This is a genomic window from Bradyrhizobium sp. Kon58 (assembly GCF_055807455.1).
This window is the reverse complement of sequence record NZ_JBVVOT010000002.1, coordinates 272123-381472: the sequence shown is the minus strand read 5'-3', so window position 1 is coordinate 381472 and position 109350 is coordinate 272123. Positions and strand designations below refer to the sequence as shown.

114 protein-coding genes and 1 tRNA gene (1 of these 115 running past the window's edge) are annotated in these 109350 nt (G+C 64.3%); 59 read left to right on the top strand and 56 right to left on the bottom strand.

The features are described 5' to 3' along the window. The first annotated feature begins 27 nt into the window (after positions 1–27). Together AC0L20_RS05650 and AC0L20_RS05645 are read left to right on the top strand one after the other, a co-directional pair. Positions 28–768, top strand: a complete 741-nt coding sequence (locus AC0L20_RS05650; protein ID WP_473287751.1) for a metallophosphoesterase family protein — start codon at positions 28–30, stop codon at positions 766–768. Between the two features lie 6 nt (positions 769–774). After that, a complete protein-coding gene (locus tag AC0L20_RS05645; protein ID WP_473287750.1) occupies positions 775–2199 on the top strand; it encodes a protein kinase domain-containing protein in 1425 nt (474 codons plus the stop codon). 24 nt (positions 2200–2223) lie between these two features. On the opposite strand, the gene AC0L20_RS05640 is transcribed toward AC0L20_RS05645, so the two are convergent. The 4 genes from AC0L20_RS05640 to rpe form a co-directional block, all read right to left on the bottom strand. After that, complete coding sequence (locus tag AC0L20_RS05640) at positions 2224–2415, bottom strand: hypothetical protein (protein WP_007602380.1); 192 nt, start codon at positions 2413–2415, stop codon at positions 2224–2226. Between the two features lie 21 nt (positions 2416–2436). After that, positions 2437–2613, bottom strand: a complete 177-nt coding sequence (locus AC0L20_RS05635; RefSeq protein WP_473287749.1) for a hypothetical protein — start codon at positions 2611–2613, stop codon at positions 2437–2439. Between the two features lie 4 nt (positions 2614–2617). Continuing rightward, entirely contained in the window at positions 2618–2758 is a 141-nt protein-coding gene (locus AC0L20_RS05630; RefSeq protein ID WP_007602382.1) for a hypothetical protein, read from the bottom strand. Positions 2759–2908: 150 nt separating this feature from the next. Then, the gene (gene rpe, locus AC0L20_RS05625) at positions 2909–3610 is read right to left on the bottom strand and encodes a ribulose-phosphate 3-epimerase (protein WP_473287748.1); all 702 of its coding nucleotides are present in this window, start codon (positions 3608–3610) and stop codon (positions 2909–2911) included. Between the two features lie 251 nt (positions 3611–3861). On the opposite strand from rpe, the gene AC0L20_RS05620 reads away from it, so the two are divergent. Continuing rightward, the gene (locus tag AC0L20_RS05620) at positions 3862–4650 is read left to right on the top strand and encodes an EF-hand domain-containing protein (protein ID WP_473287747.1); all 789 of its coding nucleotides are present in this window, start codon (positions 3862–3864) and stop codon (positions 4648–4650) included. 12 nt (positions 4651–4662) lie between these two features. Here AC0L20_RS05620 and AC0L20_RS05615 read toward each other — a convergent pair whose 3' ends face one another. From AC0L20_RS05615 to AC0L20_RS05605, 3 genes are read right to left on the bottom strand one after another with little or no spacing between them, the layout of a single operon-like run. Next, positions 4663–4875 carry a KTSC domain-containing protein gene (locus tag AC0L20_RS05615; RefSeq protein WP_473287746.1) on the bottom strand — a complete coding sequence of 71 codons (213 nt, stop codon included), beginning with the start codon at positions 4873–4875 and terminating at the stop codon, positions 4663–4665. A gap of 50 nt (positions 4876–4925) precedes the next feature. After that, entirely contained in the window at positions 4926–5921 is a 996-nt protein-coding gene (locus AC0L20_RS05610; protein WP_473287745.1) for a P1 family peptidase, read from the bottom strand. Positions 5922–5979: 58 nt separating this feature from the next. Beyond that, the gene (locus AC0L20_RS05605; RefSeq protein WP_473287744.1) at positions 5980–8790 is read right to left on the bottom strand and encodes a PAS domain S-box protein; all 2811 of its coding nucleotides are present in this window, start codon (positions 8788–8790) and stop codon (positions 5980–5982) included. A gap of 240 nt (positions 8791–9030) precedes the next feature. On the opposite strand from AC0L20_RS05605, the gene AC0L20_RS05600 reads away from it, so the two are divergent. Further along, on the top strand, positions 9031–9417 hold the full coding sequence (locus AC0L20_RS05600; protein ID WP_473287743.1) for a response regulator: 387 nt from the start codon (positions 9031–9033) through the stop codon (positions 9415–9417). Between the two features lie 82 nt (positions 9418–9499). Here AC0L20_RS05600 and AC0L20_RS05595 read toward each other — a convergent pair whose 3' ends face one another. The 5 genes from AC0L20_RS05595 to AC0L20_RS05575 all read right to left on the bottom strand — a co-directional run bounded on the left by AC0L20_RS05595 (position 9500) and on the right by AC0L20_RS05575 (position 14593). Beyond that, complete coding sequence (locus AC0L20_RS05595) at positions 9500–10618, bottom strand: branched-chain amino acid ABC transporter substrate-binding protein (RefSeq protein ID WP_007602405.1); 1119 nt, start codon at positions 10616–10618, stop codon at positions 9500–9502. 159 nt (positions 10619–10777) lie between these two features. Next, positions 10778–11518, bottom strand: coding sequence for an ABC transporter ATP-binding protein (locus AC0L20_RS05590; protein WP_473287742.1), 741 nt, complete (start codon positions 11516–11518; stop codon positions 10778–10780). Continuing rightward, positions 11515–12348, bottom strand: a complete 834-nt coding sequence (locus tag AC0L20_RS05585; protein ID WP_456769255.1) for an ABC transporter ATP-binding protein — start codon at positions 12346–12348, stop codon at positions 11515–11517. Before AC0L20_RS05585 ends, AC0L20_RS05590 begins: the two co-directional genes overlap by 4 nt. Next, positions 12345–13664 (bottom strand): high-affinity branched-chain amino acid ABC transporter permease LivM, encoded by a 1320-nt coding sequence (gene livM / locus AC0L20_RS05580; protein ID WP_027567705.1) that lies wholly within the window; start codon positions 13662–13664, stop codon positions 12345–12347. Before livM ends, AC0L20_RS05585 begins: the two co-directional genes overlap by 4 nt. A gap of 11 nt (positions 13665–13675) precedes the next feature. Continuing rightward, entirely contained in the window at positions 13676–14593 is a 918-nt protein-coding gene (locus AC0L20_RS05575) for an ABC transporter permease subunit (RefSeq protein ID WP_473287741.1), read from the bottom strand. A 343-nt stretch (positions 14594–14936) separates the two neighbouring features. Between AC0L20_RS05575 and AC0L20_RS05570 the strand changes: the two genes are divergently transcribed. Then, the gene (locus tag AC0L20_RS05570; protein WP_473287740.1) at positions 14937–15473 is read left to right on the top strand and encodes a hypothetical protein; all 537 of its coding nucleotides are present in this window, start codon (positions 14937–14939) and stop codon (positions 15471–15473) included. On the opposite strand, the gene AC0L20_RS05565 is transcribed toward AC0L20_RS05570, so the two are convergent. The 3 genes from AC0L20_RS05565 to AC0L20_RS05555 form a co-directional block, all read right to left on the bottom strand. Beyond that, positions 15435–15827, bottom strand: coding sequence for a carboxymuconolactone decarboxylase family protein (locus tag AC0L20_RS05565; RefSeq protein WP_473287739.1), 393 nt, complete (start codon positions 15825–15827; stop codon positions 15435–15437). The genes AC0L20_RS05570 and AC0L20_RS05565 overlap by 39 nt on opposite strands. A gap of 107 nt (positions 15828–15934) precedes the next feature. Further along, positions 15935–16717 (bottom strand): 3-oxoadipate enol-lactonase, encoded by a 783-nt coding sequence (gene pcaD / locus AC0L20_RS05560; RefSeq protein ID WP_473287738.1) that lies wholly within the window; start codon positions 16715–16717, stop codon positions 15935–15937. Positions 16718–16753: 36 nt separating this feature from the next. After that, positions 16754–18109 (bottom strand): 3-carboxy-cis,cis-muconate cycloisomerase, encoded by a 1356-nt coding sequence (locus AC0L20_RS05555; RefSeq protein WP_473287737.1) that lies wholly within the window; start codon positions 18107–18109, stop codon positions 16754–16756. 184 nt (positions 18110–18293) lie between these two features. On the opposite strand from AC0L20_RS05555, the gene AC0L20_RS05550 reads away from it, so the two are divergent. From AC0L20_RS05550 to AC0L20_RS05515, 8 genes are all read left to right on the top strand, one after another. Further along, positions 18294–18740: an SRPBCC family protein gene (locus AC0L20_RS05550; RefSeq protein ID WP_007602417.1), complete on the top strand. Its 447-nt coding sequence runs from the start codon at positions 18294–18296 to the stop codon at positions 18738–18740. Between the two features lie 135 nt (positions 18741–18875). After that, positions 18876–19361, top strand: a complete 486-nt coding sequence (locus AC0L20_RS05545) for a (2Fe-2S)-binding protein (RefSeq protein ID WP_007602418.1) — start codon at positions 18876–18878, stop codon at positions 19359–19361. A gap of 33 nt (positions 19362–19394) precedes the next feature. After that, complete coding sequence (locus AC0L20_RS05540; protein WP_027567711.1) at positions 19395–20201, top strand: FAD binding domain-containing protein; 807 nt, start codon at positions 19395–19397, stop codon at positions 20199–20201. Between the two features lie 62 nt (positions 20202–20263). Continuing rightward, positions 20264–21202 carry an AAA family ATPase gene (locus tag AC0L20_RS05535; protein WP_473287736.1) on the top strand — a complete coding sequence of 313 codons (939 nt, stop codon included), beginning with the start codon at positions 20264–20266 and terminating at the stop codon, positions 21200–21202. A 145-nt stretch (positions 21203–21347) separates the two neighbouring features. Then, the gene (locus AC0L20_RS05530; RefSeq protein WP_456769261.1) at positions 21348–22550 is read left to right on the top strand and encodes a vWA domain-containing protein; all 1203 of its coding nucleotides are present in this window, start codon (positions 21348–21350) and stop codon (positions 22548–22550) included. 9 nt (positions 22551–22559) lie between these two features. Continuing rightward, positions 22560–22883: an XdhC family protein gene (locus tag AC0L20_RS05525; RefSeq protein ID WP_007602422.1), complete on the top strand. Its 324-nt coding sequence runs from the start codon at positions 22560–22562 to the stop codon at positions 22881–22883. Between the two features lie 2 nt (positions 22884–22885). Then, complete coding sequence (locus tag AC0L20_RS05520) at positions 22886–23587, top strand: XdhC family protein (RefSeq protein WP_473287735.1); 702 nt, start codon at positions 22886–22888, stop codon at positions 23585–23587. Continuing rightward, positions 23584–25188 carry an NTP transferase domain-containing protein gene (locus AC0L20_RS05515; protein ID WP_473287734.1) on the top strand — a complete coding sequence of 535 codons (1605 nt, stop codon included), beginning with the start codon at positions 23584–23586 and terminating at the stop codon, positions 25186–25188. The genes AC0L20_RS05520 and AC0L20_RS05515 overlap by 4 nt, the downstream gene beginning before the upstream one ends. A gap of 51 nt (positions 25189–25239) precedes the next feature. Here AC0L20_RS05515 and AC0L20_RS05510 read toward each other — a convergent pair whose 3' ends face one another. Beyond that, positions 25240–25731, bottom strand: coding sequence for an avidin/streptavidin family protein (locus AC0L20_RS05510; protein ID WP_473287733.1), 492 nt, complete (start codon positions 25729–25731; stop codon positions 25240–25242). A 183-nt stretch (positions 25732–25914) separates the two neighbouring features. Between AC0L20_RS05510 and AC0L20_RS05505 the strand changes: the two genes are divergently transcribed. Continuing rightward, positions 25915–26304, top strand: a complete 390-nt coding sequence (locus tag AC0L20_RS05505) for a DUF4189 domain-containing protein (RefSeq protein WP_007611990.1) — start codon at positions 25915–25917, stop codon at positions 26302–26304. Between the two features lie 63 nt (positions 26305–26367). After that, positions 26368–26778 (top strand): DUF2000 family protein, encoded by a 411-nt coding sequence (locus AC0L20_RS05500; protein ID WP_456769265.1) that lies wholly within the window; start codon positions 26368–26370, stop codon positions 26776–26778. Between the two features lie 43 nt (positions 26779–26821). Here AC0L20_RS05500 and AC0L20_RS05495 read toward each other — a convergent pair whose 3' ends face one another. The 3 genes from AC0L20_RS05495 to AC0L20_RS05485 are packed head-to-tail and all read right to left on the bottom strand — an operon-like array spanning position 26822 to position 28043. Next, positions 26822–27235, bottom strand: coding sequence for a GFA family protein (locus tag AC0L20_RS05495; protein WP_473287732.1), 414 nt, complete (start codon positions 27233–27235; stop codon positions 26822–26824). An 11-nt stretch (positions 27236–27246) separates the two neighbouring features. Next, a complete protein-coding gene (locus AC0L20_RS05490; RefSeq protein WP_473287731.1) occupies positions 27247–27711 on the bottom strand; it encodes an SRPBCC family protein in 465 nt (154 codons plus the stop codon). Further along, complete coding sequence (locus AC0L20_RS05485) at positions 27708–28043, bottom strand: ArsR/SmtB family transcription factor (protein WP_473287730.1); 336 nt, start codon at positions 28041–28043, stop codon at positions 27708–27710. Before AC0L20_RS05485 ends, AC0L20_RS05490 begins: the two co-directional genes overlap by 4 nt. Before the next feature lie 109 nt (positions 28044–28152). Between AC0L20_RS05485 and AC0L20_RS05480 the strand changes: the two genes are divergently transcribed. The 6 genes from AC0L20_RS05480 (at position 28153) to AC0L20_RS05455 (ending at position 34336) form a co-directional block, all read left to right on the top strand. Then, a complete protein-coding gene (locus AC0L20_RS05480; RefSeq protein WP_473287729.1) occupies positions 28153–28848 on the top strand; it encodes a TetR/AcrR family transcriptional regulator in 696 nt (231 codons plus the stop codon). Then, positions 28845–29762 (top strand): HlyD family secretion protein, encoded by a 918-nt coding sequence (locus AC0L20_RS05475; protein ID WP_473287728.1) that lies wholly within the window; start codon positions 28845–28847, stop codon positions 29760–29762. Before AC0L20_RS05480 ends, AC0L20_RS05475 begins: the two co-directional genes overlap by 4 nt. Continuing rightward, on the top strand, positions 29759–30691 hold the full coding sequence (locus AC0L20_RS05470; RefSeq protein WP_473287727.1) for an ABC transporter ATP-binding protein: 933 nt from the start codon (positions 29759–29761) through the stop codon (positions 30689–30691). The genes AC0L20_RS05475 and AC0L20_RS05470 overlap by 4 nt, the downstream gene beginning before the upstream one ends. Next, entirely contained in the window at positions 30688–31851 is a 1164-nt protein-coding gene (locus tag AC0L20_RS05465) for an ABC transporter permease (RefSeq protein ID WP_473287726.1), read from the top strand. The genes AC0L20_RS05470 and AC0L20_RS05465 overlap by 4 nt, the downstream gene beginning before the upstream one ends. A gap of 31 nt (positions 31852–31882) precedes the next feature. Then, positions 31883–33190 carry an adenylate/guanylate cyclase domain-containing protein gene (locus AC0L20_RS05460; RefSeq protein WP_473287725.1) on the top strand — a complete coding sequence of 436 codons (1308 nt, stop codon included), beginning with the start codon at positions 31883–31885 and terminating at the stop codon, positions 33188–33190. A 231-nt stretch (positions 33191–33421) separates the two neighbouring features. Continuing rightward, complete coding sequence (locus AC0L20_RS05455; RefSeq protein WP_473287724.1) at positions 33422–34336, top strand: PhzF family phenazine biosynthesis protein; 915 nt, start codon at positions 33422–33424, stop codon at positions 34334–34336. 33 nt (positions 34337–34369) lie between these two features. Here the strand turns inward: AC0L20_RS05455 and AC0L20_RS05450 are convergent, their stop codons facing one another. Both AC0L20_RS05450 and AC0L20_RS05445 read right to left on the bottom strand, forming a co-directional pair. Then, the gene (locus AC0L20_RS05450) at positions 34370–34831 is read right to left on the bottom strand and encodes a DUF488 domain-containing protein (RefSeq protein WP_027567725.1); all 462 of its coding nucleotides are present in this window, start codon (positions 34829–34831) and stop codon (positions 34370–34372) included. Positions 34832–34853: 22 nt separating this feature from the next. After that, positions 34854–35675, bottom strand: coding sequence for a DUF72 domain-containing protein (locus AC0L20_RS05445; protein WP_473287723.1), 822 nt, complete (start codon positions 35673–35675; stop codon positions 34854–34856). Between the two features lie 116 nt (positions 35676–35791). Here AC0L20_RS05445 and AC0L20_RS05440 point away from each other — a divergent pair, with 116 nt between their 5' ends. The 4 genes from AC0L20_RS05440 to AC0L20_RS05425 all read left to right on the top strand — a co-directional run bounded on the left by AC0L20_RS05440 (position 35792) and on the right by AC0L20_RS05425 (position 39394). Next, a complete protein-coding gene (locus tag AC0L20_RS05440; RefSeq protein WP_473287856.1) occupies positions 35792–36172 on the top strand; it encodes a hypothetical protein in 381 nt (126 codons plus the stop codon). An 86-nt stretch (positions 36173–36258) separates the two neighbouring features. Further along, on the top strand, positions 36259–36462 hold the full coding sequence (locus tag AC0L20_RS05435) for a hypothetical protein (RefSeq protein WP_026232985.1): 204 nt from the start codon (positions 36259–36261) through the stop codon (positions 36460–36462). A gap of 289 nt (positions 36463–36751) precedes the next feature. Continuing rightward, positions 36752–37885, top strand: a complete 1134-nt coding sequence (locus AC0L20_RS05430; RefSeq protein WP_473287722.1) for a glycosyltransferase family 2 protein — start codon at positions 36752–36754, stop codon at positions 37883–37885. 6 nt (positions 37886–37891) lie between these two features. Beyond that, the gene (locus AC0L20_RS05425) at positions 37892–39394 is read left to right on the top strand and encodes a glycosyltransferase family 39 protein (protein WP_473287721.1); all 1503 of its coding nucleotides are present in this window, start codon (positions 37892–37894) and stop codon (positions 39392–39394) included. 26 nt (positions 39395–39420) lie between these two features. Here the strand turns inward: AC0L20_RS05425 and AC0L20_RS05420 are convergent, their stop codons facing one another. After that, a complete protein-coding gene (locus tag AC0L20_RS05420; protein ID WP_473287720.1) occupies positions 39421–41310 on the bottom strand; it encodes a CHASE2 domain-containing protein in 1890 nt (629 codons plus the stop codon). Positions 41311–41386: 76 nt separating this feature from the next. Further along, complete coding sequence (locus AC0L20_RS05415; protein WP_473287719.1) at positions 41387–41911, bottom strand: FecR domain-containing protein; 525 nt, start codon at positions 41909–41911, stop codon at positions 41387–41389. A 655-nt stretch (positions 41912–42566) separates the two neighbouring features. On the opposite strand from AC0L20_RS05415, the gene AC0L20_RS05410 reads away from it, so the two are divergent. Next, positions 42567–43640, top strand: a complete 1074-nt coding sequence (locus AC0L20_RS05410) for a DUF2778 domain-containing protein (protein WP_473287718.1) — start codon at positions 42567–42569, stop codon at positions 43638–43640. Positions 43641–43713: 73 nt separating this feature from the next. Here AC0L20_RS05410 and AC0L20_RS05405 read toward each other — a convergent pair whose 3' ends face one another. Together AC0L20_RS05405 and AC0L20_RS05400 are read right to left on the bottom strand one after the other, a co-directional pair. After that, a complete protein-coding gene (locus AC0L20_RS05405) occupies positions 43714–44538 on the bottom strand; it encodes an SDR family NAD(P)-dependent oxidoreductase (protein WP_473287717.1) in 825 nt (274 codons plus the stop codon). Between the two features lie 22 nt (positions 44539–44560). Beyond that, on the bottom strand, positions 44561–45394 hold the full coding sequence (locus AC0L20_RS05400) for a MurR/RpiR family transcriptional regulator (RefSeq protein WP_247287203.1): 834 nt from the start codon (positions 45392–45394) through the stop codon (positions 44561–44563). Between the two features lie 136 nt (positions 45395–45530). Between AC0L20_RS05400 and AC0L20_RS05395 the strand changes: the two genes are divergently transcribed. The 7 genes from AC0L20_RS05395 (at position 45531) to AC0L20_RS05365 (ending at position 52446) form a co-directional block, all read left to right on the top strand. Next, on the top strand, positions 45531–46823 hold the full coding sequence (locus AC0L20_RS05395) for an ABC transporter substrate-binding protein (RefSeq protein WP_473287716.1): 1293 nt from the start codon (positions 45531–45533) through the stop codon (positions 46821–46823). 106 nt (positions 46824–46929) lie between these two features. Beyond that, positions 46930–47850 (top strand): branched-chain amino acid ABC transporter permease, encoded by a 921-nt coding sequence (locus tag AC0L20_RS05390; RefSeq protein ID WP_473287715.1) that lies wholly within the window; start codon positions 46930–46932, stop codon positions 47848–47850. Between the two features lie 5 nt (positions 47851–47855). Beyond that, complete coding sequence (locus tag AC0L20_RS05385) at positions 47856–48899, top strand: branched-chain amino acid ABC transporter permease (protein ID WP_473287714.1); 1044 nt, start codon at positions 47856–47858, stop codon at positions 48897–48899. Beyond that, complete coding sequence (locus AC0L20_RS05380; RefSeq protein ID WP_473287713.1) at positions 48896–49639, top strand: ABC transporter ATP-binding protein; 744 nt, start codon at positions 48896–48898, stop codon at positions 49637–49639. The genes AC0L20_RS05385 and AC0L20_RS05380 overlap by 4 nt, the downstream gene beginning before the upstream one ends. Next, entirely contained in the window at positions 49636–50337 is a 702-nt protein-coding gene (locus AC0L20_RS05375; RefSeq protein ID WP_473287712.1) for an ABC transporter ATP-binding protein, read from the top strand. The genes AC0L20_RS05380 and AC0L20_RS05375 overlap by 4 nt, the downstream gene beginning before the upstream one ends. Beyond that, positions 50338–50997: an ATP-binding cassette domain-containing protein gene (locus tag AC0L20_RS05370; RefSeq protein WP_473287711.1), complete on the top strand. Its 660-nt coding sequence runs from the start codon at positions 50338–50340 to the stop codon at positions 50995–50997. Between the two features lie 12 nt (positions 50998–51009). Beyond that, positions 51010–52446, top strand: a complete 1437-nt coding sequence (locus AC0L20_RS05365; RefSeq protein ID WP_473287710.1) for an NAD-dependent succinate-semialdehyde dehydrogenase — start codon at positions 51010–51012, stop codon at positions 52444–52446. A gap of 18 nt (positions 52447–52464) precedes the next feature. Here AC0L20_RS05365 and AC0L20_RS05360 read toward each other — a convergent pair whose 3' ends face one another. The 3 genes from AC0L20_RS05360 to AC0L20_RS05350 all read right to left on the bottom strand — a co-directional run bounded on the left by AC0L20_RS05360 (position 52465) and on the right by AC0L20_RS05350 (position 55189). After that, positions 52465–53832, bottom strand: a complete 1368-nt coding sequence (locus AC0L20_RS05360; RefSeq protein ID WP_473287709.1) for a caspase family protein — start codon at positions 53830–53832, stop codon at positions 52465–52467. A gap of 111 nt (positions 53833–53943) precedes the next feature. Next, positions 53944–54582 (bottom strand): glutathione binding-like protein, encoded by a 639-nt coding sequence (locus AC0L20_RS05355; RefSeq protein WP_473287708.1) that lies wholly within the window; start codon positions 54580–54582, stop codon positions 53944–53946. 13 nt (positions 54583–54595) lie between these two features. Next, on the bottom strand, positions 54596–55189 hold the full coding sequence (locus AC0L20_RS05350; protein WP_473287707.1) for a cysteine hydrolase family protein: 594 nt from the start codon (positions 55187–55189) through the stop codon (positions 54596–54598). A gap of 131 nt (positions 55190–55320) precedes the next feature. Here AC0L20_RS05350 and AC0L20_RS05345 point away from each other — a divergent pair, with 131 nt between their 5' ends. Next, positions 55321–56154, top strand: a complete 834-nt coding sequence (locus tag AC0L20_RS05345) for a LysR family transcriptional regulator (protein ID WP_473287706.1) — start codon at positions 55321–55323, stop codon at positions 56152–56154. Positions 56155–56260: 106 nt separating this feature from the next. Further along, a complete protein-coding gene (gene lepB / locus AC0L20_RS05340; protein WP_473287705.1) occupies positions 56261–57007 on the top strand; it encodes a signal peptidase I in 747 nt (248 codons plus the stop codon). 120 nt (positions 57008–57127) lie between these two features. Here the strand turns inward: lepB and groL are convergent, their stop codons facing one another. Both groL and AC0L20_RS05330 read right to left on the bottom strand, forming a co-directional pair. After that, a complete protein-coding gene (groL, locus tag AC0L20_RS05335; protein ID WP_007602475.1) occupies positions 57128–58768 on the bottom strand; it encodes a chaperonin GroEL in 1641 nt (546 codons plus the stop codon). Between the two features lie 44 nt (positions 58769–58812). Continuing rightward, positions 58813–59127: a co-chaperone GroES gene (locus tag AC0L20_RS05330; protein ID WP_027518760.1), complete on the bottom strand. Its 315-nt coding sequence runs from the start codon at positions 59125–59127 to the stop codon at positions 58813–58815. A 378-nt stretch (positions 59128–59505) separates the two neighbouring features. Here AC0L20_RS05330 and AC0L20_RS05325 point away from each other — a divergent pair, with 378 nt between their 5' ends. Then, positions 59506–59793 (top strand): usg protein, encoded by a 288-nt coding sequence (locus AC0L20_RS05325; protein WP_007602477.1) that lies wholly within the window; start codon positions 59506–59508, stop codon positions 59791–59793. Positions 59794–59948: 155 nt separating this feature from the next. After that, positions 59949–60488: a cupin domain-containing protein gene (locus tag AC0L20_RS05320; RefSeq protein WP_473287704.1), complete on the top strand. Its 540-nt coding sequence runs from the start codon at positions 59949–59951 to the stop codon at positions 60486–60488. A gap of 12 nt (positions 60489–60500) precedes the next feature. Here AC0L20_RS05320 and AC0L20_RS05315 read toward each other — a convergent pair whose 3' ends face one another. Beyond that, on the bottom strand, positions 60501–62627 hold the full coding sequence (locus AC0L20_RS05315; RefSeq protein ID WP_473287703.1) for an O-linked N-acetylglucosamine transferase, SPINDLY family protein: 2127 nt from the start codon (positions 62625–62627) through the stop codon (positions 60501–60503). A gap of 121 nt (positions 62628–62748) precedes the next feature. Then, positions 62749–63669, bottom strand: a complete 921-nt coding sequence (locus AC0L20_RS05310; RefSeq protein ID WP_473287702.1) for a LysR substrate-binding domain-containing protein — start codon at positions 63667–63669, stop codon at positions 62749–62751. Between the two features lie 153 nt (positions 63670–63822). Here AC0L20_RS05310 and AC0L20_RS05305 point away from each other — a divergent pair, with 153 nt between their 5' ends. From AC0L20_RS05305 to AC0L20_RS05295, 3 genes are all read left to right on the top strand, one after another. Continuing rightward, positions 63823–64743: an amino acid ABC transporter substrate-binding protein gene (locus AC0L20_RS05305; RefSeq protein WP_473287701.1), complete on the top strand. Its 921-nt coding sequence runs from the start codon at positions 63823–63825 to the stop codon at positions 64741–64743. 27 nt (positions 64744–64770) lie between these two features. Then, the gene (locus tag AC0L20_RS05300) at positions 64771–65841 is read left to right on the top strand and encodes a threonine aldolase family protein (protein WP_473287700.1); all 1071 of its coding nucleotides are present in this window, start codon (positions 64771–64773) and stop codon (positions 65839–65841) included. 170 nt (positions 65842–66011) lie between these two features. After that, positions 66012–67232 (top strand): rhomboid family intramembrane serine protease, encoded by a 1221-nt coding sequence (locus AC0L20_RS05295; RefSeq protein WP_473287699.1) that lies wholly within the window; start codon positions 66012–66014, stop codon positions 67230–67232. Positions 67233–67245: 13 nt separating this feature from the next. Here the strand turns inward: AC0L20_RS05295 and AC0L20_RS05290 are convergent, their stop codons facing one another. Then, the gene (locus AC0L20_RS05290) at positions 67246–68496 is read right to left on the bottom strand and encodes a NupC/NupG family nucleoside CNT transporter (protein WP_473287698.1); all 1251 of its coding nucleotides are present in this window, start codon (positions 68494–68496) and stop codon (positions 67246–67248) included. Between the two features lie 141 nt (positions 68497–68637). On the opposite strand from AC0L20_RS05290, the gene AC0L20_RS05285 reads away from it, so the two are divergent. Then, positions 68638–69891, top strand: coding sequence for an MFS transporter (locus tag AC0L20_RS05285; RefSeq protein ID WP_473287697.1), 1254 nt, complete (start codon positions 68638–68640; stop codon positions 69889–69891). Between the two features lie 255 nt (positions 69892–70146). On the opposite strand, the gene AC0L20_RS05280 is transcribed toward AC0L20_RS05285, so the two are convergent. From AC0L20_RS05280 to AC0L20_RS05260, 5 genes are all read right to left on the bottom strand, one after another. Beyond that, complete coding sequence (locus AC0L20_RS05280; protein WP_027567754.1) at positions 70147–70905, bottom strand: SDR family oxidoreductase; 759 nt, start codon at positions 70903–70905, stop codon at positions 70147–70149. A gap of 26 nt (positions 70906–70931) precedes the next feature. After that, complete coding sequence (locus AC0L20_RS05275; protein WP_106944555.1) at positions 70932–71690, bottom strand: proteasome-type protease; 759 nt, start codon at positions 71688–71690, stop codon at positions 70932–70934. A 122-nt stretch (positions 71691–71812) separates the two neighbouring features. Next, the gene (locus AC0L20_RS05270; protein ID WP_473287696.1) at positions 71813–72661 is read right to left on the bottom strand and encodes a transglutaminase family protein; all 849 of its coding nucleotides are present in this window, start codon (positions 72659–72661) and stop codon (positions 71813–71815) included. A 109-nt stretch (positions 72662–72770) separates the two neighbouring features. Beyond that, entirely contained in the window at positions 72771–73715 is a 945-nt protein-coding gene (locus tag AC0L20_RS05265; RefSeq protein ID WP_456769301.1) for an alpha-E domain-containing protein, read from the bottom strand. Positions 73716–73719: 4 nt separating this feature from the next. Beyond that, the gene (locus AC0L20_RS05260; protein ID WP_456769302.1) at positions 73720–75138 is read right to left on the bottom strand and encodes a circularly permuted type 2 ATP-grasp protein; all 1419 of its coding nucleotides are present in this window, start codon (positions 75136–75138) and stop codon (positions 73720–73722) included. A gap of 278 nt (positions 75139–75416) precedes the next feature. Here AC0L20_RS05260 and AC0L20_RS05255 point away from each other — a divergent pair, with 278 nt between their 5' ends. The 3 genes from AC0L20_RS05255 to AC0L20_RS05245 all read left to right on the top strand — a co-directional run bounded on the left by AC0L20_RS05255 (position 75417) and on the right by AC0L20_RS05245 (position 77443). Beyond that, positions 75417–76154, top strand: coding sequence for a competence/damage-inducible protein A (locus AC0L20_RS05255; RefSeq protein WP_473287695.1), 738 nt, complete (start codon positions 75417–75419; stop codon positions 76152–76154). Between the two features lie 36 nt (positions 76155–76190). Further along, positions 76191–76718 (top strand): xanthine phosphoribosyltransferase, encoded by a 528-nt coding sequence (gpt, locus tag AC0L20_RS05250; protein WP_007602504.1) that lies wholly within the window; start codon positions 76191–76193, stop codon positions 76716–76718. 107 nt (positions 76719–76825) lie between these two features. Continuing rightward, complete coding sequence (locus AC0L20_RS05245; RefSeq protein ID WP_473287694.1) at positions 76826–77443, top strand: hypothetical protein; 618 nt, start codon at positions 76826–76828, stop codon at positions 77441–77443. Positions 77444–77459: 16 nt separating this feature from the next. Here the strand turns inward: AC0L20_RS05245 and AC0L20_RS05240 are convergent, their stop codons facing one another. Continuing rightward, a complete protein-coding gene (locus AC0L20_RS05240; RefSeq protein WP_473287693.1) occupies positions 77460–78482 on the bottom strand; it encodes a methionine synthase in 1023 nt (340 codons plus the stop codon). Positions 78483–78592: 110 nt separating this feature from the next. Between AC0L20_RS05240 and AC0L20_RS05235 the strand changes: the two genes are divergently transcribed. Both AC0L20_RS05235 and AC0L20_RS05230 read left to right on the top strand, forming a co-directional pair. Then, entirely contained in the window at positions 78593–79201 is a 609-nt protein-coding gene (locus tag AC0L20_RS05235; protein ID WP_473287692.1) for a DsbA family protein, read from the top strand. Beyond that, positions 79201–80178 (top strand): NADPH:quinone oxidoreductase family protein, encoded by a 978-nt coding sequence (locus tag AC0L20_RS05230; protein WP_473287691.1) that lies wholly within the window; start codon positions 79201–79203, stop codon positions 80176–80178. Before AC0L20_RS05235 ends, AC0L20_RS05230 begins: the two co-directional genes overlap by 1 nt. A 105-nt stretch (positions 80179–80283) precedes the next feature. Here AC0L20_RS05230 and AC0L20_RS05225 read toward each other — a convergent pair whose 3' ends face one another. The 8 genes from AC0L20_RS05225 to AC0L20_RS05190 all read right to left on the bottom strand — a co-directional run bounded on the left by AC0L20_RS05225 (position 80284) and on the right by AC0L20_RS05190 (position 90451). Then, complete coding sequence (locus AC0L20_RS05225; protein ID WP_473287690.1) at positions 80284–81174, bottom strand: crotonase/enoyl-CoA hydratase family protein; 891 nt, start codon at positions 81172–81174, stop codon at positions 80284–80286. Positions 81175–81323: 149 nt separating this feature from the next. Beyond that, positions 81324–82745 carry an amidase gene (locus AC0L20_RS05220; RefSeq protein ID WP_473287689.1) on the bottom strand — a complete coding sequence of 474 codons (1422 nt, stop codon included), beginning with the start codon at positions 82743–82745 and terminating at the stop codon, positions 81324–81326. After that, positions 82738–83910, bottom strand: coding sequence for a M20 aminoacylase family protein (locus tag AC0L20_RS05215; protein WP_473287688.1), 1173 nt, complete (start codon positions 83908–83910; stop codon positions 82738–82740). Before AC0L20_RS05215 ends, AC0L20_RS05220 begins: the two co-directional genes overlap by 8 nt. A gap of 13 nt (positions 83911–83923) precedes the next feature. Further along, the gene (locus AC0L20_RS05210) at positions 83924–85429 is read right to left on the bottom strand and encodes a M81 family metallopeptidase (protein ID WP_456769309.1); all 1506 of its coding nucleotides are present in this window, start codon (positions 85427–85429) and stop codon (positions 83924–83926) included. A 212-nt stretch (positions 85430–85641) separates the two neighbouring features. After that, the gene (locus tag AC0L20_RS05205) at positions 85642–87291 is read right to left on the bottom strand and encodes an ABC transporter ATP-binding protein (protein WP_473287855.1); all 1650 of its coding nucleotides are present in this window, start codon (positions 87289–87291) and stop codon (positions 85642–85644) included. A gap of 14 nt (positions 87292–87305) precedes the next feature. After that, positions 87306–88193 carry an ABC transporter permease gene (locus tag AC0L20_RS05200; RefSeq protein ID WP_007611875.1) on the bottom strand — a complete coding sequence of 296 codons (888 nt, stop codon included), beginning with the start codon at positions 88191–88193 and terminating at the stop codon, positions 87306–87308. Between the two features lie 20 nt (positions 88194–88213). Next, entirely contained in the window at positions 88214–89155 is a 942-nt protein-coding gene (locus tag AC0L20_RS05195) for an ABC transporter permease (protein WP_007602533.1), read from the bottom strand. 165 nt (positions 89156–89320) lie between these two features. Beyond that, positions 89321–90451 carry a M20/M25/M40 family metallo-hydrolase gene (locus tag AC0L20_RS05190; RefSeq protein ID WP_473287687.1) on the bottom strand — a complete coding sequence of 377 codons (1131 nt, stop codon included), beginning with the start codon at positions 90449–90451 and terminating at the stop codon, positions 89321–89323. Between the two features lie 280 nt (positions 90452–90731). Between AC0L20_RS05190 and AC0L20_RS05185 the strand changes: the two genes are divergently transcribed. Together AC0L20_RS05185 and AC0L20_RS05180 are read left to right on the top strand one after the other, a co-directional pair. Continuing rightward, positions 90732–92339: an ABC transporter substrate-binding protein gene (locus AC0L20_RS05185; RefSeq protein WP_456769311.1), complete on the top strand. Its 1608-nt coding sequence runs from the start codon at positions 90732–90734 to the stop codon at positions 92337–92339. 242 nt (positions 92340–92581) lie between these two features. Then, positions 92582–94177: a glycosyltransferase family 39 protein gene (locus AC0L20_RS05180; RefSeq protein ID WP_473287854.1), complete on the top strand. Its 1596-nt coding sequence runs from the start codon at positions 92582–92584 to the stop codon at positions 94175–94177. Between the two features lie 204 nt (positions 94178–94381). Here the strand turns inward: AC0L20_RS05180 and AC0L20_RS05175 are convergent, their stop codons facing one another. After that, on the bottom strand, positions 94382–95632 hold the full coding sequence (locus AC0L20_RS05175; RefSeq protein WP_473287686.1) for a multidrug effflux MFS transporter: 1251 nt from the start codon (positions 95630–95632) through the stop codon (positions 94382–94384). 160 nt (positions 95633–95792) lie between these two features. Continuing rightward, positions 95793–95881 (bottom strand) — tRNA-Leu (locus AC0L20_RS05170). Between the two features lie 189 nt (positions 95882–96070). Between AC0L20_RS05170 and AC0L20_RS05165 the strand changes: the two genes are divergently transcribed. Next, positions 96071–96505 carry a twin-arginine translocation pathway signal gene (locus AC0L20_RS05165; protein WP_473287685.1) on the top strand — a complete coding sequence of 145 codons (435 nt, stop codon included), beginning with the start codon at positions 96071–96073 and terminating at the stop codon, positions 96503–96505. 15 nt (positions 96506–96520) lie between these two features. On the opposite strand, the gene AC0L20_RS05160 is transcribed toward AC0L20_RS05165, so the two are convergent. Together AC0L20_RS05160 and AC0L20_RS05155 are read right to left on the bottom strand one after the other, a co-directional pair. Beyond that, on the bottom strand, positions 96521–97723 hold the full coding sequence (locus tag AC0L20_RS05160; RefSeq protein WP_473287684.1) for an FAD-dependent monooxygenase: 1203 nt from the start codon (positions 97721–97723) through the stop codon (positions 96521–96523). A gap of 19 nt (positions 97724–97742) precedes the next feature. Beyond that, a complete protein-coding gene (locus AC0L20_RS05155) occupies positions 97743–97988 on the bottom strand; it encodes a zinc-finger domain-containing protein (protein WP_007602543.1) in 246 nt (81 codons plus the stop codon). 304 nt (positions 97989–98292) lie between these two features. Between AC0L20_RS05155 and AC0L20_RS05150 the strand changes: the two genes are divergently transcribed. The 3 genes from AC0L20_RS05150 to AC0L20_RS05140 all read left to right on the top strand — a co-directional run bounded on the left by AC0L20_RS05150 (position 98293) and on the right by AC0L20_RS05140 (position 100793). After that, positions 98293–99429 (top strand): hypothetical protein, encoded by a 1137-nt coding sequence (locus tag AC0L20_RS05150; RefSeq protein ID WP_473287683.1) that lies wholly within the window; start codon positions 98293–98295, stop codon positions 99427–99429. A 34-nt stretch (positions 99430–99463) separates the two neighbouring features. Beyond that, complete coding sequence (locus AC0L20_RS05145; RefSeq protein WP_473287682.1) at positions 99464–100219, top strand: alpha/beta fold hydrolase; 756 nt, start codon at positions 99464–99466, stop codon at positions 100217–100219. A gap of 328 nt (positions 100220–100547) precedes the next feature. Continuing rightward, complete coding sequence (locus AC0L20_RS05140; protein WP_473287681.1) at positions 100548–100793, top strand: hypothetical protein; 246 nt, start codon at positions 100548–100550, stop codon at positions 100791–100793. A 132-nt stretch (positions 100794–100925) separates the two neighbouring features. Here the strand turns inward: AC0L20_RS05140 and AC0L20_RS05135 are convergent, their stop codons facing one another. Further along, complete coding sequence (locus tag AC0L20_RS05135; protein WP_473287680.1) at positions 100926–102284, bottom strand: hypothetical protein; 1359 nt, start codon at positions 102282–102284, stop codon at positions 100926–100928. Between the two features lie 275 nt (positions 102285–102559). Between AC0L20_RS05135 and cysE the strand changes: the two genes are divergently transcribed. The 3 genes from cysE (at position 102560) to AC0L20_RS05120 (ending at position 105070) form a co-directional block, all read left to right on the top strand. Beyond that, the gene (gene cysE / locus AC0L20_RS05130; protein WP_007602549.1) at positions 102560–103384 is read left to right on the top strand and encodes a serine O-acetyltransferase; all 825 of its coding nucleotides are present in this window, start codon (positions 102560–102562) and stop codon (positions 103382–103384) included. A 179-nt stretch (positions 103385–103563) separates the two neighbouring features. Further along, positions 103564–103782 carry a DUF3126 family protein gene (locus AC0L20_RS05125; protein ID WP_007602550.1) on the top strand — a complete coding sequence of 73 codons (219 nt, stop codon included), beginning with the start codon at positions 103564–103566 and terminating at the stop codon, positions 103780–103782. 94 nt (positions 103783–103876) lie between these two features. After that, positions 103877–105070, top strand: a complete 1194-nt coding sequence (locus AC0L20_RS05120) for an FAD-binding domain (RefSeq protein ID WP_473287679.1) — start codon at positions 103877–103879, stop codon at positions 105068–105070. Between the two features lie 154 nt (positions 105071–105224). On the opposite strand, the gene AC0L20_RS05115 is transcribed toward AC0L20_RS05120, so the two are convergent. After that, complete coding sequence (locus tag AC0L20_RS05115) at positions 105225–105932, bottom strand: hypothetical protein (RefSeq protein WP_473287678.1); 708 nt, start codon at positions 105930–105932, stop codon at positions 105225–105227. A 219-nt stretch (positions 105933–106151) separates the two neighbouring features. On the opposite strand from AC0L20_RS05115, the gene AC0L20_RS05110 reads away from it, so the two are divergent. After that, entirely contained in the window at positions 106152–106481 is a 330-nt protein-coding gene (locus tag AC0L20_RS05110; RefSeq protein WP_473287677.1) for a DUF6949 family protein, read from the top strand. 90 nt (positions 106482–106571) lie between these two features. After that, positions 106572–107102: a gamma carbonic anhydrase family protein gene (locus tag AC0L20_RS05105; RefSeq protein ID WP_027567784.1), complete on the top strand. Its 531-nt coding sequence runs from the start codon at positions 106572–106574 to the stop codon at positions 107100–107102. A 2-nt stretch (positions 107103–107104) separates the two neighbouring features. Here AC0L20_RS05105 and AC0L20_RS05100 read toward each other — a convergent pair whose 3' ends face one another. Further along, entirely contained in the window at positions 107105–107269 is a 165-nt protein-coding gene (locus AC0L20_RS05100) for a hypothetical protein (protein WP_473287676.1), read from the bottom strand. A gap of 141 nt (positions 107270–107410) precedes the next feature. Here AC0L20_RS05100 and AC0L20_RS05095 point away from each other — a divergent pair, with 141 nt between their 5' ends. Continuing rightward, entirely contained in the window at positions 107411–107713 is a 303-nt protein-coding gene (locus AC0L20_RS05095; RefSeq protein WP_473287675.1) for a hypothetical protein, read from the top strand. Positions 107714–107816: 103 nt separating this feature from the next. Next, positions 107817–108197 (top strand): hypothetical protein, encoded by a 381-nt coding sequence (locus tag AC0L20_RS05090; RefSeq protein ID WP_473287674.1) that lies wholly within the window; start codon positions 107817–107819, stop codon positions 108195–108197. Between the two features lie 175 nt (positions 108198–108372). Here the strand turns inward: AC0L20_RS05090 and AC0L20_RS05085 are convergent, their stop codons facing one another. After that, positions 108373–108867, bottom strand: a complete 495-nt coding sequence (locus AC0L20_RS05085; protein WP_473287673.1) for a hypothetical protein — start codon at positions 108865–108867, stop codon at positions 108373–108375. 176 nt (positions 108868–109043) lie between these two features. Further along, on the bottom strand, positions 109044–109350 hold the end of the coding sequence (locus AC0L20_RS05080; protein ID WP_473287853.1) for an aspartate/glutamate racemase family protein. It continues 425 nt past the right edge of the window; the window shows 307 of its 732 coding nt (coding positions 426–732); its start codon lies beyond the right edge, outside the window; the stop codon is at positions 109044–109046.

Genomic DNA, 109350 nt, shown 5'->3' with positions numbered 1-109350 from the left:
CCAATAGGGTTCGAGGGTGGAGGGTGCGTGCTTCTCGCTGTCTTCTCGGATATCCACGGCAACCGGCAGGCGTTCGAGGCGTGCCTGAAAGTCGCGCGGGCGCGTGGCGCCGAGCGGTTCATCCTGCTTGGCGACTTCGTCGGCTATGGCGCCGATCCGGAATGGGTAGTGGATACCGCGATGGAGCTGGTTGCCCAGGGCGCCGTCGCGGTGCGCGGCAATCATGACCAGGCGGTGAATTCCTCGGCCGAGACCATGAATGCCGAGGCGCAAATCGCGATCGAATGGACCCGCGGCCGGCTCGACACCGCGCAGCGGCGGTTCCTGGCAGAATTGCCGATGCTGGTGGAGGACGGCGATCGCCTGTTCGTGCATTCGGAAGCCTCCAGTCCTCGAAGCTGGCACTATGTCCGATCGACGGCGGACGCCGCCAAAAGCCTGATCGCGACGCCGGCTCATGTCACCTTCTGCGGCCACATCCACCGCCCGGCGATCTATTCGATGTCGGTGACGGCGAAGATGTCGGGACTCGTGCCCAAGACCGACGTCTCCGTACCGCTGCTGCGCGGGCGGCAATGGCTTGCGGTGCTTGGTTCGGTCGGCCAGCCGCGCGATAGCGATCCATCCGCGGCTTTCGCGCTGTTCGACACGGTCTCATGCCTGATCACCTATTGCCGCGCGCCCTACGATGTCGAGACGGCCGCGAACCGGATCCGTGAGAACGGCCTGCCGCATTGGCTCGCCGACCGGCTGTCGCAGGGGCGCTAGAGGCCGATGCCGAAACCCCTCGTCAAATCAGGCGCAGAGATCGACGGCTACACGATCGGCGAATGCGTCCATGCCGGCGGCATGGCGACGCTGTGGACGGTCACCCATCCCGGCATCGACGTGCCGCTGCTGATGAAGATTCCGCGGGTGTCGGAGGGCGAGGACCCCGCGGCGATCGTCTCCTTCGAAATGGAGATGATGATCCTGCCGCGGCTGGCCGGGCCGCACGTGCCCTCAAGCTTCGGCACCGGCGATTTCGCCCACCAGGCCTATGTCGTGATCGAGCGCATCTCCGGGACCACGCTCTACAAGCGGTTGCCCGACCTGCCGCTGCCGTATGACGAGGCGCGGCAACTCGTCGCCAGGATCGCGACGGGGCTGGCGGATTTGCACCGGCAGAACGTGATCCATCACGACATCAAGCCGAGCAGCATCATGTTTCGCGAGAGCGGCGAGGCGGTGCTGATCGACTATGGCCTGTCGCATCACAACCATCTGCCGGACCTGTTGCAGGAGGAATTCCGCCTGCCTTACGGCACCGCGCCCTATATGGCGCCGGAACGGCTATCAGGGGTGCGCGATGATCCGCGCAGCGATCTGTTCTCGCTTGGCGTGCTGCTCTACTTCTTCACGACCGGCGAGCGGCCGTTCGGCGAGGGCGAGACGCTGCGTGCGATGCGGCGCCGGCTGTGGCGCGATCCGCACCCGCCGCGCGGCTTGCGCGCCGACTATCCGCCCTGGCTCCAGGAGGTGGTGCTGCGGTGCCTTGAGATCGAGCCGGTGCGGCGCTATCCGACGGCGTCGCAACTCGCCTTCGATCTGACCCATCCGGACCAGGTCAGGCTCACGATGCGCTCGGAGCGAATGAAGCGCGATCCGCTCAGCGTCGCCTGGCGGCGCCGGTTCAACCAGGGTGTCATGGCGCCCCGCGCGAAATCGGATGTCGCAGCCCAGCTCGCATCCAGCCCGATCGTCGCGGTCGCGCTCGATACGGCGGAAGGCGAGCCGGAGTTGAACGAGGCTCTGCGCATGACGACGGAACGCATTCTCGCCACGCTGCCGTCGGCGCGGCTCGCATGTCTCAACGTGCTGAAGCTCAACCGCATCGCGATCGACAGGACGCTGGATGAGCAGGGCTCCAACAAGCATATCGACCGGTTGGTGGCGCTCAGGCACTGGGCCACTCCGCTCAAGCTGGATGAGAGCCGGCTGTCGGCTCACGTGCTGGAAGCCGTCGATCCCGCGGCGGCCATCCTGGAGTTTTGCGAGGTCAACCACGTCGACCACGTCATCATCGGCGCGCGGCAGGGCTCGTTCAGGCGCACGCTGCTCGGCAGCGTCTCGGCCAAGGTGGCCTCGGAAGCGGCCTGCACCGTCACCGTGGTACGGCCGCCGCGAATGGCAGCGGATGCGGGCGAGGAGGCCGGATAGCGCCGCGCTCTGGATCCTGGAGGTTCAGGCCGCGTGAGCGGTGTGGACGGAGCGCTTGCGGCGGATCGGCCAGGAGAATTGCGGGCCGGGCTCGCCGTGATCCGCGCTGCCGCCGAAGAACTGGATGATCTCGCGGCAGGGCTCGCAGTTGAACAGGTTACGCGACGCGGACGCCTTGGTCATTTCCTTCAGGCAGTTCGGGCAATGCGGCTTCATGAGCTTGGTCCAGAAAAAAATTCAATGCCGGCGCGGTGACCGGAGCGGGTGATCCTGGTCCGTCTCGGGCCCGGTGTCGTCGCGCATCTCGCCTTCGGTGCGTTCGAGCCGACCGAAGAAAAAATCGAGGTCAGGATGTGGGCGCCGCGGGATGCGGCACCGGCGCTTCGGCTGACGCTTCACGAGCGCGATCTGCATGGGGTCAGGCCCGATACCAGTCGCGACGAGCGATGCGGGTCGAGCGAGCCGAGACCTTCACCGGTCCAGCCGATGGACCAAACACAACAAACGCACAAAAACCAAGCCACAACGCCACGCCAGTCCAAACCAGGGTCGTCGTCATGATGTGCTCCCGCGAAAACAGGCAAGAATCACTAGCGGTGATTTGCGCGAATCAGGGAAGCCCGGAGGAGTACGGATCAAGGTTGCAAATTTAGGCATTGCGCGCCGCAACACCCGTAGAAGCCGCACATCTGTGGAGCTGCGCGGGCCCTCAGATCGCCTCGCCGCGTGCACCCGCGGCGGCGTTGCGGATCGCGGCGATGTTGGTCTTGTAGGCGTCCTGCGTGCCGCCCCTGAACACGGACGTGCCCGCGACGAAGGCGTTGGCGCCGGCTGCGGCGAGGGGACCTGCGACGTCGGCGCCGACGCCGCCGTCGACCTCGATGTCGATCGGACGGCCCGCCGTCATCGCGCGGATGTCGCGGATCTTGCCGATCGCGGAGGGGATGAAGGCTTGGCCGCCGAAGCCGGGATTGACCGACATCACCAGCACGAGGTCGACCAGGTCCAGAACGTATTCGAGCGCGCTGATCGGCGTGCCCGGATTGAGCGAAACGCCGGCCTTCTTGCCGAGAGCGCGGATCGCCTGAAGCGAGCGGTGCAGATGGGGACCGGCCTCAGCATGCACGGTGATGTGGTCGCAGCCGGCTTTCGCGAAGGCCTCCAGATAGGGATCGCAGGGCGAGATCATCAGATGCGCGTCGAAGATCTTCTTGGTGTGCGGGCGCATCGCCTTGATGACGTTGGGGCCATACGAGATGTTGGGAACGAAGTGCCCGTCCATCACGTCGAGATGGATCCAGTCGGCTCCGGCGGCGTCCACGGCGCGCACCTCCTCGCCGAGCCTGGAGAAATCCGAGGCCAGGATCGAAGGCGCGATTGCCAGGGGGCGGGGAGCGAAGGCTTGGGTCATGGCGGTTTCCCGTGGCGGCCGTGAAAGATGGACTCGCCTAACATGGGCTTCTCAGCCGGGCAATGCAGGGGCGGCGTGCTTCCTGTGGGCGGAAATTTCTGCCGCGACCGGCATGAATTGCCGGTGTTCCCGGGCCGTGCAAAGCGCGGTGAAAGCGGATTTCATTGAGCTTTTTGCGCTGGCACGGCGCTTGCTGACTTCACCTGAACAGAACATTGGCCGCGGCATGCCGCATCGGTTGGAGTTGTGCAATGTTGTTCGCTCTTGGGGCCGTATCGAGCGCGCTCGACGCGATCCAGTCGCTGACGAATTCGAAATCGTCCTCGTCGACGCAGAAGACGGGGTCCTCGCAAAAGCCTGCGACCAATCCGTTCGCGATCGACAGCGGCAGCAACAGCACGACCGGCGCGACCTCGTCGGTCAATGCGGGCAAAACCCCGCAGATCTCGCCGGAGACGATGAACGCGCTGTTCGCCGCGCAGAGCCAATCCTCGGACAGCACCGGCAGCGCCGCCAGCTCGACCTCGTCGAGTTCGACGTCCTCGACGCGCCGCGAGGCCGCCTTGAAGGATCTGTTCTCGCAGATCGATGGCGACGGTGACGGCAAGATCACCAAGTCGGAATTCGAGAATGCGCTCGGCGCCGGCGGCACCAACCTCGCGCAGGCCGACGACGTTTTCTCGAAGCTCGATTCGAATACCGACGGCAGCGTCAGCCTTGATGAGATGTCGAAGGCGCTGAAGAGCGGCCATCGCGGCCACCATCACGCGCAGGGTGCGAGCGATGCCTCCGGCAGCGGCTCGGATTCCTCCTCGCAGGCCAAGGGCGGCTCGACCTCGACTTCGACGACCGGCGCCGACGGCTCGACCACCACCACCGTCACCTACGCCGACGGCTTCAAGATGTCGACGACGGTCCCGGGCGCCTCCAGCCCCCGTAATTCGGCGTACGATCTGTTCGCGCAGTTGATGCAGCGGCAGGGCGGGCAGGGACAAGGCGCCTCAGCGGCTGCCGGTTCATCGATGTCGATGAGCGTGTAACCTTGCTAACGGCTAGCCTGCATATTCGTGAGTGATGTCACGGTAGAGATAACGGTCGCGGATTTCGTGGTTGAAGAATGTACCCTTTGAGCGCGCATTCCTGAACGCCGCGGCGACCTCGGGCGGAACGTCCTCGTAGACATAGAGGCGCCCGCTGACGAAAGTGACTTTCAGCTCGCGCTTCTCGGGCGCATAACGGAAAAACCGGATCACGGAAGACGGCATGGCGGTGCACCTTGGCCCGTCAGGGTAACGCCGTGCCCGCCGTTTCGTTTCTAGCCGAACCGATCCTTCCATGCCGGCATCGCGCCGGCAAATGGCAGGGCTGTCGCATTGTAGACGCCGCGTGCGATTGCGCGTGCGACCACGTTGGCGGCGACGGTTCCGAGCTCGGTGAGGCCGACCAGCGGCTCGATCGGCTTCTCGCCCGTTGCGGCGGCGAACAGCACGTCGCCATCGGTTGGGGCATGCACCGGATAAATCGCACGGGCGAACCCGGTATGCGCGATCATCGCAAGCCGCTTGGCCTGCGCCTTGGTCAGCGTGGCATCGGTGACGACGAGGCCGATCGTGGTGTTCTCACGCGCGCTCGCAGCGGGTCCGCCCTTGATGCGCATCGCCAGCATGTCCGGTGTGAACGCGGACGGCAGGCCGCGCCCGCCGAACTCGCCGTTCTCCTCGAACGGCGCAGCCCAGAACCAAGGTCCATCGCCAACGGTTGTGCTGCCGACCGCGTTGACGACCATGATCGCGGCAACCTTGATACCATTGGCCAGGACCGCGGAGGCCGATCCCAGTCCGCCCTTGAAGGTTGCGGTGGTGGCTCCAAGGCCGGCCCCGAGGCTGCCCAGTGCGAAATCGTCGCTGGCAGCCAACGCTGCGGCGTAGCCGAGATCGCGATAGGGCGCGAAGCGTCCCCAGCTCTTGTCGCCACCGTTGAGCAGGTCGAAAACGATCGCGCCGGGGACGATCGGAATCACCGCCTCGCGAATCCGCAAGCCGCGGCCTTGTTCGGCGAGCCAGGCCTGGATGCCGCCGCCGGCGTCGATTCCAAAGGCGGAGCCGCCGGACAGCGCAATCGCGTCAACGCGATCGACGGTGCTGGCGAGGTCGAGCAACGCGTCTTCGCGCGTGCCGGGTCCGCCGCCGCGAACATCGATGGCCGCAACCGCGGGGGCGTCGAAGATGATCGCGGTCGTGCCAGTGGCGATTTTCGCATCCTCGGCATGGCCGACGCGAACGCCGGCGATATCGGTGAGAAGGTTTTTCAAGGCGGCTCCGCAGGCTGAAAGGCGTTCGCTTCAGCGATATCGCAGGGATGCCGCAGGCTCAACCCGCGAGGGCGGTCCTCAGCATCTTGGCGAGCTCGGACTTGCGGTAGGGCTTCGCCAGCAGCAGCACGCCGGAATCGAGCCGCCCGTGATGGACGATGGCGTTCTCGGTGTAGCCCGAGGTGAACAGCGTCTTCAGGTCGGGGCGGCGGCGAGCCGCCTCGTCGGCGAGCTGGCGGCCGTTCATGTTGCCGGGCATGATCACGTCCGTGAACAGCAGGTCGATGCCCTTGTCGGCGTCGATGATGACGAGGGCCTCGGCCGCGTTGGCGGCTTCGAGGGCTGTATAGCCGAGGCTCTTGATCTGGGTCACGACATATTGGCGCACCAGCGCGTCGTCCTCGACGATCAGGATCTTTTCGTGGCCGCCGGTGACGGGCGCGTTCTGGAGCACCTCGAATTCGGTCTCCTGCACGCCGCTCGAGCGCGGCAGGTAGATCTTCACGCTCGTGCCGTGGCCTTCCTCGCTGTAGATCTTGATGTGTCCGCCGGACTGCTTGACGAAGCCGAACACCATGCTGAGCCCGAGGCCGGTACCCTTGCCGACTTCCTTGGTGGTGAAGAAGGGATCGAACACCCGGTCGATCAACTCCGGCGGGATTCCGGAGCCGGTGTCGCTGACGGCGATCATGACGTAATTGCCGGCCACCACGTCGGGATTCATGCTGGCATAACCGTCGTCGAGGAAGATGTTGCGCGTCTCCAGCACCAGCGTGCCGCCGTTGGGCATGGCATCGCGCGCGTTGAGCGCGAGATTGAGGATCGCGGTGGAAAGCTGGCCCGGGTCGATCAGTGCCGGCCATGCATCCTCGGTGAGCTGCGGCATGATGGTGATCTGCTCGCCGAGCGTGGGATGCAGGAGCTTTGCGGCCTCGAGCGTCAATGCGTTGACGTCGATTTCGCGTGGTTGGAGCGGCTGCTTGCGGGCGAAGGCGAGCAGATGTTTGGTCAGTTGCGCGCCACGTTCGGCGGCGTCATCGATCAGCTTGGTGATGGCGGCGAGCTCGGGACGGTCAGCGACCGCGTCCGCCAGAATTCCGATCGTGCCGGTGATGACGGTCAGCACATTGTTGAAGTCGTGCGCGACGCCGCCGGTCAATTGACCGATGGAATCCATCTTCTGGACGTGCCTGAACTGCGCCTCGGCGGCCTGCTTCTCGGTGAGATCGCGGCCGATGAAGAAATGGCGCTTGACCGGCTCGGACCAGGTGCCCATCCAGTTCAGCGTGACCTCGTGACCGTCGTAGTGGTAGTAGCGCGCCTCGAAGCTGCGCTTGACCGCGCCACGCCGCGCCGCGCGCATCTCGTCGCGCGTCTTCTGGAGGTCATCGGGATGAATGAACTCGGTGGCGCTGTGCCCGATCATGTCGTCCGGACTCAAGCCCAGAATGGTCTTCACGCTGGGGCTGACCTGGATGAAATTGCCAAAACCGTCGGTGACTAGGATCAGGTCCTGCGAAGTCTCGAAGATCCGCTGCCGCTCCTCGACCTCGCGGCGCAGTTTTTCTCGTGCCTGCTTCTCTTCCGTGATGTCGTGGGCGATCTTGGAAGCGCCGATGATCTGTCCGGTGGCTGATTTGAGCGGAGAAACATTGAGAACGACGTCGAGCGGCCGGCCGTCCTTTCGGATCCGGACCGTTTCATGCTGGGCGATCGTTTCATTGCCGCCGACCCTGTTCAGGATACCCCTGACCTCGGCCTTGCGGTCCTCCGGCACGATGATGTCGATCGGTTGGCCGATGGCCTCCGCGGCGGCATAGCCGAACAGATGTTCGGCGGCCTTGTTCCAGCCGGTGATGACACCGTCGAGGGTCTTCGTAATGATGGCATCATTGGCGGATTCGACGACGGCCCCGTACAGCGCAAGGCGCTTGCCATAGTAGTCGCGATCCAGTGCTGACTGTTGGCGCAACCTGCCGACGAGCCCCAGCGTGTGCGCCTGGAGGCGGACATTTTCGATCAAAAGCACTGCGAGCACGAAGGTCGCCGCGCAGAGGCCGTAGACGCGGCCAGCGTAGAAGCCGAGATCGAAGCGCGCGACGTTGACGATCGCCGACAGCGCGATGTCGAACAGCCACGCGCACATCACCACCATGAGCCAGATGTCGATGACCGAATGCGGACGGCGGAACCACAGCGAGACCAGCGCGGCAAAGCTCAAGGACCAGACAAAGGCCACCACGCCGATCATGATCTGCGTGTAACGGCCGTCGCGCAGCAGGACGGGAAGCAGGTCGTGCTGGGCAGTGACGATCCAGGTCAAGACGATCATGACCGCGGCGACGCCGACCACGCTGGCGTAGATCGCCTTGCTTGCCGAGCCCGCGATCCGGGCACCGCCGTCGGCCTCCTTCAGCCAGGCGTAGCCCAGCACGCAGAGCGGAAAGCCGCCGTGCCAGATCATGTAAAGCCAGACCGTGGTCTGCTGGTTGGCCCCCAGCAGCCCGGTCGGCGAAAAAAGTCCGGGGAAGGTGAGGGCGTGGACCACGGCCGCGGCAGCGGTGAACAGATAGCCCGTCGCGAGCACGAGCAGCGCGCGGGTCCTGAGCACCGCAAACTGCGACAACAGCAGGACCGCGGTGACGATGTCCGCGACGACGAGCGCGGATTGATAGCTCGCGACAAAGGCTGGCACCGGGAGCAGCGGGATACCTGCGAAGGGCACGGCCACTGCGAACAGAATCGACGAGACGCCCACGATCGCCAATGCTGCGGTGCGGTCTTTCGGGGTAGCCGGCAGCGTCGAAAGGAATGTGTTCCGATCGGTCGTCGCGGACACGTGCAGCTCTCGCAGATCGGTCTTGAGCATCTTCGCCAATCTCATTTGGCCTAATCAATTTTGGCCCATGGTAGCGGGTTCTGGGCACGCATCATGACAAAACCCACCGCGACTCAACCGAAGGTTACAGTTTACTTAATTTTGTGGGGAACGCGCACCGGGGATCGGGTAAGATGCGCTTTACTGGACGGTGCCATAATGCTCTCCCGCTGCTACGGGTTCCAGGTTTGAATCAGGCATTTTGATTTCACGATCCGGGAGTTGTTCCCTATGCCCCGTATTCTCATCATCGACGACCAGAAGGACGTCCGTGCGATGGTCGCGATCGTGCTGCGCGTCAACCGTTACGACGTCGTTGAGGCCGATAGCGGCGCAGCCGGGGTGAAAGCCTTTACCGAGGCCTGCTTCGACGCGGCAATCGTGGACATTTTCCTTGGCGATACCAGCGGCGTCGAGGTCATCACGACGCTGCGCGAGCTTGCACCGAGCCTCCCGGTCGTTGCCGTGTCGGGGATGACGGCGCTGGACTTCATGGAACAATCGCCCCACCTCGCCAACGTGGTCTGCCTGCAAAAGCCGTTTCGGCCGAACGATCTTCTTCAAGCACTAAGGAACGCCCAAGCCGCAGCGGACGGCGCGCTGCCTGCAGCCGTCTGACCCTGACGCAGGAAGAAACGCCCCGGGGCAAGCCGGGGCGCGATGATGATTGGAGGAGGCCTTCAGGCCCCGGCAACCGTGCTTAGGTGCCGTTGCCGCTGATCGCGGCGTAGCCGCCCTTGGCGTCCCATTTGTAGACGACGTAGTCGAGCTGCTTGATGTCGCCCTTGGCGTCATACTCGATCGGCCCGATCACGGTGTCCCACTTGCCGGCCTTGATGGCCGCCATGACCTTCTTGGCATCGGTGGTGCCGGCCTTCTTGGCCGCCTGCGACCAGACCTGCATCGCCGCATAGGTGTAGAGCGTGTAGCCCTCGGGGTCGATGTTCTTGGCCTTGAAGGCCTCGACGATCTTCTTCGCGGTCGGCTTGTTGCGCGGATCGGGGCCGAAGGTGAACAGCGTGCCTTCGCCGGCCGGGCCGGTGATGGAGGCATATTCCTTGTCGGCGAGCGCGTCGCCGGCCATCAGCACGGTCTTGAGGCCCTGGTCGCGCATCTGGCGCAGGATCAGGCCGCTCTCCTGATGGTAGCCCCCGACATAGACGAGATCGATGTTGTCGCGCTTCAGCCGCGAGACGATCGCGTTGAAGTCCTTGTCGCCCTTGTTGTAGGACTCGTACATCTTCTCGGTGACGCCGGCCTTGTTGAGCGCCTTCTTGGTCTCGTCCGCAAGACCCTTGCCGTAGGTGGTCTTGTCGTTGAGGATGGCGATGTTCTTGCCCTTGTAGTTCTTGGCGATGTACTGGGCGGCGACCAGGCCCTGCTGGTCGTCACGGCCGCAGACGCGCGCCACGTTCCACAGTCCGCTATCGGTGAACTTCGGATTGGTGGAGGCGGGAGTAATCTGGAGCACGTTGCCGTCGGCATAGGCTTCCGAAGCCGGGATCGACGACGACGAGCAATAATGCCCGGCCACGAAGGGAATCTTCGCGCCGGCGATCTTCTCGGCGATCGAGCGCGCCTGCTTCGGATCGCAAGCGTCGTCCTCGACGGACAGCGCGAGCTTCTTGCCGTTGAGGCCGCCGGCGGCGTTGATGTCGGCTACGGCCATCTCGGCGCCGTTCTTCATCTGGCGGCCGAAAGCGGACTCGCCGCCGGTCATCGGACCAGCGACTGCGACGGTGACATCCTGCGCGAATGCCGCGCTCGACAGCGCGATCGACGCGCCGAATGCCAGACCGATGAGTTTCAGTGATTTCATGAGATACCTCGAGGGTGGTCGCCTGTGGGAGTTACCGGGCATGCCCGGTTCAAACCGGCGCCATTCTTGAATGAATTCGAGGAGAAGTCACCGGCAAAATACGGGCATTGGCAGAGATATCTCGCCACATTCGGCAGCACGGGTTCGCCTTGGGCGGCCTCAACCGTGCCGGCCGCCTTCCAGGTAGGCGGCGCGAATCTCGGGGCGCTGCAACAACTCGGTGCCGGTCCCGGCCAGCGTGATCAGGCCATTGACCATGACATAGCCGCGATGGGCGAGCTTGAGCGCGTGGTTGGCGTTCTGCTCGACGATCAGCACGGTCAGGCCGTCCTGCCGGTTCAGGGTGCGGATCGCATCGAAAATCTGGCGCGCGATCAGCGGCGCCAGACCGAGCGAGGGCTCGTCGAGCAGGAGCAGGCGAGGACGGCTCATCAAGGCGCGGCCGATGGCCAGCATCTGCTGCTCGCCGCCGGACAGGGTTCCGCCACGCTGCGCGTAGCGTTCCTTCAGCCGCGGAAACAGCGTGAACACGCGTTGTAGCGTCGCCTCGCGTTCGGCGTCAGTGCATTCGGTGGCGTCCGCCCCCATCTGGAGGTTTTCCGCCACGCTCATGCGCGGGAAGATGCGGCGGCCTTCCGGCGATTGCGCGATGCGCAAATGCGCGATCTCGTGGGTGGGCACTTCGGTGATGTCGCGGCCTTCGTACAGGATCTGGCCGGCGCGGGCGCGCGGCTTGCCGAAGATCGTCATCATCAGCGTCGACTTGCCGGCACCGTTGGCGCCGATCAGCGCCACGATCTCGCCGGCATTGATCGCGAGGTCGACGCCCTTCAGCGCCTCGATCTTGCCGTAGGCGGCGCGAAGGCCGCGGATCGCGAGCAAGGCAGTGGGCGACGTCACGACCCGCCCTCCATCACGGCCGCCGCCTCTTCCTCATCGGTGCCGAGATAGGCGGCGATCACCTTTGGGTCGTCGCGAACCTCGCGCGGGGAGCCTTCAGAGATCTTCACACCGTGGTCCATCACAACGATGTGGTCGGAGATCTCCATCACCACAGACATGTCGTGCTCGATCAGCAGGATCGAGGTGCCGAGCTCGTTGCGGATCGACAGCAGCAGCTCGCTCAGGGCGGCACTCTCGCGCGCATTGAGGCCGGCGGCGGGTTCGTCCAGGCACAGGAGCGCGGGCTCGGTGCACATCGCACGTGCGATCTCGAGCCGTCGCTGGTCGCCATAGGCAAAATTACCGGCGGCATCGTCGGCGCGATCGAGCAAATTGACCCGCTTGAGCCAATCGGTGGCGAGATCGATCGCGCGCTTCTCGGCGTCGCGGTAGACAGGCGCGCCAATGAGCCCGAGCAAGGTGAAGCCGGAGGCGCGCATCAGCGCGTTGTGCTGCGCCACCATCAGGTTTTCCAGCGCGGTCATGCCGGGAAACAGACGGATGTTCTGGAAGGTGCGGGCGACCTTGGCCTGCTTGGCGATGCGGAAATCGTTCAGCCGCTCCAGTGCGATCACCTTGCCGTCGTCATGGCTGAGGCGGATGGCGCCGCCGCTCGGCTTGTAGAACCCGGTGATGCAGTTGAACACCGTCGTCTTACCGGCGCCGTTGGGTCCGATCAGCGCGGTGATCTTGTTCCGCTCGGCAGCAAACGACAGGTCCTGCACCGCGACGATGCCGCCGAAGCGCATGGTGAGCCGGTCGACCTCGAGAATCTGGTCGCGGCTCATCCGTGTCCCTCCTTGACGAGGTCGGATGAGATCGCGTGGGCCTTGGTCAGATACACGGTCGGCGCGCGATGGCCGATCAGGCCGCGCGGCCGCCAGATCATGATCAGCACCATGGCCATGCCGAACACCAGCATGCGATAGCTCTCAAGGCTGCGGAACAGCTCGAAACCGCCGATCATGGCGAGCGCGGAGAGCGCAACCCCAAGCTGCGAGCCCATGCCGCCGAGCACGACGATGGCGAGCACCAGCGCCGATTCCTGGAAGGTGAAGGATTCCGGGCTGATGAAGCCCTGGCGGGTCGCGAAGAACGCGCCGGCAAAGCCGCCGAACATCGCACCGGTCGCGAATGCCGTGAGCTTGGTCGTCGTGGTGTTGATGCCGAGCGCGCGGCAGGCGACTTCATCCTCGCGCAAGGCTTCCCAGGCGCGGCCGATCGGCAGCCGGCGCAGCCGGATCGTCACCCAGTTGGTGAGCAGCGCGAGCGCCAGGATGAGGTAGAACAGGAAGACGATGCGGTGGGTCGGCGAATATTCGATGCCGAGCCTGGCGGCGAGCCCGTTGTCGCTGTTGTCGAGCGGGATGCCGAAGAAGGAGGGGCGGGGAATGCTGGAGACGCCGTTGGGGCCGCCGGTCAGATCCTGCCAATTGATGATGACGAGGCGGATGATCTCGCCGAAGGCGAGCGTCACGATGGCGAGGTAGTCGCCGCGCAGGCGCAGCACGGGAAAGCCGAGCAGCACGCCCCAGAATGCGGCGAGGACGCCCGCTAGCGGCAGGCAGATCCAGAATGACCAGCCGAAATTGGTCGCAAGCAGCGCGTAGGAATAGGCGCCGACCGCATAGAAGGCGACGTAGCCGAGATCGAGCAGGCCGGCGAGGCCAACCACGACGTTCAATCCCCAGCCCAGCATGACATAGGTGAGCACGAGGATTGCGAGGTCGAGGATGTAGCGCTGGTCATAGAAGATCACGGGCACCAGCAGCGTGAAGATCAGGAGCGCCGGTGCGAGATAGCGCCCGAGGAACGACATTCCGCTCTGCACCGCTGGCGGCACCAGCTTCTCGGCGCCGGTCGGACCGATCCATTGCTTGAGCAACTCGAGCACGATCGAGCCGCCGAATACCGCGGCAACGAGGGAGGCGACCTCGCCGAAGCGCGTCCAATAGGTGAGCTGGCCGTCGGAACCGGCTTCGGTGCGGACGCCGACCATCAGCGAGAACAGCACCAGCGCGATCAGTGCGTTGACGCAGGCGGTCTTCAGGAGAGCGGGGATGCCCGATGCAGCTTTGGCCGTATTGCTCGAGGGAGTTTTCACGCGCGCGACCGTCAGACTTTTTCGACTTCGGGGCGGCCGAGCAGGCCGGTCGGCATGAAGATCAGCACGACGATCAGGATCGAGAACGCGGCGACGTCCTTGTACTCGACCGAGAAATAGGCCGACCAGAACGTCTCGATCAGCCCGATCGCGAGCCCCCCCAGCATGGCGCCGGGCAGCGAGCCGATGCCGCCGAGCACGGCCGCCGTGAACGCCTTGATGCCGGCGACGAAGCCCATGAAGAAATCGACCAGGCCGTAATAGAGCAGGTACATCAGGCCGGCCACCGCGGCGAGCCCAGCGCCGATCACGAAGGTCATGGAGATGGTGCGATCGACGTTGACGCCGAGCAGCGCCGCCATGGTCTGGTCCTGCTCGCAGGCGCGCATGTCGCGCCCGAGCCGGGTGCGCGACACCAGCCAGGTGAAGATCGCCAGCAGCACGATGGTGGTGATGACCACCACGATCTGGATGTTGGAGAGCTGGATGACGAAGCCATCGGCGCTCTCGTGCAGCGTATATCCGCCGGTGATCACGGGCGGCACTGGCTTCACCCGTGCGCCTTGCGCCACCTGCGAATAGTTGGTCAGCACGAACGACATGCCGATCGCCGACAGCATCGGAGCCAGGCGGAAGGAGTGGCGCAGCGGACGGTAGGCGATGCGTTCGATGGTCCAGCCATACAGGGCGGTGACCGCCATCGAGACCAGGATCACGATCAAAAGGATCACCGGGACCGCAGTCAGGCCGGTCGAGACCAGGAGAAGGAAGGTGATCAGCGCGATGAAGCCGCCGATCATGAAGACATCGCCATGGGCGAAGTTGATCATGCCGACGATGCCGTAGACCATCGTGTAGCCGATCGCGATCAGCCCGTAGATAGAGCCGAGCACGAGGCCGTTGATGAGCTGCTGGGCGAAATAATCCATAGGCTGCCGTACCCAAATCTGACGCGGCTCAAAGGGAGCTCTTCGAGAGAGAGTGCTGGTTTCTTCTCGGGCCCCGGCAGCCCTTAAGCATTCTCGTTTTGTAACAGGAGGGAACTGGCGGCTGCAACCGGCCCTGCCTCCGTATCAAGGCTTTTACAGAGATCATTTGGGCGCTCCGGTTCCCGCAATGGGCGGAACCGGCGCCGCCGGCGCCCAATTGGATGCCTGTCGGGAGGCAGTTAAGGTAAACAAAGGGTTTAAATTGCCGCCACAGTCTGATGCGAGTTAGCTCCCGGCAATGCCTTCCATCGAAGGCGCGGGGCCAAACGAAGCGGAAAGCGGCATGTTCGGAAACTGGCGGATCGGTTCGGTCAACGGCGCACTTCTGGCGGCCTATTTCATCCCGGCCTGGACCCTCGTTGCCTTCAACATCATGGTGGCGCCGGTGCACGGCCTCTATGAGCGGCCGAGCGTCGCAGTGGCGCTTTTCCTCAGCGACCATCTCCAGATGGCGGGGATGGACACGGTGCGCGCCGCCTGGCTGTTGGCACTGGGGCGATTGACGGTGGTGGCGTTCTTTGCGATCTACCTTGCGCTGCTCTGCATTCCCCGCGTCCGCAAGAACGCCGGCAGCGACGAAGCGCTCGGCATTGCGCTTGCGATCGGCAGCCTGATCTCGTTTGCGAGCATGATCATGGCTTCGAAGGTCGGCGAGATGGCCGCACTGCGGCTGCACGCCACCGAGCTGCTGCTCCTGCTCGGTGCCGCCATCGTGGTGGTGATCGAACGGCCCGAGGCGGCGCCCAAGATCGTTCAGAAGACCGTCGAGGTCACTCCGCCGCTAGGACTTGAGCAGGCCGAGTTCCTGCACAATCGCTGAGGCTTCCTTGACGGCGTGGTTCGCCGCCGGCACGCCGCAATAGATCGCCTGCTGCAGCAGGATTTCCTTGATGTCTTCGGGCGTGAAGCCACCCTCGGCGAGGGCCGCGCGCACATGCAGGCGGAATTCGTCCCATTGGCCAAGCGCAACCATGGTGCCGATCACCAGCACCCGCCGCGTGCGCTCGTCGAAATGCGGCCGCGTCCAGATCTCGCCCCAGGCGTAGCGCGTGATCATGTCCTGGAAATCGGTGTTGAATGCATTGCGACCCGCAATCGACTTGTCAACCCAGGCATTGCCCAGCACTTTTCGGCGCACGTTCATGCCGGCATCGCGGCGTTTCTGATCGTCCATTCTCTATCCTCCTCTCCGTCATTGCGAGCGTAGCGAAGCAATCCAGAGTGTGGCCGCGGAGGGATTCTGGATTGCTTCGCTGCGCTCGCAATGACGGCGCTATGAAATCAGCGTTGCGTCAAGAAGCCCACCACCGCGTCAGTGAACGCGTGCGGCTGCTCGACATTGGAAATATGGGCGGCGTCGATGATGGTCATGCTCGCGCCGGGAATGCTTGAGCGGATCAATTCACCCGCCGAAATCGGCGTCGCCATGTCGTGGCGGCCGGCGATCACCAGCGTCGGGCTCTTGATCTTCGGCAGCAACGCGCGCTGGTCGAGCGTCGACAGCGCCTCGCAGCAGGCGAGATAGCCTTCGACCGGCGAGGCCAGCAGCATCGCCTTCATCCTGGCGGCGATGTCGGGCGCGCGCTCGCGGAAATCCTGGGTGAGCCAGCCGGCAATAACGGCGTCGGCGACGGCGGCGATGCCGCCCCTCTTCACGGCGTCGATGCGCTCGAGCCATTTGGTCGGCTCGGCATAGTAGCAGGAGGTGTTGGCGAGGATGAGCTTGCCGAAGCGCTCCGGCGCGTTCGCGCCGAGCCATTGCCCGACCATGCCGCCCATCGACAGGCCGCACCAGTGCACTTTCTCGATATTGAGGTCGTCGAGGATCGCGAGCACGTCGCGGCCGAAGCGCTCCATCGTATAGGGGCCGGGCGGAACGTTGGACTTGCCGTGGCCGCGGCGGTCGTAGCGGATGACGCGGAATATCTGCGTCAGCGCCTTCATCTGCGGCTCCCACATCTGCAGCGTGCAGCCGAGCGAGTTCGACAGCATCAGCGTCGGCCCGCCGTCGCGGCCCTCGACGGAGACGTTGATCAGGCAACCGTCGGCATCGATCATGGGCATGCTGGCGTCTCCGTTTTATGTCCGCTCAAGGCTGCTCTATTCGCGTTCGAGGCTGTCGAGCAGGCGGTCGATCAGGGCTTGGGAAGCGCCTTGATAGGCCATCGGCTCGAACAACGCCGCAATTTTTTCCGACGAAAGATGCGCAGTGACCTGCGAATCGGCTGCGAGCACCTCGCGCAGATGCTTCTTCTCTGCGACCGCGCGCTTGCTCGCGGCCTCGATCAGATGATGCGCATCGCTCTTGCCGATCTTGTCGGCCAGCGCAAAGGTGACCGCTTCCGCCATGATCAGCCCGTGCGTCGCATCGAGATTGCTGCGCATGCGCGCGGCATCGACATCGAGACCCTCGGCGATGTCGACGATGGCTGCAAGCGCGCCGGAGGTGACCAGCATCAATTGCGGCAGCGTCGGCCATTCCGCGTGCCAGGGACCGGCGCTGCGCTCATGGTCTTGCACCTGCGCAGCGAATATCGTCGCGGCGAGCTGCGGCGCCATGGTTGCGCAGCCGAGCGCGCTTGCTGCGGCCACCGGGTTGCGCTTGTGCGGCATGGTCGAGGAGCCGCCGCGGCCTTCGCCAGCAGGCTCGAACGCCTCGGCAACGTCGGTCTGCATCAGCAGCGAGACGTCGCGCGCGATCTTGCCGCAGCTGCCGGCGAGAATCGCAAAGCTCGACGCGGCTTCCGCGATGCGGTCGCGATGGGTGTGCCAGGGCGCTTCGGGCAGCGGCAGGTTCAGCTCCCGCGCCAGCCGTTCGGAGACCACGAGTCCCTTGTCGCCGAGTGCTGCAAGCGTGCCGGCCGCGCCCCCGAATTGCAGTGCGAGGCCCTCGCGGGAGAGCCGCCTGAGGCGGCAGCGGGCGCGGGCGAGGCTTGCGGCGTATTCGGCGGCCTTCAGGCCGAACGGCATCGGCAGCGCGTGCTGGAGCCAGGTCCGCGCCACCATCGCCGTGTTGCGATGATTGCGCGCCAGTGCGGCAAAGCCCTTGATGGCGCGGCTGAGATCGGCGTCCAACGCATCGATGCCGGCGCGAAGCATGAGCATGGTCGCGGTGTCGATGACGTCCTGGCTGGTCGCGCCCCAATGCACGTAGCGGGCGGCCTCTGCGTCGGCCCTGCCGACATTGGCGGTCAGCGCCTTGACCAGGGGGATCGCGAGATTGCCGGATCGCGTCGCGGCCTCGGCCAGCGCAGCCATGTCAAAGGTATCGGCCTTGCACGCGGCTTCGATCGGGCCCACCGCCGACGCGGGAATCACATCGGTGGCCGCCTCGGCTCGGGCCAGGGCTGCCTCGAAATCGAGCATGTTCTGGAGGGTCGACCGGTCGTCGCAGACCGCGCGCATGGCCACGCTCGACAGCATCGGCGCGAGCAGGGGGGAGAGGGATGTGCTCATATTGTGCGGGACCTAACCACCATGGCCCGCCTGTGCCAATCCCAAACCGGCGGCGCAAGCTTTTTGCAGTTGCGAATATGCAATGCACGTGACCGAGGGCCACCCTTTCTTTTGCCGCCTCCCTGCGGTACTTGAGCAGCCCTATAGTTGCGCGATCCAAGTTCGGTATCCCGGGAGGCACCCAATGGCCATGACGATGAACGGCGAAGTCCAGCTTGCGGCGCCGCGCGAGGCCGTGTGGGCCAAGCTCAACGATGCCGAGGTGCTGAAGGCCTGCATCCCCGGCTGCGAGGAGCTGGAGAAGACCGAGGATGGCGGCTTTCGTGCGACGGCGAAAATGAAGGTCGGTCCGGTGTCGGCGCGCTTCAAGGGCAAGGTCACGCTGTCGGATCTCGACCCGCCGAACGGCTACAAGATCTCCGGCGAAGGCGAGGGCGGGGTGGCCGGCTTCGCCAAGGGTGGCGCCGTGGTCAAGCTTGCGGAGAAGGACGGCGGCACGCTTTTGTCCTACGAGGTCGAGGCACAGATCGGCGGCAAGTTGGCGCAGCTCGGCCAGCGCCTGATCAACGGCGCCGCCAAGAAACTGGCCGACGAATTTTTCGCGAACTTCGCCAAGGCGGTACAGGGCTGAACGCTATCGCCTTTCGGCATGGCGCCTTGCATTCCCGGTGATGTTGCCCCGGGGCATAATGGCCCATATGATGGGTTGGAATAATTATAAGAACCGCTTCGACGGGACCCGTCGGGGCGCTGATAGAGAGTGCTTATGGCAAAAATCTCCCTCATCGTGAACGGCAATCCTGTCACGGCCAATGTCGATCCCCGCACCCTGCTGGTGCAGTTCCTGCGCGAGAATCTGCGGCTCACCGGCACCCATGTCGGCTGCGACACCTCGCAATGCGGCGCCTGCGTCGTGCATCTGGACGGCAAGGCCGTGAAGTCCTGCACCACGCTCGCCGTCATGGCCGATGGCCACGAGGTCAAGACGATCGAGGGGTTGGCCGCCGACGGCGCGCCGCTGCATCCGATGCAGGAGGCCTTCCGCGAACACCATGGCCTGCAGTGCGGCTTCTGCACGCCCGGCATGATCATGACCGCGATCGACATCGTCCATCGCAAGGGCAACGAGCTCGACGACCACACCATTCGCGAGGAGCTGGAAGGCAATCTCTGCCGCTGCACCGGCTACCAGAACATCGTCACCTCGATCTCCGCCGGCGCCAAGGCGATGGCGAAATCCGATCTCGCGTAAACCTCGCGCGCACTCTGCGATCAGGACATTCAGATGTACGACTTCAAATACCATCGCCCCGGGACCGTTCGGCAGGCCGCCAACATCCTGGTGAAGAACGAAGACGCCAAGGTGATCGCCGGCGGCCACACGCTGATTCCCGTCATGAAGCAGCGCCTCGCCAGCCCGCCGCATCTGGTCGACCTCTCCCATATCGATGGGCTCAACACGATCGAGATGAAGGGCCGCGCGCTCGTGATCGGTGCCACCGCCAGGCATGCCGAGGTCGCAAGCTCGGCCATCGTCGGCGAGGCGATCCCGGCGCTCGCGAACCTTGCCAGCCAGATCGGCGATCCCGCCGTGCGCCACAAGGGCACGATCGGCGGCTCACTCGCCAACAACGATCCGACCGCGGACTATCCGGCTGCGGTGCTCGCGCTCGGCGCCACCATCGTCACCAACAAGCGCCGCCTCAAGGCGGAAGAGTTTTTCCAGGGCCTGTTCACGACGGCGCTCGAAGCCGACGAGATCATCACCAAGGTGATGTTCCCGCTGCCGAAGAAGGCGGCCTATATCAAATTCCGCAACCAGGCCTCACGTTACGCGCTGGTCGGCGTGTTCGTGGCGCGGCGTCCCTCCGACGTGCGGGTCGCGGTCACCGGCGCCGGCTCCGAAGGCGTGTTCCGTGTCACCGCGTTCGAGGAAGCCCTGAAGAAGCGCTTCGCCGCGAAAGCGCTCGACGGCATCGAGGTGCCGGCGGACGGCCTCAACAGCGACATCCATGGCAGCGCCGAATACCGCGCGCACCTCATCGGCGTGCTGACGCGGCGTGCCCTCGACGCCGCCAACGCCAAGGAGTGAGTGATCCTCACGCCTCGGCCCAAACTTGTCCCCGGTGAGGGCGTAGCGAGACTGGCTTTTTCATGACCTCAGCGGCCAATACGTCCGGTGCCAACACTTCAGTTGTATTGCCGGCATCGGTCGATTCGATGCTCGAACTCCTGACGTCGCGCGGCTATCTCGCCGAGCGATCGCTGGCCACGGTGACCTATCTGTCGCTGCGCATGGGCCGGCCGCTGTTTCTGGAAGGCGAGGCCGGCGTCGGCAAGACCGAGATCGCAAAAGTGCTGTCGGCTGCCCTGGGGCGGAAGCTGATCCGCCTGCAGTGTTACGAAGGCCTCGACGTCTCCTCGGCGGTCTACGAGTGGAATAGCGCCGCGCAGATGATCGCGATCCGGATGGCGGAAGCCGCCGGCGACACCGATCGCGATCAATTGTCGTCCGACATCTTCGCCGATCGCTACATGATCAAGCGACCGCTGCTCCAGGCGCTGGAGCCCGACGTCGCCGGGCCGCCGGTGCTGCTGATCGACGAGCTCGACCGCGCCGACGAGGCGTTCGAGGCCTATCTGCTCGAAATCCTCAGCGACTTCCAGGTGACGATCCCCGAATTCGGCACCGTGAAGGCGCCGAGCCCGCCGATTGTCATCATCACCTCCAACCGCACCCGCGAGATCCACGACGCGCTGAAACGGCGTTGTCTCTACCACTGGGTCGACTATCCCGACGCCGACCGCGAGCTCGCGATCGTCAAGTCGCGCGTGCCTGGCATCTCCGCAAAATTGTCGCAGCAAGTCGTGCGTTTCGTTCAGGCGCTGCGCAATCAGGATTTCTACAAGTCGCCGGGCGTCGCCGAGACCATCGATTGGGCCACCGCGCTGTCTGAGCTCGACGCCCGCTCGCTGACCCCGCAAGTGGTCGGCGACACGCTGGGCGCGCTGCTCAAATACCAGGACGACATCACGCGGATGCAGGGCGACACCTTGCAGAAGGTACTGAAGGACGCGACGAGCGAGAATTGACGCGGGCGCGTCATAACTGAGCTCGTCATTCCGGGCCCGCGTAGCGCGAACCCGGAATCCATTGGTGCGCAGAGTGAGTAGATGAATGGATTCCGGGCTCGCGCCAAGAGGCGCGCCCCGGAATGACGGCTGAGAGTGATGAAGCATGGCCATCAACCACCTTGCGCCTGAGCAAACCGAGCAATTCGCCGATAACATCGTCGGCTTCGCCCGTGCGCTGCGTTCGACGGGCATGCCGGTCGGGCCGGGTGCGGTCATCGATGCCATGAGCGCGCTTGAGGTGATCGACATCGGCAAACGCGCCGACGTCTTCACCACCCTGGAGGCGATCTTCGTCAAGCGCCACGAGCATGCGCTGATCTTCAAGCAGGCCTTCAACCTGTTCTTCCGTGCATCGGAAGAGTGGAAGCACATGCTGGATTCGGTACCGTTGCCGGAGCAGGCCAAGAAGAAGCCGCAGGCCGGCTCCCGCCGCGTCCAGGAGGCGATGTCGCAGCCGCGCATGACGGAGACGCCGCAGCACCAGGAGCAGGATTTGCGCCTGTCGGTCTCCGACAAGGAAATCCTTCAGAAGAAGGATTTTGCGCAGATGAGCGCGGCCGAGATCACCGAAGCGCTTCGCGCCGTCGAGCGGATGCGATTGCCGCAGGCCGAGCTTCTGACGCGCCGGCACCGGCCCGATGCGCGCGGGCTTCGTCTCGATTTGCGCCGTACCTTACGCGCGTCCTTGCGCACCGGCGGCGACATCATCGACATCCATCGCCTCGGGCGGATCGAGAAACCGGCGCCGATCGTCGCGCTGCTCGACATCTCGGGTTCGATGAGCGAGTACACCCGCCTGTTCCTGCATTTCCTGCATGCCATAGGGGACGCGCGAAAACGTGTCTCGGTGTTCCTGTTCGGCACCCGCCTCACCAACGTGACCCGGGCGCTGCGCCAGCGCGATCCCGACGAGGCGCTGGCGAGCTGCTCGGCCTCGGTGGAGGACTGGGCCGGTGGCACGCGGATCTCGGCCTCCCTGCACAATTTCAACAAATTGTGGGCGCGGCGCGTGCTGAGCCAGGGCGCCATCGTGCTGCTGATCTCCGACGGGCTGGAGCGGGAAGCCGATTCCAAGCTCGCCTTCGAGATGGACCGGCTGCACCGTTCCTGCCGGCGGCTGATCTGGCTCAACCCGCTGCTGCGGTTTGGCGGCTTCGAGGCCAAGGCCCAGGGTATCAAAATGATGCTGCCGCACGTTGACGAATTCCGCCCCGTACATAATTTGAGCTCGATCCAGGAGCTGATCACCACGCTCTCCCGGCCGCTGCCGCCGCATCACCGCAGCTTGATCCGCTCCGCAGCCTGAGAGGTAGCCATGCTCGATCGCGACGAGGATATTCTGAAGGCGGCGGAGGACTGGCAGAAGGCCGGCCGGGGCGTCGCGCTCGCCACGGTGGTGGAGACCTGGGGCTCGGCACCGCGTCCGGCAGGCTCGAGCCTCGTCATCAACGACGAGGGCACGTTCCTGGGGTCCGTCTCCGGCGGTTGCGTCGAGGGCGCCGTGGTCACAGAGGCCATGGATGTGATCCAGAGCGGCAAGCCCAGGATGCTGGAGTTCGGCGTTGCCGACGAGACTGCCTGGAATGTCGGGCTGTCCTGCGGCGGCACCATCCGCGTCTTCGTCGAGAAAGTCGGCTAGCCGTGAAACTCGCAATCCTGCACGAACTCAATGCCGAGCGCGCCGCGCGCCGCCCGGTGATTCTGGTGACGGACACCGAGAGCGGCGAGCAACGCCTGGTGAAGGCCGAGAACTTCAGTAAGGATCCTTTGCGCGCCGAACTCGACAAGCAGCTGCGCATGGGCAAAAGCGCCAGTGTCGAGGCCGGCGGCAAGAAGCTGTTCCTCAACGTCCATGCGCCGACCGCCAAGCTTGTCATCGTCGGCGCTGTCCATATCAGTCAGGCGCTGGCGCCGCTGGCGCGCTCGCTCGGCTACGACGTTACCGTGGTCGATCCGCGCACGGCCTTTGCGAGCCCCGAGCGCTTCCCCGACATTCCACTGGTTGCGGAATGGCCCGACACGGCGCTGCCGCCACTCAACGTCGACGCCTACACCGCTTTCGTCGCGGTGACGCACGATCCCAAGATCGACGATCCCGCGCTGCTGCACGCCTTCGAGCGCAACTGCTTCTATATCGGCGCGCTCGGCTCGCGGAAGACGCACGCCAAGCGCGGCGACCGGCTGCGGGCGCTGGGCGCCAAGGAGGCTGATATCGCGCGCATCCACGCGCCGATCGGGCTTGCGATCGGTGCGGTCTCGCCGTCCGAGATCGCGGTGTCGATCATGGCCGAGATCACGGCGGTGCTTCGCCTGCCGCCCAAAGAAAAAGAAGAAGCCGCATGAAATTCGGCCCGGCCAGCCCCAGGGATGCGATCGGCGGGGTGACCGTCCACACCCTGCGTCAGGGACCGCTGGTGTTGAAAAAGGGCACGACGATCGGGCCCACCGAGGTCGAGGCGCTGGAGCGCGCCGGCATCAAGGACGTCGTGGTGGTGCGGATGGAGGCGGGCGATGTCTCCGAGGACATCGCTGCCGCCAGCATCGCGCTTGCCGTCGGCGGCGATGGCATTCACGTCGAGCGTGCCTTCACCGGTCGCGCCAATCTGTTCGCCGCGCGCCCGGGCGTGCTGGTGATCGATCGCGCCGCGGTGGACCGCATCAACAATATCGACGAGGCCATTACCTTTGCCACGCTCTCGGCCTTCAAGCCGGTGGTCGAGGGCGAGATGGTCGGCACCGTCAAGATCATCCCGTTCGGCGTCGAAGGAAACTTGCGTGATGCCGCGGTGAAGGCCGCGGGTCGCGACGTGCTGAAGATCGCGCCTTACGTCATCAAGCGCGTCGGCGTGGTCTCGACGCTGCTGCCCGGCCTGTCCTCCAAGGTGATCGACAAGACGTTGCGCGTCACGGCCGAGCGGCTGGCGCCAGCCGGCGCCGGCATCATCGCCGAGCGGCGGGTCGCCCATGAGGAGCAGGCGCTGTCGGCTGCGATCAAGGAATTGCTGGGACTTGGCGCCGAGCTCGTGATCGTGTTCGGGGCATCCGCGATCGCCGACCGCCGCGACGTGATCCCTGCGGCCGTGACCGGCATCGGCGGCGAGATCGAGCATTTCGGCATGCCGGTCGATCCCGGCAATCTGCTGCTGATTGCCCGGGCCGGCACCGTGCCTGTGCTGGGCGCGCCCGGCTGCGCGCGCTCGCCGGTCGAGAACGGGTTCGACTGGGTGCTGATGCGGCTGCTGGCCGGCATCAAGGTGACGCGGTCCGAGCTGATGGGCATGGGTGTCGGCGGCCTCCTGATGGAGATCGTCACGCGTCCGCAGCCGCGTGCAAAACCGGAGATCGAAGGCAACAACCAGGTCGCGGTCATCGTGCTCGCAGCAGGCCGCTCGACCCGGATGGGCGGACCGAACAAGCTTCTCGCCGAGCTCGATGGCAAGAAGCTGGTGAGGATTGCGACCGAGCAGGCGCTAGCCTCGAAAGCATCGGAGGTCATCGTCGTCACCGGCCATCAGACCGAGCTGATCGAGCAAGCCTTGCAAGGCCTGAAGGTGCGTTTCGTCAAAAATCCGGATTTTGCCGGCGGCATCGCAAGCTCGGTCAAGGCCGGTATCGCGGCCGTTCCAGAAGCTTGCGACGGCGCTGTGGTCTGCCTCGGCGACATGCCGCTGATCGACGCCGGTCTGATTGACCGTCTCATCGACGCGTTCGCACCGGACCGCGGCAATCTCATCGTCGTGCCCGTCAGCGAGGGCCGCCGCGGCAATCCCGTGCTGTGGTCGCGCCGATTCTTCACGGAGTTGATGACGCTCGACGGCGATGTCGGCGCGCGCCATCTGATCGCCAAGCACACCGAGGCGGTCGCCGAAGTGCCGGTCGAGGGCGAGAGCGCCTTCCTCGACATCGACACGCCGCAGGCGTTGGAAGCCGCACGGCGGGGCTGACGCTGCCGTAGAGAACGCAAAAGGCGCACAGCGCCGCTGTCCGCGGCTCGCCTACTTCTTGGTGTTCGACAGCTTCTCGACCCCGGCCTTCAGCTCGACACCGCTCTTGGTCAACAGGGTCTTGTCGCCGGTGTTGAACGTAAACGTGTCGGCGCCCGCGCTGATGCCGTTCCACGCGACGGCTTCTGCGAGGGACAGATACCACAATCCCTGGAATCCCGATGAATTGTTCAATTGTCCGGTCCACACGGTGGTCGATCCGCAGCCGAGGAAGTTCACCGAGAAGCTGATTGCGGTGCCGGTGTTGCCGTAGGCCAGCCAACCCGTCACGCCTTGCGGCTTGCCTTCGTCGCAGCTGTTCGCCGCGTTGTTGGTATAGGTCCCCGTGATGGCGCCTGTCGTCGTGTTGACGTTGGTGATGGCCAGGGTCGAGCCATACTGGTTGGTCCAGGTCCAGTTCACCGACTGCGCATATGCGGGCAAGGGTCCGACGAGACAGGCCGACGCGAGCATTCCGAACAGCATTGCATTGATGTGGCGCATGGTCGCTTCCTCCGGCTCTCTGCTTGGAGCTTCACGACCTTAAATAACGCGGTTGAAAAACACAACTAGAAAGTGTACGTTCATGTCGCCATTCCGGCGCGGCTTTTCAATCACGCGTTCACCAAGTGGAAACGACCGACGCTTAGAGTCGCCTTCACCTGCCTTGGGGGGAGGGGTTTTTCCATGGCTTCGAACGTCGTCGCGCGCCGTTGCGCGATGTTTTTCTTTGCGCTGTCCGTCTGCGTCGCGGGCGCTCGCCATATCACGGATGCGCACGCCGCCGGCGCATTTGCGGTCGGCAAGTGCGGCGCCTATGGCCAGGCCTTTGATTATGGAGCCGAGCACGAAGCGCGTGCGGCGGCGCAGAAGCAGTGCAAGGGCGATTGCACGACCGTGACCATGAAGCGCGCCTGCGCCGCGATGTCGGTCGATCTGTCCAATCCCTGCGGCGCCTATGGCTATGCCGTCAAGCCGAAGATCTCGGCCACGCTCAATGCCGCGACGCGCGAATGCTACAAATACGGCGGCAAGGAATGCGTGATCCGCGCCTGGGCCTGCGACGCAAAGGGTTGATTCCTGTTGCCGTCATTCCGATGTTGCGTAGCATCGAGTCCGGAATGACAGTTGGGGAATTCAATGCAATTCGACACTAAAATCGCCGTTGTGATCCGCTCTGATCTTCAGCCCTGGCAGAAGCTCAACGTTGCCTCGTTCCTGACCAGCGGCATCGCGGCTGCGTTTCCCGACTGCATCGGCGAGCCCTATGAGGATGCGTCAGGCACGAGATATCACGCGCTGATCGGTCAGCCGATCCTGATCTATGGCGCCGACGGTCCCGCGTTGACGCGCGCGCTCGATCGAGCACTGACGCGCAGCGTCAAGCCGGCGGTCTATACCGAGGACATGTTCAAGACCACGCATGATGCCGCCAATCGCGAAGCGGTGAGGGCGGTTGCGCGGCCCGATCTCAACCTCGTCGGTCTTGCCGTGCGCGCCGAGCGCAAGGTGATCGACAAGATCGTTGATGGGCTGAAGTTTCATAGTTGACGTGAACGCGCGCGGTCTTGCGCGCGCTTCCACTTGCGATGCCTTACCCCGGCGGCATGCCCGCGAACTTCGGCAGGTCCGGGTCGAGGCGATCCCAGGCATGTCCGCGCGCGGCGTAAGTCACCACTTGCGGCTTGTAGCGGGCGGGTTCGTCGAGGCTTGCGGCGCGGATGGTGAAGATGTCGGGCATGGCCGCGAACGTCAGGTAAATGGGCAAGCCGCACTGGGCGCAGAAACCGCGTGTTTTCACGTTGCCGCTGTCGCCGACCATGTCCCAGTGCTTCGCTTCGCCCGTCACGGTGACGCCGGCGCGCGCGAAGGTCATGTACGAGCCGTGGCCGCTGCCGCTTTCGCGCTGGCAGTCCCGGCACTGGCAGTGATTGCTGAACAGGGGCTCACTGGCGATCGAATAGCGGATCGCGCCGCAGGCGCAGCCGCCGGTAAAGGGCTTGGTCATGCGATAACTCCTTACTTGCCTTCGGCGCTGATCTCGTCGAGCTGGCGGACGACCTTCTTCCAGCCGCCGCTCATGCCCGTGTAGGCCGACTCGTTCCTGGGTATGACGAAGCCCGCATGAACCAGACGGATCCGCGTGCCGGCCTCGACCGGGGCGAGGGACCACGTCACGACAGTGTCGAGCGGCGCGCCGTAGCCGGTGTTGCGCTCATCGCCGCCCTTCCAGGCGTAGACGAGGCGCCGGTTCGGCATGACTTCAAGGACGCGACAATGGATGACGCCATCCCAGGCGCCACCCGGCGTGGTCTGGTAGGTGAAAGTGTTGCCTTCGACGGCCTCGAAACCGGTCGGCGGCATCAGCCAGCGCGCGATGAGCTGGGCGCTGGTCAGCGCCTTCCAGATCGTCTCCGGCGCGTGAGGGAGCACCTCGTCGAGGACGATGTCTTTTGTCTCGGCTTTCAATTCAACAGCACTCACGGATCGATCTCCTTCAAGAGGTCACGCAGGTTCTGGAAGCGCTCGCGCCAGAACACGCCGTAATGGTCCATCCAGGAGACCAACGGTTCGAGGCCTTGTGGCGCGGCACGGTAATAGACGTTGCGGCCCTCGGCACGCTCGGCGACGAGGCCGGCCTGCTTGAGGGACTTCAAGTGTTGCGAGATCGCGCCTTGCGTCACGCCGCTTCCGCGCGTGAGCTCGGCGACGCTGATCTCCTTGCTCTCGAAGACGCGCTCGAACACCGCACGCCGGGTCGGATCGGCAAGGGCGCGCATCACTGTGGTGACGGGATTTGGGGTGGCTTCGATCATGGGAATTAGATTAGTATTCACTGATGAATTAGTCAAGGCTAATTTATTGACCTAGGTGGGTCTGTAGTCCTGTCTTGACTATGACTGACCGGTCAGTCAAATCGTCAAAATGACCAGGAAGCCGACCAAACCCGCCGCTCCGTCCACAGATCGCGCCAACGCAAAGGCCTCTGCAAGCGCTGGCAACGACGCGGCGCCCACGCCGAGCCGCGCCATGCGCGCGGCGGAGCGGCGCGCGGCGATCGTGGATGCCGCGATGGAGGAATTCATCGCGCGCGGCTTTGCCGCCACGCGGCTCGACGACATCGCGAAGCGCGCGGGTGTCGCCAAGGGCACCATCTACCTGCACTTCAAGGACAAGGAATCGATGTTCGAGGAGCTGGTGCGGACCGTGATCGTGCCTGTTGTGACGCGGTTGACGGCATTGCCGCCGCCGGCGGGCTCGGTGCGTGATCTCGTCGAGACGTTTGCCAGCAACTTCCTCAAGGAGGTGATCGGCACCAGACGCGGTGATCTCGTGCGCCTGATCGTGGCCGAGGGACCGCGCTTTCCGTCCGTGGCCGATTTCTACTACCGCGAGGTCGTCTCGCGCGGGATGGCCGCCATGCGCGCCCTGATCGAGCTCGGCATTGCCCGCGGCGAGATCCGCCAGAAGAACCTGGCGCATTACCCGCAGATCCTGGTCGCACCCGCGATGATCGCGGTGATCTGGCAGAGCCTGTTTGCGCGGCACGCGCCGCTCGACGCGCAGGACATGCTGCGCGTTCATCTCGATTTGATCTTTGGCGAACGGAGGACGACATGAGGTCGTCACGAACCATCTCTCACCTCATCCTGAGGAGCGCGGAACGCGCGTCTCGAAGGATGCAGGCCCAGCTGTGGCTCCTCGCCCTTCGAGACGCCGCTTCGCGGCTCCTCAGGGTGAGGGTTCGACAGAATCACCTGCCGCGCCTCTGTGCGATCGCGGTTGTCGTCCTCGCGACCGGTCTTGCTGGCTGCAAGGAGAAGCGCGAGCCCGGCTTCCAGGGCTGGGTCGAGGCTGACATGATCTTCGTCAGCCCGGACGAGGCGGGCCGCGTGACCAAGCTGAACATCCGCGAGGGCGACGAGGTCAAGGTCGGCGATCACCTCTATTCCGTCGACGACGATCTCCAGCTTGCCGATCTCAACCAGAACAAGGCGACGCTTGCCAACGCGCAGCAGACCTATGACCGCGCGGCCTCGCTGAGCAAGACCGGCTCGGGCACGCAGGCCAATCTCGACTCGGCCGTCTCTGCCTTGCGCGTCGCCGAGGCGCGGGTGGCGACCTCGGAGACGCGGATGGCGCGGCGCAAGGGCTTTGCGCCCGTGGCCGGTACCATCCAGCAGATCTATTTTCGCGAGGGCGAGATGGTGGCAGCGCAGCGGCCGGTGCTCTCGATCATGCCGCCCGGCAACATGAAGCTGCGTTTCTTCGTGCCGGAGACCGAGCTGCCGAAGCTTGCGATCGGCGATACGGTGCGGATCGCGTGCGACAATTGCGCCGCCGATCTCACAGCAAAGATCTACTTCATCGCGACTTCGGCCGAATACACGCCGCCTGTCATTTACAGCCTCGAGGAGCGCAACAAGCTCGTTTATCTGATCCAGGCCCGGCCTTCGCGTCCCGACGCCTTGCGCGTCGGGCAGCCGATCGACGTCTTTCTCAATCCAAAAACTCCGGTGGCGGACCAGCGATGAGCGGCGGCAATGGCATCGCGATCGACGTCAAGGGCCTGACCAAGTCGTTCGGCGGCCGCGAGGTCGTGCACGATCTGTCGATGCAGGTGAAGCGCGGCTCGATCTACGGCTTCCTCGGGCCGAACGGCTCCGGCAAGACCACCACGATCCGCATCCTCTGCGGCCTGCTCACGCCGGACAGCGGCGAGGGCACCTGTCTCGGCTATGACATCCTGAAGGACGCGGAAAAGATCAAGCGCCAGGTCGGTTACATGACCCAGCGCTTCAGCCTGTATCAGGACCTCTCGGTGCGCGAGAATCTCGAATTCGTCGCGCGGCTCTATGGCCTTGCCGACGCGCGCGGCGCCGCGCGGGACATGATCAAGCGGCTCGGGCTCTCGGGGCGCGAGGAACAGCTCGCGGGCGAACTCTCCGGCGGCTGGAAGCAGCGGCTGGCGCTCGGGGCCTGCACATTGCCCAGTCCGAAACTGCTGCTGCTCGACGAGCCGACCGCCGGTGTCGATCCCAAAGCGCGGCGCGATTTCTGGAACGAGATTCATGCACTCGCGGCCGACGGTCTCACCGTGCTGGTCTCGACCCACTACATGGACGAGGCCGAGCGCTGTCACGAGATCGCTTATATCGCCTATGGCCATCTGCTCGTGCATGGCACCGTGGACGAGGTGATCGCGAAATCCGCGCTGACGACCTACACCGTGACGGGCGAGGACCTGAACGAGCTCACGGCTGCGCTCACCGGCAAGCCTGGGATCGACATGGTGGCGCCGTTCGGCACGTCGCTGCACGTGTCCGGCCGCGATGTCGCCGCGCTCGAGGCCAGCATCGCGCCGTGGCGCGAGAAAAGCGGGCTGCATTGGCACAAATCATCGCCTTCACTGGAAGACGTGTTCATCGAATTGATGGGCCGGTCCAAGGACAATTTCCAATGAGCGCCGTCGATCATCCCGACCCCCACCACGCGATCCGGGAGCGCTTCGGTTTCTGGAGGCGCTCCTATGCGATGCTGATCAAGGAGTTCATCCAGCTCAGGCGCGACCGGGTGTCGTTTGCGATGATCGTGATGCTGCCGGTGATGCAGCTGCTCTTGTTCGGCTATGCCATCAACACCACGCCGCACAATCTGCCGAGCGCGGTGCTGCTCCAGGAGGACTCTGATCTCGCCCGCTCGATCCTGAAGGCGCTGGAGAACACCGCCTATTTTCGTTTCATCTACGAAGTGCACGACGTCGACGATTTCGACAATCTCCTGAAATCCGGCAAGGTTCTGTTCGGCGTCGAGATCCCGCGCGGCTTCGAGCGGGCAGTGCGGCGCGGCGATAAGCCGGCGCTGCTGGTCGCGGCCGACGCCACCGATCCAGTGGCGGCGAGCGCGGCGATCGGCTCGCTCGGCATGGTCGTGCAGACCGCACTCAAGCACGATCTCTACATCGGAGATCCTCCGGAGATGCCGTTCGAGATCCGCGCGCATGCTCGCTACAACCCCGCCGCCGCGTCGAGCCTCAACATCGTGCCGGGCCTCGTCGGCACCATCCTCACCATGACCATGCTGATTTTCACCGCGCTCTCGGTCACGCGCGAGGTCGAGCGCGGCACGATGGAGAGCCTGCTGTCGATGCCGATCAGGCCGGTCGAGGTGATGTTCGGCAAGATCATCCCTTACGTGCTGGTCGGGTTCGTGCAGGCGTTCCTCATCATCGGCATCGGGGTCGGCCTGTTCGGCGTGCCGGTGCTCGGCAATCTGTTCCTGCTGGCGCTGCTCTCGACGCTGTTCATCACGACCAATTTGGCGATCGGGTATACGATCTCGACGCTGGTGCAGAACCAGCTCCAGGCGATGCAGATGTCGATGATGTTCTTCCTGCCGAGCATCTTGTTGTCCGGCTTCATGTTCCCGTTTGCCGGGATGCCGGCCTGGGCGCAATATGTCGGCGAGTGCCTGCCCTTGACGCATTATCTGCGCATCGTCCGCGCCATCATGCTGAAGGGCGCGAGCATGCAAAATTTGCGTTTCGACGCGTTGGCGCTGGCGGTCTTGATGCTGCTCGCCATGACCATCGCCGTGACGCGCTTCCGCCGCACGCTGGATTGAGGCAAGATGCCCCTGGAATCAAGGGGGCGGAATGGTCAGTTTTGCGAGCAGGAAGGCCCGGCAGCATGCCGTGATGTCCGAAGACTTCGAGCGCGAGCTGACGCGCGAAGTGCTGCGCACCGAGCTCGTGCGGGTGAGGGCGCTGATCACGACGGGCTGCGTCATCGTCGTGTTCCTCACCGCGATCTATCTCGTCGATTCCTCCGTGGTGCAGCGGGTCTGGCGGGGCACGGAGGGGCTTGCCGAGGTCTATGGTCTTCTGACCGGCTTCATCCTGTTTGAAGTCTGGGTCCACAGCCAGATCAGGCGAAACCTCAAGCTTGACCGCGATCTGCCGGTGATCCGGCGCTATATCGGGGCGCTGATCGAGACCTCGCTGCCAACCGTCATCCTGATCCTGCAGATCCGCAGCATGGGCGCGAGCCAAGCGCTCGGCTTCGTCGTGCCGCTGATCTATTTCATTTTCGTCATCCTCTCGACCCTGCGGCTCGACTTCTGGCTGTCCACCTTCACCGGCTTCGTCGCAGCGGGTGAATTGCTCACTGTGGCGCTGATCTTCGATCCCGCCAGCGGGAGCGGCGAGCCGCAGATCTACTTCCACGCGGTGCGAAGCACCATCATCCTGATCTGCGGCGTGCTTGCAGGCGCGGTCGGTGCGCAGCTCCGCCGCCAATTCGCCGCAAGCATTGCCGCAGCGACCGCGCGCGACCGGGTGACCAACCTGTTCGGCCAGCACGTTTCGCCGCAGGTGGTGGAGCGGCTGATGGCGGCAGGGACGAGCGCCGCCGGCGACCTCCGCCGCGTTGCCGTGATGTTCGTCGATTTTCGCGGCTTCACCGCGGGCGCGCAGTCGCGCACCCCGCAGGAGGTGGTCGACCGGCTCGACGGCGCCTTCGCCGTCCTGGTCGACATTCTCGACCGCGAGGGCGGCATCGTGAACAAGTTTCTGGGCGACGGCTTTCTCGCTCTGTTCGGCGCGCCGCTCGAGACCTCCGACGCCGCGCATCGCGCGGTCGCCGCCGGCCGCGAGATGCTGACCGCGATGGAGCGCATCAACGCGCAGACGAGCTGGCCACTCAGAATCGGCATCGGTATCCATTTCGGCGAGGTCGTCGCCGGCAATATCGGCTCGCCCCGGCGCAAGGAATACACCGTCATCGGCGACACCGTGAACTTCGCCTCCCGCCTCGAAGCGCTGAACAAGGAGTTCGGCTCGCAGCTCCTGATCTCCGCGGCCGTCCGCGAGGTGCTGGGCGAGGACGGCAGCGATGCCGTCGCGCTCGGTGAGGTCGAGGTGCGCGGCTATGAGCAGAAGGTGGCGGTGTTTCAATTGGGGTAAGGGCCGCCTCCTGCGTCTTCAAATGTGAGTCGCGCTTCGTTGAAGGCCCGTGATGAACTATCTCTGCTAGCTTTCGGGTCTTGCATTGTGGAAGCCGCTTCTCGGCTTCCAACACCTCACCGCGATTGCTCCGATTGCACCGAATTTTGGGGCATGACGCGCGATGCCGCCGGCTTGTAGACTGCTGGCGACGCGGCCGGTTGCGGCCGCGACTTGCATGAGGAAGTGAAGATGCAGCGCCGCTACATCACCGTCGACGTGTTCACCGACCGCGCCTTCGGCGGCAACCAGCTCTCCGTGGTGCTCGATGCCGGCGGGCTCTCCACGCAGCAGATGCAGGCGATCGCGACCGAGTTCAACTATTCGGAGACGACCTTCGTGCTGCCGCCGCGTGACAAGGCGAATGATGCCGAGGTGCGCATCTTCACGCCTGTTAGGGAGCTTCCTTTCGCTGGCCATCCCAATGTCGGCACCGCCTTCGTGCTGGCCTCGATCGCGAAGGAGCCGAAACCGCGTCTGCGGTTCGAAGAGAAGGCGGGGCTGGTGCCGGTCGATATTGTGCGAGAGCAGGGGCGGGTGATCAGCACCGAGCTCACCGCGCCGCAGCCTCTGACCCGCCTGTCGCAGTTGTCTGCCACTGATGCCGCGAGCTGCATCTCGCTCAGTGCCGACGACATCAAGGTCGACCGTCACGCTCCACAGGTCGTCAGCGTTGGAACGCCGTTTCTGGTGATTGAGGTGCACTCGCGCGATGCGCTCAAACGGGCGAGGTCCGACGCGGCGGCCTTCGGCAAGGTATTTCCGTACGACGGCGCGTTCGCGGCGTGGTTCTATACGCGCGATGTGCCCGCGGCGGAGGCGCCGTGCGAGCGGCAGGCGCGGATGTTCATGCGCGGCGCCAGCGGCCTCGCCGAAGACCCCGCCACCGGCAGCGCAACGGTCGCGGCCGCCGCGCTGTTCGCCGATCTCGATCCTATCCGCGAGGGCGAGTTGAAGCTCACGGTCGGTCAGGGTTTTGACATGGGCCGGCCCAGTATCCTTCAGACGCGCGTGCGCAAGCAGGACGGCAAGATCGTCTCGGCCCATGTCGGCGGGCAATGCGTGCAGATGATGGAAGGGACGTTTAAGCTGGCGGGAGAAGGGTAGCTCTCTATTCCCGGCTAGGACGGAGAGAGTCGTTCAGGCCTGCCGTCCCGCCAGATTCTTCACTGCCACCCCATCGCGCTCCTCGATGATCTCAGCGATCATCTGGCGGTGGCAGTGGGTGTGGTCGCGCTCGTAGCAAAGCAGACAGACAGGACCTGCTTTCTTCACCAGCGCTGAGAGCTCGTCCATCTGCTCCCGAGCCTCCGGCGTCTTCAGGTGCTTTGAGAAAACCTTCTCCAGCACATCGTATTGCCCGCTGCGGGCGGCGAGGCGGCCTTCCTTGGGCGTTCCGAGGGCTGCCAGATGGACATAGGCGATGCCGCGTTCGTCGAGCCCTGCGGCGAGCTGCTTCTTGGAAAAGCCGGGACGGCGGGATGACGTCACCGCGCGCACGTCGACGACGAGCTTGACGCCGGATTGCTCCAACTCGTCGAGCACTGCCTTGGGCGGCGTCTGCTCATAGCCGATGGTGAAGAGCTTTTTGGCCTTTGCCATGAGACACCTTTAGTGAAATACCTCAGCTCACCCGCGCGATCAGTTCCATGGCGCCGGCCGGCGCGCGCACCTTGCCCTCGTGAATGACATAGGCGAACACGTCGCGCGGCTCCTTCTTCGGCTTGGCCTTGTCGACCTTCGGCAGGTCGTCGGGTTCGCTTCCCTCGGCCCAGTCCTGAAAGCGCTTGGCCCAGGCATCGAGCTGCTTCGGCGGATAGCACGTCTTGATCTCGTCATTGCCCTTCTGCAGCCGGGCATAGACGAAATCGCCGGCGACGTCGGCGATCGCAGGATATTTGCCGTGCTCGGCGAACACGACGGGCGTCTCGAATTCGCGGATCAGCGCGACGAAGTCCGGCGTGCAGAAACTGTCGTGACGGACCTCGACGACATGGCGCAGCGCGCGTCCCTCGATCTTGCGCGGCAACAGCTCGAGGAACTTGCCGAAATCGGCGCCGTCGAATTTTTTGGTCGGCGCGAACTGCCACAGCACCGGCCCAAGATGATCGCCGAGTTCCAGCACGCCGGAATCATAGAAACGTTTGATCGAATCCCCAGCCTCGGCCAGCACGCGCCGGTTGGTGGCGAAGCGCGGCCCCTTCACCGAGAACACGAAACCATCAGGCACCTCGCTCGCCCATTTGCGAAAGCTCTCCGGTTTCTGCGAGCCGTAATAGGTGCCGTTGATCTCGATCGAGGTCAGCTTCGAGGCGGCGTAGGACAGCTCCTTGGCTTGCGTTAGCTTCTCCGGATAGAACACGCCGCGCCAGGGCTCGAAGGTCCAGCCGCCGATGCCGATGAAGATGTTGCCGGATTTTTTGGACGCGGTTTTTGCTTTGGCCACGGGAGGATCTCGGATGACGGGAGGAGGGCCTCCATCCTAATCAAACCAGTTGTGATTGGCCAGTTGCGACGTCCCGTCTAAGCTCGCGACAGGATCTGCGAAAAATGGAGAACAAGATGCGGATGCTGATGGTGGGAGCGGCGCTCGTCATGATGACATCTGCTGCCACGGTATCTTCAGTCATGGCCGATGATGACGATGCCAAGGGTGCGCAGAAGCTCGCCAAGCAGGGCCGCGACGATTATTGGCATTGCCTGGCGCGGGAATATTCGCGCGACGGCAATCAGGACCTGTCGGAACAGGATTTTGGCCGCTCCGTCGCCGGAGCCTGTCCGTCGGAGCGACAATACTACCGGGTGGCACTGCTCGATTATCTCACCACGCAATATCCCGATATTGATGCCGGCGCGCATCTCGCGACCGCGAACAGGGCGGTGGAGGCGGCGCAAAAGGACATCGTGACGGCCTTCGTCAAGCACAAGCCGCCGCAGAAATAGCCCATGGACCGGCCTCCGGCAGGCCCTTCCGGCAGCGCGCTCATCCATGGTATTACTGAGCGCATCTGGAACAGGGATGGGTTTCCATGTCGTCTGAGTCGGTGGGGGGCATTTTGGGCGCGATCGTCGCGGCGATCGTGCTTGCGGTGGCCGTCGTCTTCGGGCCGATCGGCCAATACGGCAAGCCGCCCAAACCTGCGAAGGCCGAGCCGGCCGGGGCTGCGGCGCCGGCGGCCCCTGCCGCGCCCGTGCCGCGAGGGCCGGTGATCAAGGAAGTCCCGAACCAATAAGGGCGTGAAAAGGCCGCTTTAGCCCCTTGTAAAGCGGTGTTGCCGTTCCCATTTAGTTTCTAACGGCGACGTTGAGCGAAAAACTCCGGCGCTGGAACGACCTTGGAATAGCACAGGCTGCGCCGGATGTACGCGCGGCCCGCCGTTCCGGGGTCGTTGGCATTTTTGGGCCCCTTTTGGGCCGCTCCCCAGAGAAATCCCGGCTTACGGGCGCAAGTTCTTGGCAGGACAAGTTCTTGGCAGCACAAGATCTTGGCAGCACAGGACGCGGCGGATATACGCTGCCGTCATGAATGAAGCGATCAGACCGGGCTCCGACACCCAACAGGCGGCTTCGCCGGCGCCGGAATTGTCGGTCGTCGTCCCGACCTTCAACGAACGCGACAATGTCACGGTGCTGTACCGACGGCTGGAGGCCGCGCTGGCCGGCATCGCCTGGGAAGTCGTGTTCGTCGACGACAATTCGCCTGATGGCACCTGGGACGTCGTGCGCGCGCTGGCCCAGCGCGACAGCCGCGTGCGCTGTGTCCGCCGCATCGGCCGCCGCGGCCTGTCGGGGGCCTGCATCGAGGGCATCCTGGCCTCCAGCGCGCCCTATGCGGCCGTGATCGACGCCGACCTCCAACACGACGAGACGCAACTGCCGAAGATGCTGTCGCTGCTCGCGAGCGGGCAGGCCGAACTCGTGGTCGGCAGCCGCTACATCGAGGGCTACAAGAGCGAAGGCTTCAACAAGCAGCGCGCCGGCGCCAGCGCGCTGGCAACGGAACTCGCCAGGAAAGCACTGCGGGTCGAAATCGCCGATCCCATGAGCGGCTTCTTCATGGTTCGCCGCGACCGCTTCGAGCAGCTGGCGCCGAAACTTTCCGTGCACGGCTTCAAGATCTTGCTCGACCTCGTCGCAAGCGCCAACGGCACCTTGCGCGCCATCGAAATCCCCTACACGTTCGGTGAGCGCCAGCACGGCGAAAGCAAGCTCGATTCCATGGTCGCGCTGGATTTTCTCGGCCTGGTGCTGGCGAAGTTCACCAATGATGCCGTCTCGCTGCGCTTCCTGCTGTTCGCGATGGTCGGCGGGATCGGCCTCGTGGTGCATCTTACCACTCTGTTCATATCGCTCGAGCTGTTCAAGGAGCCGTTCGCGGAAGCGCAGGCCTCCGGCGCCATCGTCGCGATGACCAGCAATTTCGTCCTCAACAACTTCCTCACCTATCGCGACCAGCGGCTGAAGGGCTTTGCGCTACTGCGCGGCCTGATCGCGTTCTACATCGTGTGCAGCGTCGGCCTGCTCGCCAATGTCGGCGTCGCCTTCTCGGTCTACGACCAGGAGCCGATCTGGTGGCTTGCGGGTGCGGCCGGGGCGCTGATGGGCGTGGTATGGAACTACGCGATGTCCGGACTGTTCGTCTGGCGCAAGAAATAGCTCACGATGGGCGGGGCTGACGCGCGGATCGTCCGCAATACGGTGCTGGTGATCTTTGCGCTGGTCGGCTTGCGGCTCGTCGCAGCCGCCTTCACGCCGATCACCTTCGACGAAGCCTATTACTGGATGTGGTCGCAGAACCTCGCCGGGGGATATTACGACCACCCGCCGATGGTTGCCTACGTCATCCGCGCCGGCACCCTGATCGCCGGCGACACCGAGCTCGGCGTCCGCCTGGTCTCGATCCTGCTCGCGCTGCCGATGAGCTACGCGATCTATCGCTCCGCCGTGATCCTGTTCGGCGGCGCGCGGGTGGCGGCGACCAGCGCCATCCTGCTCAACGTGACGCTGCTGGCCTCGGTCGGCACGCTGATCGTCACGCCCGATGCGCCGCTTCTGGTTGCCTCCAGCTTCGTGCTGTTCTTTCTCGCCAAGGTGCTGGAGAGCGGCCGCGGCGTCTGGTGGCTCGCGGTCGGCGCAGCCGTCGGCGCGGCGCTCCTGTCGAAATACACCGCGATGTTCTTTGGGCTGGCGATCCTGATCTGGATCGCGGCCGTGCCGAAACTGCGGCACTGGTTTCTCTCGCCGTGGCCGTATCTCGGCGGTTTCGTTGCGCTCGCGCTGTTCTCGCCGGTGATCCTTTGGAATGCCGATCATCAATGGGTCTCGTTCGCAAAGCAGCTCGGGCGCGCCAGGATCGAGGATTTTCGTCCGGTCTTCATTGCCGAGCTGATCCCGACCCAAATCGCGTTTGCAACGCCGCTGGTGTTCGTCCTCGGCGCGATGGGGCTGCACGCGCTGACCTGGCGTCGGGCCGGCGCGCTGGCCTCGCGCGTGCTGATCGAGACGATGTTCTGGACCATCGTCGCCTATTTCGTCTGGCATTCGCTGCATGCCCGCGTCGAGGCCAACTGGTTCGCGCCGGTCTACCCGCCTTTCGTCGTCGCGGCGGCGGCCGCCGCCAATCTCGTGCAGTGGAAGCCGCGCCAGCGCCGCCTGGTGGATTTCTGCCTGCGCTGGGCCGCACCCACCGGCATCGTGATGTTTGCCGCGCTGATCGTGCAGGCCAATACCGGCTGGCTGTCCGGCTATCGCCGCGATGCGACCGTGCGCAGCGTCGGCGTCGGCTGGCGCGAGCTCGCTGCCGAAATCGAAGCGGTGCGCGCCCGTAATGGTGCGACCTGCGTACTTGCCCCGGACTACGGCACGACAGGCTGGCTCGCCTTCTATCTGCCGCGCGGTAGCTGCGTGGCGCAGCAGAACCAGCGCATCCGCTGGGCCAACATGCCCGAGCCGAATCCAAAGCTGCTTGCGGGTAAGCTGATCTATGTCGACGAGCTGCGCTCTGACGGCCATCCCGCCGTCCACGATCTCTTTGCGAAGGTGACGCAGGTCGCGCAATTGCAGCGCAAGCGCGGCCCGCTGGTGATCGAGACTTACAGCATCGATCTGCTCGAAGCCGCCAAGGGCGACGTGCTGGACCGCTCGCCACCGCCGGAAGCGCGGTAGTTCTTCCTTGGGACGACGGCGAAGGTTCAGTTGATCATCTCGGCCTTGGTCGCGGCCTGGTTCGGCCTGTCCTGGTCGCGCCAGAACCAAACGGTCACGACGCCGGAGCGGCCGCGGACCTGCGTGAGCAGGGGGCCCGATAATACGCCGTCGGGAGCGCCCTGGAAGTCGGCCGCGTCCAGCAGCGTATCGCTGAGCGCGAGCCGCGCGCCGTTTTGGACGGCAACCTCCATCAACCGGCTCGCGACATTGACGGTGTCGCCCGTCGCCGTGATGTGCTGATGACTTTCGCCGAGGCGGGAGGCGACGATCGGGCCGAAATGCGCGCCGATCTTGAAGCCGAGCTGATCCCGCATCGCAGGCGGCAACAATGCGATCCAGCGTTCGACGCCACGGTGCAGGTCGATCGCGCATTTCAGCGCGCGTGCGGCGTCGTCGGGCATCGCGCCGGGCAGACCGAACAGGATCATGGCGCCGTCGCCGAGAAAGCCGCTGATCATGCCGCCGCAATCGACCGCGGTCTTCTCGATCAGCGCGTGAAACGCCTTCAGAATGTCCTGGAGTTCGCCCGGATCGATCCGCTCGCTCAGCGCCGTGAAGCCGGAGAGATCGATGAAGACCACGGCCGCGTCCTGCCGGACGGGCGTTGACAGGAAATTCGGATCGCGCGCCAGCCACTCCTGCACGGCCGGCGCCTGGAATTGCGCGAGCGACCGGCTCTTGGCCGCGAAATATTGCGTGCGGCGGCCTCCCGCCCACAATTGCACGCCGGCAAAGACCGCAACCGGCGGCACTGCTGCGGCGAGCGTGGTCGCTGCGTTCAGCCAGACGCCGTGCGTGAACGCGAACAGATTGAAGCCGGCCCAGGCGATCATCACCGCGCCCGCAGCGACGATGCCGAGTGTGCTGCGCCGCCAGGCGAGCAGGCCCACCAGCAGCATCGGCAACAGGATCGCGATGAGTGCGTCGGCGATGTGGACCTTGCGGTCGCGCACGATGCTGTCGCCGGCGACGAGATGGGTGATCGCGGTGGAGACCACTTCGACGCCGGGCATTAGAGAATCGAACGGTGTTGGGTAAAAATCACCGCCGCCGGCGACCGAGGCCCCGATCACGACGATCCGGTTCTCGATCGCCGCGCGATTTAACGTGCCGTCGAAGATGCTCTGTGCGCTGACGGTGCGGATGGTCCGGCGCGGGCCGTAATAGGTGATCGGTAGCGCGAAGTCGGTATCGGTGGGCACTGCGCGGTCGCCGAGCATCAGATGGTCCGGCGCGATCGTCAGCGACTTGTCGAGCGCGCGCGCCGCGACCCGCAACGGAAAGGACAGCTCGACCTTGTCGCTCGTCCGGAACAGCATCGGCACCGAGAGCGGCGAGCCAGACTGGCCGGTCGCAACGTTGACGACGCCGACCTCGGCATGATCGGCGAACGCCGGCAAGGGCAGCAGGAAGCGCTCGGCCTGCGGCAGGGCGGCGAGGGGGCCTTGGCCGCTGGTCTCCACGGTCTCGCTGGCGGACGGGAAGATCGCTGCGGCGGCAAGGACGATGGGACCCGTCGCCAGCGTATTTGCCAGCGTAGCGTCGCCGATCGCAGCGCTGCGGTCGACCAGCAGCAGGTCGATCGCGACGACCTTCGGCTTGAACTGCACGATGGTGTCGACGACGCGCGCGAGATCGGCCCGTGGCAGCGGATAGCTGCCGCCGCGCTTCACGACGGTGTCGTCGATGGCGACGATGGTGACGAGATCGGGCGGAACCCGCACGCCGCGGACCTGCGTCCGCCAATCCGTCAGCGTCGCCTCGAGGCGATCGAGAAAACGCAGATGACCGTTGGCGTGGCCGGCATAGATGCCCGCGCCCCAAAGCGCGGTGAGGACGAGTGCCACCAGGATCTGAATGCGTCGGCTACTCATGTGGTCGTGTTGCAATTTTCTCTATCGTCCAAATGCTGTTGGCCGAGCCCCGGTGACCCGAACTTATCGGCCTAGTCTATTGACCTAGTCTCGTCATCAACGCGTCGACGCGCGGCTGACCCCATGTCTTCACCATCAACGGGCCTGTCGCTTCCACATCGACGCCTTCGCCGCGGGCTAGTACCACGCCGCGCCCGCCGCTCCTGCGGCTCACGCCGACACGACCGTCAGCCACGAAGACGGAGGTCTTGGCCTCTGCGACATCGACCGCCCATTTCGTGCCGCGCACCGCGGCGATCGCCTGCGGCGTCAGCACCTTGAAGGGATTGCCGCCGGGCTTCTTGGGCACCTCGATCAGCAGCGCTTTGCTGCTCAACTCCACCGAGTCTATATGTCCGTCGCGGTTAGCGTCCTTAAGTTCAAATCTGGCGCCGTTTTCCGCAACGATGGTGATGCCGTTGTCGCAGCGCCAGGTCTGCGTGCCGGCAGCGGATGGCGATGCCGTGCAACCCGCATTGGCGGCAGGCTGTGCACTCGCAGACCCGATGATCTGAAACAACCACGCCAGAGCGAAAAACCCGGCGCGCGCGATCCCTCTCATGCCAGCCTCCGTTTGCGTGCTTGGCACAGTTCAAGGCGATATTGATACGGTACCGTATCACACGCAGAGGCTGCTGAAAAGTGCCGGTTGCCGTAGCTATTTTCTCGCTGCGGCCTTTTCCAGTGCAGTGCGATCAACTTTCGGTCAGGGCACCGGCTCGCGCCCGCGGTCTGTGATGTGGCTGCTGATAACCGCGCTGCGGCTGCGGACGAGAGGGGGCTGTGCGCACCAGCCTCGCGCAACGTTTCCCCGGTATCCTCCGGGTATTGAAGACCACGAAAACGACTTGGTTGGATGGCCTTACAGATGCGGCCGGAGACGGTCGCCGGCAACGCCAAATCCCGCCGAGAATCATAGTTAACAGACGCGCTTAAGTCCGTAATTCTGCGGGCTTTTTTCTCGAAATGGGACACCCGAACGGGTTGCCCCACATCCGCCCGAACTTAATCCGCATTTAACTAAAAGTGGCCTTAATGACGCTCCGACCCTCTGCGAGATGCTGTTCCCGGATCGTGACCAGCGGCGCTTCGAAGGGGGACTGAGTGACACCGTTCTGGACGCAAGGCGAATGAGTACGAGTATCGCTGCGCAAAGCATCGCGGCACGAAAGTCCAAAGGATTCTCGAGCACTTCTTATCGGAAGCCTTCCCGGAAAATGACCTCCCAAAACGTGCTTGGCGCCGCCGTGATCGGCTGCGTCGTGCTTGGCGCCGGCTGGACCATCTACAGCAACATCTTTGCCGCCAGCGTCTATCCGACCGTCGGCAGCAGCGGCTACGACGAGCCCGTGATCAAGCGGGCGCCCAGGGTCGCGTTGCGCGAGGCCGGTGAGGCCGTCAAGGAAGCCTTTGCGCTCTTGCCCGACCGCTTGCAGGTGGCAGCGCCGATCTCGCGCGAAATGTTCAACGATCGCTTTGCCGCGGCTGCGACCCAGGGCGTGACATCGAATGCGGCCAGCGCCGCACCCGCAACCAAGGTCGCCGAAGCCAAGGACGCGCCGAAGCCGAGCGTGATCGCGAGGGTCGCGGAAGTCCTGAAGCCAGGTCCCGCCAAGATCGCTGACGCTGCCAAGTCCAAGCGCGGCGCTGACGCGCCGGTGCAGCTTGCCTCGGCAGATCCGGCCGAGATCGTGCCGGCGCCTGAGGCGAAACCAAAATCGATTGCCGATCGCGCCAAGGCTGCGGTGATGTCGATCACCGGACCGCGTCAGTCGATGGTGGAAAAGCTCTGGGGCAAGCGCGAGCCGTCCGGTGGGCTGCTCGCCTATGCCTCGGCCGACGCCAGCGTAACCGCGTCCATCGCGCCGAGGGAGCAGAACCCCATGCTCGGCGGTTCGGCGCCCTATGAGCGCGACACCGCGGTCTACGACATCTCCGCCAAGGCGGTTTACTTGCCAGACGGCACCAAGCTCGAGGCGCATTCCGGCCTCGGCTCTAACCTCGACGACCCGCGCTCCTCGCGCGTCCGCATGCGCGGTGTGACGCCGCCGCACATCTACACGCTGAAGCCGCGCGAGGCGCTGTTTCACGGCGTGCCTGCGCTGCGCCTGACCCCGATTGGCGGTGAGAGCGCGATCTACGGCCGCGACGGCCTGCTCGCGCATACCTTCATGCTCGGGCCGAATGGCGATTCCAACGGCTGCGTGTCGTTCAAGGATTATTACGCGTTCCTCGACGCCTACCGCAACAAGGGCATCCGCAAGCTCGCGGTGCTGGCGCGGGTGGACTAGGCTTAGTCAATTCGAGATCACGCAAAAGGGCCGCTTGCAGCGGCCCTTTTCTGTTTCGCCTCGCGCGTGCGTTTCAGCCCGGCCAGCACTGCCCGCCGCCGTCGATCCGCAGCACCTGACCGGAAACGAAGGCGCCCATGGGCCCTGCGAAGAATTCGACAACACGCGCGACCTCGTCAACGGTTGCGATCCGGTCGAGCGTGCCGGTCTCGACCATTCTGTCGGGGTCGACTGCGCGCGTTCCGAGGAAGCGGCCGGTGCGGGTATCTCCGGGCGCGATGCAGTTGACGGCGATATCGTAGGGGCGGAGCTGGTCGGCCAGGCATCGCGTGTAGTGGGTCACGCCGGCCTTCGACACTGCATAGATCGAGCCCTGGGTACGTCCCTTGAAAGCGGCGACGGAGCCAAGCGTGACGATGCGGCCGCGTCGGCGCTCCATCATGCCGCGCGCGACCGCCTGGCATGTCAGGATGGTGGAGAGCAGATTGCGCTCCAGCACCGCGCGCACATCCGCCTCCTTGATGTTCACCGCATCGTTCGGATCGGGCTTGCCGCCGCCGGCCGCGATATCGCCGCCGGCATTGTGCACGAGAATGTCGATCGGGCCGAGTGCCGCTTCGGTCTCCGCGATGACGCGTGCGATGTCCTCGCCCTTGGTGAGATCGCCGAGCACGCGCTGGCTGCGAACGCCGAATTCGCGTCCGATCTCGGCGGCGACCGCGGTGAGGGTGGTGCCCTCGCCATATTCGGCCGGCCCGTTCTCACGCATGCCGTGGATGGCGACGTCAGCGCCGAGCGCGGCAAGCTTCTCCGCAAAAGCGCGGCCGAGCCCGCGTCCCGCGCCGGTCACCAACGCAACTTTGCCTGCCAGAATCTTGGTGGTGTCATGCGATGTCATGATCTTGTACCTGTTGTGAGTGTCAGTCTGCTGCGAGGTCGAGGCCGATCGCCAACGCCTGCACGAGGCACATCGGTGCGACAAGCGTACGCAGCGCGGGCTCAGGCATGTCTTGGATCTCGAACACGACGCTTGCGCCCTCGACGATCGGGCTCAAAAGGCTGTCGGTGATGGAGATCGTGGGCACGCCCCGCGCGACGAGTTCAGGAAACAGCCGCGCCGTATCCGGATAGTAATTCCGGAAGCTGATCGCGACCAGCGCGTCGTCTGATGTCGCCGCGTGCGACTGCTCGTGGATGCTGCCGCCAAGACCGTCGAGCAGGACGACGCGCCGTCCGAGCTTGCGCAGCACGTAGGCGAGGTGGATCGCAACCGGGAACGAGCCGCCGAGGCCGAGCAGATAGATGTCACGTGCCTTGGCAAGGATCGCGGTTGCGGCGTCGAGTTCGCGCGCATGGACGGATTGGCTGAGCGCGACCAGCGATGATTGCGCTTCGGACACGAAACGCGACAATACCGCGGCCGGCTGGCGGCCGAGCACTGACTTCTCCTGGCTCTTCATGCGGGCGAGGCGCGCCTTGTAGCTTGGCGCGACGCCGGCAACGAGGCGTGAGCGGAACACCTGCTGCATCTCGGTGAAGCCGCCGAACCCGAGCGCATGTGCGAAGCGAACGATCGCCGACGGCGGCACCCCTGAGCGCTGCGCCACCTCCGCCACGGTGCCGAGCGCGACATCGGTCGGGTGATCGAGCACGAACTCCGCGATCTGCTGCAGCCGACCGGACAGCGCCCGGTGCCGCTGCGCAATCGCGCCGCGCAGCTCGTCGTAACTCATGGCGCCAGCCGCCTTGTTCATCGAGTCGGATCTCCGGATCGCTCGCCTGTTTAACGGCATTTCATCGTTTGGATCAAATATTCTACTTTACATAATAGATGGAATGAATATTCTAATCTCACAAAAAAGCAAAAGACTTCGAAAACGGGAGGACACGATGAGAGGGCGTCAGATCTCACGACGAAGCGTTCTGAAGGGCAGCTTGATGGCGAGTGTCATCGGCGGCACCGGCAGCTTCTTTGGGCCGTGGCGGCAGAATCATGCCTGGGCGCAAGGTGCGAAACCGATCAAGCTTGGCCTGACCTGCGATGCCAGCGGTCAATACGGCAACAGCGGCCAGGATGATTTCCGCGGCATCAAGATGGCGATCGACGAGATCAACGCCAAAGGCGGCGTACTCGGGCGCCAAGTCACGTTCATCACCGCGGACACCGAGACGACACCAGCGACGGGCAGCCGCGTCGCCGAACGCTTCATCACTCGCGAGGACTGCACCATCCTGATCGGCGCGCTGCATTCGGGCGTCGCCAACGCCATCACGCAGGTCGCCAGCAAATACGGTGTGATCTACATGAACACCAATTCCTCGGCGCCGAGCGAAGCCGGGGAGAATTGCTCACGCGTGAAATTCGTCTGGGACGGCAACGGCACCAATTTTTCCAAGGCGTCGGTCAAGAACGCGGTGGACTCCATCGGCAAGAACTGGATGCTGCTGACCAACGACTATGTCTGGGGTCACACGACCTCCGCCGCGACCAGGACGCAGGTCGAGAGCGCCGGCGGCAAGATCCTCGACAATCTGTTGGTGCCGCAGAACACGCGCGACTTCACCGCCTATCTCCTGAAGATCCAGCAGGCCAAGCCCGATGTTGTGGCGACCGCGGTTGGCGGCGACGACATCAAGGCACTGCGCGAGCAGGTGGCGCAGCTCAAGCTCGACGGCAAGCCGGCCTGGATCAACAACCAGCAGGACTGGCCCGACGTGTGGGGCGCGCCCGACAGCCTGTTCGGCGTGTTCGGCACGACCTGGTATCACAAGCTGCCGCTGCCCGGTGTCGCCGAATTCGTCAAGAAGTGGCAGGTTGCCAACAAGGACGGCCCGATCCCGGTGCCAGGCAACGTCTCCTACAACGGCTACATGTCCACGCGCGAACTGCTCCGCGCGATCGAGCGGGCAGGGTCGACCAACAACGTCAAGATCATCAAGGAGCTTGAGAACCTGAAGGTCTCGGCGACCGACCGCATGCAGCATTTCGACGCCTACATGGATCCGATGACGCACCAGATGCAGCAGACGATCTACCTGGCGCGGCGCAACGCCAAGCCGGCCGACAATACCGATCTGTTCGAGATCATCAGCTGGACGGAGCCGAAATCCGCGGCTGACGATGCTGCACCTGGCAAGTGCAAGCTCACGCCCTATGAGCAGGTGCCGACCGTCGACTCCTAGAGACGGCGCGTCACGTCGCAGAACGAGCGGCGCGCGATTTCGTGCGCCGCGCACCGGGACCATCGACGTCCCGGGTGAGACATGCCAGTTGCGAGAGCCCAAAACCTTGTTCGACCTTCTTCCGCATCTCCTCAACGGCCTGACGCTCGGCCTGTTGTTCGCGCTGATCGCACTCGGCTTCATGCTCATCGTCGGGCTGATGGAGCAGATCAACCTCGCGCACGGCTCCCTGTTCGCGCTCGGGGCTTATGTTGCCATGCAGCTCACGGGGCCGCGCCCGCCATTGCCGATGGAACTTGCGAAAGCGTGGCTCGTCTTGCCGCTCGGCTGGCGCTATGCCGCCACGTTGATCATCGCGCCCGTGATCGTGAGTCTGGTCGGCATGCTGATCGAGCTCTGCATGCGGCGGACTTATGGCAAGGATCCGCTGTACGGGCTGCTCCTGACCTTCGGCGCCGCGATGGTGATCGAGGAGATGATCCGCCTGGTCTGGGGCACTCGCGACTACGTGCTGCAGGTGCCGTCCGCCATCAATGGCGGCTTCCTGTTCGGCGACCTGATCTGGTCGACTTATCGCTTCTATGCAGCAGGTATCGCCGCCGGGATCATCGGCCTGGTCTGGCTGTTGATCGAAAAGACCTCGTTCGGCGCGACGGTCAAGGCCGGCGCGCATGACAGCGAGATCGTGCGCGCCCTCGGCATCAACCTGTCACGATTGCGGCTGCTGGTGTTCGTGTTCGGCACGATGCTGGCCGCGATCGCGGGCATCATCGTCGCGCCGATCTGGGGCATTCGCCCGCATATGGGCGTCGATGCGGTCATTCCTGCGTTCCTGGTGATCGTGCTCGGGGGCGTCGGCAGCTTTTGGGGTGCGGTCGTGGCGGGTCTTTTGGTCGGACTGTGTGTCGGCCTCGCCGGTGCTTACGCGTCCGAATGGTCGCTGTTGTCGATGTACATCTTGCTCGTTGCCGTCGTGACGTTCCGCGCGCGCGGCTTGTGGGGCAAGAAGAGCGTGCTCGAGGCCTAAAGGGAATGATTGTGGAATCAAAATCTTCACCGGACGCCGCGCGCCTCGTGTCGCCGACGATGCTGGTGCTCTGGCTCGTGCTTGCAACGGTGCCGCTCTGGATCACGCGGATCGGGCTCTATCCTTATCTGGGGATCGAGATCCTGATCTGGTCGCTCTACGCGCTCGCGTTCAATTTGGTGCTGGGCACTGCCGGCCTTCCGTCGTTCGGTCATGGTGCCTATTTCGGCATCGGCGCCTACGCGTTCGGTCTCTGTCAGCTCGAAATCGTTGCAAATCTCTGGATATGTCTGCTTGCCGCAGCCGCGGTCGCGGGCCTTGCCGGCGTGCTGGTGGCGCTGTTCATTTCGCACAGGCGCGGCATCTATTATGCCTTCATGACGATTGCCTTCGGCCAGATCTTCTGGACACTGGCGATCAAATCGCACCGGATCACCGGCGGCGAAGACGGACTTCTCAAGATCAAACGGTTGCCCGCCGATTTCGGGCTGGTGTCTTTCGATCTCACCGACAATGTCGCGTTCTACTATTTCGTGCTCGCCGTCTTTGCGGTCGGCACCGCTGCATTGTGGCGGCTGGTGCACTCTCCCTATGGCCGCGTGGTCGCCGCGATCAGGCAGAGCGAAGTCCGTGCAAGCCATCTCGGCTATAATGTCTGGCTCTACAAGGTCGCCGTCTTTACGCTGTCGGCCGCCGTCTCGGGCTTTGCCGGCGGATTGTTCGCCATGGCGCAGCTCGCCGCATTCCCTGACGTCATGAGCCTGCATCAATCCGGCTACGTCGTGATGATGACGCTGGTCGGCGGTGGGCTTGTCAGCTTCTGGGGCCCGGTGATCGGCGTGTTTCTCTTCCTCACCGCCCGCGACGTGATCGGCGCGCTGACCAATGCCTGGATGCTCTATTTTGGTCTGCTTTTCATCGCCATCGTGCTGTTCCGCCCCGAAGGCATTGCCGGCGCGATCTCCGCTGCCGTGCAGCAGCACTCACTCGGCGCCTTACGGCAGCGCGGTACCTCGGCGATGCGGCTGCTGTTCGGGAGCGGGCGATGAACATGATTGAAGCCGCGGCCGTTCATGTCCGCTTCGGCGATCGCGTCGTGCTGGAGAGCGTCGATCTCGCGGTCGCGGAGGGCGAGTTTCACGGTGTGATGGGTCCGAACGGCGCCGGCAAGACCACATTCTTCAATGTCCTCACCGGCCGAGTGAAGCCGAACCGGGGCCGAGTCCTGCTCGGCGGCGAGGATGTCACGGGCCTCAGCCCGCACCGCATCGCCGCCAAGGGCATCGCCCGCTCGTTTCAGATCATGACGCTGTTCGACGAATTCTCGGCGCGTGACAACGTCATGATGGGATTGCCCGAGTTTCGCGCCCGTGGCCACGATATCGCGCGCGCAGCGGCGGGCGACAGCCGGTTTGCCGCGAAGTCTACCGAAGCGCTCGCGGCGGTCGGGCTTGCCGACAAGGGTGGTATCCGCGCCAAGGACCTGTCCTATGGCGACCGGCGCGCGCTGGAGATCGCGGTCGCCCTGGCGCAGGCGCCCCGCGTGCTGTGCCTGGACGAGCCGACCTCCGGTCTCGGCTCCGATGGGGTGCAACGGCTCGCAACCCTGATTGCTCGCCTGAAGGGGCGGCTGACCATCGTCGCCATCGAGCACGACATGGAGTTCCTGTTCTCGTTGGCTGACCGCATCTCGGTCATCCATTGGGGCCAGGTGGTGGCGCGCGGAACGCCACACGAACTGCAGCAGAACGAATGGGTGCGGCGCTCCAATCTCGGGAAGTTCGCATGATCCTCGAAGTGGATGCGGTCGATACCTTCTACGGCGAGACCCAGGCGCTGTTCGGCGCTTCGCTCGCCATCGAGCACGCCAAGGTGTTTGCGCTGCTCGGCCCCAACGGCGCCGGCAAGACGACCATGCTCCGCTCGATTCTCGGGCTGACGCGCCCACGCCGCGGCTCCGTTTGTTTCGACGGTCACGATGTCACGCACGATCCAACCCACGAGATTGCGCGCGCTGGGGTCGGCTGGGTGCCCGACGACCGCCGGCTGTGTCCGACATTGACGGTCGCGCGCAACCTGTCGATCGCGCAAAAGCGCACGCGCTTTCGCCACTGGAGCCTCAAGGAGGCCGCTGCGATCTTCTCGCCGCTCGAATATCTCATGGAGCGCGACTGCGAAAATCTGTCGGGTGGCGAAATGCAGATGGTGGCGATCGCCCGCGCGCTGGTCGGCTCGCCGGGACTGGTGCTGTTCGACGAGCCCAGCCAGGGACTGGCGCCGAAAATCGTCGGCGACGTGCTTGCGACGATCCTGCGCATGAAGGACGAGGGTATTGCCTCGCTGGTCGTGGAGCAGAACGCCGAGATCGCGCTGTCGGTCGCGGACCATGCCGCGGTGATCGATCGCGGCCGGATCGTCTGGACCGGAGAGGCCGCGGCCTTGCGGGATGATCGCGGGCTTCGTCAGCGCTTGTTGGGAGTACAATAAGTGGCCGCACCGCTGCTCGTTCTCGACGACGTTCGGAAGGTCTATACGCGGGGCCGCGTGATCCGCCGACCATCATTCACGCTGCAGGCAAACCTGTCGCTGGACGAACCTGACATCGTCGGTGTCGTCGGCCCGAATGGGGCTGGCAAGACGACTTTGTTCGAGATGATGACGGGCTCGAACGCACCGACCTCGGGGCGCGTGCTGGTCGCGGGCACCGACATTCATGGCGTCAAATATCGTGAGCGCGACCGGCTCGCGATTCACTATCACCAATCGTATCAGGTCAGGCGCTTTCGCAAGCGCATTCCGTCCGCCTTGCTGGAGCCGTCGCCGACCCGGACGCCGCTGGTGCACCTGTTCGACGAACCGCAGTTCAACCTGCAGGATGGTTATATCGGCTTCATGCTCGATTTCTTCCGCAAGCTGCGCGACGAGGGCCGGCTGGTCGTGCTCTGCATGCACCCGACGGCCGCCTGGCACCTCGACATCCTCGCCGAGATCGCCGGACGATTCCTGTTCGTGGCCGGCGGCGGCGTAACACCCATGGCGAATTTCGGCGCTCTCGTCGCAGATCCGCGCTGCCGCGCTTATCTCGGGCCGGAAATGACAAAGGCGGCGGACGCGATTTGTCACGGCGCCGTTCACAACTCGACCTAAAAGGAGAATCCGTTGGCCTATTCGAACACCCAGCTTTTCATTGGCGGCAAATGGCGACCGGCCCATTCGGGCAAGGTGATCGAGGTGCGCAATCCCGCGACCGAAGAGGTGATCGGCACCGTCGCCCATGCCGGACGGTCCGACCTCGACGAGGCGCTGGCCGCAGCCAGCGCCGGCTTCAAGATCTGGCGAAACATTGTCCCCTTCGAGCGTTGCCGCATCATGCGCAAGGCCGCCGCAATCATGCGCGAGCGCAATGACGAGATCGCGCCGCTGCTCACGATGGAGCAGGGCAAGACTCTCGGCGAGGCCAAAATGGAGGCGATGGCCGCCGCCGATGTGATCGAGTGGTTTGCGGAAGAAGCCAAGCGCGCCTATGGCCGGCTGATCCCCGCGCGGGGGCCGGGCATTTACCAGCTCGCGATCAAGGAGCCGGTCGGCCCGGTCGCGGCGTTCACGCCCTGGAATTTTCCGATCAATCAGGTCGTGCGCAAGCTCTCCGCCGCACTCGGCGCCGGCTGCTCGATCATCGTCAAGGCGCCGGAGGAGACGCCGGCCTCGCCCGCACAGCTGATCCGCGCGTTTGCGGACGCTGGCGTGCCCGATGGCGTCATCAACCTTGTGTACGGTATTCCCTCGGAGATCTCCGAATATCTCATTCCGCATCCGGTGATCCGCAAGATCTCGTTCACGGGCTCGACTCATGTCGGCAAGCAGCTCAATGCGCTCGCGGGCCTGCACATGAAGCGTGCCACCATGGAGCTCGGCGGCCATGCGCCGGCGATCGTTTTCAAGGACGCCGACGTCACATCGGCCGCAAAGATCCTGGCGGCAGCAAAATATCGCAATGCCGGGCAGGTGTGCATTTCGCCAACGCGGATGCTCGTGCAGGATGACGTGTTCCGTGAATTCGTCGACACATTTGTCGACAGCGCCAAGGCATTCAAAGTCGGCAACGGCCTTGATCCCGACTCCAAAATGGGTTCGCTCGCCAACCCCCGTCGCGTCACCGCCATTGAAGGCATGGTGCAGGATGCCGTCGGCAAAGGCGCAAAGCTCGAGACCGGCGGCAAACGCGTCGGCAACAAGGGTCATTTCTTCGAGCCGACCGTGGTCAGCGAAGTCCCGAAGGATGCGCGCGCCATGAACGAGGAGCCGTTCGGCCCGCTCGCGCTGATTTCCCGCTTCTCATCCTTCGACGAGGTGGTCGAGGAGGCGAACCGGCTGCCTTTTGGGCTGGCGTCCTACGCCTTCACCAGCTCGGCCAAGACGGCGGCCGCGATCGGTTCGGCGATCGAAGCCGGCATGATGTCGATCAACAGTTTTGGTCTCGCGCTGCCCGAAGTGCCGTTCGGCGGCATCAAGGATTCCGGCTACGGCTCGGAAGGCGGCACCGAGGCGATGGAGGGCTATTTCAACACCAAGTTCATCAGTCAGACTGGCGTGTGAACGCTGGACGATGCACGATCAGCGTTTGACGAAGACCAGACCGCAGGCGCGTGCCTCGTTGCGCTTGCCGGTGCCGCGGGTGCGATCGAACTGCGCATCGACCGTAAAGGCGTAGGGCGAGCCGGGCGCGAGGTTGTTGAGGGTATAGGTGCTCGCCCCTGTCGTGCCGCGCGCGCTCAAAGTCGTCTTGCCGTCCGCGGGGATCTGGCCATCGATCTCCAGGCGGTTGACGGCGCCCTGGCTCTGGGCGTCGGCATGAAAGACGCCGTTCGCAACCGTGGCAGACAGGGCCCGGGTGAAGCCCTGCGCCTTGCCGGTCGGCGGGCAGTTCAACGTCACGTCCCAATTGCCGTCGAAGTCCTTCGCGGTACGGGCGTTGCCGCTTGCCGGCGCGAGCGCCACCTTCTGCTTCAGGCCTTCAATTCGGGCCTTGGCAAGCGTGGCGAAGATGCAATTCGGGAATCTCGTGAGATGGTCCTCGTAGGCGCCAAGCGTGCCGATGCCGTCCGCGGCCTTCCAGTGCGCCTCTGCTGCCGCGCAAGGGTCAGCCCGGGGTGCGGCTTGCGGCGCCGCCGGCGCCACCGTGATCGACACCGGCCCGTTCAGATAGAACTTGCCGATGATCGATAGCGACAGCTCCGGGAGCTGGGTCTTGCCGCTGGAATCGTAGACGTCGCTGCTGATGTCGCGAAAGACCTCGCCGATCTCCTGGGGCTCCTCGATGTGCTTCAGGAACGCCGTCGTATAGGGGCTGTTGCGGCCGCCGCCGTCGGCCGCGGTCTGCCCGGACTGGGTTGAGAACGATACGATCGTGCCGCGTGGTGCTTCGACTTTCGACAAGCCCCGCCCGATCGAGGCAGCGCGCGTCATACCGGCGGAGCGTTTCAAGGTTTCGGCCAGCGGATTGTCGCGGCAGGAATCGAGGATGAGGATGCGCAGGTTCTTGGCCTGCTGCAGATCGTTCACGATATCGTCGACCCGCACGAAGCGCTTCAGGTCGGCTTCGTCGCTCAGCACGGCGTCGACAGGCATCAGATAGTTCACGCCGTTGTACTGCATCGCATGGCCGCTGTAGTAGAACATGGCGACGTCGGCTTTGCTCGCGGCGCGCGCGAAGCGGATGGTGAGGTCCTGCATGTCGGCCTGGCGCAGGTCGATGCCCTGGAGCACCTCGAAGCCGCTGCGCTTGAGCGAGGCGGCGACGTCTTCGGCATCGTGCGACGGATTGGGAAGCTTCGCCGTACTGGCATAGGCGCCATTGCCGATCACCAGCGCGACGCGGGTTTCTGCCGATGCAGGCGCAAGGAAAAGCCAGCAGGCCAGGAGGGCGAGACAGAATCTGGCGAGGCAAAATCTGGCGAGGCAAAATCTGGAAAGAGCACGCATGAATGCCTTCCAAGGAAATGTCGAAAAATATCCCTCCAGATTAGCGCATGCCGCGCCGACATCAATGCCCCGCCAGAGAAAACGCTTGGATTTCGCGGCCGTGACATCCTGTCACGCCGGGCTCGCCGCCATCGTCTTGCGCACCGCCATTTCGGTCGCAATCGCGTCCCGCACGGCGGGCCGCGCCTGCATGCGCGCGAGATAGGCCGACAAGGATGGCCATTGCGCGATGTCGATCCCTGCGGGACGAAGCAGCAGCAAAGCCCAGGTGAGGTGGGCATCCGCGACTGTAAAACTGTTGCCGACGAGGAATTCGCGGTCCGCCAGATGCGCGGCAGGCATCGACAATGTCTGCGCGATCCTTGCACGCGGCTTGGCGAGCGAGGCGTCGTCCTTGTACCAGAAGGTTGGAAACAGGAACGCCTTGTGGATCTCGGCCCCGATGAAGCTCAGCCATTCCTGGAGACGGTAGCGGTCGGGATCTCCGAACGCGGGTGCAAGGCCTGTCTCGGGCTTCAAATCGGCGATGTATTGCAGCACCGCCGCGCTTTCGGTCAGCCGTTCGCCATTCTCCAGCACCAGGACCGGCACCGCGCCCTTCGGCGAAACGCCGAAGAAATCGCCGCCGTCGTCCACGACCTGCTTGGTCTGGAGATGGACCGGATGATAGCGGGCCTCGAGGCCCGCTTCCATCAGCGCGATGCGGCTCGCAAGCGAGCAGGCCATCGGGGAGAAATAGAGTTGCAGCATCGCCCACGCTCCCTCAGGTCAGCGCCTTGGTTTGCGCGATGATCGCAAACCGATCCGACAATTCGGCCAGGGCGACCTCGTGGATGGTCCTTGCGGAGAGCGCTCCGCCGCGGCCGTCGGGAAGATCGCGTGTTGCACAGGCATCGGCTGCGATCGTCGTGCGCAGGCCGAGGTCGAGCGCGGCGCGGGCGGTCGAACTGATGCACATATGGGTCATGAAACCGGCCAGCACGATGTTCGTGCGTCCGGTTGCGGCCAGCCGGACCTGCAGGTCGGTGCCGGCAAAAGCGTTCGGCAGCGCCTTTTCGATCACGGCTTCGCTGGCGAGCGGCGCCAGGTGCCTGACGATCGCACCGCGCGCGGCCTCGCGGTCGAACAGGCTGCCGGCACGTCCCTTGTGCGCGACATGGAAGATCGCAGCGCCGCTCGCCCTCGCGCGGGCGAGCAGGCGCGCGGCGGCGGCGATCGCGCGCTCCGCATCCGGCAAGGCGAGCGGGCCGGCGCAATATTCGTTCTGGATGTCGATCAGCACGAGGCAGGAATCGGCGAGCCTGGGCGGATTGAGATCTGCGCCGGACAATTCTAGGAGGGTTTTAGGGGCGGTCATGCGGGTCGGGCCTTCCTGGGGAATATCGGATGGCGCGACAGTAGCGCGGCGGCAGCCTGCCAATGTGCAGGACTATTGCAGCATATGGCTGCAAATTTGCAGGAGCCGGTGGCACCTGCTAGGCTCATCGCATGAACTGGGACGATCTGCGCATCATCGCCGCGGTCAGGGACGAGGGCACCTATGCCGGCGCCAGCGCGCGGCTGCGCATCGACGAGACCACGGTCGGCCGCAGGCTTGCACGCATCCAGCGCGATCTCGGCGTGCCGCTGTTCGATGCGGTGGACGGCCAGCGCCGGCCGACGCGCCATTGCGAGGCGGTGCTGGCGCATGTCGAGGCGATGGCCGCTCATGCCGCCGAGATCGGTCGCGTCGGCGAGAGTCTGGCGGGCCCGGTGGGACGCCTGCGTATCGCCTCCACCAACACGGTCGCCGAGGAGGTTCTGTCGCCGCGCGCGAGCGACTTCCTGCACGCCAATCCCGGCCTGACGCTGCAATTCCTCACCTCGAGCGAGAACGTCAAGTTCTCGCGCTGGGAAGCCGATCTCGCGATCCGTCTGCGTAAACCCGACAAGGGTGACTTCACGATCTCCAGGCTCGGTGACGTCAAGCTCTATTATTTCGAGCCTGTTACGACCGAGGGCGAGCCGGTGCTGTGCGCCTATCCGGACGAACTCGGTGCCATTCCCGAGATGCAATTCCTGCGTATGAAGCAAGCCCACGCGCGCTGCGTCACCGACAACGTTCGCGTCATCCGTAACCTGATCCGCGCGCATCAGGCCGCGGGCGTGTTGCCGGAGCACGTCTGCGCCGATTTGCTCGGCGATCGCCGCCTGCGCGCCACACTGCTGCCCGGGCGCCGCGACGTCTGGCTGCTGGTGCAGAACCATCTCAAGCGCGATCCGGCGACGCGGCTCACCATCGAGTGGATCCGCCGCTGCTTCAGCGATCTCGCGCGCGGCTGATTGCGGCGTGAACGCGATCCGTGCGCGGCGCGACCAAGTTATGGGATTGCGTGCGCGCGAAGGTTGCGTAATCTCGTGACGACCACGGGCTTGATCAGGGCAGCGCATGACCACTCTTCAGGAAACCATCCACCCGCAGGCCAAAGTGCGGGAATGGAAGGCGATCGTCATCCTGATCCTCCTGATTCCGGTGCTGTGGTCGCCGCCGTTCCTGTTTCGCATCTTCCTGTTCCAGCCGTTCAACATCCCATCCGGCTCGATGACGCCGACGCTGGTCGTCGGCGATTACGTCTTTGCCGCAAAATATGCCTATGGCTACGGCCGCTATTCGTTTCCCTTCGCGCCGTTGTGGATCTCCGGGCGTGTCCGGGCCGCCGAGCCCGAGCATGGCGACGTCGTCGTATTCCGGACGCCAAAGGACACCTCGGTCGACTATGTCAAGCGCGTGGTCGGGCTGCCCGCTGATCGCATCCAGATGCGGCAGGGGCAACTCATCCTCAACGACCGCCCGGTGACGCGCGTCGCCCTGAAGGCGGTGGTTGCCGGCTCCACCTGCGGCGTGGACGATGGTGCGAAGGCCAAACGCTGGCGCGAGACGCTGCCGAACGGCGCGTCCTACGTCACGCAAGACTGCGTCGACAACGGCTACTACGACAACACCGACGTCTACACCGTGCCGCCCGGCCATTTCTTCGTGCTCGGTGATAACAGAGACAACTCGAGCGACAGCCGCGTGATGTCGTCGATCGGATTCGTGCCGATGGACAATCTGGTCGGCAAGGTGACGCGGATATTCTGGTCGCTCGACCAACAGGGCGAGCCGCACATGGAGCGGCTGGGAAAGGTGTGGTGAGGCCCACCGTCATTCCGGGGGCAGTGCGCGGCGCCTGCATGAACTAGCGATCCCCCAAAAACAAAAACCCCGGCATCGCTGCCGGGGTTTCGCATTTTGTCGTTTGCCGGAATGGCTGGATCAGAAATCCATGCCGCCCATGCCGCCGCCCGGGGGCATCGCGGGACCGGCGCCGCCCTTCTTGGGCAGCTCGGCGACCATGGCTTCCGTGGTGATCAAGAGAGCCGCAACCGAGGCTGCGTTCTGGATCGCGGTACGGACCACCTTGGTCGGGTCGATGATGCCCTTCTTGACGAGATCGACATATTCGCCGGTCTGGGAGTCGAAGCCGTAGGCGTACGACTTGTTCTCGAGGACCTTGCCGACGATCACGGAGCCGTCTTCACCGGCGTTGATCGCGATCTGGCGAGCGGGCGCGGAGAGCGCCTTGCGCACGATCTCGACGCCGGTCTTCTGGTCGTCGTTCTTGGTGCGCAGGCCCTTGAGCTGCTCGGAGGCACGGAGCAGGGCGACGCCGCCGCCCGGGACGATGCCTTCTTCAACAGCCGCGCGGGTCGCATGCATCGCGTCATCAACGCGATCCTTGCGCTCCTTCACCTCGACCTCGGTCGCGCCGCCAACGCGGATCACCGCGACGCCGCCTGCGAGCTTGGCCAGACGCTCCTGGAGCTTCTCACGGTCGTAGTCCGAGGTGGTTTCCTCGATCTGCGCCTTGATCTGGGCCACGCGCGCTTCGATGTCGGCCTTCTTGCCGGCGCCGTTGACGATCGTGGTGTTCTCCTTGTCGATCATCACCTTCTTGGCGCGACCGAGCATGTTGAGCGTCACGTTCTCGAGCTTGATGCCGAGATCTTCCGAGATCGCCTGGCCGCCGGTCAGGATCGCGATGTCCTGCAGCATGGCCTTGCGGCGATCGCCGAAGCCCGGAGCCTTGACGGCCGCGACCTTCAGGCCGCCACGCAGACGGTTCACGACCAGGGTCGCAAGCGCTTCGCCTTCGACGTCCTCGGCGACGATGACCAGCGGCTTGCCAGTCTGCACCACGGCCTCGAGCAGCGGCAGCAGCTCGTTCAGCGAGGAGAGCTTCTTCTCGTTGATGAGGATGTAGGCGTCGTCCATCTCAACGCGCATCTTGTCGGCGTTGGTGACGAAGTAGGGCGAGATGTAGCCGCGGTCGAACTGCATGCCCTCGACGACGTCGAGCTCGGTCTCGAGCGACTTGGCTTCCTCGACGGTGATGACACCCTCGTTGCCGACCTTCTTCATGGCGTCGGCGAGGAACTTGCCGATCTCCGCGTCACCGTTGGCCGAGATGGTGCCGACCTGGGCGATCTCGTCGTTCGAGGTGACCTTCTTGGAGTTCTTGACGAGGTCCGCAACGACGGCTTCGACCGCGAGGTCGATACCGCGCTTGAGGTCCATCGGGTTCATGCCGGCGGCAACCGACTTGGCGCCTTCGCGCACGATCGCCTGGGCCAGCACGGTGGCGGTGGTGGTGCCGTCGCCGGCCGCGTCAGCGGACTTCGAAGCGACTTCGCGCACCATCTGCGCGCCCATGTTCTCGAACTTGTCCTCGAGCTCGATCTCCTTGGCGACGGTGACGCCGTCCTTGGTGATGCGGGGAGCGCCGAACGACTTGTCGAGCACGACGTTGCGGCCCTTCGGACCGAGCGTGACCTTCACCGCGTTGGCGAGAATGTCGACGCCGCGAAGCATCTTGTCGCGCGCATCGACCGAGAATTTAACTTCTTTTGCTGCCATCTGGATTTTTTCCTTAGGTGTTTAGCTGGATAAGAGAGGGGCTCTTAGGCCGCCTTCTTCTTGGAAGCGGGGACGTCGAGGACGCCCATGATGTCGCTTTCCTTCATGATCAGCAGATCGACGTTGTCGATCTTGACCTCAGTGCCGGACCACTTGCCGAACAGCACGCGGTCGCCGACCTTCAGGTCGATCGGGATCAGCTTGCCTGCCTCGTCGCGGCCACCCGGGCCCACGGCGACGATCTCGCCCTGCGAGGGCTTTTCCTTGGCCGTGTCGGGAATGATGATGCCGCCAGCGGTCTTCTCTTCTGCGTCGATGCGCTTGACCACGACGCGGTCGTGAAGCGGACGGAATTTCATGCAGTTCTCCTAAGCTTTTGCACGAGTTGGGAATTTTGGGTTGTTAGCAGTCTGCGCCCGCGAGTGCTAGCACAGGCACAGCTCAGATAAGGCAGGATTTTGGCGGGAGCAAGGGCTTGTAGCAGATAAATAGCACTCGGAAGCGCCGCCTGCCAAAATCTCTTTCCATCGTTAATCGCGCTCGGCGCCCGTATTAGCACGGAGCGACATCTGCTGCTAACGCATTGAATTTCAACAGCTTGTTAAACTTTTGGGCTTGAGATGGATTGTCAGTTTGCGTCACATTTCACTCATGTGAGCGCATCTCCACCGGGTGGCTCGTAGGGCGCGTACCGGAAAGCCACCCCTTGAATATGCGCTCCTGCAAAGGAGGTTGGCATGGTCTCGCGAGTTGGGGTTGTTTCCGACGACTTCCGGAAACAGGTGCTGGGTTACGGGCTGACGACGGCCGAAATTCTCTACCGGATGCCGGATCATCGCTCGCTGCTCCAGACCTATGTCTGGCAGAACTACGACATGTTTCCGAAATTTCCGGCGCTGACGGATTTCCTGGCGTTCTGGCAGAAGAAGCTCGACGGTCCGCTATTCTCGGTCACGGTCGCGCATTCCAAGCTGATCAAGCCGGCCGAGCTGCGCGCGGTCGACGGCGTATTCCGGCTGCATTGAAGGCAAGCGCGGTGCTGGAGGGTGGGTTAGCGTCAGCGTAACCCACCATGCTTCCACGCTTGCGGAGCGAAGTGGCGGGTTACGCTGACGCTAACCCATCCTACGATTTCGCATTCCGTGCTAACCTCTCCCCCACAACAACAGGGGAGACCGCCATGGCCAAGAAAGCAAAATCGCGTAGCGCATCGCAGGCGGCGGTGAGGAAGCGAAGCGGGGCCAAACCCGCAGCACGATCCACGGCGCGCAAGGCGGTGAAGGCGAAAGCCCCCACGACAACGGCAAAGTCATCCGTCAAGAAACCGACGCGACCCAAGCAGCGCATCGCGATCAGCCATCACCGCGAGGAAGACTTCAAGGCCGACGGTCTGCGCACCTACGCGAAATATCGCGATCTCGGCATCGCCGCCGCGAGCCACGGGCTGGCGCAAGCGCACGTGATCCGGCTGCAAGGCCCCTGCAATCCGGACGAGGTGTCGAAGCTGCACTTCCACGACGTCGAATTCCAGATGGTGTACGTGCTCAAGGGCTGGGTGAAGACCTATATGGACGGAGAGGGCGAGACGCTGATGAAAGAAGGCAGCGCCTGGACCCAGCCGCCGAAGATCAAGCACATGATCCTGGACTATTCGGACGACGTCGAGCTGCTGGAGGTGATCCTGCCGGCGGAGTTCAGGACGGTGGAGTTGAAGGCGTAGGCGAAGCGGAGATCAGCCGCCATCCTTGCAATAGCGTTTCCACATCGCGCGATAGGCATCGTCCACCGCTTGCGCGTATGAGACGGGGTTGCCGGCGGCCGCAGCCCTGATCTGTCCGGGCAGTTCGCGGCGCAACTTATCGAGCTCGCCGATCTGTGCCCCACGGCTCGCTGCGATCTCGACATAGGCCTCATCGCTTTCCGCGACCCAGTCCGGCAGGCCCAGTGCGGCGAGGATGGAGCCGGCAGCACGGCTCGGCAGACTGTGACCGAGCTTCGCCACTACCGGCACGCCCATCTGCAAGGCTTCCCACGTGCTGACGCCGCCATTCTGCGGGAATGGGTCGAGGCCAATATCGACGCGATTGAACGCTGCCAGATGCTCGTCTCGCGACGTGGCTCCGAGCAGATCGACGCGTTCGGCCGGCAACCGGCCAGCTGCAAACCGCACCAGCAGATTGTCGCGGACCAGCTGAGCGTCCAGCGCAGTATCCTTGATCAGCAGTCGCGAACCCGGCACCCGCTCGAGAATCCTGGACCAGACGTCCACCGCCTCGTTCGAAATCTTGCTGATGCGGTTGAAGACACCGAATGTGATGAAGCCGTTCGCAATCGCCGGCGTCGGCGCCCGCGCAATCCCGGCCGGCAGCGGCGCCAGCGTCACAAAGCACGGCAGGTCAACGACGGTCTCCGCAAACAGATGCCGAACCGCGGCAGGAATCGCGACCGGGTCCGAGAATAGATAATCGATCGTTGGCAGCCCGGTGCCGGTGCCGTGGCCCCAGCCATGCACTTGAACTGGTGCCGGCTGGCGCGCAAACACACCGAGGCGGTTTCCGCTGGTATGGCCGGACAGATCGATCAGAATATCGACGCTATCGGCGCGGATCTGGGCGGCGAGCCGATCGTCGGACCATTGCGAGGCGTCGCGCCAGCGATCGGCGATCCCCTGAAATTCGCGGGTCGTCGCATCCGTTTTCGGTGAACAAGCGTAGCACACGATCTCGAACTGTGCCCGGTCATGGTGCTGCAGGACCGGCTTGAAAATGAACGCCGCCGAATGTGCATGGAAATCCGACGAGACATAACCCAGCACCAGACGGCGATCCGGATCGCGGCTGTTGTCATGCGGTCCCGCCGCTGCTGAGGCGATCTTCGCACCGATCTGCTCCCACCATACACGTCGCGCTTGCTGATGCTGCGCAACGCTGGCGTCGGCCACAAAATCGAGGGTGAATATCTTGCTGGAGATCGTGCTCTGATCCGGCTCGATGTCGAGAGCTCTGTCGAAACTGGCGAGCGCTTCGTCGACCCGGCCAAGCGCCGCGAGACATTGGCCGAGCAGGCTGTGGGCCTGAGAGAAGCCGGGATCGGCCGCGAGAGCCTTCTCGCAATCGGACAATGCTTCGGCAACTTGCCGGGTCAGGAGCAAGATGCTGGCCCGCCAGAGCCATCCATTCGCGTCGTCGGGTGCCAGGGCGATTGCGCGATTGCAATCCGCCATGGCTTCGTCGAATCGCTGAAGCTCCCGCAATGCAACGGCGCGGCTCGACAGCGCCGAGGCATAGTCAGGCTTGATCGATAACGCGCGGTTTAAGCTTGCGACAGCCTCGTCATAGGCGCGCAGACGGCAGAGCGCCCAACCCCGGCCGTTATGGGCTTCGGAAAGTTTTCCGTCGATTGCGAGCGCCTTGTCGTAGCTCTCGAGCGCTTCCTGGTAGAGTTCAAGGGCCGCGCTCGCGTTACCGAGATTAGACAGGGCCAAGGCGTAGTTGGGTCGGAGGGCGAGGGCCTTTCGATAGCTCTCGCGGGCCTCATTGTGACGTTTTAGCCCGTTGAGCGCGACGCCCAGGCTCATATGAGCTTCGGCAGATCGCGGATCCACGGCCACCGCTCGGCTCAGCAGAACTTGCGCCTGCTGATAGTTTTTGGCTTCAGCCTCCAAAGCGCCCAGCAAATGAAGCGCGATGAATTGGTTGGGCGCGAGTTCCAGGAGTTCGCGATAGGCCGCCTTTGCCTCGCGCAGAAGTCCCGCTTTGTGCAGCTGGAGGGCGCGCGCGAGCAACGGCCCGACCTCGGCTTTTTGTCGTTTCTGAAGCCGGGACTTTTGAAATGCACGCTGGCCGACGCTGTCGCTCATGAATCAATTCCACGCGAATCTCCTGACGAGATTAACATGGAAGGATTGTCGCGATTGCGCTGCGGTCCGTCGGAGCTACGAGGGCGCCAGCCTCACACAAGCCTCGCCGCGGATCGACCCGCTACCGCTCGAGATAGCCCAATTCCGTGCTCATGACCTTGCGAGCATATTCGCTGAAGGCATCGATCAACCGGGCGCGCGCGGCATAAGGTGGATAGAGCAGTGCGATCGTAACGGGGACAGCCGGGTTGAAGGGGCGCGTGGTCAGAGCCGCGCCGGAGCTTTCGTCATGCGCGGCAATCGGGTTGATAATGCTGATGCCGAGGCCCGCGGCGACCAGGGCGCAGACCGATGCGCCCAGATCGGTCTCCGCAACAATGCGGCGCGTGACGCCGGCCTGCGCGAAGATCGTATCGATGCGATCGTAGAGTGGACTCCCCGTGGCGAAGGAGATGAAGGCTTCGTCGGCAAAATCGGCAGGGCGCAGCGTCTTCTTCTGCGCAAGACGATGCGCCTTCGGCATGATCGCGACGCAACGGGTCTTGAGCACCGGCTCGACATGCACCCCCGCAACCTCGCCGTAGAGCATTGCCAATCCGGTATCGCAAAGCCCGGAACTGACCCAGTCGTGCACGGCGCTCGCCGTGCCGGATCGGATCGAGATCATCACATGCGGATAGTCCACCTTGAAGCGTGCCGCGATGCGTGTCAGCAGGCCGCCGGCCAGGCGCGGCATCGCCGCAACGCTTAACCGACCCATGCCGAACGAGCGGATGCTGGCTGCGCTGGCCTCCAGTCCCGCCAGGCCGATGAAAGTCTTCTCGACCTCCTGGAAAAAGCGCGATCCATCCACCGTCGGGCGGAGGCGGCCGCCACTGCGGTCGAACAGCGGGAATTGTGTGATCGCCTCCAGCTGTCCGATCAGGCGGCTGATCTGGGGCTGCGAGGTATGCATGCGCTGAGCCGCCTGCGTCATCGATCCCGTCACGAAGACCGCCCGAAAAGCCTCCACATGCTTCAGGCCCATGCGTCTGGTGGCCATATCAAATCCGTATAGGAGAGTATGAAACTGGAATTTCATCAGATCGGGCTTTTGGACGATAGTCCAGAGCACGGAGCTGTTCGCACGGAGCTGTCCTGGGGTTGCTCACCCACCGTGGACGGCGTCACCAGCATTCGCGACAAGAGGGGACATATGAAAGCGACGATGATCAAGGCACTGGCCGCGGCGACCGTCGCTGGTGTTCTTCTTTCCAGCGAGGCCATGGCCCAGGGCGCGGGCAGGCTGGACAAGATCCGTGAGAGCGGCTCGATCACATTGGGGTACCCCGAGACCTCGGTGCCCTTCGCCTATCTCGACGGCAACCAGAAGCCGATCGGTTACACCGTGGAAATCTGTGAACAGGTGGTGCAGGCGATCAAGACGGCCCTCAAGCTTCCCAAGCTCGAGGTTCGCTACAACCCCATAACCTCGGCGACACGTATTCAGCTGCTTGCCAACGGCACGATCGATCTCGAATGCGGCAACACGACCAACAATGTCGAGCGGCATAAACTCGTTGCCTTTGCTCCCACCACCTTCGTTGCGCAGGTCGTCCTCGTCGCGCGCAAGGATGGCGGGGTCGATGTCAACGACCCGGCTTCGTTTCGCGGCAAGGCCATCGCCGCCCAGGCCGGCGGCCAGACTTTCAAGGTGATTACGCTGATCAACGCCAAGGAAAATCTCAGCATCACGGTGGTGCCGGCCAAGGACACCGCCGAGACCTTCTTGTTGGTGTCGACGGGCCGGGTGGCCGGCACCGCCAACGATGACGGTCTTGCCTATGCCACGGTCGCCTCGTCCAGAACCCCGGATGACTTCCTGATCGGCAGCAAGAGCCTCGAGACGGCGCCCTATGGTATCGTCCAACCCAAGGATGATCCTGCTTTCAAGAAGATGGTCGATGATGCCGTGATCGACCTGATGAAGAGCGGGCAGATTGCGGCGCTCTACGACAAATATTTCAATTCACCAATTCCACCGCATGGCCTCAACCTGAAATTCCCGATGAGCGCCGCCCTCAAGCGGGCGCTGGCCAACCCGACCGATTCCGGCGACCCGGCAGTCTACGAATGACGCGACAAGCGCTCTAGAGGTCTCGCAATGGCACATCAACACGACACGAGTCCGGCGGGCGCCGGGTTGCCACCTATCGACCTGCGCAGCGATACCGTCACCAAGCCGACCGAGGCGATGTATGCCCGCATGGCCTCCGCGCCGCTCGGCGATGACGGGCTGGACGGTGACCCCACGGTGCAGGAGCTGGAGGGCGTCGCGGCTGCGGCGTTGGGCAAGGATGCCGGCCTGTTTGTGCCGAGCTGCACCATGGCCAATCTGCTGGCGACGCTGGCGCAGTCGCAGCGCAGCGAACAGATCGTGCTGGAATCGAATGCCCATATGTACACCTCGGAACGAGGGGCGGCGACGTTTACGGGGCAGTTCTACCTCGCCATTGCCGGCACCGCCGGCGCAATGGATCTGAATTTGCTGGAGGACGCCCTGCAGGGCGAAGGACTCAAGCTCGGGACCGCTCTTGTCGCAATGGAAACCTCGCACAACAACGCGAGCGGCGCCGTATTGCCGCTGGATCATATGCAGGCCGTGCACGCCATGGCCTCGGCCCGCGGTGTCCCGGTGCATCTCGACGGCGCGCGGCTGTTCAACGCCGCCGTCGCCCTTGAAACGGCGCCGGCCGAAATTGCGAGACATTGCGACACGGTTTCTCTGTGTTTGTCGAAGGGCCTCAGCGCACCCGCCGGTGCCGTGCTCGCCGGGCCACGCACAGTGATCGACAGCAGCCGCAGGTTTCGCCGCATGCTGGGAGGCACGCAGCGTCAGATCGGCGTCCTGGCCGCGGCCGGCCTGGAGGCGGTTCAGGTCATGGGGACGCGTCTGGCGGAGGATCACCGGCGCGCGCGAGCGCTGAGTGATGCGTTGAACGGGATGCATCCAAAGATCAGCGCGACAATCCCGCAGACGAATATCGTGCAGGTTGATGTCTCTCTCTCCGGGCGCGACAGCGCCGTGTGGTCGGGGGCTCTCGAAAGGGCAGGCCTGAGGGCGAGGCCCTGGGGCAGGCGTCGATTGCGTTGCGTGACCCATCGCCATATCGATGATGCGGATATTGATCGCGCGGTCATGGCATTTCGCACCGTGGCTGGAGCGTTGGCTTAGAGCGGGCTTACTCAGCACTCCCACGATCAGCCGATCGTTAGAAGGCGCCCGATCCGTGAAACCGGGCAGTTACCAATCGGATGGTTTCAGCCGTCCGCAGGGCGGGCGGTAACCAGTCGAAAATACCTCTCGCGTCAACTCAAGGCTGTGAAAATGCGGGAAATGTTTTCATGGCGACCAACACTTTTGGCCGACGCGGCGTCGTAGGGCCTTCTCCAAGAGGATCATTTCAACCCGCACCGTTTCAACCCGTCGCCGCACCGATCGCTCCCCGGCCCCTGCCCAGTGAGGGGGCGCTTTTGGGCGACAACAAGCTTCTGGCCGATATCCCTTTCCTCACCATCGGCCTGATTTTCTGTCTGCTCCTGATCTACGCTCTGCAACGCAGTCTCGCCATGGACATTGGGCTGGACGGCTCGCTCGATGTCCGTTCGCTGATCGCTCAGGGCGCGTCCGGCTACGATCTGGTTGTCGGAAGGAACGAGTGGTGGCGGATCGGCCTTGCGCCGCTTCTGCATGGTAGCAATGGGCACCTCATAGGCAACTGCGTTGCGCTGTTCATCGTCGGCGTCAGGCTGGAGAGCCTGATCGGTCGTGGCTGGTTTTCGCTGATCTTCGTCGCCAGTGCAGTGGCCGGGGAGGCCGGCTCGCTTCTGGGCAATGGCCCCGGCACGGTGAGCGTCGGTGCGTCCGGCGCCATTACCGGGCTCATCGCGGCGCTGTTCGTCGCGAGCTTCGAGCCAGAGGCGGACGCCGAGCAAACAATGTCGAGACTGAAGACGTCGCTCTTCTTTGGTGTTCCCGCTCTGCTGCCGCTCGCCTTTGGAGCCTCCGGCAATGTCAACTATTTTGCCCATGCAGGTGGTGCGCTGGCCGGCGGTGCGCTTGCCATCGTGCCGTGGCTCGCCTTCTGGTCCTATGACAGCCTGCCGCGGAGCACCGGCATGGTGTTGCTCGGAGGATTCGTCGGATCTCTGATCTGCGCCGGCTTCGCCGCCGCTCATTATTCGTCCTACATGGCTGATGCCGTGCAGTATATCCGCGCATCGGAAGTGCCGCCGAACGCTGGCGAGATGACGAGCCGGTCTTCAGATCTCGTCACCCGCTATCCGAAAGACCCGCGGGCTCATCTGTTCCGTGCGGTCTTCTTCCTTGAAAAAGCGAACCTCAGTGCCGCTGAAACAGAAGCGCGAACTGCCATGTCGCTCGCCGCTTCGGATGTGGCGGGTGGACCGGTGCGCATCGGGGCGCAGGGCTTGATGGCGGTGTTGCTGTGGGCGCAGGGACGAAACAGTGAGGCGAAGGCCATGGCGGTCGAGCCGTGCCGTGCCAAGCTGCCTGAGGTGCGGCGTATATTGCAGAAGTCGAAGTTGTGCGGTCGACCGGAGTGACGAGCGGAGAGAGCTAGCTCAACACCCCCACCACTGCTCCCATCAGACACGTCGTCAGCGTTCCCGACACGATCGACTTCAGCCCGAGCGCGTTGATTTCCTCGCGCCGCTCCGGCGCCATCACGCCGAGACCGCCGATCATGATGCCGAGGCTGGCGAAATTGGCGAAGCCGCACATCGCATACAGCATGATCAGGCGCGAGCGCGGATCGAGCGTGCCGGGCGGCAGCTTCGAGAAGTCGACATAGGCGATCAGCTCGTTCAGCACGGTTTTCGTGCCCATCAGGCTGCCGGCGGTGATCGCCTGCTCCCACGGCAATCCCATCAGCCAGCATACCGGCGCCATCACGAGGCCGAGCAGGCGCTGCAACGAGATCGCAGCGCCGCCGATATCCGGCAGCAGGCTGAGAATGGCGTTGACGAGATAGACCAGCGCCACCAGTACCAGCAACATGGCGACAATGTTGATCAGCAGCTCGATCCCTGCGCCGGTCCCTTTCACGATCGCGTCCATGGTGCCGGAGACCTCCATCTCGGGATATTCCAACGCGCCGCCGGTGTGCTTGGCGGATGTCTCCGGCACCATGATGAGGCTGACCAGGATCGCGGCCGGCGCGCCCAGCACCGAGGCGATGACGAAATGCGCGGCTGCGTCGGGAATGAGGGGAGCAAGGAGCGTCGCGTACAGCACCAGCACCGTGCCGGCGATGCCGGCCATGCCGCCGGTCATCACCAGGAACAACTCGCTGCGGGTCATCTGCGCGAGATAAGGCCGCACGAACAGCGGCGCCTCGACCATGCCGAGAAAGATGTTGGCGGCGGTCGAGAGCCCGACCGCGCCGCCGACGCCGAGCGTCCGCTCCAGCAGCCAGGCCATGCCGCGCACGATCGGCGGCAGCACGCGCCAATAGAACAAGAGCGTCGTCAGCACGCTCATGACCAGCACGATCGGCAGCGCCTGAAACGCCAGGACGAAATCGGCCCCCGGTGCTTTCAGGTCGAAGGGCAGGGGACCGCCGCCGACATAGCCGAACACGAAGGAGGAGCCGGCGCGCGAGGCCGCCGAGATCGCGCCCACGGCGTCGTTGATGGCACCGAAGGCGCGCGCGACGACAGGCACCTTCAGGAGAACGATCGCGGTGACGAAAGTGGCGACGAGGCCGATCGCCGCCTGGCGCAGCGAGGCCGCGCGGCGATTCTCGCTCAGGACCAAGGCGATCAACAGCAATGCGAAAATGCCGAGTGCCGATTGCAGCCGCAGCATGATGTCCCCAAACCCCGATGATTATGGCCACCCCTGCGTTGCAAACGCAATGCCGGGAGATTGTCGGAGCGTCCCGCTGTTGACAAGCAGGTCCGCGTCAGCCACGCGGAGCACGTCGACACAGGAGCCGATAGTCCGAGCGTGACCGAAGAGGCGAAGCCAGACCAGCCAATATCGGGAAACCCGCCGGTCAGCGCCCGCGCGCTCCTCTCCCATCGCGCCTTCCTGTTCTTTCTGCTCTCGCGCAGCCTGTCGCGTTTCTCCAGCCAGATCGCCGCGGTCGCGATCGGCTGGCAAATCTACGATCTCACCGGCTCGGCCTTCGACCTCGGCATGGTCGGCCTCGTGCAATTCCTGCCCACGGCGCTGCTGGTGTTCGTCGCCGGCCATGCCGCCGACCGCTACGAGCGCAAGCGCGTGGTCCAGCTCTGCCAGCTCGTCGAAGCCGCGACGGCGCTCTATCTCGGTGTCATCACCTATCTCGGCTTGGTCAGCGAAGTTCAGATTTTCGTGGCCACCTTCGTGCTCGGCATTGCCGGCGCCTTCGAAAGTCCGACCACTGCCGCACTGCTGCCGGCGATTGCGCCGCAGGGCTCGCTCCAGCGCGCCACCGCCGTCTCCAGCGGCGCGGCGCAGGTCGCGACCATTACAGGTCCGGCGCTCGGCGGTTTTGCCTACGCGGTCGCACCGCATCTCGCCTACACCGTGATGGTGCTGTTCTGGATCTTCGGGATGATTTTGACCGGATTCATCCGGCCGCGCCCGCAGGCGATCGCCAAGGATATCGCGGGCGCCGACAATATCTTCGCCGGCGTCCGCTTCATCCGCAGCAATCCCGCGATCCTCGGCACCATCTCGCTCGATCTGTTCGCGGTGCTGTTCGGCGGCGTCACCGCGCTTCTGCCGATCTATGCCCGCGACATCCTCCAGACTGGTCCGATGGGGCTCGGGATCCTGCGCGCCGCCCCCGCGGTCGGCGCGCTGCTGATGACCATGGTGCTGGCCCGTCACGCCATTTCGCGGCGTGTGGGCCTGCGCATGTTTCAGGCCGTGATCGTGTTCGGCGTCGCAACGATCGTGTTCGCTTTGTCGTCCTGGATGTGGCTGTCGGTGCTCGCGCTCGCCGTTCTCGGCGCGGCTGATACGATCAGCGTCGTGATCCGCTTCTCGCTGGTGCAGCTCGCGACCCCCGACGAGATGCGCGGCCGGGTCGGTGCGGTGAACTTCCTCTTCATCAACGCCTCGAACCAGCTCGGCCAGTTCGAGAGCGGGGTGGCTGCCGCACTGTTTGGTGCCATGCCGGCAGCCGTGCTGGGCGGCGTCTGCACGGTCGCGGTGGCGCTGTTGTGGATGAAGCTGTTCCCGAGCCTGCGGCAGGTGGAGAGTTTGGAGTAAGGGACTCTTCGCCTCTCCCCGCTTGCGAGCAGAGGCCGGAATTCGCGCGTAGCGCGGATTCCGGGTGAGGGGGACTCTTCGCGAGCCTGATTGCTACCGTGATTTGCTGAAACAGCCCCTCACCCCAACCCTCTCCCCGTAAGAACGGAGAGAGGGAGAAGGAGAGAGCTTCGCGCGCAATGAGGACTGCGGAAATACCGTAGATAAATCAATGAGGCGCCTACTGTGCATGGGGTTGTTTTCGCGTTTTTTTGTTCAGCCCCGTCCCACGAACGGCATCTTGGTTGCCATGACCGTCATGGTCAGCACGTTGGCATCGAGCGGCAGGCCGGCCATGTAGGCGACGGCATCGCCGACCGCTTTCGCATCCATGCGCGGCTCCTGCTTCGACGTGCCATCGGGCTGCAGCACGCCGGGGCCGTTGACCATGCGGTCGGTCATGGGCGTTGCGGCGTTGCCGATGTCGACCTGCCCGACCGCGATGTCGTACATGCGGCCATCGAGGTTGGAGGCCTTGGTGAGGCCCGTGATGGCGTGCTTGGTTGAGGTATAGGCGGCCGAGAACGGCCGCGGCGCATGCGCCGAGATCGAGCCGTTGTTGATGATGCGGCCGCCACGGGGGGTCTGGTCCTTCATGATGCGGAAGGCGTGCTGGGTGCACAGGAACGGGCCGGTGAGGTTGGTGTTCACCACCGCCTGCCACTGCTCGAGGCTGAGATCCTCGAAATTCACCGGCGGCGCGCCCATGCCGGCATTGTTGAAGAGCACGTCGAGCCGGCCATAGGTTGCCTTGACCTTGTCGAACAGCGCGGCGATCGAGTCCGGCTTGGTCATGTCGGCGGTGACGCAGAGGCTCTTTCCGGCGGGCCCGAGCTTGGCCGTCTCCTCGAGCATGTCGGGCCGGCGCCCGACCAGCACCACGGTGAAGCCTGTGTTCATTAGCGCCAGTGACGCCGCGCGCCCGACTCCAGTGCCGGCGCCCGTCACCACTGCGATCTTTTTCGCTTCACTCATCGTTTCCTGCCTTTTCTCTTGATCTGTCAGGTTTTGGATTCTTTTTCGTTCTTGTAGGGCGGCCGCGGAATGTTCTGATGCGCGGCGCGCAAGGCCGCCGACCAGCGCGAGCGCAAATCGTGGAAATAGGGCTCGCCGGCCTCGATGCGGTGGTTGAGGTCGGCCTCGCAGGCGTCGGCGCGCACCACCAGCACGTCGATCGGCAGGCCGACGCCGAGATTCGAGCGCATGGTCGAATCCATCGAGATCAGCCCGGTCTTCAGCGCCTCGTAGAGCTCGACGTCGTAATGCATGGCGCGGTCGAGCACCGGCTTGCCGTATTTGTGCTCGCCGATCTGCAAATAGGGCGTGTCGGTGGTGCATTCGATGAAATTGCCGGCGGTGTAGACCATGAACAGGCGCATGCGCGCGCCGTTGATCTGGCCGCCGAACAGGAAGGAGACGTCGAACGACACGTCCTCTGATTTGAGCGCCGGCCCTTCGGTCGTGTGCACGGCCCGGATCGCCCGGCCGATGCGCTGGGCGGCCTGGAACATGGTCGGCGCGTTCATCAGCGTCTCGATCTCACCCGTGTTGGGGTCTTCGAGGCCCTCGGTCAGCGTCGAGAGCACCGACTGGCTGATCGCGAGGTTGCCGGCGCTGGCGATCGCCATGATGCGGTCGCCGGGCTTGGAGAAGATGTGGAGCTTGCGGAAGGTCGAGACGTTGTCGAGGCCGGCATTGGTGCGGGTGTCGGCGATCATCACCAGACCGTCCCGAACCAGAATTCCGCAGCAATAGGTCATTTCCAGTCCCCGAACGCGTTTGCGCCGAATTACTAGCCAATTTCAAGGGCCGCTCCAACCCCCGATTGCCGCGGGGCGGCAGGGTGAAGCTGTGCACGGGCGAGGGGCGCGCGCGGCGCGGCTCAGCTCTGCCGCTGGGACTGCGATTGCGACTGGCCGGCGCGGCCGGCCTGCTCGACCTTGACCGCCACCGACAGCGTCTCCGCGCCGCCGCCATAGCGGGTGCCGCGCACGGGGGCTGCGCCGAGATAATCGAGCCCGATCGCGACGCGGACATGGGCGTCCGTGGCGCAGATGCTGTTGGCGGGATCGAAGCCGACCCAGCCGAGACCGTCGACATAGGCCTCCGCCCAGGCATGGCCCGCATCCTGATGCACCGTTCCGTCGGAGCGCAGGAAGTGGCCGGAGACGAAGCGCGCCGGCACACCCCCGCTGCGCGCGCAGGCGATGAAGATGTGCGCGTAGTCCTGGCAGACGCCGCGCTTGAGCGTGAACGCTTCCGCCGCCGACGTGCCGCTGTTGGTCGGGTCCTCGTCGAAGGTCATGTGATCGCTGATTTGCGTCATCAGCGTGTGCAGGAAGCCGAGCGTGTCGCTCTCGGCCTCGCTGCGCAGCTGGCGCGCGACCGCATTCATCGCGGGATTGACCGTGGTGAGGTCGGTGGCGCGCAAGAACATGCCGGCCGGAAAGCGCTCATCGGCGCCGCGCAGAACGCCGCCGGTGTCGTGGGTCTCGATCAGGCCCTCGGCGGTGATCTTGATGTCGCCGACGGGTCCGCAGGACAGCACATGGGTGACGTTGCCGAACGCGTCCTCGTGGGTGTCGAGCTTGGTGTCGGTCGACACGTCGATCTGCCACTCCGCCACATATTGCCCGTCATGGCTGCCGGGCGTCATGCGCAGGATCTGGATCACGCTCGTGGCCTGCGGCTCGTAGCGATAGGTCGTGGTGTGCAGGATTCGCAGGCGCATGGGGGACCGTGATTTCTAGGTGGTCATTCCGGAGCGATGCGTCAGCACCAAACCCGGAATCTCGAGATTCCGAGTATGGCCCTACGGACCATCCCGGAATGACAGAAGATCAGATCAAATACTGCTTCGTGATGATTTCGCCCAGCCTGGAATTGTCGGAGATGAATTCCTGAATGAATTCATGCACGCCATGCTGGAAAATGTCGTTCATATTGCTGTGTTCCAGCCGGTTGCGGATGCCGCGGGCATGGCGCTGGGCCGGGCCCTGGCGGCCATAGGCGACCCCGATCTGATCGAGATTGCGCACGAGATTGCCGTAGCAGCTCGCCAGCGAACGCGGCAGCGTGTCGTTGAGGATCAAGAGGTCCGCGATCAGCCAGGGTTTCAGTGTCTCGCGATAGACCCAGTGGTAGGCCGTCAGCGCCGAAACCGAGCGCAGGATCGAGGTCCACTGGTAGAAATCGAGCGGGCCGCCGACGTGCTCCTCCTCGGGCAGCAGCACATGGTATTTCACATCGAGAATGCGCGCGGTGTTGTCGGCGCGTTCGAGATGCAGGCCCATCCGCGAAAACCAATACGCGTCGTTGCGCAACATGGTCCGGTAGGCCGAGCCGTCGAAGCGCAGCGAGGTCTCCTGCACGAAGCGCAGGAATTTTGCGAGGTCCTCGCGCGTGGAGGTCCCTCTGCTCCAGACTTCCTGCAATTCGATCCAGGCCGAGTTGATGGTGTCCCACATCTCGCTCGTCAGCGCTGTGCGCACCGAACGCGAATTCAGCCGCGCCGCCTCGATGCAATTCCTGATCGAGGACGGGTTGTTCGGCGAGAACGAGAGGTACTCGACGACGTTATGCTCGTTGGCTTCCTCGTAGGTCTGATAGAAGCTTGCGGCAACGCCGGCGGTCAAAAGCGCCGAGTCCCATTCGTTGGTCTTGCCGATATAGGCGGCGGGAAGCGCGGTGACGCGCAGCGTCGCATCGATGGTGCGCGCGAGATACTCGGCCCGTTCGACGTAGCGGGCGAGCCAATAGAGGTTTTCGGCGGTACGCGACAGCATCTCTCTACTCGTCCAGGATCCAGGTATCTTTGGTACCGCCGCCCTGGCTCGAATTCACCACCAGGGAGCCTTCCTTCAGGGCAACGCGTGTCAACCCGCCGGGCACGATCGTGGTGCTCTTGCTGCCGGTGAGCACGAACGGCCTCAGGTCCACGTGGCGCGGCGCAAGGCCGGATGCCGTGCAGGTCGGGCAGGTCGAGAGCGCCAGCGTGGGCTGCGCAATGAAGCCTTCGGGCTCGCGCTTGAGCTTTTCGCGGAAGGCCTCGATCGTCGCCTTGGTCGCGGCAGGACCGATCAGCATGCCGTAGCCGCCGGAGCCGTGCACCTCCTTCACGACGAGTTCGCTCAGATGGTCCAGCACATAGGCGAGGTCCTTCGGCTCGCGGCAGCGCCAGGTCTGCACGTTCTTCAGAATCGGCTCCTCGCCGAGATAGAATTTTACGATGTCCGGCATGTAGGAGTAGATCGCCTTGTCGTCGGCGATGCCGGTGCCGACGGCGTTGGCGAGCGTGATATTGCCGGCCGCATAGGCCGACATCAGCCCGGGCACGCCGAGCGCGGAGTCGGGGCGGAAGGTGAGGGGATCGAGGTAGTCGTCGTCGACGCGGCGGTAGATCACGTCGACCCGTTTCACGCCCTCGGTCGTCCGCATGAACACTTCGTTGTTCTTGACGATGAGGTCGCGGCCCTCGACCAGCTCGATGCCGAGCTTGTCGGCCAGGAAGGAGTGCTCGTAATAGGCCGAGTTGTAGACGCCCGGCGTGAGCAACGCGACTGTCGGCTCGCCGGAGGCGCTTTGCGGCGCCACCGAGCGCAGGGCGGATAGCAGCTCGTCCGGATAGCGTTCGACCGGCGCCACCCTGTGGCGGGCAAACAGGTCCGGAAACAGCCGCATCATGATCTCGCGGTTTTCCAGCATGTAGGACACGCCCGAGGGTGTGCGCGCATTGTCCTCCAGCACGATGAAGTCCTCGGAATCGACCCGGACGATGTCGATGCCGGCGATATGCACGTAGACATCGTGCGGCACCTGCTGGCCGTTCATCTCGGGACGGAAGACCGGGTTCTGAAAGATGAGGTCGTCGGGCACGATCTCGGCGCGGAGGATGTCGCGGCCGTGATAGATATCGCGCAGGAACATGTTGAGCGCGCGCACGCGCTGCTTCAGGCCCTTCTCCAGCAGCGACCATTCCTTGCCGGACATGATCCGCGGGATCACGTCGAAGGGGATCAGGCGCTCCGTGGACTCGGTGTCCCCATAGACCGCGAAGGTAATGCCGATGCGGCGGAAGAGGAGCTCGGCCTCTTGGCGGCGATATTCGAGCGCCTCGGGAGGCGTCTCCTTGAGCCAGCGCGCCAGCTCCTGATAGGCGGGGCGAAGGTCCCCACCGGGAATGTTCATTTCATCAAACGCGACTGCCATAGATCCCGACTTGTCTCCGCAAGGCGTTGCGCCATTCGACAGGCCGCGAGGCCTTGGTGAAGACCGCAAACGTCCTGGCCATGCGGCAAGAGTGCATGACTTTCATGCGGTAGCAAGGGCCGGGCCAGCGCGATAAGCATGGGAAGAGGACATTTGCCGGGGATGGCCGGCGGCTTGCCTGAAAAAATGGCTGAGGAGTGCTTATTTCGGCAGCAAAAGCGCGTGACTTCAACGCGTTACCTCGGCAAAGTCGGGCCGATAGGTGAGGGACTTGAGGTATGAGCGAGATCGTCACGGCGGGTGTTCTGGTCATTGGGGACGAAATCCTGTCCGGCCGGACCAAGGACAAGAACATCGGCTTCATCGCCGAATACCTGACCAATATCGGCATCGACCTGAAGGAGGTCCGGGTCGTCTCCGACGACGAGCCCGACATCATTGCCGCGTTGGATGCGCTGCGGCATCGCTACACCTATGTCTTCACCACCGGTGGCATCGGGCCGACCCATGACGACATCACCGCCGACAGCGTCGCCAAGGCGTTCGGCGTCGGCATCGATCACCACCCGGAGGTGGTCGCCCGTTTCCGCGAGCGCTGGAGCGAGCAGGATCTCAACGAGGCCCGCCTGCGCATGGCCCGCATCCCTGATGGAGCCGAGTTGATCCAGAGCGCGACCATCCTCGCCCCCGGCTTCAAGATCGGCAATGTCATCGTGATGGCGGGCGTGCCCTCGATCATGCAGGCGATGATGGACATCGTCTCGCCCAAGCTGAAATCGGGCGTGCGCATGCTCTCCGAATCGGTCCGCGCCAATGCGCGGGAGGGTGACATCGGCAGCCCGCTGCGGGCGATTGCCGCCGAACATCCCGACACCATCATCGGCAGCTATCCCTTCATGGATGAAGAGCAGAAGCCGAACACCAATCTGGTGGTGCGCTCGCGCGATGCGGACAAGCTCGCAGCCGCAATGGCGGCGGTGAAGGAAATGCTGGCGGGATTGAACATCACCCGCTAGCAACCTAGCTGCCGGCAGACGAAGCAGGAGACGACGATGGCTGGTGAAGCACCGGAACTAAGTGCGGAAGAACGGGCGGGCCGCCCCTTTCCGGTGTCGTGGGACCAGTTCCACCGGGATTGCCGGGCACTGACCTGGCGGCTCAATGAGGTTGGTCCGTTTCATGCGGTGATCGCGATCACCCGCGGCGGCCTTGTGCCGGCCGCTATTGTGGCGCGCGAGCTTGGCGTGCGCGTGATCGATACGGTCTGCATCGCCAGCTACGACCACGACAAGCAGGGCGACCTCAAAGTGCTGAAGGGCATTTCCGAAGACGTGATGAAGCTCGGCGGCGGCACCGGCAAGGGGCTTTTGATCGTCGACGACCTCGTGGATACCGGCAAGACCGGCAAGCTGGTGCGCGCCATGCTGCCCGATGCGCATTTCGCCACCGTCTACGCCAAGCCGAAGGGACGTCCGCTGGTCGACACCTTCATCACCGAAGTCTCGCAGGACACCTGGATCTTCTTCCCCTGGGACACCGCGCTGTCCTATCACCCGCCGCTGCGCGACGGGGCGGCGTGATCATCGCCGTCATTGCGAGCGCAGCGAAGCAATCCAGAAATGTGTCCGCGGAAATAATCTGGATTGCTTCGTCGCTTCGCTGCTCGCAATGACGGGCGGAGGCGACCATGCCCCTGCAAAACCGCGTCACGCCGACTGGCGAGATCATCGCGACGCCGCACCGCGGCCTGTTCACCGGCAACCGCGGCATCATCCATGATCCCGCGACGAAGACGCTGCTGAAGAAGCGCTGGTCGTCGCCGGCCTGGATCGTTTGCCTGTGTGAATTCCGCGGCTGGCGGCGGCCGGTGATGGCGCGGCGGAGCTGGACCGAGCTGTTCTTCCTCGACGAGGCCACCGCCTTTGCCGCAGGCCACCGTCCGTGCTTCTTCTGCCGCCGCGACGATGCGAAGCGCTTTCGCGTTGCATGGGAAGCAGGGAATGGTGCAAGCGGCATCAGCGCCAAGGCAATGGATGCCGTACTGCATCGGGAACGGCTCGATCGCGGCAAGAAACGGCTGCATGCGCTGCCGAGGCCGCTCGCGGAATTGCCGGACGGCGCGATGGTCCAACAGGGCGAGAAGAGCTTTTTGATAATGCAGGGGAGGGCCCTGCTGTGGTCGCCGGCGGGCTATGCCAGGGACGCGCGTCAGCTCGACGACATGAAGTTGCTGACGCCGCCCTCAACGCTGCGCGCGCTCGAGGCCGGCTACCGGCCCGTGCTGCATCCGACGGCGCTGGACTAAGACACGCGCGTCGTGATCATCCCAGCTTCTCGCGTGCCAGCGCGGCGCCGGCGCCGAGCGCCATCAACTTGGCTTCGGCGATCTCGCGCCGCATCGGCGCCATGCCGCAATTGGTGGTGGCGATGATGTTGCTCTTGGGCACGAATTTCGACACCGCGTCGATCACCTGCACGACATCCTCGGCGGTCTCCACCGTGTCGCTGGCGACGTCGATCACGCCGGCCTGCACGATCTTGGACTTGAGCAGGGCAAGCAGGTCGAGCGGCACCTTCGAGTTGCGGCACTCGATCGCGACCTGCTGGATCGGGCTGGCGTCGATCGCGGGAAAGATCTGCTCGTACTGCCGCCATTGCGTGCCGAGCGTTTCCTTCCAGTCGGTATTGGCCTTGATACCGTAGCCGTAGCAAATATGCACGGCGGTGGCGCAGGTCAGGCCCTGCGCGGCGCGCTCCAGCGCCTTGATGCCCCAGTCGTTGACCTCGTCCATGTAGACGTTGAACGCGGGCTCGTCGAACTGAACAAGATCGACGCCGTCGGCCTGGAGCGCCTTGGCTTCCTCGTTCAGGAGTTCGGCGAACGCAAAGGCCATCTTGACGCGGTCGCCATAGTAGCGATCGGCAATGGTGTCGATGATCGTCATCGGGCCCGGCAGGGTGAATTTCAGCTTCTTCTTTGTATGAGTCCGGGCGACGCGCGCCTCGTCGGCGTGGACGCGGCTCTTCAGCCGAAGCGGGGCGACGACCTGCGGCACCATCGCCTTGTATCGATCCTTGCGGATGCCCATCTCGACCTTGTGGGCGAAGTCGATGCCCTCGATCTTCTCCAGGAAACCGTGGACGAAATGCTGCCGGGCCTGCTCGCCCTCGGTGACGATGTCGATGCCGGCATCCTCCTGGACCTTGACGGCAAGCATCGTCGCATCGCGCTTGGCGCGGACGAGCTCGTCGCCTTGCGACTTCCAGGGCGCCCAGAGCATGTTGGGTTCGGCGAGCCACTCCGGCTTCGGCAAGGAGCCGGCGATCGTGGTTGGAAACAGCATGGCGGCCCTCTCGGCGGGTTGTGATTGCGCCCCTTCCTGCCATGTCTTAACGTCGAGGTACAGAACAACAAAAGTCGCCTCGAAACCGGCGGCGCCGGACCGGAAACGCCATGATCGAATTCTTCTTCGACTGTTCCAGCCCCTGGACCTATCTCGCCTTCCACAACATCCAGCCGCTGGCCAGGGAGGTTGGCGCGGAGATCGTCTGGCGGCCGATCCTGGTGGGCGGCATCTTTAATACGGTCAACCCAAGCGTCTATGCGCAGCGTGAGACACCGGTGCCGTTGAAGGCGCGCTACATGAAAAAGGACCTCGCCGACTGGTCGCGCTCAGCCGGTCTCGCGATCAAGATGCCACCGACGGTATTTCCGGTGAACAGCGTGAAAGCGATGCGCGGCTGCATCTGGCTCGGGCAGGACTCGGTGCCTTTCGCCACGGCGGTGTTCGAGACCTATTGGGGCGAGGACAAGGACATCTCGCAGGATTCAGTGCTCGCCGAGATCTGCAGGAAGGTCGGCGTCGACGAGCAGAAATTCTTCGCGGGCATTTCCGGGCAGGGGATCAAGGATCAGCTCAAGGCCAACACCGAGGAGGTCGTCGCCCGCGGCGGCTTCGGCTCGCCGACGATCTTCGTCGGCAAGACCGACATGTATTTCGGCAACGACCGCCTGCCGTTGATCCGCGAAGCGCTGCTGCGCGGCAAGGCGAGCGCGGCCTGATGGTGCGGGCAGTCGTCTGCCGCGCGCTCGGCGCGCCCGAAGCGTTGCAGCTCGAAGAGTTTCCGTCGCGCGAGCTGAAGCCGGGCGAAGTGCGCGTCGCGATCCGTGCCGCCGGCTTGAATTTTCCGGACGTGCTGATGGCGGCCGGCGAGTACCAGCTCAAGCCGGAGCTGCCGTTTACGCCGGGGATGGAGGCGGCCGGCGACGTGACCGAGGTCGGCGCAGAGGCGAGCGGCGTCGCCGTCGGCGACAAGGTCATCGTCAAGATGCGGCACGGCGCTTTCACGGACGAAGCGGTGGTGATCCCGTCGCAGCTCACGCCGATGCCATCGACGTTCGACTATGCGGAGGCTGCGACCTATCTCGCCGGGCACGGCACCGCCTATCACGCGCTGATCGACCGCGGCCGGCTCGAGCCGGGCGAGGTGCTGCTGGTGCATGGCGCCGGCGGGGGCGTTGGCCTTGCCGCCGTCGAGATCGGCAAGATGCTGGGTGCGACCGTGATCGCGACGGCGTCCAGCGACGAAAAGCTCGCAATCGCCAAGGCGCGCGGCGCCGATCATCTCGTGCGCTACGACCGCGAGCCGTTTCGTGATGCCGTCAAACGGATCACCGACGGTCGCGGTGCCGACGTCGTGTTCGATCCCGTCGGCGGCGAAGTGTTCGAGAATTCGATGCGTTGCATCGCCTGGGGCGCACGGCTGCTGGTGATCGGCTTCACCGGCGGCATCGGCTCGGCCAAAACCAATCTCTTGCTGATCAAGGGTGCGAGCGTGCTCGGCGTGCGAGCGGGCGAAGCGGTACGGAAAAATCCCGCGCTCGGCGAGATCAGGCTGAAGGCGTTGCTCCAATGGGCCGAGGAGGGCAAGCTGCGGCCCCATGTCTCGCACCGCCTGCCGCTGGAGGAGGTTGCGAAGGCGATGCGGCTGTTGCTCGACCGCAAGGCGATCGGGCGTGTGGCGTTGGTGATGGAGTGACAGTGCTGTAGGGTGGGCAAAGGCGCGTGAGCGCCGTGCCCACCATTTATCGGCAGCCGTGACAAGAATGGTGGGCACGCTTCGCTTTGCCCACCCTACGATGCCTCACTTGTACTCGCGCTCCGTCCACCACGGGAAATAATCCGGCATGTCGCTCGATACCTTGTTCTTGAACTGCGCCGGGCGCTTCTCCAGGAACGACACCACGCCTTCCTTCACATCTTCAGAGCGGCCGCGGGCGTAGATGCCACGGCTGTCGACCTTGTGGGCCTCCATCGGATCGTCGGCGCCCATCATGCGCCACATCATCTGCCGGATCAGCGCCACCGATACCGGCGCCGTCTTCGCCACGAATTCCTTGGCGAGCGCGCGGGCGGTCGGCAGCAGATCATCAGGGGCTACAACCTTGCTGACGAGGCGACCGGCGAGGGCTTCCTGCGCCGGGAAGACGCGGCCCGAATAGCACCATTCCAGCGCCTGCGAGATGCCGACGATGCGCGGCAGGAACCAGCTCGAGGCGGCCTCCGGCACGATGCCGCGCTGGGAGAACACGAAGCCGAAGCGCGCGGCGTCGGAGGCGATGCGGATGTCCATCGCGAGCTGCATGGTAACGCCGATGCCGACCGCGGGACCGTTCACCGCAGCGATCACAGGCTTGAGGCATTTGAAGATGCGCAGGGTCACCTGGCCGCCACCGTCGCGCACCTGGGAATCGCTGTAGTCGACCTTGCCGTCGGCAAAGCGTTTGACGGGCCCGCGCCGGGCGTCGCGATCAAAGGTGTCGGCGCCCGACGAAAGGTCTGCGCCCGCGCAAAAACCGCGGCCGGCGCCTGTGACGATGATGGCGCGGACGTCGTCGTCCTTGTCGGCTGCGTCGAACGCGTCGATCAGCTCTCCCTGCATCTGCGCGTTGAAGGCGTTGAGCTTGTCGGGCCGGTTCAGCGTGATGGTGAGGATCTGCTCGGCGACCTCGTATTTGATCGTCTCATACGCCATGGTGGTTTCCTTCCTTTTCTTTGTTATTGGTGTTTCTACGCAGCCTGCCGTCATGCCCGGGCTTGTCCCGGGCATCCACGTACTTGCTTCAGTGCAAGCGTATAGACGTGGATGGCCGGGACAAGCCCGGCCATGACGGAGTATGTAGATTACTTCGCCGGCGGGCTCGGCCAGGACTTCTGCGGCCCGCGCAGGCTCTCGAAAGCCTTGGCCATGCCAAGCACGCCGATATCGTCGAAGCGGCGTCCGACGATCTGCACGCCGATGGGAAATCCCTTGGCGTCGAAACCGCCGTTGATGGAGATCGCCGGATTCTCCGACATATTCCACGGGACGGTATAGGCGATGTGCTCGAACGGCTTCATGGGATCGTTGGTCGGCGAGGCCCACTCCGCCGGATAGTTCACGTTCGGCGCAGTCGGCGAGATCACATAGTCGAGCTCGCAGAACAGCTTTGATGCCGCCGCGCGGATTGCCATGGTCTGGTTGAAGCCACGGATAACGTCGATGCCGGAGAGCTTCGCGCCAGACTCGCCCCACTTGAAAATGTAGGGCAGCACCTTTGCCTGTTCGGCGGGCGTCAGCTTCGACAGATCATCCCACATCCGTGCGCGCCAGAAATTGTCGAGACCATCGAGCATCTCGCGCGTGAGGATGCCGTCGACTTCGGTGACGACGGCCCCTGCGCATTCGAACGCTTTCGCCGCCTTCACAGCGACCTCGCGCACCGGTTTCTCCAGCGCCAGGCCAACGCCGGGATCGAGCATCAATCCGATGCGGAGTTTGCGCGGGGATTTCTCCAGCCCCTTCCAGTTGAGGGGCTCGGCTGGGAGGCTCGTGCCGTCGCGCCGGTCGGGTTTTGCGATCGCGCTCATCATCAGCGCGCAATCGTCGACGGTGCGGGTCATGGGACCGGCGACGCGGCCGACATAGGCGGGATCGATCGGCACGCGGCCAAAGCTCGGCTTGAATCCGACGAGGCCGCACCAGCCCGCGGGCAGGCGGACCGAGCCGCCGATATCGGTGCCGAGATGCAGCGGACCATAGCCGGCCGCCGCAGCGGCGCCCGCGCCGGCGCTGGAGCCGCCGGGGTTCTTGGAGAGGTCCCAGGGATTACGCGCCAGCGCGTGGAAAGAGGACAACCCCGAGGACAGCATGCCGTAGTCGGGCATGGTGGTCTTGGCGAAGATGATCGCGCCGGCGTCGCGCAGGCGCGCGGCGGGCGGTGCGTCCTTCTCGGCCGGCACCAGCTTGACGCTGGCCGCGCCCAGCGGCACCGGCACGCCCTTGGTCGCGATGTTGTCCTTCACGGTCACCGGCACGCCGTCGAGCGCGCCGGAGGGCTCGCCTCCAGACCAGCGCGCGGTCGAGGCCTTCGCGGCCTCGCGCGCGCCGTCGGAATCGCATGCATAGAGCGCCTTGAGGTGCGGTTCCCAAGCTGCGACGTGCGCGAGCACGTCTTCCAGCACCTCGCTCGGCGAGAACTGCTTGGCGCGATAGCCCGCGATCAGATCGACCGCGGAGAGATCGTGCAGCGAGGTGACTTCCTCTTCGACGCTCTTTTTATGCATGGGCACCCACCGGCATCCGGGTCTCGATGATCCGGGCGAACATGCTGGCACCGATCGGCAGGATCTTGTCGTCGAGCACGAAGCCGGGATTGTGCACCGGCACCGAGCCGTCGTGGCCGACCCAGAAATAGGCGCCAGGAATGGTTTGCAGCATGTCGGCAAAATCCTCGCTGCCCATCTTCGGCTGGGCGCGGGTAATCACGTTGGCGGGGTCGACGATGGTGCGCGCGACCTCCTCGACCACCTTGGACTGCTCGACCTGGTTGACCAGCACATCGAACGTGTCGCGGATGTCGACGTCGATCACGCATTGATAGGCGCTCGCGATGCCGGCGCAGATCGTGCGGATGCGTTCGCTGATCAGGGTGCGGACTTCTTTCGAGAAAGTGCGGATGGTGCCGCAGAGATGCGCGTCACCGGGGATGACGTTGTACGCCGAACCGGCGTGAATCTGCGTGATCGAAACGACTGCGGCTTGCAGCGGCTCGACGTTGCGGCTGACGATGGTCTGGATCGCCTGCGCCAGCGTGGTCGCGATGATCACAGCGTCCTTGGAGCGCTCCGGCATCGCACCGTGCGCGCCATAGCCGGTGATGCGGAGGTCGAAGAAGTCGGCGCTGGCCATCGCGGGGCCGGGCAGGATCGCGATCTCGCCGTGGTTGAGGTCGGGCGCGTTGTGCAGGCCGTAGAGTTCGTCGCACGGAAATTTCTCGAACAGCCCGTCCTTGATCATCGCGCGGGCGCCGCCGAGGCCTTCCTCGGCCGGCTGAAAGATCAGGTGCACGGTACCGTCGAAGTTCTTGGTTTCGGCGAGGTAGCGCGCGGTGCCGAGCAGCATGGTGGTGTGGCCGTCATGGCCACAGCCGTGGAAGCGGCCCGGGATTTTCGAACTCCATTTCAGATTGGTGTTCTCCTCCATCGGCAGCGCGTCCATGTCGGCGCGAAGCCCGATACGCTTGCCGCTCGAACCCTTGCCCTTGATGACGCCGATCACGCCGGTGCCGCCGAGACCGCGATGCACCTCGATGCCCCAGCTCTTCAGCTTGTCCGCGACGATCCCGGAGGTGCGCACTTCCTCGAAGCCGATTTCCGGATGGGCGTGGAGGTCGCGCCTGATAGCAGTGAGTTCGTCGGCATAGCCGTCGATGCGGTCAATCGTGGGCATGTGTTCTGTCCAGTTAGCGTGAGGAGGGAGTGAAAACCGGGCCGTTCGGCTTGATGCGGATCCCCGGCCGGAGGCGCGTCCACGGCAGCGTAGCCGTGTCCGCCGGCATCGCGCCGGGGGCAGCGCAGATCATCAGCTTTTCCGCGATCGGCTCGAAATCGGCGCGGAAGTGCACCGAGCTCTTGTTGACCAAAATCTTCTGTTCAGTCGGCTCGATGCCGACATAGCGGTACATGGCCTGATCGGCGAGCTGCGCCTTGTGCGAGCTCACGACGATTCGGACGTCGCCGATCCGAAGGCAGGCCGACGGGCCCATCTCCATCTCGCGGCCGCCGTAGTAGGGACCGGGCGCGATGAAGCGGCCGTCGGAGAGTTTTTCGACGACGAAGGCCTCACGATAGGGCTCGTCGCCGGGAATGCCGGATTTGCCGCCGAGCGACAGCGTCACGGTGGCGCCGACGCCGGCTTCATGCGCGGCTTTCGCCGATGCCGGATCGTAGATCGCGCCGGTCGCGGCACTCGCCTTGTTGCGGACCAGCGCGCGCAGCATGCCGGTGGTGTCGGAATCGCCGCCGGCGCCGGGATTGTCCTGGGTGTCGGCGATGATGATCGGCTTGTTCGCGCCCTTCGAGAGTTCCATCGCGTGGCGCACGCCGTCATCGGGTGACCAGATCTTGCCGTCGAAATCGTCCTCATGGCTTTCGATCAGCTTCACGATCGCATCCGCCGCGCGGTCGGCATCGGCTTGGGTCTTGCCATAGGCAAACACGCTCGGCCCGCAATCGCGGAAATCGGCGGCGGGGAAGCCGGGGGCGAAGGACAGCGTCGGAACCGCGTCGCTCTCGAGCGCCGCAAGCTTTTCGTAGATGCCCTTGGTCGGCTGGTCGTTGGTGCACTGCCAGCTGATCGGGATCAGGAACGGCAATTGCCGGAAGGATTTTGCGAAACGCTGCTTTGTCTTCAAGAGCAATGCGAGGTGTCGCGCGCAGGCACGGCCGGTCTCGGCCATGTCGATATGGGGGTAGGTGCGGTAGGCGATCAGCGCGTCCGCATGCTCCATCATCTCGGGCGTGACGTTGGCGTGCAGGTCGAGGCTCGCGACCAGCGGAATGTCCTTGCCGATGACGCGGCGCACGCGGGCCAGAATCTCGCCTTCGCCGTCGTCGAGATGTTCCGTGACCATCGCGCCGTGCAGATCGAGATAGACGGCGTCGATCGGGCCGGCGGCTGCGATGCCGTCGACCATGACACTGACGATGCGCTCGAAGGCGTCCCTGGTGACATGCGCCGAGGGGCTGGCGCCGCAAGCAATGGTCGGGATGAGTTCCCAGCCGAGGGCCTCGGCGCTGTCGACGAAACCGGCGAGGCCGACATTGATACGGCGCATCACCTTCAGCACGTCGGGTCCTTGCGTCATCGCCGGCCAGCCGCCGCCGTGCTGGAAGTCCGCGAACGTCGCCTTCGTCGGAGCGAAGGTGTTGGTCTCGTGCAGGAAGCCGCCGACGGCGATACGTGTCATCAACTCAAGTCCAGCAATTGAAAGTGCGCGACGTTAGCCCTGTGCTTGCGGCGAGAGCAAGCCGGGAAGCAATCGCGCCGCGCATGGCGTCAGATCGTTTTAGGAATGCTTGTCGCAACCGCCGTCATTGCGAACGCGGCGAAGCAATCCAGAATCCCTCGACGGGGACAGTCTGGATTGCTTCGCTGCGCTCGCAATGACGAGGAGAGAAACTAGGCGCTGGCCGCCACGCCCTCGGCCACCGGCCGGAAGTTCGCAAAATCCCAGCCGCGGCCCGGCGCTGCCTCGAGCAGGGCTCTGGTGTACGCTTCCTTCGGATGCGTCAGCACTTCGGCGGCCGGGCCCTGCTCGACGACGCGGCCGTGCTGCATCACCACGACCTCGTCGCAGATCTGTGCTGCGACGCGCAGATCGTGAGTGATGAACAGGATGGCGATGCCGAGCCGCTTCTGGATCTCGTCGAACAGGTCCAGCACCTGCGCCTGCACGGAGACGTCGAGGGCGGAGACCGCCTCGTCCGCGACCAGCACGTCGGGGTCGAGCGCGAGCGCGCGGGCGATCGCAATGCGCTGACGCTGGCCGCCGGAGAATTGGTGCGGATAGCGCGCGACCGCATCGGCGGGCAGGCCGACCAGCTCGAGCAATTCGCGCGCACGCTTCATTGCGTCGGCATGCAACACGCCGTAATTGATCGGGCCTTCCGCAATGCTTTCGCCGACTGTGACGCGCGGGTTGAGCGAGCGGTAGGGGTCCTGGAATACGATCTGGATCTTCTTGCGATGCGGCTGCAACAGCCGCCGCGAGATGTCCGAGATCTCGCGGCCGGAGAGGCGGACGCCGCCGGAGGTCGGGTCGATCAGGCGGACGATGCAGCGCGCCACGGTCGATTTGCCTGAGCCGCTCTCGCCGACGATGCCGAGCGTGCGGCCCTTGCGGAGCGTCAGCGTGACGTTGTCGGCGGCGACGACTTCGCGGCCTTTACCGAAGAACGCGCGCTCGCGATAGACCTTGCCGAGCTCGTTGGCCTCCAGCACCACCGGTTCCTTGGTCTCAGGCCGCGCCGCGCGCGGCACCAGGCTCGGCACTGCCGAGAGCAGGTTGCGGGTGTACTCCATGGTCGGATTGCGCAGGATGGAATCCAGCGTTCCGGTCTCGACCAGTCGGCCCTGCCGCATCACCGCGACGCGGTCGGCGATCTCGGCGACCACGCCCATGTCATGGGTAATGAACAGCACGGCGGTTCCGTGATCGCGCTGGAGGTCGCGGATCAGGGTCAAAATCTGCTTCTGCGTTGTGACGTCGAGCGCGGTGGTCGGCTCGTCGGCGATGAGAAGCTTCGGTTCGAGCACGAGCGCCATCGCGATCATGATGCGCTGGCGTTGACCGCCGGAGAGTCGGTGAGGGTAGGAGGCAAAGATGCGCTCGACCTGGGGCAGGCGCACCTGCTCCATCATGTCGAGGATACGCTTCTTGCGCGCCTTCGCATCGAGTTTGGTGTGCGCGCGGAGAACCTCGTCGATCTGGCGGCCAACCGGCATCACCGGATTGAGTGCCGTCATCGGCTCCTGGAAGATCATCGCCATCCGCGTCGCGCGGAGCTGCCGCAGGCGGCGGTCGGTCGCGGTGAGAATCTCCTCGCCGACCAGCTTGACGCTGCCGCCGGTCGGAATCAGCGTGCCCTTCGGCAGCAGACCCATCGTGGTCAGCGAGGTCACCGACTTGCCCGAGCCGCTTTCGCCGACGAGGCACAGCGTCTCGCGCTCGTGCACCTGGATCGAGATGCCGTCGATGATGTTTGCAGCATTCGGCTTCTTGCCGACGGAGACGACGAGGTTGTTGATGTCGAGGATCGGGCTGGTCATCACTTGATCGGTCATCATTTGCCTTCCCGCTGCTTCATGCGCGGATCGAGTGCGTCGCGGGCGGCGTCGCCTATCAAATTGATGCTGAGGATGGCGATCGAGAGCAGCAGGCCCGGCCAGAAGATCAGCGTCGGCTTGAGCTGGAAGTACTGACGGCCCTCGGCCATGATGTTGCCCCAGGTCGGCGTTTCCGGCGAGATGCCGGCGCCGAGGAAGGAGAGGATGGCCTCGGTGAGGATCGCGGAGGCGCAGACGTAACTGCCCTGGACGATCAGCGGTGCGATCGTGTTCGGCATCAAATGCCGCCACATGATCTTTGGCAGGGATGTGCCGACCGAGATCGCCGCTTCAACATAGGGCTCTTCGCGCGCCGATAGCACGACCGAGCGTACTAGGCGTGCCACGCGCGGAACTTCGGGGATCGTGATCGCGATCAGCACGGTCCAGAGGCTGGCGCCGGACAGCGACACCACGGCGATTGCCAGCAGGATGCTCGGCATTGCCATCAGGCCGTCCATGATCCGCATCATGACGGAATCGACCAGCTTGAAGAAGCCGGAGACGAGGCCGATCGCCAACCCAATGACGATCGACATGATCGCCGAGCCGATGCCGATCAGAAGCGAAATGCGTCCGCCATACATGACGCGCGACAGCAGGTCGCGGCCATAGGCGTCGGTGCCGAGCAGGAATTGCGCCGAAGAGGGCTTCAGCCGCTGCGAGGGCGCAAGCTGGATCGGATCATACGGCGCGATCAACGGCGCCAGGATCGAGATCAGCACGACCAACGCCAAACAGATGGTCGCTGCCGCGATGATCGGCGTCGAGGTCAGGAATCCGAAGCGCGGCCGCAGCGGCGACGTGATCGGGATGGAGGACTGGGGAAGGGTATCGACAGACATTCTTGTTGTTATCCTTAGCCCTAGTACCGGATCCGGGGATCGAGCAGCGTGTAGGCGACGTCGATCAGGAGATTGACGACGACATAGATCAACGACGTCAGCAAGATCATCGCCTGGATCACCGGATAGTCGCGCGCCAGCACCGCATCCACCGTGAGGCGGCCGATGCCGGGGATGTTGAACACGCTTTCGGTGACGACGACCCCGGAGATCAGAAGCGCAAAGCCGGTCCCGATCACGGTGATCACGGGCACGGCGGCGTTGCGCAGCGCATGGCGCATCATCACAGCGACTTCGTTGATGCCTTTTGCGCGCGCGGTGCGGACGTAGTCCTCGCCGAGCACGTCGAGCATCGCCGCGCGCGTCATGCGCGCGATCAACGCGATGTAGATAAAGGACAGCGCGCAGGTGGGCAGGATGATGCGCTCGAAGAACGGCCCAAAACCGTTCGAGATGCTGCGGAAGCCCTGCACCGGCACCCAGCGCAGGTCGATCGCGAAGACCTCGATCAGGATGTAGCCGACCACGAACACCGGCACCGAGAAGCCGAGCACGGACAGGCCCATCACGAAGCGGTCGATCCAGGTGCCGTGCTTCCAGGCCGCGATCACGCCCAGGGGAACAGCGACGATGACGGCGAGGATGATGGTCGACAGCGCAATCGAGATCGACGGCTCGACCCGCTGGCCGATCATCTTCATCACCGGAAGGTTGGAGATGAGTGAAGTTCCGAGATCGCCATGCAGCAGCTTGTTCAGCCAGGTGATGAACTGCACGATCAGCGGCTCGTTGAGGCCGAGCGAGGTCCGGATGCGCTCCAGCCGCTCCGGCGTGGCGTTGTCGCCGGCAAGAATCGCGGCGGGATCGCCCGGGGTGAGGCGGAGCAGAAGGAAGACGAACAGCGCCACCACGCCCATCACGGGCACGGCGGCGAGAATTCGGCGAAGGAGATATCCGAGCAAGTTGGATCCCGTCAGATTAGAGTCAAATCAGAGACAGCGGCTGCCTGGGGTTCTGCCACCAGCCTAACATTTCAGCAATTCCCATGCCATCCGGGCCACCGTTTTTGCAGTGCGGTCAACTTGTTTCGGTGATCTGGCCCGGTTTTGGCGATGTGGCTCGCACCGTTACTCCAGAGTCGCGAGCAGCCCCGCCATCAGCCGGCCGCGTTCGACCAGACTTTCAACCTCGATATACTCTTCGAGCGTGTGGCCGTTGCCGCCACGCACGCCCAGGCCGTCGAGAGTCGGGATGCCCATTGCGCCGGTAAAATTGCCGTCGGAGCCGCCGCCGGCGCTCGCATGCGGCAGTTCTGCGCCGAGTGACTTGGCGATCCCGCGCGCCTTTTCATAAAGCGCCATGGTGCCGGCATCAGGCTCCCAGACCGGACGTGTCACGCCGCGCGTCACCTTGAAGGTGACATCATTGGTTGTACCCGAGAGCGCCAGCATCCTCTCGACGCCGCGATCGAGGTCGGCTTGGCGCTTGGCCATCGAAAGCGCTTCGCCGGTGGCGGTCGTGGCAACGCAATTGACCCATTGACCCCCGTGCACGACGCCGACGGAGAACGTGCAGTCCTCGCCCGTCATCGCGTCGATCGCGAGGATTTGCCGCGCCATCTCGCGGATAGCAGACCGGCCCGCCGACAAGGTCGCGCCGGCGTGGCTGGGCCGGCCGGTCGCCTCGAGATTGAAACGCGCGATGGCGTAACGTCCGGTAGTGACGCCGTTGTCGGCGCGGCCGGGCTCGGGCACCAGCACGTATTTGTTGCGCGCGGCTTCCGCCTCGATGATATCGCGCGTGGAGGGTGTGCCGACTTCCTCGTCGGGCGTGAACAGCACGGTGATAGGCAGCGGCGTCGTGAACGAGGCGCGGGCCAGTTGGCGGATCGCTTCCAGCGACAGATAATTGCCGCCCTTCATGTCGTAGATGCCGGGTCCGTAGCACTTGCTGCCGTCGCGGCGCCATTTCAGCTTCTCAATGGTGCCCGTGGGGTGGACGGTATCCATGTGTCCGGCAATCAGGATACCGGGCTCGCCTTGCTTCGGATGCGGAAAGCGGGCGCGGATCACGCCGCCAAAGCCCTGACGACCGGCGATGCGCTCGATCGTCGCACCCATGATCGCCATCTCCCGCGCTGCGATATCGAGCATGCGGTTCACGGCGCTCGCGTCCCAGGTCGGGCTTTCGCATTCCACCCAGCCGCGCAGGCCCTGGAGCATCGCTTCGGAATCGAAGGGAAGATTGGCTGGATTCATCTCAATGTCTCTCGAATGTCTCTTGGGCTTCGGAACATGGAACGCGCATTGCATTGGCGCGGGGCAGGACAGGCGGAGAGCGTTGTAGAGCCAAACCGATCCTTGTGGAGCCCGTGCGCGCGCCGCTTGGGCTTGCAGCGAAACCGGATTGACGCGCTCGGCACTGTCTGCAAGTCTCGAAAAGATAAAGGCATTGCATGAGGTTAGTTCGCCTAAAGAACGAACCGGATGCTCAATCAATAACCTGCCTTTGAACAGTTTCACGTCAGGAGAACTTTTTATGTTTAAGTTGATGCGCCGGGGGCCTCGCGCGTTCGCCTCCAAACTTGCGCTGTCGGTCGTCGCGCTTTCGACCGCACTGGCCTCGCCGGTGCTTGCGGCCGGCAAGACCATCACCGCGGTGATGCATTCGGATCTGCGCATCATCGATCCGATCTTCACCACGGCCTACATCACGCGCGACCATGGCTACATGATCTACGACACGCTCGTGGCGCCCGATTCGAACTTCAAGATCCAGCCGCAGATGGCGGACTGGAAGATCTCCGACGACAAGCTCACCTATACGTTCACGCTGCGCGACGGCCTGAAGTGGCATGACGGTGCGCCGGTGACGGCGGAGGACTGCGTTGCCTCGCTCAAGCGCTGGGCCGCAGTCGACGGCATGGGCCAGAAACTGCTCGACTTCACCGCGAGCATCGAGGCGACCGATGCCAAGACCATCACGCTGAAGCTGAAGGAGCCCTACGGCCTCGTGCTCGACTCGATCGGCAAGCCGTCCTCCCGCGTTGCTTTCATGATGCCGAAGCGCCTCGCCGAGACGCCGCCGGACAAGCAGATCCCCGAGCAGATCGGCTCGGGTCCTTTCAAGTTCGTGCAGTCGGAATTCCAGCCGGGCGTGAAGGCGGTCTACGTCAAGAACACCGACTACGTGCCGCGCAAGGAGCCGTCGAGCTGGACCTCCGGTGGCAAGGTGGTGAAGGTCGACCGCGTCGAGTGGATCACCATGCCGGACTCGCAGACCGCGGTGAACGCCTTGCAGTCGGGCGACATCGACTTCGTGGAAAACCTGCCTTACGACATGCTCCCGTTGCTGGAAGCGAACAAGGAGATCACGATCGAGGTCTCGAACAAGTTCGGTTTCCAGACGCTCGGCCGGATGAACTTCCTTTATCCGCCGTTCGATAATGTCAAAGTGCGCCGTGCTGCCTTTCTGGCGATAAACCAGAAGGACGTTCTCGACGCGCTCGTCGGCAACGCCAAATATCAGAAGGTTTGCGGCGCCTTCTTCGTGTGCGATACGCCGTTCGCGACCGAGGCCGGTGCCGAGACCCTGGTGAAGGGCAACGGCATGGCCGAAGCCAAGAAGGCGCTCGCCGAATCCGGCTATGACGGCACCCCGATCGTGATCATGGCTCCCGGCGATGTCACGACGCTGAAGGCGCAGCCGATCGTTGCGGCTCAGTTGCTGCGCGAGGCCGGCTTCAAGGTCGACCTGCAAGCGACCGATTGGCAGACGGTGGTGAGCCGCCGCGCCAGCCAGAAGCCTCCGAAGGAGGGCGGCTGGAACATGTTCTTCACCAACTGGGTCGCGGCCGACGTCTCCAACCCGATCGCCAATCTCTCGATCGGCGGCCAGGGCAAGAAGGGCTGGTTCGGCTGGGCCGAGAACGCCAAGATCGAAAAGCTCAAGGACGACTTCGTTCGCGCCGCCTCGCTCGACGATCAGAAGAAGATCGCCGCTGACATCCAGAAGGAAGCCTATGAGCAGGTGATTTACATCCCGCTGGGACAGTATCTCCTGCCGAGCGGCTGGCGTAAATCGCTGACCGGCGTGCTCGACGGTCCCGCGACCCCGCTGTTCTGGAACGTCGACAAGTCGGAGTAGGGCGAAAGTTCTTCCTTTCGTCCGGATCATCATGCGGCGCCGCTGTCATCAGCGGCGCCGTTGTCGTTTGTCGATCTTGGTCGTTTGTCGACCTCGCGCCGGCTGAGAAGGCGGTGAATTCAAACTTTTCCAGTTTCCAATCATTGCTATTTGTTTCCGTACTGAACTAGATGTGCCGTCCTTGCGCATCATCTTCCTTCTTCCATTTGATTCCAGTGCCGATCGATTTTGCATTCCAGGCGATGGCCGAACGGTCCGATCGCGCGCCGGCGCGATGGCGCCGGCCATTCCTGCGTTGGCTTGATGACGTCGAGACGGGCTGGGCCGTGCCGCTTCTCATCGCCTGCTTCGTCGCGATCTGGACACTGTATCTGGCGGTCGCCTATGCCGGCGGCGGTCTGCACCCCGATACGCTGGAGGCCTGGACGCTGGGGCGGCATTTCGCGTGGGGCTACCCCAAGCATCCGCCATTGACCGGCTGGGTTGCCGCGAGCTGGAGCGCCATCTTTCCGCTCAGCGAGTGGTCGCTGCAATTGATGGCGATGACCAATGCCGGGCTTGCGCTGGTCTTCGTCGACCGGATCGCGCGGCAATTCGTGACGGGGCACAAGCGCGTCCTGGTGCTGTTGCTCCTGATGCTGACGCCGGCCTATCAATTCCATGCCCAGCGCTTCAATGCCAATGCGGTGCTGCTGGCCGTCTGGCCGCTGGCGACGTGGTGCTTCCTGCGCGCATTCGAGACCCGCGCGGCGTCGTGGGCGATCGCGGTGGGAGTCACGACGGCGCTGGCCATGGCCGGCAAATATTATTCGATCTTCCTTGTTGCGAGCTTCACGTTTGCCGCGCTGGCGCATCCGGCGCGACGCGCCTATTTCACGTCCGCCTCGCCCTGGATCTCGGTCGTCGTCGGGCTTGCGGCGCTGTCACCGCATGTTCATTGGCTCGCCACGACGGGGGCACCGACCTTCAGCTACGCGCTGAACCATGCCAACGGCACTGCGTTGAGCTCGCTCGGTGAGGCCAGGAACTTCCTTCTGGGGCTGTTGGCTGCCATCAGTGTGTCAGCCGTCAGCTGGATGTTCATCGCCGGCACGCGGCTGAAGCAGTTTCCGGACGATTTCGCGGCGATGAATCCGGGCCTGCGGCTCCTCTTTTACGTTGCCGTCGGCACGATCGCGCTGCCGGTTCTGGTCTCGCTCGCGATAGGCACCGATCTGCCGTCGCTCTGGGCTTTGCAGGGATTGTTTCTGTTCGCCATTCTCGTGGTCTGCGGCACAAATTATCCGATCGAGCGCTTTTACACCGTCAACCTCACTTTGGTAGTGGCCGGCGTTGCGCTCACGGCCGTCCTCGTCGCCGCGCCGATCCATGCCGTCTACCGCAACGATCACGGGTACGAGGAGGGGCGTAATTTCTACGCGGAGGCGGCCAGAGAATTGACACGCGAGTGGCGCGAACTGACGGGCGAGCCGCTCGCCGCCGTCAGCGGCGACGATGCGCTGGCCTTCGCGTTGGCCTTCTACAGCCCGGACCACCCGCACTACGTGCTGCCGTTCGAGGATCAAGATCCCGGGGGCTTGCCGCGCAAGACGACGCTGGACCGCGGCTGGGCCGCGCTCTGTTTCCGCGATCAGGATGATTGCAGCCGGTGGATGGACGGGGTGGCCGGGCGTGCCGGGCACTTCGTCAAGCGGGAATTTATCGTCCAGGCGCAGCTATGGGGCCGGCCCGGTCTCACGCGGGAAGTGGTTGTGCTGATGGTGCCGCCCCGTGGGAGCGGCGCGGCACCCGAGGGCGTTGCGGACGATTTCAGCGCCAGCAGGCGCGCAACGGAATAGACGTCTTGCTCAACAGTGGCTGTCGCGGACCCGCTCGAGCCCTTCACTTGCGAATGGCACGGTGAAGCCGGTCGTTTCGGCGCTCGACGGCGTGCGTTCCGTCTTCGCCCGCTCCGCGGCGTCGTGGTCTTTACGGTGTTTCGGTTCCATTGAAGCGCCTTTTCAAATTGTTGCAGTACAACATCGAGAGCGCCGCGAAGTTCCTCAGCCGGTGGTGCGATGATGCGGCTTGAAAAGCCGTCCCCTCTCCACCACCAGCACGATCGCGAGCGCGGCGAGTGACGACACGAAGAAGCCGACCGAGAACGGCAGCAGCGTGCCGTCGAAGCTTTGTCCGATCGCCATGCCGACGGCGATGCCGATCAGCGTCGTGATCGAGCCGTAGAGCGAGGACGCCGTGCCGGCGATGTGGCCCTGCGGCTCCATGGCGAGTGCGGTGAAGTTGGCGACCATCATGCCGAACGAGAACATCATCAGCGCCGAGAGCACCATGAACAGGGGAAGCGGCAACGCGCCGAGGCTTTCGGTCAGCAGCATCACGCCCGCCACCGCGGTGTAGAGCGTCAGTGCGCCGTGCGAGATCACGCGCATGCCGAGGGTCCCGACGAATCTCGCATTGAGGAAGCCGGCAATGGCGGTGCCGGCCGCGATGGCGGCGAAGGCGAGCGGAAAATAATGGCCGAGATGATAGATGCCGACAAAAACTTGCTGGGCCGAGAAGACGTAGGCGAACAGCGCACCCATGACGCTGCCGGCGGCGAGCGCGTAGCCGAGGGTTTGGCGATGGGTCACGGTCTGCCAGTAGGCCGTGAGCACGTCGGCCGGCGCGAGCGACCTGCGTTCGCTCTCAGGCAGGGTCTCCGGAAGCCGCAGCACGGACCATGCAAGCGCGAGCAGGCCGTAGAGCATCAGCACGACGAAGATGCCGCGCCACGCCGTCACCAGCAGCACCGCCTGTCCGAACGAGGGGGCGATCACGGGGACGGCGATGAAGATCATCATCGCAAGCGACATCACGCTCGCCATGCGGCGGCCGACGTAACAGTCACGCACGATCGAGGTCGCGATCACGCGCGTCGCCGAGGTGCCGAAGCCCTGCAGTGCGCGCGCCAGCAGCAATGTCTCGAACGACGGCGCGGCAATCGCCAGCACGCTCGCCACCGCATAGACCGCCATCCCGCCGAGCAGCACCGGGCGGCGGCCGAAGCGATCCGACAGCGGTCCCATGACGAACTGGCCCGCGCCAAAGCCGATCAGGAAGGTCGACAGCACCAGCTGAAGATGGTTGGCGACGGGGATGTTGAAGGCCGACCCAATGTTGGGCAGCGCCGGGAGCATCATGTCCATCGCAAGCGGATTCAGCGCCATGATCGACGCAATCACGATGACGAATTCGGGAAAACCCATGGGGCGGTGTCCCGAGGACACCCAATCGTCGGCATTGACGTCGGACAAGTAGCTCACCTCTGATTTGAGGCCCTTGTCTAACCCCGATGCTGCGTTGCACAAGCGATGATTCGGGATGGCTGGCAGGCGGTGCAGGAGCAGACAGGAGTTGATGAGGTATCAGCGCTCGCGGCCGCGGCGCGCGGCGGGATCGTCCGCGCAGCTTTCGTGGTGCGGGCAGCCGGGGTCGAACCGGCACAGCGCTTGCGCGCCGAGGGATTTTAAGTCCCTTGCGTCTACCAATTCCGCCATGCCCGCTTGATCCAACGAGATCAATCACTTAAGTCCCTTGCCGGCGGTCTGGAATTGGCGTTTGCAGGCCGGAGGGGCGGTTCTTCCTTAGGCGAGCCGGGGGCACAAGGCAAAGCCTCAATCCGGACATGTGTTGTTGCTTTAGGCATTCTCAATCGACGGGGACTATTCATCCGACATGTCAGCTTTGATTCGATGTCTGCTTTGATCCAATATCGCCTGCGCAAGTGCTGCGTGGCCGCCGCACTGCTCGCGGCCGGCTTCGCGCAGTCCGGCTGCGCCGGCATGAGCGAGACGGTCGCTCCGGCGTTTGCCGATCCCGGCAGGTACGAATTGTACGATTGCAAGCAGCTCGAAGGCGAGCGCAAGTCGCTCGCTAGCCGCACCATGGAGTTGCAGAGGCTGATGGACAAGGCAGAGACCGGCGCGGGCGGCGCCGTCGTGTCGGAGCTTGCCTATCGCAACGACTACGTCGGGGTCCGCGGGCGGGCGCAGATGGCCGAGGACGCTTGGCGCCGCAACAAGTGCCGGGAAACGCCGCCCGAAGCGAAGCCGGCCGCTGCGCCGGCGCCCGCAGCCGATCTTGGCCCGATCAGGCCTGGGGCGAAATCGACAAGAGCAGTGCGCTGAAACCAGCGCCTCGCATCAGGGTCGCCAGCCGTAAATCCAGTCTTGCCGTGCCAGCATGCGTTCCGGGCCGAGGGCGCGGACCGCAAGATCGCGCGCGTAGGCGAGCGGCCCGGTGAAATGATAGATGCGGCCCTGCTGCCGCGCGGTCCGCTGCACCCGCCGCACGCGCGCCTGGCGCGTACGGCCGTATTGTCTCAGCGCAGCCGCGATGCCCGCGGTGCTCTCGGCGACCTCAGGGCTCAAATGCTGCGCGAGCACCGCGGCGTCCTCGATCGCCATGCCGGCGCCCTGGGCCGCAAACGGCAGCATCGCATGCACGGCGTCGCCGAGCAGCGCGACCGGGCCTTTGCTCCAGGGGCAGTCGTCAGGCACGCCGAACAGCGCCCATTTCCGCCAGCTATCGACCGTGGCGAGCATCATGCGCGCCGCGGGCGGCCAGCGCGGCGCGGCGAAGGCGTCCATCACCTCGAGGGGATCGCCGGGCGTGCTCCAGCCCGGTCTGTTCCAGGTGCCCGGCAGCACCGCGACCACGTTGATCTGGCGTCCGCCCGCGATCGGGTAGGCAACGAGATGGGCATTCGGGCCCATCCAGAGCTGGACCCGGCGCGCGGTGTAGTCCTTCGGCAGCTGCGTGGCATCGAGCGTGCCGCGCCAGGCGATCAGCCCGGAGAAGCGCGGCTGCACCTCCGGAAACAGATGCTGGCGCACCGTCGACCAGATGCCGTCGGCACCGATCAGCGCACTGGCGAGATCGCTGCGCCGGATCGTGCCGCTGCGATGGACGACCGTCAGCCCCTTGGCGTGAGGCGCGACGTCTTCGAAGGTCGCGCCGAGTTTCAGGTCGATATCGGGATGGTCGGAGACTGCGCCGGCGAGTGCGGATTGCAGGTCGGCGCGGTGCACCACCCAATAGGGGGCGCCGGCGCGCGCGGCGGCGGCTTCTCCCAGCGGCATGCGCAGGAGTTCGCCGCCGGCCCGCGCGCTCATGATCGAGACCGCCTCCGGGATCACGGCACGCAGCTTGAGGCGCTCGGTGAGGCCGAGCTCGACCAGCACGCGGCTGGCATTGGGAGAGAGTTGCAGACCGGCGCCGACTTCCTCGAGCCGCTCGGCCTTTTCCAGTACGACGATGCGGAAGCCGCGGGCCGCGAGCGCAAGCGCAGCCGTCAGTCCACCTATGCCGGCACCGGCGATGACAATCGTTCGGGAGAGCGCCACCCCTGACCGATGGCAGCGGTCAGGCCACCTTGTCCTTCAGGACGCATTCCGGCGGACGGGCTTCGCCCGCCTTCAGGTCGGCGGCGAAACGGTACAGCGTCGAGCAGTAGGGGCAGATGATCTCGTTGTCGTTGCCGAGGTCGAGGAAGACGTGCGGATGATCGAACGGAGGGTTGGCGCCCACGCACATGAACTCTTGCGAGCCGATTTCGATGACGGGGACACCGGCATCGTTGTGGAAGTGCGGGACGACATGGTCGGACATCGTACTCATCCTGGAGTGGCAATGGCGGCAGACACAATCACGACTGACGCGGCATTATTAAGGCGCCGCGGACCATACTGGTGGGTGTGGATGATTGCTAGCCCAGCGGAACCGAAAGCCCCGCAATGCCCCATGCTCATTTGCTCATGCAAATTCGACACAATCTTACGGCCTGAGAGAAGCCCTTCTTTCGTCGGGGACGTTGTGTCGCAATTTTGGCATACTATGTCTCTGGACGAGCGTAATTGCGACGAAAGACGAACCGTCAGGCGTCAACGATCTCAGGACCGTCCAGGCTCTCCGCATGAAATGGTTGCGAATCAGCACAGCGTTGACCGGTATCGTGGCGTGCGGCTTCATGCTCGCGCAGGTAGCACCCCATGCCCGCGAGGCCGGCGCGATTCTGGCCGCCCAGGACGATCCCGCCGCGCTCTCCGAGATCAAGCTCGACGCGCTGCTGCGGCACAACGACCGCCTGATCCAGGACAACATCGAGATCGCGCTCGCATCGGGCGATGCCGATCTTGCCGACAGTTTTGTCGCGTTGGCGCGCGACCGCAACATCGCGCTGCCTGACGACCTCCTGAGCCGTGTCGGCGACGCGGTCAAAGCCGAAAATTCCACCTCGCATTTCGCAAAACGGTTTGCCACCGGTCTCGTCACCGGCAACGCGGACGATGTTGCGAGCCTGTCGGGGACCGTGGCCGGCGACCTCTTCGTCATCGGCGATATCAGGGACGTCGTGCGCGAGGGCAAGCACCTCGCCATGGGCGAGGAGACCGATCGCCTGGTGCTGGGCCTCGCGGCCGCGGGTCTCGCGGTTACGGCCGTGACCTACGCCTCCGTCGGCGGTGCCGCGCCGGTTCGCGCCGGGCTGACGCTGGTGAAGGACGCGCGCAAGGTGGGCCGGCTCGGCGAGGGACTGGCGGCATGGGCCGGCCGGTCCGCGCGCGAGGTCGTCGATACGCCGATGCTCCAGAACGCGGTTGCCTCCGGCTCGGTGCTGCGGCCGGGCCAGACCTTGAGCGCGATCAAGGCGGCGTTCCGCGCGGAAAAGGCCGGCGCGCTGGTTCGGCTCGGCAAGGATGTCACGCGCGTCGTCGAGAAGACCGGCACGCGCGGCGCAATGGATAGCTTGCGCATCGCTGAAGGTCCGAAGGACGTCGCACGCGCGGCGCGGCTCGCGGAAGCGCAGGGCGGCAAGACGCGCGCGATCCTGAAGCTGCTCGGCCGCGGCGCGCTGCTGCTGATCGGCGGGGCGTTCAATCTTGCACTCTGGCTGTTCGGTGCGGCCTTGACGCTGTTCGGCCTGTTGTCCTCGATCAAGGCGACGACGGAGCGCCTGACCCAGGCCTGGTGCGATCGCAGACGGGCGCGGCGACTTCGCCAGGCCCGGATCGCCGCCGAAGCCGTTCTGGCAAGCGCTGCCGTCACGGCCTAAGATACCTCTTCCCCTCAAGATTGCGGAACTGATGATGCCGAGCTTTCACAACGGCGCCGTTGAAATTGCCTATCTCGACGAAGGCGAGGGCGATCCGATCATCCTGGTGCACGGCTTTGCCTCCAGCAAGAACGTGAACTGGGTCTATCCGACCTGGGTCTCGGAGCTGCGCAAGAACGGCCGCCGCGTCATTGCGCTCGACAATCGCGGCCATGGCGAAAGCGCAAAGCTCTACGAGCCCGCGCAGTACTCGATCCCGACCATGGCGGGCGACGTGCTCGCGCTGATGGATCACCTCGCCATCCCGCAGGCTGATCTCATGGGCTATTCGATGGGCGGTCGGATGACGGCCTGGCTCTCCCTCAACGAGCCGCAGCGCCTGCGTTCGGCAATCCTCGGCGGCATCGGCATAGGAGGCCTGATCGAGGGCACCGGGCCCGGCGAGAACGTCGCGAAGGCGCTGGAAGCGCCCTCGCTCGACGACGTCTCCGATCCCGTCGGCCGCACGTTTCGTGCTTTTGCGGACCAGACCCGTTCCGACCGCCGTGCGCTCGCTGCGTGCCTGCGCGGCACGCGCGACCTGATGACGAAAGAGCAAGCTGCGCGCATCGACGTGCCCGTGCTGATTGCGGTTGGCAGCAGCGACGACGTCGCGGGCTCGGCCAGCGCACTCGGTGCGATCATCCCGGGTTCGGAAGTGCTCGACATTCCCGGGCGCGATCACATGCGGGCGGTCGGCGACAAGGTCTACAAGACCGGTGTGCTGGAGTTTCTGTCACGGCGGGGGTGAGACCGAGTTGCCTGAGACGAACTAGGGTCTGGCGAGACGTGGGGCACGTCCGCGTTGCAGAAGTCTATGATGTTGACAGGCCGCCGTCGGGGCAGGAAGGATCGACAGCTCCCAGTACGATGTGACTGGGGCGACATTGACTTGCGCTTACCTGCGCGCACGATAACCAAGGTATCCAATGTCATTGCGTGGCGTGATTCGCAAATCGGACCGCACTCCATTGGGTAGTGTGGCTGACGTTCAACTGCAGCTCAGTCGGGTTTTTCCCGGGGTTCGGTTTGTCTACCTGGCAGAGAAACCTTCAGCTGCGGTAGATGCTCGAGACGACATGTCTTTTGCGCTTCGGCTCTGGCTCATCTTGTTCGGAGTAGATGGACGCTACCCTTGCTGCAACGGCTCCTGGGAGCGCGTGGAGAATTTGGGCGGCGGCGCAATTGAATTCTATTTCGAGACGAATGGGCCCGTTCAATATATCAGCGCTACTGGCTATGGCAGAACGCAGGGCTTTGACGCCCTATACGAAGAATTGAAAAAGAACACAGGTTGGAAGATCAACTACGGTTTCTTTGCTTGACGGACAGACCGCCTCCCGCCGGATTCGCGTTCCGATTAGTGTGCGACTAGCAAGGCACAACGAACCTGCGAACATTTCCCTTGGGGGCAGGAGCAGAACTGCACGCTGCCGGATGTCCCCGTCACCCCAGTCTTATCGTGCTTTGACATCGTCGCCAAAGCGGCGCGTCAGCGCCATCAACACCACGAAGGTCGCAACCCACACCATCCGCGCGCCGTAGCGATCATGGGGGCCGGAGATGACGGCGCAGATGAAGGCGTTGCCGAGCAGCGCCAGAGTCACCGTCGCCGCCAGCAGCGTCAGGTCGTCGAGCCGGCGGATCGCGAGCGCATGGGCGAGCAGCGCGAGCAGCCCCAGCATCGAGGCGAGCGCGACGGGCACGTGCAGCCAGTTGATGGTGTCGAAATCGAGAGCCCAGTGCTGCTGGCGCGCCGCCCGCATCGGCGCGGCCTGTGAGGGGATATAGCGTTCGATGATGCCGCGGGTGTGCGGGATCCAGCCATTGGTGCCTTCGCCGGTCGCGACATGCAGCAATTGCTGGCCCAGTGCCCGCAACGCCGCGCCGGCCTGCCAGGCCGGATAGTCGGCGAGCGACCCCACGACGATGGTGCCCATCTCGTCGTTCATGCCCTCGAAGCGGCCGAGCGTGTTGAACATGCTCTTGCCCCACAGGAATTCGTCGGCGGTCGCCGGCAATTGGTCGCGATAGGGGCAGAGCTTGAGTCTTTCACGCGGGCAATGGTCGTTGAGATAACGCGCAACGATGCCGTCCTGCATCATGCGGCCGAAGGCAACGCCGGTGCCGCCGGGCGTCCAGGCCCATTTGCCTGACAGCGCATGGTTGGCTGACACCAGCATCAGCCCGCCCACGACGATGGTCAGGCTCGCCTTCGCCAGTCCTGCGACGGGCAGACGCGCGCGCAGAAATGGCCGCATCATCCAGCCGACGACGCAGAGACCGAGCAGCACGCCGAGCGTGGCGCTGTGGGTCGCGGCGGCAAAGGCGGTGAAGACGAACAGCGTGATCTTTTCGAGCGCCGAGGTCCGCTGCCCACCGATGACCAGCAGGAATAGCGACAGCACCGACAAGCCTGCAAAAATGTCGGTGAGCAACATGCTCGCAAGCCAGGGCAGCGCGGTCGACAGGATCAGGAGCAGGCTGATCGCGACGAAACGGAACGTCTGCATCATCGAGAGCACGCGCAAGGTGAGCTGCAACAGCCACAGCGTCGCCAGCGACTGGACCGCGAGGTTGATCCAGAAACCAGAACTCTCGCCATAGTGCAGATAGATGCCGAACACGGTGGAGCGGCTCGGGACGAGATAGCCCTCGTACCAGCGCGCCAGATAGCCTCCGGTATCCCATTGCAACAGCGGATAGCCGTTCCAGAACGCCGGCGCGATCATCAGGAGCGGCAGGGCGACCGCGGCCAGCCGCAGCCAGAGGGTATCAGCGGCGCCCGCGCGCGCATGATCAGTGGTGATGGTCAAATCCGCTCCGTCCTCACTCGGACCATGCCCGCAATCACCGTTGAGGCGGAATTCACCAATAGTTTGACACCGCCCGGCTTGAATTTGGCGAAACCCTGACCATTTTGAGCCGACCTTGCCGCCCGGGGTCTCGGAAGAAACTCTTGTGATTCAACGTGTTGGCATACCCTCGCTGGGCAACGCACTGTTCACTCTCAGGCAAGCCCGTCAGGACTTTGTCGCCTAGACTGTGTTATAGAACCAGTGAAACGAGCCAATTCGAAAGAGCAGATCTCATGGCAGTGCATCAGGTCAATCCGGGAGGAAAGCTCGCAACGCTTGATCCGATCTGGGATCGGATCCGCGGCGAAGCGGAGGACATCGTCCACCGCGAGCCGGAGCTTGCGACCTTCATCTATTCGACGGTGCTGCATCACAGCCGCCTGGAAGATGCGGTGATCCATCGCGTCGCCGACCGGCTCGATCACTCCGCGCTGTCGGGCGATCTCGTGCGCCAGACCTATGACGAGGCGCTGCGCGACGATCCCGATCTCGGCAACGCCTTCCGCGCCGATCTCGTCGCCGTCTACGACCGCGACCCCGCGACCTCGCGCTTCATCGACCCGTTGCTCTATTTCAAGGGCTTCCACGCCATCCAGACCCACCGCCTCGCGCATTGGCTCTATCTGAAGGGCCGCAAGGATTTTGCGTATTATCTGCAGAGCCGGGCGTCTGCGGTATTCCAGACCGACATCAATCCCGCCGCGCGCATCGGCCGCGGCATCTTCCTCGATCACGCCACCGGCTTCGTCTGCGGTGAGACGGCGCTGATCGAGGACGACGTCTCGATCCTGCATGGCGTCACGCTCGGCGGCACCGGCAAGGAGAACGAGGACCGCCATCCGAAGATCCGCCACGGCGTCCTGATCGGCGCCGGCGCGAAGATCCTCGGCAACATCGAGATCGGTCACTGCGCGCGCATCGCGGCGGGTTCGGTCGTGGTCAAGCCGGTGCCGCACAACGTGACGGTCGCAGGTGTGCCCGCCAAGGTCGTCGGCGAAGCCGGCTGCGCCGAGCCGTCGCGCACCATGGATCAGATGATCAACGCCATGGGGCTCTGAGGCGGGACTTTGAGAGGGGACTTTGAGATGGGTCTCTCAGAGGAGACATCGAGCTTGTCGGAAAGGGGGCGGATTTTCCGCCCCCTTCGCCCCAAAAATTCTTTGGCAATTCATGCTGGCGGTTGGTCGCGTCTCGTCCTAAAACCCGCGCCAACCCAGATTTCGATTGGAGACTTGCCGTGGACGTCAAGGAAGTTAGGAAGCTCGACGCGTATCTGAAGCGCGTATTCGGCAATCCCAAGATCCGCGTCGTGCCGCGGCCCAAGAAGGATGATTCTGCTGAGGTCTATATCGGCGAGGAATTCATCGGTGTGCTCTTCGTCGATGACGAGGACGATGATCGCTCGTTCCAGTTCCAGATGGCGATCCTCGAGGACGATCTGGTCGACCAGGAGTGATGTGGCCCGACCGGTGAGGCGGAACTTCCCGACCTCACCATTTAGTGTCTTACGCGGCGGTGCGATCGGCCGGCGCTCCTCCCACATTCCGTCCATGCGAACAGTGCTGATCTCCGGGGCGGGGATCGCCGGGCCGACGCTCGCGTATTGGCTGCGTGCCGGAGGCTACGAGCCGACGCTGGTGGAGCGCGCGCCCACGCTTCGTCGTGGCGGCTACGTGATCGATTTCTGGGGACTGGGCTACGACATCGCCGAGCGGATGGGGCTGTTGCCGGCGATCGAAAGCACCGGCTATCGCGCCAGGGAAATGCGGATCGTCGACGATCGCGGCCGGCGTGTCGCTGGATTTGGTACGAACGTCCTCGACGATCTCACAGGCGGGCGTTACGTCACTCTGGCACGAAGCGATCTGTCGCGCCTGCTGTACGGTACGGTCCGCGATGGTGTTGAAACGATCTTCGATGAGGAGATCGTCGGCCTGGAGCAGCAGCCTGATTGGGTCGACGTCCAGTTGCGGCGCGGCGGGCGCCGACGTTTCGATCTCGTGATCGGTGCTGACGGCCTGCATTCGCAGGTGCGCCGCCTTGCGTTCGGCTCGATCGGGACGTTCGAAAGAAATCTCGGCTATGGCGTCGCGGCATTCGAGACCCGCGGCTATCGCCCTCGCGACGAGAATGTGTATCTGATGCACAACCGGCCGGGCCGTATGGTTGGCCGTTTCGCGCTGCGCGATGATCGCACCTTGTTCCTCTTCGTGTTTCGCGGTGATGCAGGCGCGCCTGCGGCGCAGAAGGCACAGCTGCGTGATCTCTATCGCGACGCCGGCTGGGAATGCCCAGACATTCTGAACGAACTCGAGCGCGCAGACGATTTGTATTGCGACCGGGTCAGCCAGATCAGGATGGACGGCTGGTCGCGGGGCCGCGTCGTGCTGATCGGAGACGCAGCGTTCTGCGTCTCGCTCGTCGCCGGGCAGGGCTCGGCGCTGGCCATGATCTCTGCCTATGTGCTTGCGGGAGAGCTCGCGCGCGCCGACGGGCGCCACGAGGAAGCATTCAGCGCCTATGAGACCCGCCTTCGCAGCTATATCGGCGCCAAGCAGCGCGGAGCGGAGCGCTTCGCCGCGGCATTTGCACCGCGGACGTCATGGGGATTGTGGTTTCGCAATCAGGTCGTGAAGGCGTTCTCGTTGCCGGGCGCGGCGAGACTCGCCATCGGTCGAGACCTTGCCGACAAGCTGGATCTGCCGACTTATCGCTGGCGCGATCGCAAGAAGATCGGCGTTTGAATTGGCCGCGGCATTGATTTCTTTCGAAAGAGACGAATTGTGGGAGGGGGCGAGTTTTCCCAAACCGGCTTGAAAATACGAAGTCATGCCAAGGCACTTGGCTACTGTGCATGGGGTTGTTTTCGCAGTTTTTGTTTTGGAGGCTCGGGGCCGCTTACCCCTTCGGTCCCCGCAACTGCGCCGTCAGCTTCTCCATCGCTTCCGCCGCATCGCGCCATTGCGAGAGCCAGCTCCGCGGAAAGCGGAAAGTGAGGTCGGCGCCGCCGACGCGGCGTTCGGCGAGGCACATGCCGGGCGTCGCGCCATCGCGGGTGCAGCGCGCGGTCAGCGCGGGACTTGCGGCAGAGTAGAGATCCTCGCTGCCGTACGGCGTATCGGCGCGGAACGTCCGCATCGTCAGCCCATCCTGGGGCATTGCCGCGGCTTGGTCGAGATAGCGCGGATAGATCGTGGCGGTGCGCTGCTCGGGCGAGAGCGCATCGCGATGCGCGGCGATCGACAGGAAGATGCGGTCGATCGGCTGCATCGCCGCATCCACGCTGTCGGCGGTGACGTGCTTCGGCGCGCCCGGCGCCTCCAGCGAAGGGTACAGGAAGTCGAGATCGATCCGCTCCTGCGGCCCGGAGTGGCGCTGGATCTTCATGCGGATCGCGTTGGTCGGCAGGTTGAACAGCGTGCCGCCGACGCTCACCGGCAGCTTGTCCGGGGCGCTCGCGCCGCTCGAGCCCCAGGTCGGCCACAACAAATAGGCGACGAGCGCGACGGCGCACACCGCGGCAATGCCGCCGAGCACGATCGGGATCACGTGGGCCCGGGTGCGCGCCCGGGGAGACTGAGGGGAGGTTGCCGAAAACACCGTCATGAGCCGCGAATGAGCCGGAAGTCGGCCGATGGCCGACGAATCAGCGGCGAATATGCCACGTGGTGGCGGTTTCGCGGAGCGTTCACCGGCTGCAGGGAAGGGAGAGAGGCCTGCGTGGGACGGCCGGCGGCGTTAACCTTCCCTTAAGGATAATGTAGCGTTAACCGGCACTCTTTGTCACAGGAAGGCACCTCGCGTTGCGTAAGGGCGGACCTTCCGATGACACCTGAAGCTCTCAATACATTCTTCTCGATCGGCATCGGTTTCGCGCTCGCGGGCGCGCTCGTGAGCGGATACCAGACGGTCGCACAGCGGCCGGCCGGCTTCGGTCTGTTGCAGGACGGCGTGGCGCCGAAGACCTTCGCGGCGGTTCCGTTCCTGGTGTTCGCGGCACCCTTCATCATCATGCGCAACACCCTGCGCGGCAGGCAGCTGGAGAGCCGTCGCGTCGAATTCGTGATGATGGCCACCGTCATCGCCGGCTTCTGGAGCATGATGAGCGGCACCTTCTTCCTGATGACGCTCCGCGCGGCCGGCTTTCTGGTCTGATGCGCGCGCTGTAGGGCTGCCCGCGCGGCGGCCCTTTGCGTCAAGGCTGCCGTTTCGCTATGGCTGGGGTTGACGCGACAGGAGACCCTCATGGCGATCTACGAGCTCGACGGGCAGGCGCCCGACCTTCCCGCCGACGGCAACTACTTCATCGCCGAGACCGCCACCGTGATCGGCCGCGTGCGCCTGAAGCCGGGCGCGAGCGTCTGGTTCGGCGCGGTGCTGCGCGGCGACAATGAGTGGATCGAGATCGGCGAGGGCGCCAACGTGCAGGACGGCTCGACCTGCCACACCGATCTCGGTTTTCCGCTTCACATCGGCAGGAACTGTACGGTCGGTCATAACGTCATCCTGCACGGCTGCACCATCGAGGAGGGCGCGCTCGTCGGCATGGGCTCCATCGTGATGAACGGCGCCAGGATCGGCCGCAACAGCATCGTTGGCGCCGGCTCCGTCATCACCGAGGGCAAGGAATTTCCCGAACGGTCCCTGATCATCGGCTCGCCGGCGCGGGTGATCCGCACGCTCGACGACGCCCAGGTGCAGAAGATGGGGAGCGCGGCGAAGTTCTACGTTGCCAACGGCCCGCGCTTCACGAAGGGCCTCAAGCGGATCGGGTGAGCTCAGCTTCCTTCGGACTCGCGCGCTTCTAGTGCGCTTGCGACCTTCTCGTGCCCCGCGGACCATAGGGCATGCTCGTCGCTGCCGTCCTGGTACGGATTGGCTTCCGCCGGAATGTTCTTACGCGCCGCGCGTTCGCCTTCTGCAAAAGCATCGCGATCGTTCATCGTGACTGCGCCTTCCTGTTTCCGGAGCCGAAGATCAGCCTGAGCGTGATCGTGCCCGCCCTCCCGGTTTCAAGCTGATGCGACGGCATTTGTTCCGGAACCGGTCATTGCTGCGGCGGTTGACCGGCGAAGGAGAATTCAATGGCCAGATTGCCCACAGCCCGTTCAATCAAGTCCGCGATCGTGATCTTCGCCCTTGCCGCGATGCCGGCCGCAGCGTTCGCGCAAGCCACCGGCGGCTCTGCGGGATCGGCCGGAGGTGTGGCTAATTCTCCGGCTCCGTCGCCCGGGACCAACAGCCTGGGGACGGCGCAATCATCGGGAGCGAATGCCACCTCCGGAACCACCACCGGGACCGGCGCAGGTGGATCCACCGACGCCGCCGTCAACGCCGAGAACCGGCTGCTCGACAAGAAGCTCAAGAGCATCTGCCGCGGCTGCTGACGCTCGCGCGGAAGTGAGACAGTGAAGCTGTCAGGAACGCCCAAAGCCGATTAGCTTGATCCTGCTTTGAAGCGTGGAGCGTCTCCACGCGGAGGATCGAGTGATGTTACGCAAGATGATGATGGCGGCGCTGGCCGTTGCGATAGTCGGGCTGTCAGCCCCACAGGCGGCCCAGGCGCGGGGCGGTTTCGGCCACGGTGGCGGCGGTTGGGGCCATGGCGGAGGCTGGGGCCATGGCGGAGGTTGGGGCCACGGAGGCGGCTGGCGCGGCGGCGGCTTCTGGCCGGGAATCGCCATCGGGGCGGGTATCGCCGGCGCGGGTTATTACGGCAGCTATTACGGCTACGGCCAACCGTATTACGGCGATCCCTATTACTATGGTACCGGCTACGACGATGGTGGCTATGGCGGCTGCTACGTCGTGCGCAAGCGCGTCATGACGCCGTCGGGCTGGCGCATCCGCCCCGTGGATGTCTGCGAATAGGCGGCGGTACCCGTTAAAAAAACAAGGTCGCTGACGCAATATACCGTCAACGACCTTGCCAGCCCCGGACATTGAAATCGGCTCACGCCATCCGGTAACGGCGAGCATCGCTTGGAATCACACGGGCGAATGTGATCCAGTTCACAAGTCCAAAAATTTAGGCGGCGCCGGCTGCTCAGCCGCGCGAGCGCTTGCGTGCACTGGCATGGACACGATGCCGTGCAGGTTTCCTGCGGGTAACCGAGGGAGTCTCCGCCTCGCTCGCCCGGGTGCTGGCGAAGGATTGCCGCAGGCCGTCGATGGATTCGTTCAGTGTCGTGACCTGCTCGGACAGACGCTTGGTGTCGGCCTGCTGGAATGCGAGCAAGCGCTTCACACTCTGAAGCTGGTCCTGCACGACCTGAAGCTGGTCAATCGATTCCTGCTGCGTTGCCTCCAGCCCCTTGGTCTTCTCGACCAGCTGCTCGGACGCCTGTGCGGTGCGAGCCTGAAGCTGCCGCGACGCCACCACCCGGTCGGTCTCAGGAGCTGAGCCGGTATAGGCGCGCCAGATCGCGATCGAGGTCACACCGGCGATCAGCAGGAGGAGGGCGGCGGCGGTCAGCGCGATGGGCTGGGCGCCGAGGCGAAGAAGCGGGTTGGACGGTGCGTCCTCTGCGAGATCGATCATCGCTGACAAAACCCAAATTGAAACTTGGTGAGTGGCGAAGACCGGCAACCCTGAGGCCGCCGGGTGTCCCGAAAGCGTTACGTTTCGGCAAGGAATGGGACCAAAAAGAGGCTAAGAGCAAAAAAACCAACAATCATGAGGCCTTGACGCCTCCGAACGCCCGTCAGGGGCAGAGATCAGGGCTGAAACGGCGAAAACGGACCTGAATAGGTCTTCGAGCGGGGCGCCGCGTAGGGTCCGAGCCGGGAGGTTTTCAGTCCCAGTCGCACCAGTGATTCCGCCAAGGTCACCGCGGCGGCGACGCCGTCGATCACGGGCAGGCCGTGCGTGGCGGCGAGTTCATTGGCGAGATCGGCCATACCGGCGCAACCGAGCACGATGGCCTCCGCGCGGTCGTCGCGGATCGTGGCTGTGATCTCCGTGGAGATTTTTGCGAGCGCGTCGGTGTTGCGCTCCTCCAACGCGAGCACCGGCACCTCGGCG

Excerpts from the sequence above, each read along its gene's own strand:
- AC0L20_RS05645 (WP_473287750.1), top strand. The coding sequence starts at position 775 with ATGCCGAAACCCCTCGTCAAATCAGGCGCAGAGATCGACGGCTACACG.
- AC0L20_RS05640 (WP_007602380.1), bottom strand. The coding sequence starts at position 2,415 with ATGAAGCCGCATTGCCCGAACTGCCTGAAGGAAATGACCAAGGCGTCC.
- AC0L20_RS05635 (WP_473287749.1), bottom strand. The coding sequence starts at position 2,613 with ATGCAGATCGCGCTCGTGAAGCGTCAGCCGAAGCGCCGGTGCCGCATC.
- AC0L20_RS05630 (WP_007602382.1), bottom strand. The coding sequence starts at position 2,758 with ATGACGACGACCCTGGTTTGGACTGGCGTGGCGTTGTGGCTTGGTTTT.
- rpe (WP_473287748.1), bottom strand. The coding sequence starts at position 3,610 with ATGACCCAAGCCTTCGCTCCCCGCCCCCTGGCAATCGCGCCTTCGATC.
- AC0L20_RS05620 (WP_473287747.1), top strand. The coding sequence starts at position 3,862 with ATGTTGTTCGCTCTTGGGGCCGTATCGAGCGCGCTCGACGCGATCCAG.
- AC0L20_RS05615 (WP_473287746.1), bottom strand. The coding sequence starts at position 4,875 with ATGCCGTCTTCCGTGATCCGGTTTTTCCGTTATGCGCCCGAGAAGCGC.
- AC0L20_RS05605 (WP_473287744.1), bottom strand. The coding sequence starts at position 8,790 with ATGCTCAAGACCGATCTGCGAGAGCTGCACGTGTCCGCGACGACCGAT.
- AC0L20_RS05600 (WP_473287743.1), top strand. The coding sequence starts at position 9,031 with ATGCCCCGTATTCTCATCATCGACGACCAGAAGGACGTCCGTGCGATG.
- AC0L20_RS05595 (WP_007602405.1), bottom strand. The coding sequence starts at position 10,618 with ATGAAATCACTGAAACTCATCGGTCTGGCATTCGGCGCGTCGATCGCG.
- AC0L20_RS05585 (WP_456769255.1), bottom strand. The coding sequence starts at position 12,348 with ATGAGCCGCGACCAGATTCTCGAGGTCGACCGGCTCACCATGCGCTTC.
- AC0L20_RS05575 (WP_473287741.1), bottom strand. The coding sequence starts at position 14,593 with ATGGATTATTTCGCCCAGCAGCTCATCAACGGCCTCGTGCTCGGCTCT.
- AC0L20_RS05570 (WP_473287740.1), top strand. The coding sequence starts at position 14,937 with ATGTTCGGAAACTGGCGGATCGGTTCGGTCAACGGCGCACTTCTGGCG.
- AC0L20_RS05565 (WP_473287739.1), bottom strand. The coding sequence starts at position 15,827 with ATGGACGATCAGAAACGCCGCGATGCCGGCATGAACGTGCGCCGAAAA.
- pcaD (WP_473287738.1), bottom strand. The coding sequence starts at position 16,717 with ATGCCCATGATCGATGCCGACGGTTGCCTGATCAACGTCTCCGTCGAG.
- AC0L20_RS05555 (WP_473287737.1), bottom strand. The coding sequence starts at position 18,109 with ATGAGCACATCCCTCTCCCCCCTGCTCGCGCCGATGCTGTCGAGCGTG.
- AC0L20_RS05550 (WP_007602417.1), top strand. The coding sequence starts at position 18,294 with ATGGCCATGACGATGAACGGCGAAGTCCAGCTTGCGGCGCCGCGCGAG.
- AC0L20_RS05545 (WP_007602418.1), top strand. The coding sequence starts at position 18,876 with ATGGCAAAAATCTCCCTCATCGTGAACGGCAATCCTGTCACGGCCAAT.
- AC0L20_RS05540 (WP_027567711.1), top strand. The coding sequence starts at position 19,395 with ATGTACGACTTCAAATACCATCGCCCCGGGACCGTTCGGCAGGCCGCC.
- AC0L20_RS05535 (WP_473287736.1), top strand. The coding sequence starts at position 20,264 with ATGACCTCAGCGGCCAATACGTCCGGTGCCAACACTTCAGTTGTATTG.
- AC0L20_RS05530 (WP_456769261.1), top strand. The coding sequence starts at position 21,348 with ATGGCCATCAACCACCTTGCGCCTGAGCAAACCGAGCAATTCGCCGAT.
- AC0L20_RS05525 (WP_007602422.1), top strand. The coding sequence starts at position 22,560 with ATGCTCGATCGCGACGAGGATATTCTGAAGGCGGCGGAGGACTGGCAG.
- AC0L20_RS05515 (WP_473287734.1), top strand. The coding sequence starts at position 23,584 with ATGAAATTCGGCCCGGCCAGCCCCAGGGATGCGATCGGCGGGGTGACC.
- AC0L20_RS05510 (WP_473287733.1), bottom strand. The coding sequence starts at position 25,731 with ATGCGCCACATCAATGCAATGCTGTTCGGAATGCTCGCGTCGGCCTGT.
- AC0L20_RS05505 (WP_007611990.1), top strand. The coding sequence starts at position 25,915 with ATGGCTTCGAACGTCGTCGCGCGCCGTTGCGCGATGTTTTTCTTTGCG.
- AC0L20_RS05500 (WP_456769265.1), top strand. The coding sequence starts at position 26,368 with ATGCAATTCGACACTAAAATCGCCGTTGTGATCCGCTCTGATCTTCAG.
- AC0L20_RS05495 (WP_473287732.1), bottom strand. The coding sequence starts at position 27,235 with ATGACCAAGCCCTTTACCGGCGGCTGCGCCTGCGGCGCGATCCGCTAT.
- AC0L20_RS05485 (WP_473287730.1), bottom strand. The coding sequence starts at position 28,043 with ATGATCGAAGCCACCCCAAATCCCGTCACCACAGTGATGCGCGCCCTT.
- AC0L20_RS05480 (WP_473287729.1), top strand. The coding sequence starts at position 28,153 with ATGACCAGGAAGCCGACCAAACCCGCCGCTCCGTCCACAGATCGCGCC.
- AC0L20_RS05475 (WP_473287728.1), top strand. The coding sequence starts at position 28,845 with ATGAGGTCGTCACGAACCATCTCTCACCTCATCCTGAGGAGCGCGGAA.
- AC0L20_RS05470 (WP_473287727.1), top strand. The coding sequence starts at position 29,759 with ATGAGCGGCGGCAATGGCATCGCGATCGACGTCAAGGGCCTGACCAAG.
- AC0L20_RS05465 (WP_473287726.1), top strand. The coding sequence starts at position 30,688 with ATGAGCGCCGTCGATCATCCCGACCCCCACCACGCGATCCGGGAGCGC.
- AC0L20_RS05460 (WP_473287725.1), top strand. The coding sequence starts at position 31,883 with ATGGTCAGTTTTGCGAGCAGGAAGGCCCGGCAGCATGCCGTGATGTCC.
- AC0L20_RS05455 (WP_473287724.1), top strand. The coding sequence starts at position 33,422 with ATGCAGCGCCGCTACATCACCGTCGACGTGTTCACCGACCGCGCCTTC.
- AC0L20_RS05450 (WP_027567725.1), bottom strand. The coding sequence starts at position 34,831 with ATGGCAAAGGCCAAAAAGCTCTTCACCATCGGCTATGAGCAGACGCCG.
- AC0L20_RS05440 (WP_473287856.1), top strand. The coding sequence starts at position 35,792 with ATGCGGATGCTGATGGTGGGAGCGGCGCTCGTCATGATGACATCTGCT.
- AC0L20_RS05435 (WP_026232985.1), top strand. The coding sequence starts at position 36,259 with ATGTCGTCTGAGTCGGTGGGGGGCATTTTGGGCGCGATCGTCGCGGCG.
- AC0L20_RS05430 (WP_473287722.1), top strand. The coding sequence starts at position 36,752 with ATGAATGAAGCGATCAGACCGGGCTCCGACACCCAACAGGCGGCTTCG.
- AC0L20_RS05425 (WP_473287721.1), top strand. The coding sequence starts at position 37,892 with ATGGGCGGGGCTGACGCGCGGATCGTCCGCAATACGGTGCTGGTGATC.
- AC0L20_RS05420 (WP_473287720.1), bottom strand. The coding sequence starts at position 41,310 with ATGAGTAGCCGACGCATTCAGATCCTGGTGGCACTCGTCCTCACCGCG.
- AC0L20_RS05415 (WP_473287719.1), bottom strand. The coding sequence starts at position 41,911 with ATGAGAGGGATCGCGCGCGCCGGGTTTTTCGCTCTGGCGTGGTTGTTT.
- AC0L20_RS05410 (WP_473287718.1), top strand. The coding sequence starts at position 42,567 with ATGACCTCCCAAAACGTGCTTGGCGCCGCCGTGATCGGCTGCGTCGTG.
- AC0L20_RS05405 (WP_473287717.1), bottom strand. The coding sequence starts at position 44,538 with ATGACATCGCATGACACCACCAAGATTCTGGCAGGCAAAGTTGCGTTG.
- AC0L20_RS05400 (WP_247287203.1), bottom strand. The coding sequence starts at position 45,394 with ATGAACAAGGCGGCTGGCGCCATGAGTTACGACGAGCTGCGCGGCGCG.
- AC0L20_RS05395 (WP_473287716.1), top strand. The coding sequence starts at position 45,531 with ATGAGAGGGCGTCAGATCTCACGACGAAGCGTTCTGAAGGGCAGCTTG.
- AC0L20_RS05385 (WP_473287714.1), top strand. The coding sequence starts at position 47,856 with ATGATTGTGGAATCAAAATCTTCACCGGACGCCGCGCGCCTCGTGTCG.
- AC0L20_RS05380 (WP_473287713.1), top strand. The coding sequence starts at position 48,896 with ATGAACATGATTGAAGCCGCGGCCGTTCATGTCCGCTTCGGCGATCGC.
- AC0L20_RS05375 (WP_473287712.1), top strand. The coding sequence starts at position 49,636 with ATGATCCTCGAAGTGGATGCGGTCGATACCTTCTACGGCGAGACCCAG.
- AC0L20_RS05360 (WP_473287709.1), bottom strand. The coding sequence starts at position 53,832 with ATGCGTGCTCTTTCCAGATTTTGCCTCGCCAGATTTTGCCTCGCCAGA.
- AC0L20_RS05355 (WP_473287708.1), bottom strand. The coding sequence starts at position 54,582 with ATGCTGCAACTCTATTTCTCCCCGATGGCCTGCTCGCTTGCGAGCCGC.
- AC0L20_RS05350 (WP_473287707.1), bottom strand. The coding sequence starts at position 55,189 with ATGACCGCCCCTAAAACCCTCCTAGAATTGTCCGGCGCAGATCTCAAT.
- AC0L20_RS05345 (WP_473287706.1), top strand. The coding sequence starts at position 55,321 with ATGAACTGGGACGATCTGCGCATCATCGCCGCGGTCAGGGACGAGGGC.
- lepB (WP_473287705.1), top strand. The coding sequence starts at position 56,261 with ATGACCACTCTTCAGGAAACCATCCACCCGCAGGCCAAAGTGCGGGAA.
- groL (WP_007602475.1), bottom strand. The coding sequence starts at position 58,768 with ATGGCAGCAAAAGAAGTTAAATTCTCGGTCGATGCGCGCGACAAGATG.
- AC0L20_RS05330 (WP_027518760.1), bottom strand. The coding sequence starts at position 59,127 with ATGAAATTCCGTCCGCTTCACGACCGCGTCGTGGTCAAGCGCATCGAC.
- AC0L20_RS05325 (WP_007602477.1), top strand. The coding sequence starts at position 59,506 with ATGGTCTCGCGAGTTGGGGTTGTTTCCGACGACTTCCGGAAACAGGTG.
- AC0L20_RS05320 (WP_473287704.1), top strand. The coding sequence starts at position 59,949 with ATGGCCAAGAAAGCAAAATCGCGTAGCGCATCGCAGGCGGCGGTGAGG.
- AC0L20_RS05315 (WP_473287703.1), bottom strand. The coding sequence starts at position 62,627 with ATGAGCGACAGCGTCGGCCAGCGTGCATTTCAAAAGTCCCGGCTTCAG.
- AC0L20_RS05310 (WP_473287702.1), bottom strand. The coding sequence starts at position 63,669 with ATGGCCACCAGACGCATGGGCCTGAAGCATGTGGAGGCTTTTCGGGCG.
- AC0L20_RS05305 (WP_473287701.1), top strand. The coding sequence starts at position 63,823 with ATGAAAGCGACGATGATCAAGGCACTGGCCGCGGCGACCGTCGCTGGT.
- AC0L20_RS05300 (WP_473287700.1), top strand. The coding sequence starts at position 64,771 with ATGGCACATCAACACGACACGAGTCCGGCGGGCGCCGGGTTGCCACCT.
- AC0L20_RS05295 (WP_473287699.1), top strand. The coding sequence starts at position 66,012 with ATGGCGACCAACACTTTTGGCCGACGCGGCGTCGTAGGGCCTTCTCCA.
- AC0L20_RS05290 (WP_473287698.1), bottom strand. The coding sequence starts at position 68,496 with ATGCTGCGGCTGCAATCGGCACTCGGCATTTTCGCATTGCTGTTGATC.
- AC0L20_RS05280 (WP_027567754.1), bottom strand. The coding sequence starts at position 70,905 with ATGAGTGAAGCGAAAAAGATCGCAGTGGTGACGGGCGCCGGCACTGGA.
- AC0L20_RS05275 (WP_106944555.1), bottom strand. The coding sequence starts at position 71,690 with ATGACCTATTGCTGCGGAATTCTGGTTCGGGACGGTCTGGTGATGATC.
- AC0L20_RS05270 (WP_473287696.1), bottom strand. The coding sequence starts at position 72,661 with ATGCGCCTGCGAATCCTGCACACCACGACCTATCGCTACGAGCCGCAG.
- AC0L20_RS05265 (WP_456769301.1), bottom strand. The coding sequence starts at position 73,715 with ATGCTGTCGCGTACCGCCGAAAACCTCTATTGGCTCGCCCGCTACGTC.
- AC0L20_RS05260 (WP_456769302.1), bottom strand. The coding sequence starts at position 75,138 with ATGGCAGTCGCGTTTGATGAAATGAACATTCCCGGTGGGGACCTTCGC.
- AC0L20_RS05255 (WP_473287695.1), top strand. The coding sequence starts at position 75,417 with ATGAGCGAGATCGTCACGGCGGGTGTTCTGGTCATTGGGGACGAAATC.
- gpt (WP_007602504.1), top strand. The coding sequence starts at position 76,191 with ATGGCTGGTGAAGCACCGGAACTAAGTGCGGAAGAACGGGCGGGCCGC.
- AC0L20_RS05245 (WP_473287694.1), top strand. The coding sequence starts at position 76,826 with ATGCCCCTGCAAAACCGCGTCACGCCGACTGGCGAGATCATCGCGACG.
- AC0L20_RS05240 (WP_473287693.1), bottom strand. The coding sequence starts at position 78,482 with ATGCTGTTTCCAACCACGATCGCCGGCTCCTTGCCGAAGCCGGAGTGG.
- AC0L20_RS05235 (WP_473287692.1), top strand. The coding sequence starts at position 78,593 with ATGATCGAATTCTTCTTCGACTGTTCCAGCCCCTGGACCTATCTCGCC.
- AC0L20_RS05230 (WP_473287691.1), top strand. The coding sequence starts at position 79,201 with ATGGTGCGGGCAGTCGTCTGCCGCGCGCTCGGCGCGCCCGAAGCGTTG.
- AC0L20_RS05225 (WP_473287690.1), bottom strand. The coding sequence starts at position 81,174 with ATGGCGTATGAGACGATCAAATACGAGGTCGCCGAGCAGATCCTCACC.
- AC0L20_RS05220 (WP_473287689.1), bottom strand. The coding sequence starts at position 82,745 with ATGCATAAAAAGAGCGTCGAAGAGGAAGTCACCTCGCTGCACGATCTC.
- AC0L20_RS05215 (WP_473287688.1), bottom strand. The coding sequence starts at position 83,910 with ATGCCCACGATTGACCGCATCGACGGCTATGCCGACGAACTCACTGCT.
- AC0L20_RS05210 (WP_456769309.1), bottom strand. The coding sequence starts at position 85,429 with ATGACACGTATCGCCGTCGGCGGCTTCCTGCACGAGACCAACACCTTC.
- AC0L20_RS05205 (WP_473287855.1), bottom strand. The coding sequence starts at position 87,291 with ATGACCAGCCCGATCCTCGACATCAACAACCTCGTCGTCTCCGTCGGC.
- AC0L20_RS05200 (WP_007611875.1), bottom strand. The coding sequence starts at position 88,193 with ATGTCTGTCGATACCCTTCCCCAGTCCTCCATCCCGATCACGTCGCCG.
- AC0L20_RS05190 (WP_473287687.1), bottom strand. The coding sequence starts at position 90,451 with ATGAATCCAGCCAATCTTCCCTTCGATTCCGAAGCGATGCTCCAGGGC.
- AC0L20_RS05185 (WP_456769311.1), top strand. The coding sequence starts at position 90,732 with ATGTTTAAGTTGATGCGCCGGGGGCCTCGCGCGTTCGCCTCCAAACTT.
- AC0L20_RS05180 (WP_473287854.1), top strand. The coding sequence starts at position 92,582 with ATGGCCGAACGGTCCGATCGCGCGCCGGCGCGATGGCGCCGGCCATTC.
- AC0L20_RS05165 (WP_473287685.1), top strand. The coding sequence starts at position 96,071 with ATGTCTGCTTTGATCCAATATCGCCTGCGCAAGTGCTGCGTGGCCGCC.
- AC0L20_RS05155 (WP_007602543.1), bottom strand. The coding sequence starts at position 97,988 with ATGTCCGACCATGTCGTCCCGCACTTCCACAACGATGCCGGTGTCCCC.
- AC0L20_RS05150 (WP_473287683.1), top strand. The coding sequence starts at position 98,293 with ATGAAATGGTTGCGAATCAGCACAGCGTTGACCGGTATCGTGGCGTGC.
- AC0L20_RS05145 (WP_473287682.1), top strand. The coding sequence starts at position 99,464 with ATGCCGAGCTTTCACAACGGCGCCGTTGAAATTGCCTATCTCGACGAA.
- AC0L20_RS05140 (WP_473287681.1), top strand. The coding sequence starts at position 100,548 with ATGTCTTTTGCGCTTCGGCTCTGGCTCATCTTGTTCGGAGTAGATGGA.
- cysE (WP_007602549.1), top strand. The coding sequence starts at position 102,560 with ATGGCAGTGCATCAGGTCAATCCGGGAGGAAAGCTCGCAACGCTTGAT.
- AC0L20_RS05120 (WP_473287679.1), top strand. The coding sequence starts at position 103,877 with ATGCGAACAGTGCTGATCTCCGGGGCGGGGATCGCCGGGCCGACGCTC.
- AC0L20_RS05115 (WP_473287678.1), bottom strand. The coding sequence starts at position 105,932 with ATGACGGTGTTTTCGGCAACCTCCCCTCAGTCTCCCCGGGCGCGCACC.
- AC0L20_RS05110 (WP_473287677.1), top strand. The coding sequence starts at position 106,152 with ATGACACCTGAAGCTCTCAATACATTCTTCTCGATCGGCATCGGTTTC.
- AC0L20_RS05105 (WP_027567784.1), top strand. The coding sequence starts at position 106,572 with ATGGCGATCTACGAGCTCGACGGGCAGGCGCCCGACCTTCCCGCCGAC.
- AC0L20_RS05100 (WP_473287676.1), bottom strand. The coding sequence starts at position 107,269 with ATGAACGATCGCGATGCTTTTGCAGAAGGCGAACGCGCGGCGCGTAAG.
- AC0L20_RS05095 (WP_473287675.1), top strand. The coding sequence starts at position 107,411 with ATGGCCAGATTGCCCACAGCCCGTTCAATCAAGTCCGCGATCGTGATC.
- AC0L20_RS05090 (WP_473287674.1), top strand. The coding sequence starts at position 107,817 with ATGTTACGCAAGATGATGATGGCGGCGCTGGCCGTTGCGATAGTCGGG.
- AC0L20_RS05085 (WP_473287673.1), bottom strand. The coding sequence starts at position 108,867 with ATGATCGATCTCGCAGAGGACGCACCGTCCAACCCGCTTCTTCGCCTC.